This is a genomic window from Pseudomonas sp. 18058, from assembly GCF_902706155.1.
Taxonomy (GTDB): Bacteria; Pseudomonadota; Gammaproteobacteria; order Pseudomonadales; family Pseudomonadaceae; genus Aquipseudomonas; species Aquipseudomonas rustica.
Genome location: NZ_CACSJY010000002.1, coordinates 1 through 113,402, shown reverse-complemented (window position 1 = coordinate 113,402; position 113,402 = coordinate 1). Strand labels below are relative to the sequence as shown.

108 protein-coding genes, 6 tRNA genes and 1 pseudogene (1 of these 115 running past the window's edge) are annotated in these 113,402 nt (G+C 59.6%); 29 read left to right on the top strand and 86 right to left on the bottom strand.

Features of this window, described 5'->3' with window-relative positions; genetic code table 11:
• The 3 genes from GVL50_RS01725 to GVL50_RS01715 all read right to left on the bottom strand — a co-directional run.
• Positions 1–303 carry the start of a rhodanese-related sulfurtransferase gene (locus GVL50_RS01725; protein ID WP_053122483.1) on the bottom strand. The gene continues 639 nt to the left of window position 1, outside the view, so only the first 303 of its 942 coding nucleotides appear in the window; it begins with the start codon at positions 301–303; its stop codon lies beyond the left edge, outside the window.
• 163 nt (positions 304–466) lie between these two features.
• Complete coding sequence (locus GVL50_RS01720; protein ID WP_008079766.1) at positions 467–766, bottom strand: BolA family transcriptional regulator; 300 nt, start codon at positions 764–766, stop codon at positions 467–469.
• Positions 767–778: 12 nt separating this feature from the next.
• Entirely contained in the window at positions 779–1,300 is a 522-nt protein-coding gene (locus GVL50_RS01715) for a DUF2059 domain-containing protein (protein WP_053122485.1), read from the bottom strand.
• Between the two features lie 194 nt (positions 1,301–1,494).
• Between GVL50_RS01715 and GVL50_RS01710 the strand changes: the two genes are divergently transcribed.
• Positions 1,495–2,889, top strand: a complete 1,395-nt coding sequence (locus GVL50_RS01710; protein ID WP_008079761.1) for a class II fumarate hydratase — start codon at positions 1,495–1,497, stop codon at positions 2,887–2,889.
• Between the two features lie 84 nt (positions 2,890–2,973).
• Here GVL50_RS01710 and GVL50_RS01705 read toward each other — a convergent pair whose 3' ends face one another.
• Positions 2,974–3,927 carry a DMT family transporter gene (locus GVL50_RS01705; protein WP_159811530.1) on the bottom strand — a complete coding sequence of 318 codons (954 nt, stop codon included), beginning with the start codon at positions 3,925–3,927 and terminating at the stop codon, positions 2,974–2,976.
• 211 nt (positions 3,928–4,138) lie between these two features.
• Between GVL50_RS01705 and GVL50_RS01700 the strand changes: the two genes are divergently transcribed.
• On the top strand, positions 4,139–4,342 hold the full coding sequence (locus tag GVL50_RS01700) for a DUF6316 family protein (RefSeq protein WP_159811529.1): 204 nt from the start codon (positions 4,139–4,141) through the stop codon (positions 4,340–4,342).
• Positions 4,343–4,443: 101 nt separating this feature from the next.
• On the opposite strand, the gene GVL50_RS01695 is transcribed toward GVL50_RS01700, so the two are convergent.
• Positions 4,444–5,628: a thiolase family protein gene (locus GVL50_RS01695; protein ID WP_159811528.1), complete on the bottom strand. Its 1,185-nt coding sequence runs from the start codon at positions 5,626–5,628 to the stop codon at positions 4,444–4,446.
• 102 nt (positions 5,629–5,730) lie between these two features.
• Positions 5,731–7,245: a polyphosphate:AMP phosphotransferase gene (gene pap / locus GVL50_RS01690; RefSeq protein ID WP_159811527.1), complete on the bottom strand. Its 1,515-nt coding sequence runs from the start codon at positions 7,243–7,245 to the stop codon at positions 5,731–5,733.
• 227 nt (positions 7,246–7,472) lie between these two features.
• On the opposite strand from pap, the gene mnmC reads away from it, so the two are divergent.
• Positions 7,473–9,452 carry a bifunctional tRNA (5-methylaminomethyl-2-thiouridine)(34)-methyltransferase MnmD/FAD-dependent 5-carboxymethylaminomethyl-2-thiouridine(34) oxidoreductase MnmC gene (mnmC, locus tag GVL50_RS01685; RefSeq protein WP_159811526.1) on the top strand — a complete coding sequence of 660 codons (1,980 nt, stop codon included), beginning with the start codon at positions 7,473–7,475 and terminating at the stop codon, positions 9,450–9,452.
• Positions 9,453–9,455: 3 nt separating this feature from the next.
• Here the strand turns inward: mnmC and GVL50_RS01680 are convergent, their stop codons facing one another.
• Complete coding sequence (locus GVL50_RS01680; RefSeq protein WP_159811525.1) at positions 9,456–14,276, bottom strand: NEL-type E3 ubiquitin ligase domain-containing protein; 4,821 nt, start codon at positions 14,274–14,276, stop codon at positions 9,456–9,458.
• A gap of 316 nt (positions 14,277–14,592) precedes the next feature.
• Here GVL50_RS01680 and GVL50_RS01675 point away from each other — a divergent pair, with 316 nt between their 5' ends.
• The 4 genes from GVL50_RS01675 (at position 14,593) to GVL50_RS01660 (ending at position 19,836) form a co-directional block, all read left to right on the top strand.
• Positions 14,593–16,365 carry an N-acetylglutaminylglutamine amidotransferase gene (locus GVL50_RS01675; RefSeq protein WP_159811524.1) on the top strand — a complete coding sequence of 591 codons (1,773 nt, stop codon included), beginning with the start codon at positions 14,593–14,595 and terminating at the stop codon, positions 16,363–16,365.
• A gap of 3 nt (positions 16,366–16,368) precedes the next feature.
• Positions 16,369–18,114: an N-acetylglutaminylglutamine synthetase gene (gene ngg, locus GVL50_RS01670; protein ID WP_053122502.1), complete on the top strand. Its 1,746-nt coding sequence runs from the start codon at positions 16,369–16,371 to the stop codon at positions 18,112–18,114.
• Positions 18,115–18,253: 139 nt separating this feature from the next.
• Positions 18,254–19,444, top strand: coding sequence for an osmoprotectant NAGGN system M42 family peptidase (locus GVL50_RS01665; protein ID WP_053122504.1), 1,191 nt, complete (start codon positions 18,254–18,256; stop codon positions 19,442–19,444).
• 164 nt (positions 19,445–19,608) lie between these two features.
• On the top strand, positions 19,609–19,836 hold the full coding sequence (locus tag GVL50_RS01660; RefSeq protein ID WP_003192759.1) for a YheU family protein: 228 nt from the start codon (positions 19,609–19,611) through the stop codon (positions 19,834–19,836).
• Between the two features lie 5 nt (positions 19,837–19,841).
• Here GVL50_RS01660 and csrA read toward each other — a convergent pair whose 3' ends face one another.
• The 3 genes from csrA to GVL50_RS01645 all read right to left on the bottom strand — a co-directional run bounded on the left by csrA (position 19,842) and on the right by GVL50_RS01645 (position 21,377).
• Complete coding sequence (gene csrA, locus GVL50_RS01655) at positions 19,842–20,027, bottom strand: carbon storage regulator CsrA (protein ID WP_053122506.1); 186 nt, start codon at positions 20,025–20,027, stop codon at positions 19,842–19,844.
• Between the two features lie 138 nt (positions 20,028–20,165).
• The gene (locus GVL50_RS01650) at positions 20,166–20,498 is read right to left on the bottom strand and encodes a YnfA family protein (RefSeq protein ID WP_159811523.1); all 333 of its coding nucleotides are present in this window, start codon (positions 20,496–20,498) and stop codon (positions 20,166–20,168) included.
• Positions 20,499–20,561: 63 nt separating this feature from the next.
• Positions 20,562–21,377, bottom strand: a complete 816-nt coding sequence (locus GVL50_RS01645) for an SDR family oxidoreductase (RefSeq protein WP_159811522.1) — start codon at positions 21,375–21,377, stop codon at positions 20,562–20,564.
• A 324-nt stretch (positions 21,378–21,701) separates the two neighbouring features.
• Here GVL50_RS01645 and GVL50_RS01640 point away from each other — a divergent pair, with 324 nt between their 5' ends.
• Entirely contained in the window at positions 21,702–21,860 is a 159-nt protein-coding gene (locus GVL50_RS01640) for a DUF3309 family protein (RefSeq protein ID WP_169432680.1), read from the top strand.
• Positions 21,861–21,934: 74 nt separating this feature from the next.
• Here the strand turns inward: GVL50_RS01640 and GVL50_RS01635 are convergent, their stop codons facing one another.
• The 10 genes from GVL50_RS01635 to GVL50_RS01590 all read right to left on the bottom strand — a co-directional run bounded on the left by GVL50_RS01635 (position 21,935) and on the right by GVL50_RS01590 (position 31,446).
• Complete coding sequence (locus GVL50_RS01635; RefSeq protein WP_159811521.1) at positions 21,935–24,028, bottom strand: LTA synthase family protein; 2,094 nt, start codon at positions 24,026–24,028, stop codon at positions 21,935–21,937.
• 313 nt (positions 24,029–24,341) lie between these two features.
• The gene (locus GVL50_RS01630) at positions 24,342–24,947 is read right to left on the bottom strand and encodes an START domain-containing protein (protein WP_159811520.1); all 606 of its coding nucleotides are present in this window, start codon (positions 24,945–24,947) and stop codon (positions 24,342–24,344) included.
• Positions 24,948–24,988: 41 nt separating this feature from the next.
• A complete protein-coding gene (locus GVL50_RS01625; protein ID WP_053122516.1) occupies positions 24,989–25,243 on the bottom strand; it encodes a YkgJ family cysteine cluster protein in 255 nt (84 codons plus the stop codon).
• Between the two features lie 166 nt (positions 25,244–25,409).
• Complete coding sequence (locus GVL50_RS01620) at positions 25,410–25,877, bottom strand: translation initiation factor 2 (RefSeq protein WP_159811519.1); 468 nt, start codon at positions 25,875–25,877, stop codon at positions 25,410–25,412.
• A 79-nt stretch (positions 25,878–25,956) separates the two neighbouring features.
• Positions 25,957–27,396, bottom strand: coding sequence for a PLP-dependent aminotransferase family protein (locus tag GVL50_RS01615; protein WP_053122520.1), 1,440 nt, complete (start codon positions 27,394–27,396; stop codon positions 25,957–25,959).
• 291 nt (positions 27,397–27,687) lie between these two features.
• On the bottom strand, positions 27,688–28,500 hold the full coding sequence (locus tag GVL50_RS01610) for an OmpA family protein (protein ID WP_122592114.1): 813 nt from the start codon (positions 28,498–28,500) through the stop codon (positions 27,688–27,690).
• A complete protein-coding gene (locus GVL50_RS01605; protein ID WP_172680141.1) occupies positions 28,497–28,853 on the bottom strand; it encodes a DUF4398 domain-containing protein in 357 nt (118 codons plus the stop codon). Before GVL50_RS01605 ends, GVL50_RS01610 begins: the two co-directional genes overlap by 4 nt.
• A 9-nt stretch (positions 28,854–28,862) precedes the next feature.
• Positions 28,863–29,684 carry an ABC transporter substrate-binding protein gene (locus tag GVL50_RS01600; protein WP_159811518.1) on the bottom strand — a complete coding sequence of 274 codons (822 nt, stop codon included), beginning with the start codon at positions 29,682–29,684 and terminating at the stop codon, positions 28,863–28,865.
• Between the two features lie 80 nt (positions 29,685–29,764).
• Positions 29,765–30,694 (bottom strand): electron transfer flavoprotein subunit alpha/FixB family protein, encoded by a 930-nt coding sequence (locus GVL50_RS01595; RefSeq protein WP_007908340.1) that lies wholly within the window; start codon positions 30,692–30,694, stop codon positions 29,765–29,767.
• Between the two features lie 2 nt (positions 30,695–30,696).
• Positions 30,697–31,446 carry an electron transfer flavoprotein subunit beta/FixA family protein gene (locus tag GVL50_RS01590; RefSeq protein ID WP_007908338.1) on the bottom strand — a complete coding sequence of 250 codons (750 nt, stop codon included), beginning with the start codon at positions 31,444–31,446 and terminating at the stop codon, positions 30,697–30,699.
• Between the two features lie 548 nt (positions 31,447–31,994).
• Here GVL50_RS01590 and GVL50_RS01585 point away from each other — a divergent pair.
• The gene (locus GVL50_RS01585; protein WP_008085524.1) at positions 31,995–33,659 is read left to right on the top strand and encodes an electron transfer flavoprotein-ubiquinone oxidoreductase; all 1,665 of its coding nucleotides are present in this window, start codon (positions 31,995–31,997) and stop codon (positions 33,657–33,659) included.
• Positions 33,660–33,842: 183 nt separating this feature from the next.
• Here GVL50_RS01585 and GVL50_RS01580 read toward each other — a convergent pair whose 3' ends face one another.
• Positions 33,843–34,733 carry an AraC family transcriptional regulator gene (locus GVL50_RS01580; protein ID WP_053122530.1) on the bottom strand — a complete coding sequence of 297 codons (891 nt, stop codon included), beginning with the start codon at positions 34,731–34,733 and terminating at the stop codon, positions 33,843–33,845.
• A gap of 192 nt (positions 34,734–34,925) precedes the next feature.
• On the opposite strand from GVL50_RS01580, the gene GVL50_RS01575 reads away from it, so the two are divergent.
• Entirely contained in the window at positions 34,926–35,978 is a 1,053-nt protein-coding gene (locus GVL50_RS01575; protein ID WP_053122532.1) for an NAD(P)-dependent alcohol dehydrogenase, read from the top strand.
• Between the two features lie 6 nt (positions 35,979–35,984).
• Here GVL50_RS01575 and GVL50_RS01570 read toward each other — a convergent pair whose 3' ends face one another.
• The 7 genes from GVL50_RS01570 to GVL50_RS01540 form a co-directional block, all read right to left on the bottom strand.
• Positions 35,985–36,788, bottom strand: a complete 804-nt coding sequence (locus tag GVL50_RS01570) for an IclR family transcriptional regulator (RefSeq protein ID WP_159811517.1) — start codon at positions 36,786–36,788, stop codon at positions 35,985–35,987.
• A 60-nt stretch (positions 36,789–36,848) separates the two neighbouring features.
• Positions 36,849–38,159, bottom strand: coding sequence for an MFS transporter (locus GVL50_RS01565; protein ID WP_159811516.1), 1,311 nt, complete (start codon positions 38,157–38,159; stop codon positions 36,849–36,851).
• Between the two features lie 174 nt (positions 38,160–38,333).
• Entirely contained in the window at positions 38,334–39,482 is a 1,149-nt protein-coding gene (dgoD, locus tag GVL50_RS01560; protein ID WP_030131992.1) for a galactonate dehydratase, read from the bottom strand.
• 61 nt (positions 39,483–39,543) lie between these two features.
• Positions 39,544–40,164 carry a 2-dehydro-3-deoxy-6-phosphogalactonate aldolase gene (locus GVL50_RS01555; RefSeq protein WP_159811515.1) on the bottom strand — a complete coding sequence of 207 codons (621 nt, stop codon included), beginning with the start codon at positions 40,162–40,164 and terminating at the stop codon, positions 39,544–39,546.
• 19 nt (positions 40,165–40,183) lie between these two features.
• A complete protein-coding gene (locus GVL50_RS01550) occupies positions 40,184–41,173 on the bottom strand; it encodes a 2-dehydro-3-deoxygalactonokinase (protein WP_159811514.1) in 990 nt (329 codons plus the stop codon).
• A gap of 182 nt (positions 41,174–41,355) precedes the next feature.
• Positions 41,356–41,844 carry a hypothetical protein gene (locus tag GVL50_RS01545; protein ID WP_159811513.1) on the bottom strand — a complete coding sequence of 163 codons (489 nt, stop codon included), beginning with the start codon at positions 41,842–41,844 and terminating at the stop codon, positions 41,356–41,358.
• Between the two features lie 56 nt (positions 41,845–41,900).
• On the bottom strand, positions 41,901–42,383 hold the full coding sequence (locus GVL50_RS01540; protein WP_159811512.1) for a GNAT family N-acetyltransferase: 483 nt from the start codon (positions 42,381–42,383) through the stop codon (positions 41,901–41,903).
• A 220-nt stretch (positions 42,384–42,603) separates the two neighbouring features.
• Between GVL50_RS01540 and GVL50_RS01535 the strand changes: the two genes are divergently transcribed.
• From GVL50_RS01535 to GVL50_RS01515, 5 genes are all read left to right on the top strand, one after another.
• Complete coding sequence (locus GVL50_RS01535) at positions 42,604–43,257, top strand: HD domain-containing protein (protein WP_159811511.1); 654 nt, start codon at positions 42,604–42,606, stop codon at positions 43,255–43,257.
• Between the two features lie 110 nt (positions 43,258–43,367).
• Positions 43,368–44,564 carry an MFS transporter gene (locus GVL50_RS01530; protein WP_159811510.1) on the top strand — a complete coding sequence of 399 codons (1,197 nt, stop codon included), beginning with the start codon at positions 43,368–43,370 and terminating at the stop codon, positions 44,562–44,564.
• Between the two features lie 82 nt (positions 44,565–44,646).
• Positions 44,647–44,988 carry a hypothetical protein gene (locus GVL50_RS01525; RefSeq protein WP_159811509.1) on the top strand — a complete coding sequence of 114 codons (342 nt, stop codon included), beginning with the start codon at positions 44,647–44,649 and terminating at the stop codon, positions 44,986–44,988.
• Positions 44,989–45,032: 44 nt separating this feature from the next.
• Entirely contained in the window at positions 45,033–45,287 is a 255-nt protein-coding gene (locus GVL50_RS01520) for a hypothetical protein (protein ID WP_053122559.1), read from the top strand.
• Between the two features lie 166 nt (positions 45,288–45,453).
• Entirely contained in the window at positions 45,454–45,834 is a 381-nt protein-coding gene (locus GVL50_RS01515; protein WP_159811508.1) for a Rho termination factor N-terminal domain-containing protein, read from the top strand.
• 145 nt (positions 45,835–45,979) lie between these two features.
• Here GVL50_RS01515 and GVL50_RS01510 read toward each other — a convergent pair whose 3' ends face one another.
• From GVL50_RS01510 to GVL50_RS01380, 27 genes are all read right to left on the bottom strand, one after another.
• On the bottom strand, positions 45,980–46,909 hold the full coding sequence (locus GVL50_RS01510; protein WP_159811507.1) for a PfkB family carbohydrate kinase: 930 nt from the start codon (positions 46,907–46,909) through the stop codon (positions 45,980–45,982).
• The gene (locus GVL50_RS01505) at positions 46,902–48,368 is read right to left on the bottom strand and encodes a cytosine permease (protein WP_053122564.1); all 1,467 of its coding nucleotides are present in this window, start codon (positions 48,366–48,368) and stop codon (positions 46,902–46,904) included. Before GVL50_RS01505 ends, GVL50_RS01510 begins: the two co-directional genes overlap by 8 nt.
• 209 nt (positions 48,369–48,577) lie before the next feature.
• Complete coding sequence (locus GVL50_RS01500) at positions 48,578–49,576, bottom strand: ADP-ribosylglycohydrolase family protein (RefSeq protein ID WP_159811506.1); 999 nt, start codon at positions 49,574–49,576, stop codon at positions 48,578–48,580.
• Positions 49,573–50,286, bottom strand: coding sequence for a GntR family transcriptional regulator (locus tag GVL50_RS01495; protein WP_159811505.1), 714 nt, complete (start codon positions 50,284–50,286; stop codon positions 49,573–49,575). Before GVL50_RS01495 ends, GVL50_RS01500 begins: the two co-directional genes overlap by 4 nt.
• A gap of 282 nt (positions 50,287–50,568) precedes the next feature.
• Complete coding sequence (araH, locus tag GVL50_RS01490) at positions 50,569–51,537, bottom strand: L-arabinose ABC transporter permease AraH (RefSeq protein WP_026000669.1); 969 nt, start codon at positions 51,535–51,537, stop codon at positions 50,569–50,571.
• 12 nt (positions 51,538–51,549) lie between these two features.
• Entirely contained in the window at positions 51,550–53,094 is a 1,545-nt protein-coding gene (araG, locus tag GVL50_RS01485) for an L-arabinose ABC transporter ATP-binding protein AraG (RefSeq protein WP_008087259.1), read from the bottom strand.
• A gap of 53 nt (positions 53,095–53,147) precedes the next feature.
• Entirely contained in the window at positions 53,148–54,152 is a 1,005-nt protein-coding gene (locus tag GVL50_RS01480; protein ID WP_008087257.1) for a substrate-binding domain-containing protein, read from the bottom strand.
• Between the two features lie 136 nt (positions 54,153–54,288).
• Positions 54,289–55,107 (bottom strand): SDR family oxidoreductase, encoded by an 819-nt coding sequence (locus tag GVL50_RS01475; RefSeq protein ID WP_159811504.1) that lies wholly within the window; start codon positions 55,105–55,107, stop codon positions 54,289–54,291.
• Between the two features lie 271 nt (positions 55,108–55,378).
• Entirely contained in the window at positions 55,379–56,254 is an 876-nt protein-coding gene (locus tag GVL50_RS01470) for an SMP-30/gluconolactonase/LRE family protein (protein WP_159811503.1), read from the bottom strand.
• Positions 56,255–56,388: 134 nt separating this feature from the next.
• Positions 56,389–57,105, bottom strand: a complete 717-nt coding sequence (locus GVL50_RS01465; protein WP_159811502.1) for a FadR/GntR family transcriptional regulator — start codon at positions 57,103–57,105, stop codon at positions 56,389–56,391.
• A 136-nt stretch (positions 57,106–57,241) separates the two neighbouring features.
• The gene (locus GVL50_RS01460; RefSeq protein WP_159811501.1) at positions 57,242–57,802 is read right to left on the bottom strand and encodes a DUF1285 domain-containing protein; all 561 of its coding nucleotides are present in this window, start codon (positions 57,800–57,802) and stop codon (positions 57,242–57,244) included.
• A gap of 16 nt (positions 57,803–57,818) precedes the next feature.
• Positions 57,819–58,424: a DUF4823 domain-containing protein gene (locus GVL50_RS01455; RefSeq protein WP_053122582.1), complete on the bottom strand. Its 606-nt coding sequence runs from the start codon at positions 58,422–58,424 to the stop codon at positions 57,819–57,821.
• Between the two features lie 174 nt (positions 58,425–58,598).
• Positions 58,599–59,567: a GTP 3',8-cyclase MoaA gene (locus GVL50_RS01450; RefSeq protein WP_159811500.1), complete on the bottom strand. Its 969-nt coding sequence runs from the start codon at positions 59,565–59,567 to the stop codon at positions 58,599–58,601.
• Between the two features lie 137 nt (positions 59,568–59,704).
• Complete coding sequence (locus GVL50_RS01445) at positions 59,705–60,343, bottom strand: TetR/AcrR family transcriptional regulator (RefSeq protein WP_007908276.1); 639 nt, start codon at positions 60,341–60,343, stop codon at positions 59,705–59,707.
• Between the two features lie 454 nt (positions 60,344–60,797).
• Positions 60,798–61,589, bottom strand: coding sequence for a TatD family hydrolase (locus GVL50_RS01440; RefSeq protein WP_159811499.1), 792 nt, complete (start codon positions 61,587–61,589; stop codon positions 60,798–60,800).
• A 15-nt stretch (positions 61,590–61,604) separates the two neighbouring features.
• Complete coding sequence (locus tag GVL50_RS01435) at positions 61,605–61,961, bottom strand: PilZ domain-containing protein (protein WP_007950801.1); 357 nt, start codon at positions 61,959–61,961, stop codon at positions 61,605–61,607.
• 42 nt (positions 61,962–62,003) lie between these two features.
• On the bottom strand, positions 62,004–62,987 hold the full coding sequence (locus tag GVL50_RS01430; protein WP_159811498.1) for a DNA polymerase III subunit delta': 984 nt from the start codon (positions 62,985–62,987) through the stop codon (positions 62,004–62,006).
• Positions 62,980–63,612 (bottom strand): dTMP kinase, encoded by a 633-nt coding sequence (gene tmk, locus GVL50_RS01425; protein WP_053122595.1) that lies wholly within the window; start codon positions 63,610–63,612, stop codon positions 62,980–62,982. Before tmk ends, GVL50_RS01430 begins: the two co-directional genes overlap by 8 nt.
• 19 nt (positions 63,613–63,631) lie before the next feature.
• A complete protein-coding gene (mltG, locus tag GVL50_RS01420; protein ID WP_159811497.1) occupies positions 63,632–64,804 on the bottom strand; it encodes an endolytic transglycosylase MltG in 1,173 nt (390 codons plus the stop codon).
• 3 nt (positions 64,805–64,807) lie between these two features.
• A complete protein-coding gene (gene pabC / locus GVL50_RS01415; RefSeq protein WP_159811496.1) occupies positions 64,808–65,623 on the bottom strand; it encodes an aminodeoxychorismate lyase in 816 nt (271 codons plus the stop codon).
• Positions 65,623–66,867, bottom strand: coding sequence for a beta-ketoacyl-ACP synthase II (fabF, locus tag GVL50_RS01410; protein WP_053122604.1), 1,245 nt, complete (start codon positions 66,865–66,867; stop codon positions 65,623–65,625). Before fabF ends, pabC begins: the two co-directional genes overlap by 1 nt.
• A 111-nt stretch (positions 66,868–66,978) precedes the next feature.
• Positions 66,979–67,215 (bottom strand): acyl carrier protein, encoded by a 237-nt coding sequence (acpP, locus tag GVL50_RS01405; RefSeq protein WP_003175607.1) that lies wholly within the window; start codon positions 67,213–67,215, stop codon positions 66,979–66,981.
• A 196-nt stretch (positions 67,216–67,411) separates the two neighbouring features.
• Positions 67,412–68,155, bottom strand: coding sequence for a 3-oxoacyl-ACP reductase FabG (gene fabG, locus GVL50_RS01400; RefSeq protein ID WP_007908254.1), 744 nt, complete (start codon positions 68,153–68,155; stop codon positions 67,412–67,414).
• Positions 68,156–68,171: 16 nt separating this feature from the next.
• Complete coding sequence (gene fabD / locus GVL50_RS01395; protein WP_159811495.1) at positions 68,172–69,110, bottom strand: ACP S-malonyltransferase; 939 nt, start codon at positions 69,108–69,110, stop codon at positions 68,172–68,174.
• Positions 69,111–69,233: 123 nt separating this feature from the next.
• On the bottom strand, positions 69,234–70,244 hold the full coding sequence (gene plsX / locus GVL50_RS01390) for a phosphate acyltransferase PlsX (RefSeq protein WP_159811494.1): 1,011 nt from the start codon (positions 70,242–70,244) through the stop codon (positions 69,234–69,236).
• A 4-nt stretch (positions 70,245–70,248) separates the two neighbouring features.
• On the bottom strand, positions 70,249–70,431 hold the full coding sequence (gene rpmF / locus GVL50_RS01385) for a 50S ribosomal protein L32 (protein WP_003179396.1): 183 nt from the start codon (positions 70,429–70,431) through the stop codon (positions 70,249–70,251).
• A 13-nt stretch (positions 70,432–70,444) separates the two neighbouring features.
• Positions 70,445–70,972, bottom strand: coding sequence for a YceD family protein (locus GVL50_RS01380; RefSeq protein WP_008086273.1), 528 nt, complete (start codon positions 70,970–70,972; stop codon positions 70,445–70,447).
• Between the two features lie 105 nt (positions 70,973–71,077).
• On the opposite strand from GVL50_RS01380, the gene GVL50_RS01375 reads away from it, so the two are divergent.
• The gene (locus GVL50_RS01375) at positions 71,078–71,656 is read left to right on the top strand and encodes a nucleoside triphosphate pyrophosphatase (protein WP_159811493.1); all 579 of its coding nucleotides are present in this window, start codon (positions 71,078–71,080) and stop codon (positions 71,654–71,656) included.
• A gap of 119 nt (positions 71,657–71,775) precedes the next feature.
• Here GVL50_RS01375 and sppA read toward each other — a convergent pair whose 3' ends face one another.
• The 3 genes from sppA to rluC are packed head-to-tail and all read right to left on the bottom strand — an operon-like array spanning position 71,776 to position 74,398.
• Positions 71,776–72,765 carry a signal peptide peptidase SppA gene (gene sppA, locus GVL50_RS01370; protein WP_053122616.1) on the bottom strand — a complete coding sequence of 330 codons (990 nt, stop codon included), beginning with the start codon at positions 72,763–72,765 and terminating at the stop codon, positions 71,776–71,778.
• A gap of 24 nt (positions 72,766–72,789) precedes the next feature.
• Complete coding sequence (locus tag GVL50_RS01365; protein WP_159811492.1) at positions 72,790–73,452, bottom strand: HAD-IA family hydrolase; 663 nt, start codon at positions 73,450–73,452, stop codon at positions 72,790–72,792.
• Positions 73,439–74,398: a 23S rRNA pseudouridine(955/2504/2580) synthase RluC gene (gene rluC, locus GVL50_RS01360; RefSeq protein ID WP_045123283.1), complete on the bottom strand. Its 960-nt coding sequence runs from the start codon at positions 74,396–74,398 to the stop codon at positions 73,439–73,441. Before rluC ends, GVL50_RS01365 begins: the two co-directional genes overlap by 14 nt.
• A gap of 697 nt (positions 74,399–75,095) precedes the next feature.
• On the opposite strand from rluC, the gene rne reads away from it, so the two are divergent.
• Positions 75,096–78,335 (top strand): ribonuclease E, encoded by a 3,240-nt coding sequence (gene rne / locus GVL50_RS01355; RefSeq protein ID WP_159811491.1) that lies wholly within the window; start codon positions 75,096–75,098, stop codon positions 78,333–78,335.
• A 159-nt stretch (positions 78,336–78,494) separates the two neighbouring features.
• Here rne and GVL50_RS01350 read toward each other — a convergent pair whose 3' ends face one another.
• The 12 genes from GVL50_RS01350 to GVL50_RS01295 form a co-directional block, all read right to left on the bottom strand.
• Positions 78,495–79,085: a nucleotidyltransferase family protein gene (locus GVL50_RS01350; RefSeq protein ID WP_159811490.1), complete on the bottom strand. Its 591-nt coding sequence runs from the start codon at positions 79,083–79,085 to the stop codon at positions 78,495–78,497.
• On the bottom strand, positions 79,082–80,062 hold the full coding sequence (locus tag GVL50_RS01345; RefSeq protein WP_159811489.1) for an XdhC family protein: 981 nt from the start codon (positions 80,060–80,062) through the stop codon (positions 79,082–79,084). The genes GVL50_RS01350 and GVL50_RS01345 overlap by 4 nt, the downstream gene beginning before the upstream one ends.
• Positions 80,062–82,383, bottom strand: coding sequence for a xanthine dehydrogenase family protein molybdopterin-binding subunit (locus tag GVL50_RS01340; protein WP_159811488.1), 2,322 nt, complete (start codon positions 82,381–82,383; stop codon positions 80,062–80,064). Before GVL50_RS01340 ends, GVL50_RS01345 begins: the two co-directional genes overlap by 1 nt.
• Positions 82,380–82,850 (bottom strand): (2Fe-2S)-binding protein, encoded by a 471-nt coding sequence (locus GVL50_RS01335; protein WP_053122632.1) that lies wholly within the window; start codon positions 82,848–82,850, stop codon positions 82,380–82,382. Before GVL50_RS01335 ends, GVL50_RS01340 begins: the two co-directional genes overlap by 4 nt.
• Before the next feature lie 312 nt (positions 82,851–83,162).
• On the bottom strand, positions 83,163–84,182 hold the full coding sequence (gene murB / locus GVL50_RS01330) for a UDP-N-acetylmuramate dehydrogenase (protein ID WP_159811487.1): 1,020 nt from the start codon (positions 84,180–84,182) through the stop codon (positions 83,163–83,165).
• Positions 84,179–84,643 carry a low molecular weight protein-tyrosine-phosphatase gene (locus GVL50_RS01325; protein WP_053122639.1) on the bottom strand — a complete coding sequence of 155 codons (465 nt, stop codon included), beginning with the start codon at positions 84,641–84,643 and terminating at the stop codon, positions 84,179–84,181. The genes murB and GVL50_RS01325 overlap by 4 nt, the downstream gene beginning before the upstream one ends.
• Complete coding sequence (kdsB, locus tag GVL50_RS01320; RefSeq protein ID WP_159811486.1) at positions 84,643–85,407, bottom strand: 3-deoxy-manno-octulosonate cytidylyltransferase; 765 nt, start codon at positions 85,405–85,407, stop codon at positions 84,643–84,645. The genes GVL50_RS01325 and kdsB overlap by 1 nt, the downstream gene beginning before the upstream one ends.
• Entirely contained in the window at positions 85,404–85,589 is a 186-nt protein-coding gene (locus tag GVL50_RS01315; protein ID WP_003174668.1) for a Trm112 family protein, read from the bottom strand. The genes kdsB and GVL50_RS01315 overlap by 4 nt, the downstream gene beginning before the upstream one ends.
• Before the next feature lie 21 nt (positions 85,590–85,610).
• Positions 85,611–86,621, bottom strand: coding sequence for a tetraacyldisaccharide 4'-kinase (gene lpxK / locus GVL50_RS01310; protein ID WP_159811485.1), 1,011 nt, complete (start codon positions 86,619–86,621; stop codon positions 85,611–85,613).
• Complete coding sequence (locus GVL50_RS01305) at positions 86,621–87,049, bottom strand: biopolymer transporter ExbD (protein ID WP_053122649.1); 429 nt, start codon at positions 87,047–87,049, stop codon at positions 86,621–86,623. The genes lpxK and GVL50_RS01305 overlap by 1 nt, the downstream gene beginning before the upstream one ends.
• Positions 87,046–87,681 carry a MotA/TolQ/ExbB proton channel family protein gene (locus GVL50_RS01300; RefSeq protein ID WP_007908216.1) on the bottom strand — a complete coding sequence of 212 codons (636 nt, stop codon included), beginning with the start codon at positions 87,679–87,681 and terminating at the stop codon, positions 87,046–87,048. The genes GVL50_RS01305 and GVL50_RS01300 overlap by 4 nt, the downstream gene beginning before the upstream one ends.
• Positions 87,682–87,782: 101 nt before the next feature.
• A complete protein-coding gene (locus tag GVL50_RS01295; protein WP_159811484.1) occupies positions 87,783–90,017 on the bottom strand; it encodes a DNA internalization-related competence protein ComEC/Rec2 in 2,235 nt (744 codons plus the stop codon).
• Between the two features lie 136 nt (positions 90,018–90,153).
• Here GVL50_RS01295 and GVL50_RS01290 point away from each other — a divergent pair, with 136 nt between their 5' ends.
• Positions 90,154–90,672 carry a DUF2062 domain-containing protein gene (locus GVL50_RS01290; RefSeq protein ID WP_053122655.1) on the top strand — a complete coding sequence of 173 codons (519 nt, stop codon included), beginning with the start codon at positions 90,154–90,156 and terminating at the stop codon, positions 90,670–90,672.
• A 156-nt stretch (positions 90,673–90,828) separates the two neighbouring features.
• Here the strand turns inward: GVL50_RS01290 and GVL50_RS01285 are convergent, their stop codons facing one another.
• The 4 genes from GVL50_RS01285 to GVL50_RS01270 all read right to left on the bottom strand — a co-directional run bounded on the left by GVL50_RS01285 (position 90,829) and on the right by GVL50_RS01270 (position 93,987).
• Positions 90,829–91,608 (bottom strand): ABC transporter permease, encoded by a 780-nt coding sequence (locus GVL50_RS01285; protein ID WP_053122664.1) that lies wholly within the window; start codon positions 91,606–91,608, stop codon positions 90,829–90,831.
• Positions 91,605–92,537, bottom strand: coding sequence for an ABC transporter ATP-binding protein (locus GVL50_RS01280; protein WP_053122667.1), 933 nt, complete (start codon positions 92,535–92,537; stop codon positions 91,605–91,607). The genes GVL50_RS01285 and GVL50_RS01280 overlap by 4 nt, the downstream gene beginning before the upstream one ends.
• A gap of 123 nt (positions 92,538–92,660) precedes the next feature.
• Entirely contained in the window at positions 92,661–93,284 is a 624-nt protein-coding gene (locus GVL50_RS01275; RefSeq protein ID WP_159811483.1) for a glutathione S-transferase family protein, read from the bottom strand.
• Positions 93,285–93,327: 43 nt separating this feature from the next.
• A complete protein-coding gene (locus GVL50_RS01270; protein WP_159811482.1) occupies positions 93,328–93,987 on the bottom strand; it encodes a transglutaminase family protein in 660 nt (219 codons plus the stop codon).
• A gap of 249 nt (positions 93,988–94,236) precedes the next feature.
• Between GVL50_RS01270 and GVL50_RS01265 the strand changes: the two genes are divergently transcribed.
• Positions 94,237–96,681, top strand: a complete 2,445-nt coding sequence (locus tag GVL50_RS01265) for an acyl-CoA dehydrogenase (RefSeq protein WP_159811481.1) — start codon at positions 94,237–94,239, stop codon at positions 96,679–96,681.
• 74 nt (positions 96,682–96,755) lie between these two features.
• Entirely contained in the window at positions 96,756–97,163 is a 408-nt protein-coding gene (locus tag GVL50_RS01260; RefSeq protein WP_053122680.1) for a PA2817 family protein, read from the top strand.
• An 88-nt stretch (positions 97,164–97,251) separates the two neighbouring features.
• On the opposite strand, the gene GVL50_RS01255 is transcribed toward GVL50_RS01260, so the two are convergent.
• Entirely contained in the window at positions 97,252–98,250 is a 999-nt protein-coding gene (locus tag GVL50_RS01255) for a LysR family transcriptional regulator (protein WP_053122682.1), read from the bottom strand.
• 88 nt (positions 98,251–98,338) lie between these two features.
• Between GVL50_RS01255 and GVL50_RS01250 the strand changes: the two genes are divergently transcribed.
• The 4 genes from GVL50_RS01250 (at position 98,339) to GVL50_RS01235 (ending at position 102,391) form a co-directional block, all read left to right on the top strand.
• A complete protein-coding gene (locus tag GVL50_RS01250) occupies positions 98,339–98,965 on the top strand; it encodes an alanyl-tRNA editing protein (RefSeq protein WP_159811480.1) in 627 nt (208 codons plus the stop codon).
• A gap of 91 nt (positions 98,966–99,056) precedes the next feature.
• Positions 99,057–99,827 (top strand): 2OG-Fe(II) oxygenase, encoded by a 771-nt coding sequence (locus GVL50_RS01245; protein ID WP_159811479.1) that lies wholly within the window; start codon positions 99,057–99,059, stop codon positions 99,825–99,827.
• A gap of 1 nt (position 99,828) precedes the next feature.
• Positions 99,829–100,467: a LysE family translocator gene (locus GVL50_RS01240; protein ID WP_159811478.1), complete on the top strand. Its 639-nt coding sequence runs from the start codon at positions 99,829–99,831 to the stop codon at positions 100,465–100,467.
• A gap of 184 nt (positions 100,468–100,651) precedes the next feature.
• The gene (locus GVL50_RS01235; RefSeq protein ID WP_159811477.1) at positions 100,652–102,391 is read left to right on the top strand and encodes a dipeptidase; all 1,740 of its coding nucleotides are present in this window, start codon (positions 100,652–100,654) and stop codon (positions 102,389–102,391) included.
• A gap of 102 nt (positions 102,392–102,493) precedes the next feature.
• Here the strand turns inward: GVL50_RS01235 and GVL50_RS01230 are convergent.
• The 6 genes from GVL50_RS01230 to GVL50_RS01205 all read right to left on the bottom strand — a co-directional run bounded on the left by GVL50_RS01230 (position 102,494) and on the right by GVL50_RS01205 (position 103,117).
• Positions 102,494–102,569, bottom strand: a tRNA-Gly gene (locus GVL50_RS01230).
• Between the two features lie 2 nt (positions 102,570–102,571).
• Positions 102,572–102,647 (bottom strand) — tRNA-Glu (locus GVL50_RS01225).
• A 57-nt stretch (positions 102,648–102,704) separates the two neighbouring features.
• A tRNA-Gly gene (locus tag GVL50_RS01220) sits at positions 102,705–102,780 on the bottom strand.
• Positions 102,781–102,783: 3 nt separating this feature from the next.
• Positions 102,784–102,859: transfer RNA gene (locus tag GVL50_RS01215), tRNA-Glu, on the bottom strand.
• Positions 102,860–102,963: 104 nt separating this feature from the next.
• Positions 102,964–103,039 (bottom strand) — tRNA-Gly (locus tag GVL50_RS01210).
• Positions 103,040–103,041: 2 nt separating this feature from the next.
• Positions 103,042–103,117 (bottom strand) — tRNA-Glu (locus GVL50_RS01205).
• 383 nt (positions 103,118–103,500) lie between these two features.
• Between GVL50_RS01205 and GVL50_RS01200 the strand changes: the two genes are divergently transcribed.
• Positions 103,501–104,259, top strand: coding sequence for a hypothetical protein (locus GVL50_RS01200; protein WP_053122697.1), 759 nt, complete (start codon positions 103,501–103,503; stop codon positions 104,257–104,259).
• A 590-nt stretch (positions 104,260–104,849) separates the two neighbouring features.
• Here GVL50_RS01200 and GVL50_RS29345 read toward each other — a convergent pair.
• From GVL50_RS29345 to GVL50_RS01185, 4 genes and pseudogenes are all read right to left on the bottom strand, one after another.
• Entirely contained in the window at positions 104,850–105,713 is an 864-nt protein-coding gene (locus GVL50_RS29345; RefSeq protein WP_371925884.1) for a methyl-accepting chemotaxis protein, read from the bottom strand.
• A pseudogene (locus GVL50_RS29340) lies at positions 105,711–105,935 on the bottom strand (HAMP domain-containing protein); the annotation flags it as partial. The gene GVL50_RS29345 and the pseudogene GVL50_RS29340, both read right to left, overlap by 3 nt.
• A gap of 990 nt (positions 105,936–106,925) precedes the next feature.
• Complete coding sequence (locus GVL50_RS01190) at positions 106,926–108,302, bottom strand: PLP-dependent aminotransferase family protein (protein ID WP_159811475.1); 1,377 nt, start codon at positions 108,300–108,302, stop codon at positions 106,926–106,928.
• 130 nt (positions 108,303–108,432) lie between these two features.
• A complete protein-coding gene (locus tag GVL50_RS01185; RefSeq protein ID WP_159811474.1) occupies positions 108,433–109,194 on the bottom strand; it encodes an SDR family oxidoreductase in 762 nt (253 codons plus the stop codon).
• 105 nt (positions 109,195–109,299) lie between these two features.
• Here GVL50_RS01185 and GVL50_RS01180 point away from each other — a divergent pair, with 105 nt between their 5' ends.
• Both GVL50_RS01180 and GVL50_RS01175 read left to right on the top strand, forming a co-directional pair.
• A complete protein-coding gene (locus GVL50_RS01180; RefSeq protein WP_156316174.1) occupies positions 109,300–109,437 on the top strand; it encodes a hypothetical protein in 138 nt (45 codons plus the stop codon).
• The gene (locus tag GVL50_RS01175; protein ID WP_159811473.1) at positions 109,434–110,438 is read left to right on the top strand and encodes an NADP-dependent oxidoreductase; all 1,005 of its coding nucleotides are present in this window, start codon (positions 109,434–109,436) and stop codon (positions 110,436–110,438) included. The genes GVL50_RS01180 and GVL50_RS01175 overlap by 4 nt, the downstream gene beginning before the upstream one ends.
• 85 nt (positions 110,439–110,523) lie before the next feature.
• Here GVL50_RS01175 and pyrF read toward each other — a convergent pair whose 3' ends face one another.
• Positions 110,524–111,222 carry an orotidine-5'-phosphate decarboxylase gene (gene pyrF / locus GVL50_RS01170; protein ID WP_172680142.1) on the bottom strand — a complete coding sequence of 233 codons (699 nt, stop codon included), beginning with the start codon at positions 111,220–111,222 and terminating at the stop codon, positions 110,524–110,526.
• A gap of 296 nt (positions 111,223–111,518) precedes the next feature.
• On the opposite strand from pyrF, the gene GVL50_RS01165 reads away from it, so the two are divergent.
• Both GVL50_RS01165 and GVL50_RS01160 read left to right on the top strand, forming a co-directional pair.
• Positions 111,519–112,268: a response regulator gene (locus tag GVL50_RS01165; protein WP_053122719.1), complete on the top strand. Its 750-nt coding sequence runs from the start codon at positions 111,519–111,521 to the stop codon at positions 112,266–112,268.
• The gene (locus GVL50_RS01160) at positions 112,268–113,317 is read left to right on the top strand and encodes a HAMP domain-containing sensor histidine kinase (RefSeq protein ID WP_159811472.1); all 1,050 of its coding nucleotides are present in this window, start codon (positions 112,268–112,270) and stop codon (positions 113,315–113,317) included. The genes GVL50_RS01165 and GVL50_RS01160 overlap by 1 nt, the downstream gene beginning before the upstream one ends.
• Positions 113,318–113,402 lie beyond the last annotated feature (85 nt).

Sequence of the window (113,402 nt, the reverse complement as noted above, 5' to 3'; positions counted from 1 at the left end):
GACACCGAGGGTGACGATTTCTTTCTTCAGTTTGACCTTAGTGCGATAGAACGGCTGCTCGTCGCAGTACGACTCTTTGTGATCGATGTCGATCATGCGTGGGTCGTTCTTCAGCCAGGCGAGCAGGCCGTCGATGCCTTCGCGGGTGCCGGACACCGTGCCGTTGATGCCTTCTTCGGCGATCAGCAGGGTGCCTTTGATCTGGTTGTCGACCATCGCTTGCAGCAGTGGCTCGCGCAGGTTGACGTAATCTTCGAGGGTGACGAACTTATACAGTGCCGCCACGACAATCGGTTGTGTCATGGGTATTTCTCCAGGTGGCTACCCTCGCAAAGGGTGAACCGGATTCAAAAAAAACGCGCCGGGTGAGCGGCGCGTTGCGGATTCTAGCAAAAAAGATCGCAGCCTGCGGCAGCTCCTACACAGGTCTCATGTAGGAGCTGCCGCAGGCTGCGATCTTTTGATCTTAATGCTTGCTTCCTCCTGCACAGGTCGGCGACGCCGGGGCGGCGCCGGTCTCTGCCCATTCCTGCGGGGTGTAGGTGTGCAGCGCCAACGCATGGAACTCGCCCATCAACTCGCCGAGCGTGCCGTAGACTTTCTGGTGGCGCTTGACCCGGTTCAGGCCTTCGAACTGCGCGCTGACCACCACTGCCTTGAAGTGGGTCTGTAACCCGCGACTGTGCATGTGGCTTTCATCCAGCACTTGCAGATGCTCAGGCTGTAACAGGCCCAGCGTAGATTCGATGCGTTGTTGCATGCTCATCACGAACTCCGCTTACGGCTTTTTCTTGGCCGGAGCAGCGCCTTTCGGGGCCAGCTCGTTGGTCATGTCTTCCAGCAGCTTGTTGACTACCGGTACCGCGCTTTCCAGTTTGGCCTGGGTCATCTGGGCCGATTGCTGAGTCAGCTGCGGCATTTTTTCCAGGACTTTTTTACCCAGTGGCGACTGGTAGAACGCGACCAGGTCTTTCAACTCGGATTCGCTGAAGTTGGTGGTGTAGAGCTTGACCATGTCCGGCTTCAGCTTGTTCCAGCCAATGGCCTGATCCAGCGCGGCGTTGGCCTTGGCCTGATAGGTTTCCAGCACGGCTTTTTTAGCTTCAGGGGCTTTGGTCTGCTCAAAGCGCTGAGCGAACATTTGCTGCACTTGCATGTACACCGGAGTGCCCAGTTTGTCAGCGTGGGCCAGTGTCAGGAAAGCTTCGGCACTGGCGTTGTGGCTGGCGGTATCGGCAAGCACCTGGCCGCTGGCGCAAACCAGTGCAACCGCGGTACAGATGGCACGAAGACGAGTCATCGAGTTTCCTTTTAAGCAAAGCGAGGTAAAACCCCAAGGGCGACCATTCTGCGCCTAAAAATCGCTGCGGCTCAACCCCCCAAGCCTTGCCGCGCTTGATTGGCGGGGTTTTACCGGTCAACAATCGATTCGATGGAACCACCCGGGCCGAAGCCGGCCTAAACTGCGCAAACAGACCAACAGGAGTGTGCACGATGAGCCGTATCGAAACCGACAGCCTGGGCCAGATCGAAGTCCCGGACGATGCTTACTGGGGTGCTCAGACGCAACGCTCGCTGATCAACTTCGCCATCGGACAGGAACGCATGCCGCTGCCGGTGCTGCACGCCCTGGCCCTGATCAAGAAAGCCGCCGCCCGGGTCAACGACCGCAACGGCGACCTGCCCGCCGACATCGCCCGCCTGATCGAACAGGCCGCTGACGAAGTCCTCGACGGCCAGCATGATGACCAGTTCCCGCTCGTCGTTTGGCAGACCGGCAGCGGCACCCAGAGCAACATGAACGTCAACGAGGTGATCGCCGGTCGCGCCAACGAACTGGCCGGCAATCCGCGCGGCGGCAAAACCCCGGTGCACCCGAACGACCACGTCAACCGCTCGCAAAGCTCCAACGATTGCTTCCCCACTGCGATGAGCATCGCCACCGCACAAGCCGTGCAGGAACAACTGCTGCCGGCGATTGCCGAGCTGTCCGGAGGCCTCGCCGAACTCGCGGCGCGGCACATGAAACTGGTGAAAACCGGGCGCACGCACATGATGGACGCGACGCCGATCACCTTCGGTCAGGAATTGTCCGGTTTTATCGCGCAGCTGGATTACGCCGAACGGGCGATCCGCGCCGCGCTGCCGGCGGTGTGTGAACTGGCACAGGGCGGCACCGCGGTCGGCACCGGGCTGAACTCGCCGCACGGTTTTGGTGAAGCGATTGCTGCCGAACTGGCGGCGCTGTCGGGTCTGCCCTTCGTCACCGCGCCAAACAAGTTTGCCGCCCTCGCCGGCCATGAGCCGCTGACCAGCCTCTCCGGCGCGCTGAAAACCCTCGCCGTGGCGCTGATGAAAATCGCCAACGACCTGCGCCTGCTCGGCTCCGGCCCACGCGCCGGTTTTGCCGAAGTGCGCCTACCGGCCAACGAGCCGGGCAGCTCGATCATGCCGGGCAAGGTCAACCCGACGCAGTGCGAGGCACTGTCGATGCTCGCCTGTCAGGTGCTGGGCAACGACGTGACGATCGGCATTGCTGCCAGTCAGGGGCACTTGCAGTTGAACGTGTACAAACCGGTGATCATCCACAATCTGCTGCAATCGATTCGCCTGCTCGGCGATGGCTGCAGCAACTTCCAGCAGCACTGCATTGCCGGGCTGGAGCCGGATGCGGAAGTCATGGCGCGGCATCTGGAGCGTGGGCTGATGCTGGTGACGGCGCTGAATCCGCACATCGGTTATGACAAGTCGGCGGAAATCGCCAAGAAGGCTTACAGCGAGGGGCTGACGTTGCGTGAGGCGGCGTTGGCGTTGGGCTACCTGACGGATGAAGAGTTTGATGCGTGGGTGCGGCCGGAGAATATGATTGAGGCTGGGGCCAAGGGCTAAAAACAAAAGATCGCAGCCTGCGGCAGCTCCTACATTGGAATGCGTTCTCTGTAGGAGCTGCCGCAGGCTGCGATCTTTTGATCTTCAGGCCATACGCATGCGCCGCGCCTTGAGCCCGGCAATCAACGACGGTCCCAACGCCACCAGCGCCGAGCCCAACACCACCAACACCGCCCCGCCATAACCAAGCCCATTGATCTGCTCGGCATGCACGTACTCCGGCCAGATCCCCGCCGCAATCGCCACCGCGCCAAACGTTACCAACGGCGTAATCGCCAACGTCGCACTGACCCGCGACGCCTCCCAGTGCGCCAGCGCTTCGGCAAACGCGCCATAGGCAATCAACGTGTTCATGCAGCACGCCAGCAGCAACCAACCCTGCAACGGGCTCAGCTCCAGCGCTTCGAGCGGGTGCACCCACGGCGTCAGCAACAACGCGCAGAACAGGTAAATCACCATCATCACCTGCAACGAATTCCACACCGTGAGCAATTGCTTCTGACCCAGCGCGTAAAATGTCCAGACCGTCGACGCCAGCAGCACCAACAACACGCCAGCGGTGTAATCCGACAGTGAGGTCAGCAACTCAGCCAGACGCTGATTAAAGAACAGCACAAAACCGACCAGCAGCACCAACAATCCAATGCCCTGGCCAATGCTGAAACGCTCCTTGAACACAAACAGACTGGCGATCAGCAACATGATCGGCCCCATCTGCACCACCAGTTGCGCGGTGCCGGGGCTCAGCAGGTTGAGGCCCATCAGATACAGCACGTAGTTGCCGACCAGGCCAAGCACCGCCATCAGCACCAGCCAGCCACCCTTGGGCCCCAGCACTTTGCGGCTCGGCAGGCGTTTGACCGCGGCCAGATAAATGAACAGGCAGCTGCCGGACACCATCAAGCGAAACCAGGTCACCGTGACGGGATCCATCACCAGCAACACCTGTTTGAGTTTGATCGGCAGGATGCCCCACAGAAACGCGGTCAGCAGCGCCAGGAACAAGCCGTAAACCCAGCGACCGGATGAAATGTGCATGCGAACCCCAAAAGCCTGCTGACAAGTGCGCTCATTCTAGGCGTGCCGCCGGGCGCGACACAGGGACAGTTGGGGCCAGGACATGAATGAAACTGTGCAGGTCGCAGCATTAAATTGACGCGCTGCCGTTGATCGGCTGGCCGCGCGAGCTAAGTGCTTCAGGCATAAGCTGATTGGATCCCGTTCAGCGCCTCAGCCAAGGAGACCGATCATGTTAGGCATGCGCGCCCAAGACAACGCCCCCGCCACGCACTTTCGCAGCGACCGCGTGTGCCGGGTCAATGGCGAACTGTATTTCAGCACTCGGGAAAACACCCTTGAGGGGCCGTTTGAGAGTGCCGAGCAGATTGAGAAGGAAATCCAGGCTTACATTGCGCGGATGCAGGGGCTGGATTCCAACCGGATATCCGGTTGATGCCATCGCGAGCAGGCTCACTCCTACAGGGGAATGCATTCCAATTGTAGGAGTGAGCCTGCTCGCGATAGCGGTCGATCAATCAACAAATCTTTCAGGGTTCAGCGCACCGCCTCAAACAACCCCGTCGCGCCCATCCCGCCGCCCACGCACATCGTCACAATCCCGTAACGCAAATTACGCCGCTGCAACTCCCGCACCAGATGCCCGACCTGCCGCGACCCGGTCATGCCGAACGGGTGACCAATCGAAATCGAGCCACCGTTGACGTTGTACTTGTCGTTATCGATCTCCAGCCGATCACGGCTGTACAGGCACTGCGAAGCGAACGCCTCATTGAGTTCCCACAGATCAATGTCCGCCACCTGCAAACCTTTCGCCTTGAGCAGTTTCGGCACCGAGAACACCGGGCCGATGCCCATCTCGTCCGGCTCGCAACCGGCCACGGTAAACCCACGGAAAAACGCTTTCGGCTTCAGCCCCAATTCCAGGGCTTTTTCCAGACTCATCACCAGCGTCATCGACGCGCCATCCGACAGTTGCGACGAGTTGCCCGCCGTCACCGAACCGTCTTCAGCGAACACCGGTTTCAACCCGGCGAGGCTTTCATAGGTGGTGTCCGGACGGTTGCAGTCATCGCGATCAACCACGCCGTCGAGAATTTGCACTTCGCCAGTGTTCTTGTCTTCAACGCGATACTTCACCGACATCGGCACGATTTCATCGTTGAACAGCCCGGCCGCCTGCGCCTGCGCGGTGCGGATCTGGCTCTGCAATGAATAGCGATCCTGCGCCTCACGGCTGACGCCATAACGTCGCGCAACCACTTCGGCAGTCTGACCCATCGTGTAATAGATGCCCGGCGACTGTTGCTTGAGCAGCGGGTTGATCAGGTGATCGGTGTTGACGCTTTTCATCGTCAGGCTGATCGACTCGACGCCGCCGGCGACGATGATGTCGCTGCAACCCGAGGCGATCTGGTTGGCGGCAATCGCAATCGCTTGCAAGCCCGACGAGCAGAAACGGTTGAGGGTCATGCCGGCGGTGCCGGTGCCCAGACGCGAGAGTACCGCGACGTTGCGGCCGATGTTGTAGCCCTGCGCGCCTTCGTTGGAGCCAGCGCCGACGATGCAATCCTCGACGCTGGCCGGGTCGATGTCATTGCGCATCAGCAGCGCGTTGACGCAGTGTGCCGCCATGTCATCGGGGCGGGTCTGGTTGAACTTGCCGCGAAAGGATTTGGCCAGGCCAGTCCGCACGCTGTCGACGATCACCACTTCACGCATGGCATACCTCATTGTTGCTGTCGGTTGAGAGTGAACCGAGCATAAGTCCACCCCATTGCCGACCGCGACAATCATTCACCCCGCGTATGCGTGTCCATCGGTTCAGTCCTTGTGCTTTTTCGCGTGCTTGTCGGATTTCTCGAACGCGTCTTCGAGCGCGCGGTTGATCGTGCGCAGCACTTTCACTCGCGCCCAGCGCTTGTCATTGGCCTCAACCAACGTCCACGGCGCGATCTCGGAACTGGTGCGATCGACCATATCGCCGACGGCGGCACGGTAATCGTCCCACTTGTCGCGGTTGCGCCAGTCGTCCTCGGTGATCTTGAAGCGCTTGAACGGGATCTCTTCGCGCTCCTGGAAACGCTCCATCTGCGTGTCCTTGTCGATGGCCAGCCAGAACTTGACGACGATCACCCCGGCGTCGGCCAGTTGCTCCTCGAAGTCATTGATCTCGCCATACGCACGCAGCCAGTCCGCCGGTGTGCAGAAACCTTCAATGCGCTCCACCAGCACTCGGCCGTACCACGAACGGTCGAACACGGTGAATTTGCCGCGCGCCGGAATATGTCGCCAGAAACGCCACAAGTACGGCTGCGCACGTTCCTCTTCGGTCGGCGCGGCAATCGGCACGATGTTGTATTGGCGCGGATCGAGCGCCGCCGCGACCCGACGAATCGCCCCGCCCTTGCCCGCTGCATCGTTGCCTTCGAACACCGCGACCAGTGCATGGCGACGCATGCGTTTGTCGCGCATCAGACCGGACAGGCGCGCCTGTTCGGTGATCAGTTGTTCTTCGTAATCTTTCTTGTCCAGACGCTGGGTCAGGTCGAGGCTGTCGAGCAGGTTCAGATGATCAACCGGTGTGCCCAGCGGCGCGGCGCTGACATCGTGGGGATGCACGTCCGGGCGTTTCAGCGCACTTTGCAAACCTTCAAGGAGAATCTTGCCGACGGCCAGACTGCGGTAATTTGCGTCCATGCCTTCGATGACATGCCACGGCGCGTAATCGCGACTGGTGCGGCGCAGCACGCGCTCGCCGTATTTGACGAATTTGTCGTAGGTCTCCGATTGCTGCCAGTCCAGCGGGCTGATGCGCCAGCTGTGCAACGGATCGTCGGCCAACGCTTTGAGCCGTGCCTTCATCTGCTTCTTCGACAGGTGAAACCAGAATTTGAAGATCAGCGCGCCTTCATCGCAGAGCATCTTTTCCAGACGCTCGGCGCCAGCGATCGCTTGATCCAGGCGTGGATCCTTGAACAAACCGTGGACTCGCCCCTGGAGCATCTGGCTGTACCAGTTGCCAAAGAAAATCCCCATCCGCCCTTTGGCCGGGAGCATCCGCCAGTAACGCCAGGCCGGTGGCCGCGAGAGTTCTTCGTCGCTCTGTTGGTCGAAGGTGCGCACCTCGATCAGGCGCGGATCCATCCACTCGTTGAGCAACTTGACCGTCTCGCCCTTACCCGCGCCTTCGATGCCGTTGATCAAAATGATCACCGGGAAACGCTTCTGTTGCTGCAACTCGAACTGGGCTTCCAGCAGCGCTTCACGCAGTGCCGGGACGGCGGCCTCGTAGGTGTCTTTGTCGATGGCGTGACCGATTTCAGCGGATTCAAACATTGGACGGCTCCTTCCAGGGTTCAGCAAGACTAGCGGATGATGACAACCTCTGAACAGATCGCAGCCTGCGGCAGCTCCTACACTGGAATGCAATCCACCCTGTAGGAGCTGCCGCAGGCTGCGATCTTTTGACATTTTCCATGGCCCCCTGGATCAGACCTTGCCATGGATCAAGCAACCCTCGCCCGATCGGCTAGAATGGCCGCCTTGACGTTGCCGAGCCTGCCATGAAACCCGTATTGCCCCACGCCCAACTCGATTGGGATGAACAGGGACGCCCGCGTTCGCGAGTGTTTGATGACGTGTATTTTTCCGACAAGTCCGGTCTGGATGAAACCCGTTATGTGTTCCTCGAACAAAACCGCCTGGCCGAGCGTTTTGCTGCGCTGCCGGCAAGCGGTCGCCTGGTTATCGGCGAAACCGGTTTTGGCACCGGGCTGAATTTTCTCTGTGCCTGGCAGTTGTTCGCACAACACGCCGTGGCCGGGGCGCGGTTGCATTTTGTCAGCGTCGAAAAATACCCGCTGAGCCCGGCCGATCTGCAACGGGCATTGGCCTTGTGGCCAGAACTCAAACCGCTGGCCGATCAGTTACTCAAGCATTACGTAGCCATCCATCAAGGCTTTCAGCGCATCACTCTGGCCGACGGTCGCGTGACGCTGACCCTGCTGATCGGCGATGCACTGGAGCAACTGCCGCAACTCGATGCGCAGATCGATGCATGGTTTCTCGACGGTTTCGCCCCGGCGAAAAACCCCGACATGTGGACGGCGGAACTGTTCGTCGAACTGGCACGACTCGCGGCACCCGGCTCGACCATCAGCACCTTCACCAGTACCGGTTGGGTGCGCCGTTTGCTCAACGCCGCCGGCTTCAAAATGAAGCGCACGCCGGGCATTGGCCATAAGTGGGAAATTCTGCGTGGCGAGTTCCTCGGTTGGCCGTCAGACGTTGCGCCACCCGCCTCGGAAAAACCGTGGTTCGCCCGCCCTGCTCCGCTCACCACTGAACGTCGGGCGCTGGTGATCGGCGCTGGACTGGCCGGTTGCGCCACCGCTTCCAGCCTCGCCGCGCGCGGTTGGCAAGTGAGCTTGCTGGAGCGCCACGATGGCGTGGCGCAAGAAGCCTCGGGCAATCCGCAGGGCGTGCTGTATCTGAAGCTCTCCGCCCACGGCACCGCGTTATCGCAATTGATCGTCAGCGGTTTCAGCTACACCCGTCGCTTGCTGGAAACCCTGCAACGCGGCACCGATTGGGACGATTGCGGCGTGCTGCAACTGGCTTTCAATGCCAAGGAAGCCGAGCGCCACGCACAATTGGCCGCAGCCTTCCCCGAAGATTTACTGCAATGGCTCGATCAGCCCGAAGCGCAACACCGCGCCGGCATCGGTCTGGCCCACGGCGGTTTGTACTACCCCGAAGGCGGCTGGGTGCATCCGCCGGCGCTGTGTCAGGCGCAAGCGGCGCAACCGAACATCGAACTGCTCAGCCATCGTGATGTGCTGGAACTGCGCAAAGTTGACGATCAGTGGCAAGCCTTCGACGGTGACCGCTTACTGGCCAGCGCACCGGTCGTGGTGCTGGCCGGCGCCGCCGAGATCAAACGTTTTGCGCAAAGTGCCGAGCTGCCGCTCAAGCGCATTCGCGGACAAATCACTCGCCTTGCCGAGACCGCAGAAAGCCAGGCCCTGACCACCGTAGTCTGCGCCGAAGGCTACGTCGCCCCGGCACGTTTAGGCGAACATACCCTCGGGGCGAGCTTCGATTTCAACAGCGACGACCTGACCCCGACCATCGCCGAACACGAAGGCAATCTGGCGATGCTCGAAGAAATCTCCAGCGACCTCGTGTCGCGTCTGCACATCAGCGAACAGCCTGTCGAAAACCTTCAGGGCCGCGCTGCCTTCCGCTGCACCAGCCCTGACTATTTGCCGATCGTCGGCCCCCTCGCCGACCGCGAAGCATTCGATCAGGCATACGCCACGTTAGCCAAAGATGCCCGCCAGGTTCCGGACGTGGCCTGCCCGTGGCTTGACGGGCTCTACGTCAACAGCGGTCACGGCTCTCGCGGTCTGATCACCGCACCGCTGTCGGGTGAATTGCTCGCCGCCTGGCTCGACAACGAACCGTTGCCGCTGCCGCGAAGTGTCGCTGAGGCGTGCCATCCCAATCGCTTTGCGCTGCGCCGTCTGATTCGCGGCAAGTAACTTTCACCCTTGAGGCATGGCGCAGATTCCCAGATTAACCAAACGTATCGCATCGTCGGTCAGGCGTGTCAGCACAGCTTCCTCAGCCAGCTCACGCTGGAACCTGATCGCATCCATCTGGCTGAGATAATCGGCGGAACTGAGTGTGCTCGCCTGTTCAAATACGGCATCCAGCTGCGATGAAAACGTCTCGTCAATGTTGGAGAACTGGCGACTGAACGTGCGTTTGAGGTAATCGCACCAGAATGACTGGCGCTGCAGGAACGTCACCCACTGCGCTGAAGCTTCAGCCGTAATGATCCTGTTCTTCGCAATGTCCAGATCAGCACGGGTCACACCGCCCAGTAATGCATAACGCATGAACCGCGGCTGCCCCGGCAGATCCAGGTCATCGGCGAGACCGGTGCGATACGCGAGGTTGACCTCCAAAGGATCGGCGGTCGGATTCTTGTCGGCATGTTCTTGAGCGATCTGGTTCAACTGATCCAGACGGAACAGACCACGGCCGAGTTTGATCAGGGGTTTGGCACCATTTACCCGACTTTCAGCAGGGCTGATCACCCTGTCGACTTCAAAGGCGATTTCCAGATGACTGAAGTTTATCGCCGCACTGTCCGTACAGTTGATCGGATTGGCCGCCAGATCGAGGATCTGTTCGTACAACGGCGCTCGCTGCTCCGCCGCTTCGAGTACCGCCCAGACCCGTCGATGCATGTCCTTGGTCGCTTTCTCGGAATCGGCGGTATGACTGAGTTCCGCCAGCAAATGGAATAATCCTTCGGCCCTCGGATCATCCTTCAATGCCGTCCAGATTCGGTTACGACGATTCCAGTCCTCCCCCGCGCCGTCAGTGAACCAGAGCGATCGCGCCTGGTTTTCATCGAGACGGGCATTATCGTTATCCAGATAGCCCATGCCGACGCCGATGTTTTCCCGGTAATTGGACAGGTGCGTGTTGCTGACATCGGACAGTGGATTGAATCGCAGGTTAAGTGCCTCACTGAAACGGCGCGGGGTTGTGAAGAGCCAATCCGGCAATACCTTTATTTCGTTGTTGCGCAAATCCACCCAGTCCGGATCCGGCAAGCGTGCCAGACCTTTGGGCAATTCCGTAGCACCGGTCTCGCGCAGTGCCAGAGAGCGCAATTTCAACATATGACTGACATCCGGGGTTGCCCCCAGCGGATTGCCGCTCAGATTCAAACTGTGAAGCGTGCGTAACTGGCTCAGCTTCAACAGCGTCTGCTCGGTCAGCCTGATCTGGTTACCCGCCAGGCTCAACCGACCAAGATCAGGCATGAACGACAGAATTTCCGGCAGCCGAGTGAGCTTATTGCGATCAAGCTCCAGCGTTTCAACCTGCTTGAACGAGCGAAGGAAATACGCGATATCGTCGCCTTGCTCCATGTTTCTCAACGACAATCGTTTGATGTGGTCGAACTTCAGACCAGGTGGCAGGGTGGGCAGTTTGCCGACTCGCATGCCGTCCAGATTCAAGGTACAAACGGGTTGGCCATTGGCGTCTCTGACCCATAAGAGTCGCCGAAAACTGTCCTCAATCAGTTCAGCGGTGGCTTTGCGACTATGACGCACCTCTTGCCCATCCCCGCCGAGCGCCCTTATCGCGGGCTCATCCTCGCTCCAGAGTTGCAGTGCATCGCGCAGGCTGCGCAGATCCTCACGCAACGCTTTAACACCGGTTGCCCGGGTCAGCGGGTCGTTGCCCAACTGATCGATCAATTGGCTGGCCTGGGTCTCGGTGTAGCTGGGGAAAAGCCTCAAGACTTTGCGCAGCAATGCTCGCGGATGAGTCGTCGTCACCACCTGATCGGCCTGCACACAAGCCGGCTCGAAAACAACCGGCTCAGACTTGCCGGAGATCAACATCCGCGCAGTCACCTCGCGCTCGTCCAGTGCAGTTTCAAGCAGCTTGTTGCGTAGTCGAGCCCCATCAGCAGACACCGGATCGGGAAAACCGGCGGCGGCACGTTGCGCAGGAGTCAGCGCCTTGAGAATGGCTCGGTGGAGATCGTCAGCCCCCGCCTCAACCCGTCCCAGCGATTTGCTGTCGCCATCAAACACCTCATACCCGCCATTGGATTTAACCAAAGTGCGGGTGTTCAAGGGCGTCGCCGGCTCGACACCAATCGCTTCCAGCAAAGGCCCTTTCAGGTTTTTTTCTCGTACCTCAAGCCGCAGTTGTGCATCCCAGCCGCTCAGGCGTGGCAGTAACTGTATGGCCAGTTTTTCAGTGTCCGGGTTGGCCATTGCCGGCAAATGAAGCCCGATCAGCGCACGATCAACACGTACCTGATGGGTCGCGGCCCTGACCTTCTGCGCCAGACCGACAGGCACTCGACCGGTAGAACGCAGGTGCAGACGCTCGACACTCGGCGCTTGATCGATAAGACGCTGCGCGTGGCGCGCCGGCAGCTCGACAAACGTATTGCGCAGCTTCTGCACATCGTCAGCCTCGATCCGGTCATAGCGCTCATACATTCGCTGGAACACCGCCGGACGATCAGCCTTGAGCCGTGAGCCGAGTTTTTTAGCGAGAATCTCGCGCTCGTTCTGACGACCGGGATTGCCCCCCAGCAAGGCATCGACTTCCTTCTGATACAAACCATCGATCACCGTTTGCAGCAATTGACCTTCGGCCAATTGGTCTTCAGTGATCACCACACTCAGACGATCATCGCGCACCGTGGTGAGGGGGTAGGTTGCGGTGACTTCGCCCGCGGCATCGGTGACCGCGATGTAACGGTCTGTGGGCCAGCCGGGCAGCTTCGACAACGCACGCAACTGTTCATGCACAGGTTGCCCTGAGTGGGTTTCGCCCCGCTCAAGCTCGGAGATGAGCACGCGTAACCGTCGCTCCGTACGCAGTCGCTCCACGCTGTCGCGCAGCCGGGATGACAGGGCCAGATTGTCGCGCGAGGCACGCTGTAATTCTTCGTAGCGGTCGCCGCTGATCCTGCGCATCATGTCCAGTTCGGCATCGGTAAAATCACACAGCTGTGGATCGATGCGTTTGAGGGTATACGCCGCGCTGCGCCACTGTTCTGTGTCTTCGGCCGGAGTGCGCCAGCCACCTTCGACGTGACGCTCAAGCACAGGGGAGAACGCTTCAGGGCGTCCAGGGTGTTGCAGGCGCCAGGTACGCGATGTCGAATCGAAAGTGCCCGCAAGGATCCGGTGCCCGACGCGGCCGTACTCCGTGCTGCCGATCTGATGCAGTTCTTCGGTTCCTTCAGCCAGCGTGAATCCGCGCGGAAGGTCATGCTCGTAAGGGCTTAAGTCAGGTTTCCACAGGCGTGGTTTGCCGGCCTGATTGTAAATCGCGGTGAACTGGCCGAAGAACGCCGGATGTGAACGCACCAGATCGCGTCCGAGCGTGCCAACGACTTTCTGGCCACCCGCGAACACGCCCATCAGTGCAATATTTTCCGCCACGCTGAGCAGGTGTGACAGCGCTTCCTGCTGGTCGCCCCGCTGCCAGTCCTCGATGCCTTCATACACCTCGCCAAGCAATTGCCCTACCGCAACGCCCATCATCAGTTGGCCAAGCACCGGTACAAAAAATCCTGCTACGGAGGCGACGGTGACACCGAGCTGGAGAAAATCCAGCAGACGTTTGCGGCGTGCATCGTCATCAATGTCGGCGGTCGGCACCGCCAGTTTGCGTGCATCAACCTGCATTTTGCCTACGTGACTTTGCACCATGAACTCGAACAGCGGCACCGTGATCGGCAACGATTTGATGGATCCCAACTCAGCGGAATCGGCTACAGCCTTGAAAAAATCTGCCTTGTCATCTTCATCAATGCTGTTGGCGAAGTAATCCTTGTAGCGCCGATCCTTCAACTTTTGCGTCAGGTACTGTTTGAACGCATTGAAGCTCGGGTATTCGTACAACGCGCGCTCGGGCTCTCCTGCTATATACACCAGGCACGGTTCCTGAGGATGCGATTCGAACGAATGGGCGCAAAACACCACGACACCCCAGACGCAGCTGTCGAAAATCTCCAGGCCTTGCATCATCAGTGTCTGTTTGTTGTAGAGCAGCGTTGCCGCCGACACCACACCCTCGGCGTCAATAAGCCGTTGCACAGTCTGCAAACCGGCGGGGGTGATGTGATTTTTGATGGCGGCGAGTTGGGTGTCCAATTGCAACGACAGCTTTTTCATGTTCGCTATGTCGTGAACCATGGCGTTGCGCACCACGGCCTTGTCGTCACCCTCCAAAGGCCCGAAAACCTGCTGAAAATGCGCCTGATAGCGTTTACCAAGATCCAGCTCTCGGCATAGCGCGGCAAAGGCTGCCACAGTCAAACCGCTTAGGCCGCCCGGAGTGCTTTGTACGACGACCTGACTGCCGACGGGAAAACCGCCGGCGGCTTCCTCTTCGGTGAAATTCTGCATGGCGGCCTGTAGCAACGTCTGCGTGGCCGCCGGAAAGGTTTTTACGCCGTTTTCATCTGTCGATATCGGCTCGCAGCCGCAATCGGCACCGGGCAAGCTCAGAAAATCCTTTTCTACGTCGAAATCCACCGGCCATTTCTGGCGCAGCGCAACGGTCAGTTCATCGATACAAAAGGAGTGCAACGGCTTGAGCGTGGCCAGCTCCTTTTCGACTGTCAGTTGAACGGCATGCAACTCTCGAGTGGTTCGATCAATCGCCGCGAGTTGGGTGGCTGAACATTTCAGCAAAAAAGCGGGCAGGTTTTTTTGCAAGGCTTCGGCGCTGTCCAGATCGCCAGTGGCGTCGAGCAACGTGTTCAAAGTCAGATCTTGAGACTGCGTTTTTATTTCTGTGGTCGGCATCTGCAATAGTCCTTTATTGCGGGTTCGAACGACGACCATATCAATACCGAGGAAAAATAAAAAACCTAAAAAAACGGCTGAAACCCCGGTAATTCAGCAGTTTTTTGCACCGATAAAATATCTATATACCGCCATTTGAATTCGATCATTTGGTAAGTGGTGCGGCCCTCGCTTTGTCATTACGCGCTGTCGGATACACGCGCTTATAACTCATCGTTCTAAAACTCCCACAACCGCACCGGGTCAGTTTCTGAGTACCGGCCATGTCGGCCGCTGAAGAAATACCCTCCCCAACGGAAAAACCGGTAAGGACTTTATGTGCGGATTAGCTGGCGAGTTACGTTTTGATCAACAACCTGCAGACCTTGCAGCCATCGAGCGAATCACCCATCACCTGGCGCCTCGCGGCCCTGACGCGTGGGGCTTTCATGCTCAAGGGCCGATTGCCCTGGGCCATCGTCGCCTGAAAATCATGGACTTGTCGGACGGTTCGGCGCAGCCGATGGTCGACAGTCAACTCGGCCTGTCGCTGGCCTTCAACGGCGCGATCTATAACTTCCCGGAATTGCGCGCTGAGCTCGAAGCGCTGGGTTATGCCTTCTATTCCGGCGGTGACACCGAAGTGCTGCTCAAGGGCTATCACGCCTGGGGCGAAGCGCTGCTGCCGAAACTCAATGGCATGTTCGCGTTTGCCATTTGGGAGCGCGATGCCAAGCGTCTGTTTATCGCCCGTGACCGTCTCGGCGTGAAGCCTCTGTACCTGTCGCGCACCGGTCAGCGCTTGCGTTTCGCCTCGGCCCTGCCGGCGCTGCTCAAGGGCGGCGACATCAACCCGATCCTCGATCCGGTGGCGCTCAATCACTACCTGAACTTCCACGCCGTGGTGCCTGCGCCGCGCACCTTGCTGGCCGGTATTGAAAAACTGCCGCCAGCGAGTTTGATGCGCGTTGAAGCCGATGGCACCACCGAGCAGAAAACCTGGTGGACGCTGCCTTACGGCCCACACGACGACGAGAAAAATCTGACGCTGGAAGACTGGGTCGACCGCGTCCTCGACAGCACTCGCGAAGCGGTGGCAATTCGTCAACGTGCCGCCGTCGATGTCGGCGTGCTGCTGTCCGGCGGTGTCGATTCGAGCATGCTCGTCGGTCTGTTGCGTGAAGTCGGCGTGGAGAATCTGTCGACCTTTTCCATCGGTTTTCAAGATGCCGGCGGTGAGCGCGGTGACGAGTTCCAGTACTCCGATCTGATCGCCAAACACTACGGCACGCAGCACCATCAGCTGCGCATCGACGAAAAAGAAATCATCGAACAATTGCCCGCCGCGTTCCGCGCGATGAGCGAGCCGATGGTCAGCCATGACTGCATCGCTTTCTATCTGCTGTCGCGCGAAGTAGCCAAGCACTGCAAGGTGGTGCAGAGCGGCCAAGGCGCGGACGAGCTATTCGCCGGTTATCACTGGTACCCGCAAGTCGACGGCGCTGCCGACCCGTACGCGGCGTATCGCAACGCGTTTTTCGACCGCAGTTATGACGACTACGCCGCCACCGTACAACCGAAATGGCTGACCGCGAATGACGCTGCCGGCGACTTCGTGAAGGAACATTTCGCACAGCCCGGCGCCGACGCTGCCGTGGACAAAGCGCTGCGTCTGGACAGCACGGTGATGCTGGTCGATGACCCGGTCAAACGTGTCGACAACATGACCATGGCCTGGGGCCTGGAAGCGCGTACGCCGTTTCTCGACTACCGACTGGTTGAACTGTCGGCCCGTGTGCCGGGCAAATTCAAGCTGCCGGATGGCGGCAAACAGGTGCTGAAAGAAGCCGCGCGCCGGGTCATTCCGAGTGAAGTGATCGACCGTAAAAAAGGCTACTTCCCGGTGCCGGGCCTCAAGCATTTGCAAGGCGACACGCTGAACTGGGTGCGCGAACTGCTACTCGATCCGAGTCAGGATCGCGGCCTGTTCAACCCGGCCATGCTCGATAAATTGTTGACCGACCCGCAAGGCCAACTGACGCCGTTGCGCGGTTCGAAACTGTGGCAACTGGCTGCTCTGAACCTGTGGCTCAGTGAACAAGGAATCTGATCGATGAAACCCCACGCCACGGCCATCAACCAACGGCTGATTCGCGGTCAGACCCCGTCTTATGAACGCTTGCAGGCACGTCTCGCTGAAGACGGCAGCGCGCTGGCCGCCGAGCCGATCGCGGTGCATTGCGGTTGGGGCCGGTTGCTGATCGGCCACACCTTTCCTGACCCGGCGTCGTTGGCGCAGGAACTGCTCAACGAGCAGCCCGGCGAACGCGATATCGCGCTGTACGTGGCTGCGCCGCAGCAGATTCTCGGGCTGGAACCGACGCAGCTGTTTCTCGATCCGTCCGACACGTTGCGTTTGTGGTTCAGCGATTACCGTCAGGCCACCCGCGTGTTTCGCGGCTTCCGCATTCGCCGGGCGCAGAACGAGGCGGACTGGCAGGCGATCAATCTGTTGTATCAGGCGCGCGGCATGTTGCCGATCGACTCCACCCTGCTCACCCCGCACCATCAGGGCGGCCCGGTGTATTGGCTGGCCGAGGATGAGGACAGCGGCGCGGTGATCGGCAGCGTCATGGGCCTGAATCATCACAAGGCGTTCAACGACCCGGAAAACGGCAGCAGCCTGTGGTGCCTCGCGGTTGATCCGCAGTGCTCGCGGCCGGGTGTCGGCGAAGTGCTGGTGCGTCATTTGGTCGAGCACTTTATGAGTCGCGGGTTGAGCTATCTCGATCTGTCGGTGTTGCACGACAACCGTCAGGCGAAAAACCTCTACGCCAAGCTCGGTTTTCGCAACCTGTCGACCTTCGCGATCAAACGCAAAAACGGTATCAATCAACCGCTATTTCTTGGCCCTGGCCCGGAAGCGCAGTTCAATCCGTATGCGCGGATCATCGTTGAAGAAGCGCATCGGCGCGGCATTGACGTGCAGGTCGACGACGCCGACGCCGGGTTGTTTACGCTCAGCCATGGCGGCCGTCGCGTGCGTTGCCGTGAATCGCTGAGCGACCTGACCAGCGCGATCAGCATGAGCCTGTGTCAGGACAAAAGCCTGACGCACAAAGTACTGAAAGCGGCCGGTCTGAACCTGCCCTCGCAGCAACTGGCGGGCAATGCCGACGACAATCTGGCCTTTCTCGATGAGCATCAACGGGTGGTGGTCAAGCCGCTCGACGGTGAACAGGGCCAAGGTGTGGCCGTGGATCTGCAGAACATCGAAGAGCTGCAGCAGGCCATCGAAGCGGCGAAACAATTTGATAGCCGAGTGCTGTTGGAGAGCTTCCACGAAGGCCTTGATCTGCGAATTCTGGTGATCGGTTTTGAAGTGGTCGCAGCAGCGATTCGTAAGCCGGCGGAAGTGGTTGGAGATGGTCAGCATTCGATCGGTGCGTTGATCGAGGCGCAGAGTCGGCGTCGCCAGGCGGCCACCAGTGGCGAGAGCAAGATTCCACTGGATCACGAAACCCAGCGCACCTTGCATGCGGCCGGGTATGACTACAGCAGCATTCTGCCGGCGGGTGAGCATTTGTTTGTGCGCCGTACCGCGAATCTGCACACCGGTGGCACGCTGGAGGATGTGACGGCGATTCTGCATCCGACGCTGGTCGACGCGGCGGTGCGTGCGGCGCGGGCGCTGGACATTCCCATGGTTGGCCTCGATTTGATGGTGCCGGCGGCGGATCAGCCGGAGTACGTGTTTATCGAGGCCAACGAGCGCGCCGGGTTGGCCAATCATGAACCGCAGCCGACGGCTGAGCGGTTTGTTGATTTGTTGTTTCCGCACAGTCAGCCGGCCATTTAACCCCTTCCTGATCGTTCCCACGCTCTGCGTGGGAACGCCTCACCGGACGCTCCGCGTCCATTTGGGACGCAGAGCGTCCCGGGCTGCATTCCCACGTAGAGCGTGGGAACGATCAGTGCTCAACCCATCAGGAGTTTCCATGACCCCACAAATCCCCGAACCGGATCTCAACTACCTGCAAAAAGTCCTCCTGGAAATGCTCGCCATTCCCAGCCCGACCGGGTTCACCGACACCATCGTCCGTTACGTCGCCGAGCGCCTTGAAGAACTCGGCATCCCGTTCGAAATGACCCGGCGCGGCACCATTCGCGCCACGCTCAAGGGCAAGAAAAACAGCCCTGACCGCGCGGTTTCGGCGCACCTCGACACCATCGGCGCCGCCGTCCGCGCGGTGAAAGACAACGGTCGTCTGACCCTCGCCCCCGTCGGGTGCTGGTCGAGCCGTTTTGCCGAGGGCAGTCGTGTCAGCCTGTTCACCGACAACGGTGTGATTCGCGGCAGTGTGTTGCCGTTGATGGCGTCCGGGCATGCGTTCAACACTGCGGTGGATGAGATGCCGATCAGTTGGGATCACGTCGAATTGCGTCTGGACGCCTACTGCGCGACCAAGGCCGATTGCGATTCGCTGGGCATCAGCGTTGGCGATGTGGTGGCGTTTGACCCGCTGCCGGAGTTCACCGAAAGCGGCCACATCAGCGCCCGTCACCTCGATGACAAGGCTGGCGTTGCTGCGCTTCTGGCTTCGCTGAAAGCCATCGTCGACAGCGGTCAGGAATTGATGATCGATTGCCATCCGCTGTTCACCATCACCGAAGAAACCGGCAGTGGCGCGGCGGCGGCATTGCCATGGGACGTCAGTGAATTTGTCGGCATCGACATTGCGCCGGTCGCGCCGGGACAGCATTCCAGCGAACACGCGGTGAGTGTGGCGATGCAGGATTCCGGCGGCCCTTACGACTATCATCTGTCGCGGCATTTGCTGCGCCTGGCCGCTGAAAACGAGCTGCCGGTGCGTCGTGATCTGTTCCGTTATTACTTCAGCGATGCGCATTCGGCGGTGACCGCCGGGCACGATATTCGTACCGCTCTGCTGGCGTTTGGTTGTGATGCGACCCATGGTTATGAGCGTACGCACATCGACAGTCTGGCCGCGCTGAGCCGATTGTTGGGCGCGTACATCTTGAGCCCACCGGTGTTTGCCAGTGATGCGGCGCCGGCGAATGCTTCGCTGGATCGCTTCAGTCATCAGATTGAACATGACACGCAGATGGAGAGCGAAACGCGGGTGCCGCCGGTGGATAGTCTGGTAGGGCAGCGCTCCGACAATTAATGTGACCATTAGGCCGCCTTCGCGAGCAAGCTCGGCTCCTACAGTTGACCGCGTTTCCTGTAGGAGCTGAGCTTGCTCGCGATGAGGCCGGTACTGACTACACAAAACTGGCAGCCAACCGGCAATCGCCGTAGCATCCCGACATTGATTCAGCCGAGGTGCCCATGCTCATCCCTTACGACGCTCTTGAAGTCGACACCCTCACCCGCCTCATCGAAGATTTTGTCACCCGCGACGGCACCGACAACGGCGATGACACGCCGCTGGAAACCCGCGTGCTGCGCGTGCGTCAGGCGCTGACCAAAGGCCAGGCGTTGATCGTCTTCGACCCGGAAAGCGAGCAGTGCCAGTTGATGCTCAAGCACGACGTGCCCAAGCATCTATTCGACTGAAATTCTCAGCGGGCCCCTTCGCGGGCCTGCTTGCGTTGGATTCGTTCATAGACTTCGGCGCGGTGCACATTGACCTTCTTCGGCGCTTCGACGCCAAAGCGCACGCTGGAACCGTTGACGGACAGCACGCGCAGGGAAATATCGTCGCCGATGGAAATCAACTCACCGACAACACGGCTGAGTACAAGCATGAGGTTCGTCCTTCAGGGGGTGGCAAACCCTGAAGATGCGCGGCTTGCCGGCGCGCCACAATGTGTGGCCGGCAATTCAGTCTTGCCCTACAGCTTGGCAAGCCCTTGGCTGTCAGACGCTTCCGACAAATCGATGATTCAGGCAGCCGAAAACCGCGGCCCGAACAGAATCACGCTGGCGCCGATCACACACAGCGCCACGCCGATCCAGTCCGAACTCAACGGGCGCACGCGCTCGACCACCATCAGCCAGCCAATCGACGCGACGATGTAGATCCCGCCATAAGCGGCATACGCACGGCCGGCATAGTTGGCTTCAACACGGGTCAACAACAACGCGAACAACGTCAGGCTGAGCAACGCCGGGATCACCCACAACGCACTTTTGCCCTGACGCAGCCACATGAAGAAAGCGTAACAACCGGCGATTTCAAACAGCGCCGCGAGGAAGAACCACAAGTAATTGAGCATTGACGCGTCTCGACAGGGTGACCATTGCGGCCACCCTAACGACGCAATCCGCTACGGGCAAGGTCAGCCGTTGTTCTGTTTGGCCTTGGTGCGCATTTTCTCCGCCATCGAGGTCATTTCGTTGTAGAGCAGTTGCGGGTTTTTCTGCTTGATCGCCCACGCCATGCGCCCTTGTTCGTGAGGCAGGATCATGAACTCGCCGGCAGCGACTTGCTGGTAAATGTAATCGGCGATGTCCGCTGCGGTAATCGGCGAACTCTCCAGCAACTTGCCGACCGCCGCCTTCATTGCCGGGGTCGGGCCACGGAAAGAATCAAGCAAGTTGGTCTGAAAGAACGAAGGACAGACCACATGCACGCCGACTTCCTGTTGCGCCAGTTCAATCAACAGACTTTCCGAAAGCGCCACGACACCAGTCTTGGCGACGTTGTAGTTGCTCATTGCCGGGCCCTGCATCAGCGCGGCCATCGAGGCGATGTTGATGATCTTGCCTTTGCTTTGTTCGAGCAGCGGCAGGAACGCTTTGCAACCCTTGACCACACCCATCAGGTTGATCGCGATTTGCCAGTCCCAGTCTTCCAGCGACAGTTCGCTGAAGAAACCGCCTGACGCGACGCCGGCGTTGTTAACGATGATGTCGATGCCGCCAAGTTTTTCTTCGCAAGCCTGTGCGAAGGCTGTGAGTTGGCTGTAATCACGCACATCGCAGCGCTGGATGAAGCCGTCGCCGCCCGCCTCGCGCACCATTTTCAGGGTTTCCTGCAGGCCGGGTTCGCTGACGTCGGACAAGGCCAGTTGCCAGCCTTCACGCGCCCAGCGCAGCGCGATTTCGCGACCCAGGCCTGAGCCCGCGCCAGTGATCATCATGCGATTTTGCATAGCAGACAGCCTTGTTGTTCTGGGGAAGATGCGCGGAGTGTAGCGAAGGTTGTGTGTGCGCCCACGCTCCATCAAGTTGCTGAATACAAGGTCAAAAGATCGCAGCCTTCGGCAGCTCCTACATGGATTTGTGTAGGAGCTGTCGAGTGAAACGAGGCTGCGATCTTTTTGCGTCAAAGGAAATAAGCGACTAATCCAAATACATTAAAAAAACATTGAATTTTCTTTCATTCGCACCAGTCGGATTTTGTAAGCCGCCTGGAATTACTTAGTCTCCAGTCGCCCCTTGAACACCAAGACTTCTCGAACTCTCTCAACAAGGAAATCGACATGGGCACAATTCTTATCATTATCCTGATCCTGTTGCTGATCGGTGGTCTGCCGGTCTTCCCGCACTCCAGAAGTTGGGGTTATGGTCCGTCGGGCATCATCGGTGTGGTGCTGGTCGTGCTGTTGGTGCTGTTGCTACTGGGTCGGATATAACCCTTCAGCCGGCAAAAAAAAGAGGCCCTTTTCAGGGCCTCTTTTTTATTGCGCGGACTTTTACTTTACAGCGCTTAGTCCGGCTTGCCGTTAATCACACCGGCGGTGTTGTCCATCAGGCTCTTGGTCGCCGTTTGCAGGAACGCTTCGAGTTTGTGTTTCAACTCGGCAGCGCGTGGTGCATCCGGAATAACCTCGGCACTTGGGGTGGCGCCCAGTTGGTACTGATAGACCTTCGCCGACATGTCCTTGTCTTTCGGCAGTACCAGAATCTGGTCTGCGGTGACGATGGCAGTGGTCTGCTCGCTGCCCGACGGCTTGATCACACCGAAACCGGTGTCGCCTTCCGGCAGGTTGAGCAGGTCACGGCCCCAGCACTGGTGACGCACTTCGCCACCGAGGCGACCCATGATGGTCGGCACGATGTCGATCTGCGTGCCCACGGTGTGATCACGGGTGCCGAACTTCTCCTGGATGCCCGGCGCGATCATCAGCATCGGCACGTTGAAGCGGCCCAGATCCATTTCGGTGATCTGACGCTCATTGCCGAAACCGTGGTCACCGACGATGACGAACAGGGTTTCCTTGAAGTACGGCTCTTTGCGCGCCTTCTCGAAGAACTGACCCAACGCCCAGTCGGAGTAGCGCATGGCGGTCAAGTGTTCGTTGAGGCTGCCACGATCGGTCACGCGCTCGACCGGCAATGGCGACGGCAAGGCGTATGGCGTGTGGTTGGACAGGGTTTGCAGCAACGCATAGAACGGCTTGCCGTTTTCACGCGCCTTCAACTCGACCAGACCGCGATCGAACATGTCCTGGTCGGACACGCCCCACGTTGGATCGGAGAACACCGGGTTAACGAAATCGTTACGGCCAACGAAGTTGGTCATGCCTTGGTTGCTGAAGAAACCCGACTGGTTGTCCCAGGCGAAGTCACCGTTGTAGACATAGACGTCGTCGTAGTCACGGTGGCTAAGCAACTGCGGCAGGCCGGACAGTTTGTGACTGCCTTCCGGGGTCTGCATCAGGTATTCGAAACCCGGCAGGTTCGGGAAGCAGGCCATGGTCGCGAACATACCCTGGTGGGTGTGCGTGCCGTTGGAGAAGAAACGGTCGAACAGCAGGCCTTCCTTCGACAGTTTGTCGAGGTACGGCGTGATGTTGCCCGGCGCGCCCAATGCACCGACCGAGTGACCGGCCATGCTTTCCATCAGGATCACGACAACGTTCTTGATCGGCAGGGTCTTGTCGGCCGGCGGTGTGTAGTCGCGGCGCACGGCAGCGATGTCGGCATCGGCCAGTTTGTCGTCCGGCATCACCAACATCTCGCGCACCACTTTCTGCGCTTCTTCTTGCGGCAGTGTGGCTTTCCAGATGTTGTCGCGGTCTTCGCCCATGCGGTCTTTCGCAGCGGCGATCAGCGACAGCGTACCGTTGAGGCCGAGCTGGTTGGCGAAGTTGGAATCGGTGGTGTAGACGTCACCCCAACGCATTGGCGGGCCCTGACGCAGGGTGCCACGCGCGGCAACCACGCAGATCAACAGGCACACCACGAATACCGCAGCGCGGGTGTACCACGGCGCCACCTGACGGCTGCTGACGGTACCGCCGCTGAACGGCCCGCGCGGACGCGTTGCACGATCAGCGCCTTTGAACGCCAGGGTCAGAATCACCGTGCCGACGACCCACGCCAGCAGATAACGCACCACCGGGAAACCGTACCAGAGCATGCTCATCACGGTTTTCGGGTCTTCTTTCACGTACTGGAACACCAGACCGTTAAGGCGCTGGTGGAACTCACGGTAGAAGTCCATCTCCATCAGGCCGAGGAACAGCGCGATGCTCGAAGCGATGGTCAGCCACAGACGGAAGAAACCGCGTGCTGCCATGGCCCGGGCGCTGAACAGCGCCAGTACCAACGGAATGCACAGGTAAACCACCAGGCGCAGGTCGAAACGCAGGCCGTTGGCGAAAGCTTCGAGGAACGTCGAAGCGGGGGTATCGAGGATCATCTCGCGGTTGTAGACCAGCAGCGCGAGGCGCAGCACGGAAAACATCACCATCATGACCAGCGCACAAAGCAGCGTGTAGGCCAGATGCGATTTGACGGTCGGTTGCAGCAGGCGAGCAGAAGATCGCTGCTGATTCAGGGCGTCCGGGTTTGCCATGTCGTTTTAGGACCCATTAGTTGAAGTTGCAAAAATACAGCGGCGCCCTGCCCTCTATTGGCCATTCCAGGCCCCGGGGCGTGCGCGGTGCGCAAATGTTGCACGATCGTTCGCACCATTGCCATTGATTACTGCCCCGCCGCCAGACAGTTTCATTTCAAGCGGCAGCAGACAGCGGCAACGTGCAAACAGCGCGGGCGAATTGTCTGGAACACTTTGTGAAAATTTCGTGCAACGCATATCTGGAAACACAATATAGATACAAAACAAAACGCCCCGAATCGGTCGGGGCGTTTTGTGTAGAGCGGGCTGATTACTTCTCGGCGCGTTCTTTCAGAGCTTTGAGGGTGTTGAACGGTGCGTCGACCACGAACTTGTTGGCAACCATCGCCGGCACGCTGCCGCCTGGCTCGGTGTGAACCTGGTAGGTCACTTCAACCTGATCACCTTTTGGTACGAACTTCCAGAAGCCTTTGACCTGTTCAACACGAACGAAGCCTTTTTCTTCCGGAATGTACTTCGGCAGGCCTTCCAGGTTGCGGGTCAGGCTGCCGTCGGCGCCTTCAACGGTGGTGACTTTCAGCACCGAGTCACGCGGGGTGACTGGCCAAGGCGTGTTGAACTGGGTGTAAGTCCAGCTCTGATCGCCTTCGTGTTTAAGCAATTTCTGGATCTTGCACTCGTGAATCCAGGCGCAGGCACCGGAAACGTCTTCCTGCAGCGCGCGCAGTTTGGCGACGGTGGTCTTCATCAGCGCGACGCCCTGATAGGACTTGTAGTCCGAACCCGGCACTTCGCTCAGGGAGACTTTGATGCCGTCTTCGTTCTTGGCGACTTTCCAGTCTTCCGCCTGGGCAACCGAGGTGGCCAGCACAGCGGTCAAACCACACAACACAGCGATACGATGCAGCGAACCCATAGTCTTATTCCTTATTGTTGAAGTTCCGTTCGTTTGACACATCACGCCGCCGTCATTTGTTCCCACCAGCCGATCAGCCTGATCGCTTCTTCCGAGCTGCTGCCGCAGACTTCAATGTCGGCAGAGAAGCCGGAACAGACTGCCGGGCGCTCGGGGCGGCCGAAAATATTGCACAGGTTTTCGACCGAGAGTTGCACGCAACGTTCGCCGGCAGGTTTGCCATCAGGCATGCCGGGAATCGGCGAACTGATGGAGGGGGCGATGCAGCAAGCGCCACAGCCTTCACGGCATTTCATGACGGACAAATCCTCGCGACGGGCGATGTATAAAAGGGACGCGGAACAGAGTAACCGCTAAAACGGCTGTTTTAAATTGCCTGAACCGGGGTTTTTAGAGATTACTGAATGTGACTGACCAGTCTCCGACAAAGCGTCTGGTCTGCGGGTCACAGCAACGTGCTGTTTATTGCTTGAATTCGAAATCGAGCGCCGCGCCTTCCACTTCCCGACGCTCTTCGTTGCGCAGCTGCAACTGCATTTCGTTGCTGAGCAGACGGCCATTGAGCTGGAACCCGGTGTTTTTCTCGCCGAACATCTGCGGCAGGATCGGCTCGCGCTTGGGCATCTCGACGGCGCCCTTAGGCTTCAACTCTTGAACCATGTCTTTGGGCAGGCTCAGATCGAGTTTGGTCGACGGCAGCGGGGTTTTCGCCACTTCACGGGCGGACTTCGATTTGGAAGCCACCGGTGGGCGTTTCTTCACGATTTTCTGCTGGGCTGGTTTCGCAGCTGCGGCCTTCTTCACTGCCGGCGTTTTTTTCGCCGGCGTGGTCGCTGCCGGTTTTTCCGGGCCAGACGCCATGACATCGGGCACATGGCCGATCATCAGCAGGCAAAGCACAACCCAGGCGGCAGGAAAAATCGCTTTCATGAACTCCAACGACATTAACGGCAGAGGGCCATATGCTGGCCTGTTGCACGTCACATGACAAGCATGACGCGCCGTTCGTTCAGAAACCGCCCGCCGTTTCCTGACACAGTTGCGTTGCCAGCAAGCCCAGAGTCATCAACGCCCGCTCCGCCTCGCGGTTCCACGGAATGCCGCAATTCAGGCGGATACAGTGGTTGAACTGCTCGGTATTACTGAAGATCAGCCCCGGCGCGATACTGATGCCCTGCTGCAAGGCGCGCACGTGCAAATCCTGCGTATTCACCCTCCCCGGCAAGCTCACCCAGAGAATGAAACCGCCGGTGGGCCGGGTCATTTGCGTGCCTTCGGGGAAATACTGCTGCACTGCCAACTGGAAAGCGCTGAGATTCTTGCGGTACTCCTGACGGATGTAGCGCAAATGCCGGTCATAGCCGCCGTTTTCCAGATACGCCGCAATCGCCATCTGCGTGACGCTGCAGGCTGAATGGGTGCTGAAGGTCTGCAGACGCTGGATTTCCTGCTGATACTTACCGGGAATCATCCAGCCGATACGCACGCCGGGCGACAAGGTCTTGGAAAAACTCGAGCAGTAAATGACCCGATCCAGTCGATCGTAAGCCTTGAGCGCTTTGGTCTTGCCCTGCTCGAACATCAATTCGCCATAGATGTCATCTTCGACGATCTGGATATCGAAATCCGAGGCCAGTCGCAGCAACTGTTTCTGGCGCTCTTCGGGCATGGTGCCACCCAACGGATTGCTCAAGCGCGTGGTCAGCACCAGCGCTTTGATCGACCATTGGTTGGCCGCCAGTTGCAGAGCTTCGAGGCTCATGCCGGTGGCGGGATCACTCGGGATTTCGATGACTTTCAAGCCAAGCAGATCAGCCAGTTGCAGCAAGCCGTAATAAGTCGGCGACTCAGCGGCGATCAGATCACCCGGGCGGGTCAGCACGCGCAGCGACATCTGCAAGGCATCGACACAACCGTGGGTGATCACCACTTCTGACGGATCGACGACGACACCGGCGTCGCGCATGCGAATCGCCACCTGCCGGCGCAACGGTTCGAAACCGGGGCTGAACATGTAACTGAAAGCGCGCGGGCTGTGGAATCGGGTGACTTTCGCCAGTTGCTGATGCAGCGCGCGCACCGGCAAATAATCGACGCTCGGCACGGCGGCACCCAACGGGAACACACCTTCGCGGCGCGACTCGACCAGTACCTGTTGAATGATGCTGCTGCGCGTCACCAGACCGGGACGCTCAACCCGCGCGATGTCCGGCGTTGGCGCAGTCAGTGCGGGGGTCTGGTGGACGTAATAGCCGGACTGCGGGCGGGCGCGAATCAGCCCCTGATCTTCGAGATTGGCGTACGCCTGCAACACCGTGGCATGGCTGACGTTGAGCTGCGAACTCATCTTGCGCACCGAAGGCACGCGCTCCCCCGGTTGATAGACACCACGGCGGATGTCTTCGGCCAGTTGTTGAGCAATACGTTGGTAGAGCAAGAGATTAGTCATGACGCAGCACTCGATTTCACGGGCATTTTATTCTTGTGTGAAACAATACCGGAACAGTTTAGAAGTGTACTGGGACAGTTGCCACAATACTCGACCATACAGTGCAGTGTCTGCCCCCGACTGTACCGATTTGCGAGCCAATCGACAGACGTAAAAAAGCCCGGCGCTGCATGACAGGCCGGGCTTTGTAGGAGCTGTGTAGGAGCTGCCGAAGGCTGCGATCTTTTGATCTTCAAAAAGAAAAGTCAAAAGATCGCAGCCTTCGGCAGCTCCTACAGGGTTTTGCGTTGCTTAACGGGCGGCGCCGAGCTGGCCTTTTTCGTCGGAGAAGACAATTTCCACGCGACGGTTCTGAGCTCGCCCACGCTCGGAAGCGTTGACGTCCACCGGGTATTCGTCGCCGTAGCCTTCGACCTGAATGCGTTTGTCCTCGATACCGAGATCCATCAGCACGTCGGCCACCGCTTGCGCGCGGTCGCGGGACAGCTTGAGGTTTTCCTGCTTGCCGCCAGTGCTGTCGGTGTAACCCTCGATGCGCACTACGCGTTTCGGGTTCAGTTGCAGGAACTGGACGATTTTCAGCACGACACGGTTGGCCGAGTTTTTCAGCTCCGCTTCGCCCGTGTCGAACAGCACGTCGCCGAGGGTCATCACCAGACCACGGTCGGTCTGCGTAGTGGCCAATGCGACGATCTGCTCTTCGAGCCATTTGCCTTGCTGCTGCACGCTGAGCAGTTTCGATTCGCGCAGGGCCAGTTGCAGGCGCTGACGTTCGAGTTCGAGCTTGGCGATGCGTTCTTCGTTGAGCACCTGATTGGTGTGCTCGCGGGCGATTTCGCTGTAGCGCTGGCTCAGGTAGGCGTAATGCACTACGTCCGAACCGCTGCCCCAATAGGTCGACAGGCGATCGGCGCGGGCCAGGGATTCCCCGGCGCGGATCACGTCTTTCGGCGCGATGCGCAGCACGTTGGAGTCTTCTTTGACTTTCTGAAAGTCAGCGCCCGCTTCTTGCAGCGCGGATTCGCTGTGTTGGCCGGCGCAACCGAAAAGGCTGGCGCAACCGGCGAGGATCAGACCGCCAAGGACTTTCGACTTGAGGCTCATTGGGCATCTCCCAGTTGCTTGCGCAGACGGACGATGCGGGTGTTGAGCACATTCACCTGTTCTTCACTTTTTTGCGTCAGCACTTTGGCTTCGGCCAGACGCGCATCCAGTTCGGCCTGTTCGGCACGCATCCGCGCATTGCGGTAGGACTCGTCGGCCATGTTGCCCTTGGCTCGATCGTATTTGGTTTCGGCCAGTTTCATTTCCGGCACATCATCAGCGGTGGCACCGACAGCCTTGGCCTGGGTGATGGCCTGCTCGGTGAGGCGCATTTGTTCGTTGGGTGCCGGATCGCTGGCGCAACCGGCCAGAGCCAGAACGGCCATCGCCGCGAAAAGAGGTCGAATACTCACTAAGAATCCCTACTGTTTTGGGGCACTGACAGGTTGTTGCGGCTGTTGCTGCTGCGCCTTCCAGCGCTCGATATTGCGTTGCAGCACGGCTTCCGTCAGTCCGGACGCGGGCAATTCTGTCATCTTTTTGGCTAGCTGTCCGCGCAACCACGGATCGTTGCAGGCCGAGTTGTGGGAAACCGCGAGGAACAGGCCCGGGCGGTCGATGGGTTGCTCGAACGCCAGCAGATCATTGGCCATGCCCAATGCCTGCGCGGCGGCCATGCTCGAGTAGCGGCCGGCGAGTACATATTCCACTTCGCCAAGGAGCAATTTCTGCAGGGCCTGGGTGAGGTTGGCTGTCTTGGTCAGGGCCAGATTCTGCTCGGCGAAAGTACTGAATCCTTGCGTCATTCGAGACTTTTCCGACAACGCGCCTGCGTGACCCTGCAGGTCTTTGGCTTCGCTATAGACCAGTGTCGAGCCTTTGCGCGTCCACACCAGGTAGTCGTTTTCCAGCAGTGGCGGGTAGATGTAGTCGAGGTTTTCCAGCTCGTTGAAGATCAGCGGCGCGTCGGCGAGCATGTCCATGCGCCCGCTGCGCACTTCGTCGAGGGCTTGCGAGCGTTTGCCGGCGTAGAGCAACTCGACTTTGATGCCGAGATCCTTGGCCACTTGTTGAAGCAGGTCGGCACTGGCGCCGATCAACTGCTTGGGATTTTGCGGATCCTGCCACAGGTACGGCGGCGCATCCGGGCTTCCGGTGACGACGAGGCGCTCGCACTTGCCTGCGGCCATGGCCAAACCGGGCAACAGGGCCAAACCCAACAACCATCCGCAGCGCAGATCCATGGCGAAACGCTCCCACTCAAATCCAAGACAAAAAAAAGCCCGACCAACAGGTCGGGCTCTTTATAAGTGAAGCCGCCGGTTTAAACCAGCTTCTCCAGCTCAGGGACTGCTTCGAACAGATCCGCCACGAGACCGTAATCGGCCACCTGGAAGATCGGCGCTTCTTCGTCCTTGTTGATCGCAACGATCACTTTGGAGTCTTTCATACCGGCCAAATGCTGGATCGCGCCGGAGATACCGACGGCGATGTACAGCTGTGGCGCAACGATTTTGCCGGTCTGACCAACCTGCATGTCGTTCGGTACGAAACCTGCGTCGACGGCGGCGCGCGAAGCGCCCACCGCAGCGCCCAGCTTGTCGGCCAGGGCATACAGGTGTTTGAAGTTGTCGCCGTTCTGCATGCCGCGGCCGCCGGAAACGACGATCTTGGCAGCGGTCAGTTCTGGACGATCGGACTTGGCCAGTTCTTCGCCAACGAAGCTCGAAGTGCCCGCGTCGTGTGCAGCGCCGACGGCTTCAACAGCCGCCGAACCACCTTCAGCAGCAACCGGGTCGAAACCGGTGGCACGCACGGTGATCACTTTGATCGCAGCGGTCGATTGCACGGTAGCGATGGCGTTACCGGCATAGATCGGGCGCTTGAAGGTGTCAGCGCTTTCGACCGAGATGATCTCGGAGATCTGGTCCACGTCCAGCTGCGCAGCAACGCGCGGCAGGATATTTTTGCCGTTGGAGGTCGCGGCAGCCAGGATGTGGCTGTAGCCAGCGCCAAGCTCAGCGACCAGCGGAGCAACGTTTTCCGGCAGCTGATGCGCGTAAGCCGCGTTATCAGCGTTCAGGACTTTGCTCACGCCAGCGATTTTCGCTGCGGCTTCAGCCACGGCGCCAGCGCCTTGGCCTGCAACCAGAACGTGGATGTCGCCGCCGATTTTGGCAGCAGCAGCCACGGTGTTCAGTGTGGCCGGGGCCAGCACTTTGTTGTCGTGTTCAGCGATTACCAAGATAGTCATGATTAGATTACCTTCGCTTCGTTTTTCAGTTTCTCGACCAGTTCAGCCACCGACTTGACCTTGATGCCTGCGCTGCGTGCAGCCGGCGCTTCGACTTTCAGGGTCTTGTTGGTGGAGGCGGTGGAAACGCCCAAAGCGTCCGGAGTCAGCACTTCGAGAGGCTTCTTCTTGGCTTTCATGATGTTTGGCAGGGACGCATAACGCGGCTCGTTCAAACGCAGGTCGGTGGTGACGATCGCCGGCAGTTTCAGGGAAACCGTCTGCGCGCCGCCGTCGATTTCGCGAGTCACGGCAACGCTGTCGCCCGAGACTTCGACTTTCGACGCGAACGTGCCCTGACCGTAGCCGCTCAATGCAGCGAGCATCTGGCCGGTCTGGTTGTTGTCGCTGTCGATGGCCTGTTTGCCCAGGATCACCAGCTGAGGCTGTTCCTTGTCGACCACAGCCTTGAGCAGCTTGGCCACGGCGAGCGAGGTCAGATCTTCAGCGGATTCGACGAGGATGGCACGGTCGGCACCCAGAGCCAGTGCGGTACGCAGCTGCTCCTGAGCGGTGGTCGGGCCGATGGAGACGACGACGATTTCAGTCGCAACACCCTTCTCTTTCAGGCGTACGGCTTCTTCCACTGCGATTTCGCAGAACGGGTTCATCGACATCTTGACGTTGGCGAGGTCTACGCCGGAATTGTCCGCCTTGACGCGAACCTTGACGTTGTAATCCACAACGCGTTTGACAGCTACAAGAACCTTCATGGATTCCTCGTTACTCTCCGGTGAAAAGAAAGTCGCCTAGGCGAACCTGGCGGTTGATGCTCATCGGGCTACAAGGGCACCTCTAAAAACGCCGGCTTGTACTCGAGATGATTTCACGTTGCGAAGTGCGTGACCGTTCGTCAGTGGTGACCATTCAGTCATTCAACTTCGCGGTGTGTAAACTGCGCGCCAGACCTGCGCTGCGCATCACCCTTTCTGCCTACGCCCTGTCTTTAGAGGTGCTCTTGAAACCGCCAGTCTGCCTACGACGAGCGCAAAACCGCCCGTATCTTGACCGGAACGCCTATTCCGGTCAATACAGCAAAATGACCATTCATAAGCCGCGCTTCTTTGATTTCTCTGGGCTGGAGCCAATTCAAACAAACGTTTGTATTGGACGCTGAGAGTGGTGTAGATATAATGCGCCGCCTAGAGAGAAAGGTGGGTTTCCCGATATTCCCTTTGACGTTAACGTAAAGGCAATTCGGATGCGAGATCGAACCTCCAAATTAGAAAAAAAACTGTGAGCCTTGAGTAGGAGATAGCCTGTGGAACGCGAATACATGGAATTCGACGTGGTCATCGTCGGTGCCGGCCCCGCTGGCTTGTCCGCCGCCTGCCGTTTGAAGCAGAAGGCCGCCGAAGCCGGTAAGGAAATCAGCGTCTGCGTGGTCGAAAAAGGCTCCGAAGTCGGCGCACACATCCTGTCCGGCGCCGTGTTCGAACCACGCGCTCTGAACGAACTGTTCCCGGACTGGAAAGAACTCGGCGCCCCGCTGAACACGCCAGTCACCCGCGACGATATTTTCGTGCTGAAAAACGCCGAAAGCGCACAAAAAATTCCAGACCTCTTTGTGCCCAAGACCATGCACAACGAAGGCAACTACATCATCTCCCTCGGCAACCTGTGCCGCTGGCTGGCCCAGCAGGCCGAAAACCTCGGCGTAGAAATCTACCCGGGCTTCGCCGCTCAGGAAGCGTTGATCGACGAGCAAGGCGTGGTGCGCGGCATCATCACCGGTGATCTCGGCGTCGACCGCGAAGGCAATCCGAAGGAAGGCCTGTACACCCCGGGCATGGAACTGCGTGGCAAATACACGCTGTTCGCCGAAGGCTGCCGTGGTCACATCGGCAAGCAACTGATCAAGCGCTACAACCTCGACAGCGATGCCGACGCTCAGCATTACGGCATCGGCCTGAAAGAAATCTGGGAAATCGACCCGGCCAAACACCAGCCAGGTCTGGTGGTGCACACCGCCGGCTGGCCGCTGGACATCATGGGCACCGAGAACACCGGTGGCTCGTTTCTCTATCACCTGGAAAACAATCAGGTGGTAGTCGGTCTGATCGTCGATCTTTCCTACAGCAACACGTACCTGTCGCCGTTCGACGAGTTCCAGCGCCTCAAGCATCACCCGGTGCTGGCTCAGTACCTGGAAGGCGGCAAGCGCATCAGCTACGGCGCTCGTGCGATCTGCAAAGGTGGCCTGAACTCGCTGCCGAAAATGGTCTTCAAGGGCGGCGCGCTGATCGGTTGCGACCTCGGCACCCTGAACTTCGCCAAGATCAAAGGCAGCCACACCGCGATGAAGTCGGGCATGCTCGCCGCAGAATCGGTAGCTGACGCGTTGTTCGCTGAGAAGGACGGCACTGAAGAACTGACCACTTATGTGGACGCGTTCAAGAAGAGCTGGCTCTACGACGAACTGTTCGCCAGCCGTAACTTCGGCCCGGCGATTCACAAGTTCGGCGCCATCGTTGGCGGCGGTTTCAACTGGCTCGATCAGAACATCTTCGGCGGCAAACTGCCGTTCACCCTGCACGACACCAAGCCGGATTACGCTTGCCTCAAGCTCGCCGCCGACTGCAAGAAGATCGACTATCCGAAGCCGGACGGCAAACTCAGCTTCGACAAACTCAGCTCGGTGTTCATCTCCGGTACCAACCATGAAGAAGAACAGCCTTGCCACTTGAAGTTGAAAGACCCGAGCATCCCGATCAGCAAAAACCTGCCACTGTACGACGAACCGGCGCAACGCTACTGCCCGGCCGGCGTATATGAAGTGATCACCAAGGAAGACGGCGAGAAGCGCTTCCAGATCAACGCCCAGAACTGCGTGCACTGCAAGACCTGTGACATCAAGGATCCTTCGCAGAACATCACCTGGGTCACGCCGGAAGGCGCTGGCGGCCCGACTTACCCGAATATGTAAGTCGAACCGCTGAACAACGAGGCTCCCGAACCGGGGGCCTTTTTGTTGCCCAGAATTCCTCTAACACCACCGAACTGTAGGAGCAAAGCTTGCTCGCGAAAGCGGTGTATCAGATATCAACAATGTTGACTGACACACCGCTTTCGCGAGCAAGCTTTGCTCCTACGAGGGATATGCGTGGAATCAGGCAGCGCGCTCATCGCCCGGGCTGCGCTCGAAGTAGCGCTTATATTCGCGACTGAACTGCGACGTACTCTGATACCCGACCCGATGCGCCACTTGCGCCACGCCCAAGCCCTCCGCCACCAGCAACGTCTGCGCCTTCAACAAGCGTAAACGCTTCAGATACTGCACCGGCGACAACAACGTGCTGCGTTTGAAATGCTCATGAAACGTCGACACGCTCATGTTCGCGCAACCGGCCAATGTCTCGACATTCAACGGCTCGGTGTAATGCGCATGCAGATGACTGATCGACGCCGCCACCCGCGCAAACTGCCCCTGCTGCTCGACCAATGCGCGCAACACATCCGCCTGCGGCCCGCGCAACGCAACGAACAATAATTCACGTACCCGCGCCGGCCCGAGAATCTGGCACTCCAGCGGATCGTGCAGGCAACTCAACAGGCGCTCGACGCAGCCACGCATGTCATCGTCGAGCACCACCGAGGTCATCGACTCCGGCGTCTGCGCCGGAATATGCCGCCCCGGCGCCAGCCCCATGGCCAACACCAGTTCACCGAGCAACACCCGATCAATCGCCACGCTCACGCCGAGCAACGGCGCATTCGGCAAGGCAAACGTCTCACACTCGAACGGCACCGGCAGCGCCTGAATCAGGTAATGCCCGGCGCCATATTCCATCGTCCGCGGCCCGAGAAACGCCAGTTTGCTGCCTTGGGCGATGATCATCAGGCTCGGCTCATAAATGTGCGGGCCTCGGGCGACGTCGCAACTGGCGCGCAACACTTGCACACCGGGCAACCCGGTCGGGGAATAACCATCGCGCAGCGCCAGCGGTTCGATCAACGAAACCAGCCGGGCATTGGCATCAAGATGACGGGTTAATTGCATCAAAACTCTTCACTGAAAATAGGGCGGAAAAAGGCGATGAAAGCATGATGGCAGATCCTTTTGCCGCTGCGGCCAATCAAACCCGCATGCCGGAGGATTAGGCATGAGACCCGGAGGAATCGTCATGGCCGGACTGCCAGTCGACGCCCAGAATGCGCCGCCTCACTTGTTCCTGCTTTTGCGAGGTTTCACATGTACACCGCCATCGGCTATGCCGCCCAATCGGCCACCACGCCCCTCGCCCCGATGAAATTCGAACGTCGCAGCCCACGCGCCGACGACGTCGCGATCGAGATCCTCTACTGCGGCGTCTGCCACTCCGACATCCACCAGGCCCGCAATGAATGGGGCATCGCTGTTTACCCGTTGATGCCCGGCCACGAGATCGTCGGAAAAGTCACCGCGATCGGTGCGAATGTCACCCAACACAAAGTAGGCGATCTGGTCGGGGTTGGCTGCATGGTCGACTCTTGCCGCACCTGCGAAGCCTGCCAGTCGAACCTTGAGCAATACTGCCTCGAAGGCCCGACCATGACCTACGCCACTCCGGATCGGGTAGATGGCAGCAACACCATGGGCGGTTATTCCGACAGCATCGTCGTCAGCGAACACTTCGTCGTGCGCATTCCGGAAAGACTGGCACTGGCCAGTGCTGCGCCGATTCTGTGCGCCGGCATCACCACCTACTCACCGCTCAAGCACTACGGCGTCAAGGCTGGCGACAAGGTCGGGATTCTCGGCATGGGCGGTTTGGGCCACATGGGCATCAAGTTCGCCAAGGCCATGGGCGCCGAAGTCACCCTGTTCACCCGCTCGGCGAGCAAGGCGGAAGAAGGTCGTCGTCAGGGTGCCGATCATGTGATCGTTTCCACTGATGCCGAGCAGATGAAAGCGGCTGCCGGTTACTTCGACTTCCTGCTCGATACCATTCCGGTGCAGCACGATCTCAACCCGTACCTCGACACCCTGCGCTTCGACGGCGTGCACATTCTGGTTGGCCTGATCGAACCGATCGATCCGCCCGTGCATGCCGCCAAACTGGTATTGGGTCGCCGCATCCTGGCCGGTTCGCTGATCGGTGGCGTCGCCGAAACCCAGGAAGTGCTGGATTTCTGCGCCGAGCACAACATCACCTGCGACATTGAAATGCTCGACATTCGCCAGATCAACGAAGCTTATGCGCGCATGATCGCCGGCGACGTGAAGTACCGTTTCGTCATCGACATGGCGACGCTCAAGGTTTAAACCCGCTTAAACCTTCAAGCCAAGCTCCGCCGAGAGCCGGGCTGTGACCCCTTTGATCAGGGGAATCAGCTCGGCCATTTTTTCCAGCGGCATGTACGGCACGGTGCTGGCGATACTGATCGCCGCCACGATGCCCTTGCTCGCATCGCGAATCGGCGCCGCCACGCAGCGGATCGACGGTTCGTTGTCTTCCAGATCGAAGGCGTAGCCACCGGCGACGTACTCGGTCATGCGCTGCTCAAGCTGTTCCCACGACTGCTGGGGATGCTGCGGCCAGAACTGACTTTTCCCACCCGCCGGCAGACTGATGTCGTACAGCCGCTTCCAATCTTTCGGCGAGTCATCGAGCATCAACGCCTTGCCAATCCCGGTGCGCGCCAACGGCATGCGATGGCCGACCCGCGAACGCATTTCCGGGCCATTGCGCCCCGGGTTCTTCAGCAGATACAGCACTTCATCACCTTCACGAATGCCCAAGTGCACGGTGTCGCCGGTCAGCGCCGACAACTCGTCCAGATACGGCCCGGCCAGGCTCACCAGCGGCAACTCTTCGCGTGCCTGGAAACCCAGTTCGATCAGCTTCGGCCCGAGCAGATAACCGACTTGTGGCACCACGCGCAGATAGCGTTCATCGACCAGGCAACTGGCCAGACGATGGGTGGTGCTGCGTGTGGTGCCGATCAGTCGGGCAATTTCCTTGAGATCGCGGGCGCCACTGGCCACCGCTTGCACCACACCGAGGCCGCGCAACAGCGTCTGGGTGCCGGTGGGCGCGGCGTCCTTGGTTTTTTCCGGAGCGTCTTCCTGCATATCCAGCCTTTACCGTTGAGCGAGGGAACGGGCGGCATTATGGTCGCCCGACGCAGACCACTACAACTCGATACGCTCGACCTTGCCGACCAGCAGCACGTAGGACAAAGCACCGATCAATGCGAGCACCGCGATATACGTGATCGCCGGCGCGAACGAATCGCCGCTGGCGAGGAAGCCGATCACGATCGGCGTGGTGATCGCCGACAGGTTGCCGATGAAATTGAACACCCCGCCGGTCAGGCCGAGCAAGCGTGCCGGGGCCAAGGTCGATACCAGCGACCAGGTGATCGAGGCCAGACCGTTGCCGAAGAACGCCAGCGCCAGAAAGGCAATCACCAACGGCGTCGACTCAACGAAATTGGCGCCGATGATCGAGGTAGAAATCAGCAGCCCGCCAATGATCGGCAACTTGCGCGCAAAGCCGACGGTGTAGCCGCGACGAATGAGGAAGTCGGAAAAGAACCCCGAGCACAGCACGCCAACGAACGCGGCTAAAAACGGCAGCGATGCGAGCAGGCCGGACTTGATGAAGTCCATACCGCGATATTTCACCAGGTACGTCGGGAACCACGTCAGGAAAAACCACAGCGTCGAGTTCAGGCAAAACTGGCCGAGGTAGATGCCCCACAATTTGCGTTTGGTCAGAACGATACCGAGATCGGTCCAGCTGAATTTGGCTTTGACCTTGGCCGTTTCTTTCTGAATATCGACCAAGCCACCGCCCTCGCGGATCAGGTCGATTTCGGCTTCGTTGGCGCCTTTGAAATCCCGCGGCTCGCGATACACCGCGTACCAGATCGCCGCCCAAATGATGCCGACCGCGCCGGTCGCGACGAACACCATGTGCCAGCCGAATTCGTGTTGCAGCCAAGCGAGTACCGGGGTCAGAAATGCCAGGCCGACGAATTGCCCGGAGGTATAGAAACCGATGGCCGTGGCGCGTTCACGCTCGGGAAACCAGGTTGTTACAACGCGACTGTTGATGGGATAGGCCGGTGCTTCCAGTGCACCGACGGCCATGCGCAGCACGAACAGCGCGATGAAACTGGCGGCGAAACCGAGCATCACCGTGGCAATCGACCACAACAGCAAAGCGACGCTATAAAGGATGCGCGGCGGCACGCGATCGACCAGCCAGCCGCCGGGGATCTGCATAGCGGCGTAGGTCCAGCCGAACGCGGAGAAGATCAGGCCGACGTGGATCGGGTCGATGCCCAGATCGCTGGTCAGCGCCGGCGCGGCAATCGACAGGTTGCTGCGGTCGAGGTAGTTGATGACCACGGTGATAAACAGCAACACCATGATGAAAAACCGCTTGCGGCTGGGCGCGACTAAAGACGCCTGCCCGGTGAGGGTTTGCGGTTGCATGGGGAGAGCCTCTTTTTATGTTTATTGAGGTCGGCCTGAGGCCTGATCGTTCCCACGCTCCGCGTGGGAATGCAGCCAGGGACGCTCCGCGTCCCAAAAGCGGACGCAGAGCGTCCATTGAGGCGTTCCCACGCAGAGCGTGGGAACGATCTCATCGGGTGTGTCAGGGACGACTCACCACTCGGCAAAGCTGCCATCGGCATGGCGCCAGATCGGGTTGCGCCAGCGATGCCCGACCGCCGCGCGCTCGATCACGTATTCCTCGTTGATCTCGATGCCCAACCCCGGGCCGTTCGGAATCTTCACGAAGCCTTTGTCGTAATCGAACACGCGCGGATCCTTCACATAGTCGAGCAAGTCGTTGCTCTCGTTGTAATGGATGCCCAGGCTTTGCTCTTGGATAAACGCGTTGTAACAAACCGCGTCCAGTTGCAAGCACGCCGCCAGCGCAATCGGCCCCAGCGGGCAATGCAGCGCCAGCGCGACGTCGTAGGCTTCGGCCATGTTGGCGATCTTGCGGGTTTCGGTGATGCCACCGGCGTGGGAAGCGTCCGGCTGGATGATGTCGACGTAACCTTCGCTCAACACGCGTTTAAAGTCCCAACGCGAAAACAAGCGCTCGCCGAGGGCAATCGGCGTGCTGGTCAACGGCGCCAGCTCTTTCAGCGCTTCGTAGTTTTCGCTGAGCACCGGCTCTTCGATAAACATCAGTTTGTATGGATCAAGTTCCTTCATCAGCACCTTGGCCATCGGCTTGTGCACGCGGCCATGGAAGTCGACGCCGATACCGACGTTCGGCCCGACCGCGTCACGCACGGCGGCAACGTTGGCCAGTGCCAGATCGACTTTCTCGAAGGAGTCGAGGAATTGCAGCTCTTCGGTGCCGTTCATTTTCACCGCAGTGAAACCACGGCTCACCGCCTCTTTCGCCGCACGCGCGGTGTCGGCCGGACGGTCGCCGCCGATCCACGAATACACACGAATCTTGTCGCGCACCTGGCCGCCGAGCAGATCACTCACCGACACGCCGAGGGCCTTGCCTTTGATGTCCCACAGCGCCTGATCGATGCCGGCCAGCGCACTCATGTGGATCGCGCCGCCACGGTAGAAACCGCCGCGATACAGCACCGTCCAGATGTCTTCGATGTTGCGCGGGTCTTTACCGATCAGGTAGTCGGACAATTCTTCGACAGCGGCGGCAACGGTGTGCGCGCGCCCTTCAACCACAGGCTCGCCCCAACCGGTCACGCCCTCGTCGGTTTCGATCTTGAGGAAGCACCAGCGCGGCGGAACGATGAAGGTGGTGAGTTTGGTGATTTTCATCTCTGCTCTCTTTTGTAAATGCAGCTCTTATTAGATGCAGCGCACGCAGCGCCAGAAAGTCTTAGCGAAGGGCCTTCCATGCGGCCACGTAGGCCTCGGCGTTCTGCGCCACCTGCTGCGGCGTCATGCCCGGTTTGAACAGGCCGGAACCGAGGCCGAAACCTTTCACGCCAGCGTCGATAAACGCCTGCATGTTGTCCGGGGTGATGCCGCCAACCGGCGCCAGCACCGTTCCGGACGGCAACACCGCGAGCCAGGCTTTGACGACCGCCGGCCCCATCTGCTCAGCCGGGAACAACTTGAGAATGTCCGCGCCCTCCGCCAGCGCCGCGAACGCTTCCGTTGGCGTGGCAACACCCGGCGACAGAAACAGCCCCGCCGCTTTTGCTGCGCGTAAAACCTTGGCATCGCTGTGCGGCATGACGATCACTTGGCCGCCGGCCTCTTTCACCAACTCAACCTGTTCCGGCGTCAACACCGTGCCAGCACCGATCAGGCAATCGGCGGGCAAGGTCGTACGCAAAATGCGGATACTTTCGTACGGCGATGGGGAATTTAGCGGTACTTCGATGACGCGAAATCCAGCGGCATACAGGACTTCTCCGACAGCGGCGGCTTCCTGCGGGTGCAGGCCACGCAGAATCGCGATCAGACCGTTTTGCGCCAATGCTTGCTTGAGCATGTCAGGCCTCCAGTCAGGGTTAACGGGATGAGGAATCGATCAATCCGGCGGCCAGCGCCAGCTGCCACAAACCACGCTCGGTGGCCTGCTCGGCCAGCGTCACCTTGGTGAAACCACAGGCGTCGAGGGCACGGCGGTAGCGCGCGCACAGTTGCGCGTTGCCGATGAGGATGATCGAAGGAAGATTCGGGTTGTTGCGGCGTCGGCGTTGAGCGCTGGCCAGTGCGGCCAATTCATGGCCGATCATCAGGCCGGACAGATAATCCGCCTGCGCCGTGGGGCTCAGTTCACCGGTCAGGCCCAGCGTGCGGGCACTGAACAAGGTCGACAGCACGCCGAGTTCGCCGTCCGCCGACTGCGCAATCTGCACACCACGGTCAAATGCCTGAGCATCGAACGTCGCGCTGACTTGCTGGGTGCGGCCAAGGATGCTGTGTTCGCTGAGCACGGCGAACACTTCGCCGGTCATGAACGTGTCGAAACGGGTGATGCAGCCATCGACCACGTCGACCCACTTCGAATGACTGCCCGGCAGACCGATCAACAGATCAGCGCCCGCCTCGACCGGCAGATTCTGCAGAACACCCAGCACTTGGGTTTCTTCGCCGCGCATCACGTTCGGCAAACGCGAACGCTGAATCACGCCCGGCACGATATGCACGACGGTGCCGCGAATGCTGATAACTGTTTGTAGGGAGTTTCCGAGATTGGCGACGTTCGCCGGCGTTTCGCAGTAGGCCGCTTCACGCCAGCCCTGCGCACTGCCGACCATGCCGCAAGCAATCACCGGCAGATCCGGCTGCGCATCGAGCCAGTCGCCGCAGGCTTCATCGAAAGCCAATTCAAAACCATCGGCGCATTCGCGACCGTTGATGATCCGCGGGGTCTTGGGCAACTGCATGATCCCGGACGACAGCGCGCGCTGCTCCAGCACCACACCGTCCGCCGCGAGTTTGTAAGCACGTAATGAGGTCGTCCCCCAATCGAGCGCGATCAATTGCGCCAGCATCGCTTCACCTGTTTTGTTTTTGGCAGTGAGTGCGATGGACTATAGCCCCTCCGAGAACAAAATCTCAATATGTAATTTTGCATCCCATATTATGGGAAACGATTAAAAGAAGTGCAGGCAAAAAAAAGGCGCGATCCAGTCAGGTATCGCGCCATTTTGTTCAACCGCTTGCGTCGCCGGAATCAATAGTTGCCGACTTCTCTCAACACGTCCGCCGAAGGTATTTCCATCGATTCGGAAAAATAGGTCTTGTACGAATACGCGTTGACTCGAACCTTGCAGACAATCGCTTTTTTCTGCTGCAACACCGCTTTCATCTGATCGCTGCTCATCACGCTGTCACTGCTGGCGTCTTTGACTTGGCTGAAGAGCAGATCAGCTTTGAACTCGTTGGCCGATGACTTGCGCTCAATCATCCCCTCGGCATATTGATCGATGCGATGAGCCACCGAAAAATCCGTATCCCCATTCAAAGAACACAGCAGTGTCTGACTGATCCTCGACTTGAACAGGTCGAGCACGTCGACACCGGATTTGAAGCTGACCTGATAAATCCGGGTGTCCTGATAACGCTCCACACCTGAGTAGGTGATTTTCGCGATCGGTTTGCCGTGATTCATCGCACAGGACGTGCACGCCAAAACGACCAGCAGCAACAGTAATCTAGGCACTTTGCGCTCCTGTAAAATGCGAGCAATGAACCGCCGACAATCAAAAAACCGCGTATTCATTGCCCTTCAGCAAACTCACGCAATACCTTGCCGTCCATGCGATACCTCACCCACTCTTCCTGCGGTTGTGCGCCCAAGGATTTGTAGAAGTCGATCGCTGGCGTGTTCCAGTCGAGGACGCTCCATTCGAAACGGCCGCAGTCGTTGTCGCAGGCGATTTTTGCCAGGTGGCGCAGCAGGGTTTTGCCGGCGCCGCCGCCGCGTTGTTCGGGGGTGATGTAGAGGTCTTCGAGGTACAGGCAGTTGCTGCCGAGCCAGGTTGAGTAGCTGAAGAAGAACACGGCGAAACCGATCGGCAAGCCGTCGCGCAGGCAGATCAGACCGTGCGCGGTGGCGCCTTCGCCGAACAGGCTGCGTTCGATGTCGGCGACGCTGGCGATGACTTCGTGGCGGGCCTTTTCGAAATCGGCGAGTTCAGTGATGAAGGCGAGGATTTGCGGGGCATCGCTGGGGGTCGCCGGGCGGATTTCGATCGTCATGGACGGGCCTTGTCGGAAAAGGAAAACGCCATACTAAGGCCGTGGACGCTGCTCGTCACACTCCAAACCTGGTAGAGAACCTTGTGGTGAGGGGATTTATCCCCGATGGGGTGCGCAGCGCCCCCAAAAAAAGGGGCTGCTTCGCAACCCGTCGGGGATAAATCCCCTCACCACAGGGGTACCATGAACGTTAGATCTCCTTAAATCTGCAAGGATGCTTATGAACGATGCTGCTTTTGCACCACTGATTTCACTCGCCGCCGAGCTGCTGCCTTACGCTCTGGAAATATCCGACGACGGCGCGCACGACCTCGCGCATTTGCAGCGGGTCTGGCACAACGTGCGCACTTTGCATGAAGCAGAAGGTGGCGATCTCGAGGTCTTACTCGCGGCCGTGCTGCTGCACGATTGCGTGGCCGTCGAAAAGAACTCGCCGCTGCGTTCACAAGCCTCGCGTCTGGCCGCAGAAAAAGCGTCGTCAGTGCTCGCCGAGCTGAACTGGCCCAGCGATAAAATCGCCAGCGTCGCCCACGCCATCGAAGCGCACAGCTTCTCCGCCAACATCACCCCGCTCACCCTCGAAGCGAAGATCGTCCAGGACGCTGACCGCCTCGATTCGCTGGGCATGCTCGGCGTCGCCCGCACGTTTTATATCGCCGGGCGCATGGGGTCGGCGCTGTATGACCCGCAAGATCCGCAGGCGAAACATCGCGATTACGACGACAAGCGTTTTTGCCTCGACCACTTCCAGACCAAACTGCTGCACCTCGCCGACGGTTTCCAGACTGTCGCCGGCCAGCGTCTGGCGCAGATACGTCATCAGCGTCTGAAGGGTTTCATGGAGCAATTGATGGAAGAAATCGGCATCGTCTGAATGGTTACTCCGGCCTGTGCTGAACCTGACTTCGCCAACCGCGCACCTAACCGACAGGCCCGACGTGTTAAACAGATGACGCTCAATTTACCCGGTCAAGGAACCGCGTCATGTCGCAAGCAACACCCCAGGTGTCAGGCAAGTTGTTCGGCCTGTTCTGCCTCGCCAGTTATCTGTTGTCGCTCTCGTATGGCTCGACGTTTTTGCTGTCGCTGTTGATCGGTTCACGCGGCGGTAATGAACACGATGCCGGCAGCGTAATTTCGGCGGCGATGGTCAGTACGTTTGTCGCGGTGCTGGTGTCCGGGCATTTGTCGGACATGCTCGGTGCGGCGCGGTCGATTGCGCTGTTCGGATTGTTGCTGGTGGCGGCGAGTCTGGGTTTTGCGATGACGCCGGGGTTCGGGCATTTGCTGTTGTTTTTCGGTTTGCTGCTAGGGTTGGGCTGGGGTGTTTTTTACACCTTGGGGCCGATCATTGTTGCCAGTCTGGTAACTCCGGCGCAGCGGGCCAAGTACTTCGCGCTGCTCTCCGGCAGCATGATGACCGGCATCGGCAGCGGCCCGTTACTCGGGCGCGCAGCCAGTGCGCTGGGGTTGCCGGTGACGTCGGCGTTTTATCTGGCGGCATTGGCGAGCCTGATCGGCGTGCTGCTGTTCTGGCGTCTCGGCGCTCGATTGAAAAGCACGCAAGCCACCTCTGCCGCGAGAATCAGTTGGCAAGCGACCCGCCAAGTGCTCAGCTCACGCGCTGTGTTTCCGATCATCATGGTCGGGCTCGGCGGCTGTGTGTTTGGCGGGTTGTCGAGTTTTCAGACCAGTTATGCGGCGGCGCGCTCGCTGGATTATTCGCTGTTCTTCCTCGGTTTCATGAGCGCAGCGATCAGCAGCCGGATGTTGATCGCCGGTTACGTGGTCAAGCGTGATCCGCTGCGCGCTTCGTGTCTGTTGTCCGGGCTGATGCTTGGCTCGATCGTGCTGTTCGCGTTTGGTGTGCACAGCGGGTTCACCTATCTGCTGGCGGCGCTGATGCTTGGCATTGGATATGGCCTGACCTATTCGGTGATCAACGGACTCGCGGCGAACGAAGCACCGACGGGTACCACTTCGCAAGCGCTGCTGCTGTTCAGCCTTTCGTATTTTATCGGCGTGTTTGGCTTTCCATTGCTGGCCGGGAAAATCATCGTTGAACACGGCATGGCGACGTTGTTGCTCACGGTATTGGCGGTGGCTTTGATCAACTGGCTTATCACCTTGGGCCGTCTGCTCTGGCGCCGACTCAACGTAAAAACGGTGGAGGCGATTTAGACCGTTCGTCGTTCATCAGGCACCAATCCGATCACAGGGCAGACCAACGACAGGTAAGGATTCCAATCACTGGAGAAGCCCTATGATCTCGTCAAGGTTGACCGCTTTCGTATTCAGCGCCCTGCTCTGCCCTGCGGTGTTCGCCGCATCCGCCACTGCGGCAGGCACCGGCCCTACCGACCCGACCCCGCCTCGCGCCCCCGCCATTAACAGTGCTCCCGGCATGAACACCGATGGTTCGGGCGTGCCGTTGATCAATCAGCCGCCGGCCACCGGCACTGATCCGCGCACGCAGGGCAGTGACCCGGGTCGTCAGGGCGGCATGAACACCCCCGACGCCCCCGGCATGCCCGACAACGCGGGCACGGGCGTCGGCTCTAAATCCACCACGGGTGGTTCCGGTTCCGAAGGCTCCGGTCAGTAGTTCGCCGACGCGAGCGTCCTATTCAATCCAATGAAGAGGTAACCATGAACGTCGATAAAAACCTGGAAAAAGAAGTCCTCACCCGTCTGCTGCACGCCCACCCGAGTGGTCTGGGCAAGGAGGTGCTGGACAATTACCGGGGCGAGAAAGTCGTGGCCGGCGCCCTCGCCGCTTTGCAGGATCGCGGACTGATTCACCACGGCCATGTGACCTGCAACGAAGCCGGCGAACATTCGCTGAACCTGCCGATCAAGCTCAGCGCGGCCGGGGTTGAAGCGGCGCGAAAGCTGGACAGCTGAGCAATGTGATCGTGTGATCGTGTGATCGTGTGATCGTGTGATCGTGTGATCGTAAATTATGTAGGAGCTGCCGCAGGCTGCGATCTTTTGATTTTGAAGATCAACAGATCGCAGCCTTCGGCAGCTCCTACATGGCAATTCATCTACGGATGCAAGGAGAAATCCCATGCCTCGTGGAAGCAAAGAAAAATACACCGCCGAGCAAAAGCGCAAAGCCGAGCACATCGAAGACAGCTACGAAAATAAGGGCGTGCCGAAGGATGAAGCCGAAGCGCGAGCCTGGGCGACGGTGAACAAACAATCGGGCGGCGGCGACAAGGCCGGCGGTTCCGGGCGCAAGAAACCGGCGAGTGCCAAGTCTGAAGATCGCAAAGAGTCGTCGCGACGAGCAGTGGCCAGTCGCGAGGGACATTCGCGTAACAGCACGGCTTCGCGGGATGCGCAGACGGTTGATAGTTTGATGAAGGAGGCCCGGGCCAAGAAAATTCCGGGGCGGTCTTCGATGCGTAAGCAGCAGTTGATCGAGGCGCTGCGCAAGGCCAGTTGACACATCCCCTGTAGGAGCTGCCTCAGGCTGCGATCTTTTGCCTCTTTCAAGATCAAAAGATCGCAGCCTTCGGCAGCTCCTACAGGGGATTTAGGTGCGACACAGATCCAATGTGTGGAGCGGGTTTGCTCGCGAAAGCTATCTATCAGGCGCCGCCAGACTCGCGGATAAACGCATCCACCTCAGCCGTCCCCGGCGAGGTCGCCGGCCCCCAGCGGGTCACCGCAATGGCCGCCGCCGCATTCGCCCGCCGCGCCGCTTCATGCGCGCTCAAACCCTGCGCCAACCCGGCAACAAACACCCCGGCATGCGCATCGCCAGCGCCATTGCTGTCCACCGCTTTCACAGTAAACCCCGGCACATGCCGACGCTCATCAGCCTGATGAATCCAGCAACCCTGCGGCCCGTCGCGCACCACCATCAACACCTCTTTGGGCAGATGCTCAGCCAGCCGATCCAGCGCCAGCGCAATGTCTTCAGCGCCGGTAAACCGCAGCGCTTCAACGCTGTTGCTCGTCCACACATCAATGCGTGGCAGCAGCGCCTGCATCATCGGCGAATCCGGCGATTCCACCAGCGGGCCCGGATCGAAGACCACGTTGACCGAGCCCGGCAACGCCAGCGTCCAGTCGAGCAACGCCTGTGCCTTGCCTTCGTGAAGCAAGCTGTAACCGCTGAGATAAACGTAATCGCCCGCCTCGGCGGCAACGCTATTCAGATCGTCCTCGGTCACTTCACCCTCAGCGCCGATGTAGGAAATGAAACTGCGCTCAGCCGACGCATCAGTCAGCGCCACACACAAACCGGTGTCGCGCTGCGCACGTTCTTTGATGCCGATATGAATGCCTTCGACAGTCATCGCGTCACGCGCCAAATCGCCGAAACGCCCGGTGCCGTGGCGACCGAGGTACACCACCGGCAAGCCATTACGCACTGCCGCCGCCATTACGTTGAATCCGCCACCCGCTTCGAAACCAGCTGACTGCGCGAGTACGTCGCCGCCAATCTGCGGCAGCTTATCCACGGCCATGACCAGGTCGATGATGACCTGGCCGGTGTGCAACATCTTAGGCATGAGCATTCTCGGTTGGCGCGGCGCGGCGATCTTTCGCCCCGCCGAGGACGAAGTAAATGCCACCGGCGACCACGAAGGTCACGATCCAGCCGAGGCCGTTGTGGCCCAGCCACGAGTCGGACAGGAAGCCTTTGAACCAGACATTTTCGGCGGTGGTGCCGATGGTGGTGAAGCTAAAGCCGAGCACGATGGCAATCGCCCACGCGCCGAACGCACGCCACTCGATGCCGCCGTTGTACCAGTAGGCGCTGCGCGGGCTGACGTCGAGCAAGTCTGTCGGGCTGTAGTAGTGACGGTGAATCAGGTCAACGATGAAGATCCCGACCCACGCGGTGATCGGCACTGCCAGCAAGGAAATGAAGGTGATGAACGGCCCGTAGAAGCTGTCAGCGATCAGCATGAAGTAAATCGAACCGGCGAAGATCGCAACGATATCGACCACCACCGCGTAGACACGTTTGACCTTGAGGCCGAGGGTCAGCGTGGTCAAACCGGCGGAGTACACCGACAGGTTGTTCGACAGCAGCAGGCCACCGAAGGCGGTGATCAGGTAAGGCACGGCCATCCACGTTGGCAGCATGTCGCGGATCGCCACGATCGGGTCAGTCGCCGAAGCCAGGTCGTTGTTGCCCACCGAGAGCAAGCCGCCAAGGGTGATCAACAGCACCAGCGGAATGCCTGCGCCGAATGCTGCCGACGCGACCAAGCGTACGGCTTTGACGCTGCGATGTTGATAGCGCGACATGTCGGCGCCGGCGTTGGCCCAACCGATGCCGGTGCCGGCAGCCATGGTGCCGATGCCGATGATCATTGCGCTCATCGGTGCCGGCGTGGCGTTGAACACCGCGCTCCAGTCGATGGTGGCGCAGAGGAAGCCGCCGACGAGAATGTTCAGCGCGCCGAACACGTAGGTCGCCCACTTCTGAATCACCAGCAACGTCGCGTGACCGAGGCCGGAAACCGACAAGGTCAGCAGGACGAAAATGGCGATGAAAATCAGCGTCAGTACCGGAGCGCTTTTCGCTTCAACCGGCGAGCCAAACAGGATCGAGCACAGCGACAACAGCACGAATGCCGCGGTAGTGGTGTTGACCGTTTCCCAGCCCAGACGCGACATCAGCGAGACCAGCGTCGGGCCGATATTGCCGCGTACGCCGAAGATTGCGCGTGACAGGGTCAGGCTCGGCGCACGGCCACGGCGACCGGCAATCGAGATGATCCCGACCACGGCAAACGAGCCGGCAGCACCGATGATTGCGACGATGATGGCTTGCCAGATCGCCAACCCGCGAAACGCGACCAGCGTGGCGCCCAGCGGCAGACCGAGGATGGAAATGTTGGCGGCGAACCAGACCCAGAACAGTTGCAGCGGATGACCGTTGCACTCGGCTTCCGGCACCGGCTCGATGCCGCGGGTTTCCAGTTGCCCGGCGCTTTGCCCGGCGTTTGATGAACTCATGAAAAATGCTCCTGTTTGCCTTTTTTGTGGTTGTGGCAATGACTCAGAATGACAAGACATCGCGGCCGTCCCGGGCCTGTCTGCGCGATCCATTGCGGGTTAAATATTCGAAATTTGCGGTGTGGCCTTCGCGGGCAAGCCTTGCTCCTACAAAAGCCGCGATAAGCCACTCGTAGGAGCAAGGCTTGCCCGCGAAAGCGTCAGCCCTGTCAGCGCAAAGCCAACAGCCCCTGCACCAACGGCTCTAGCTCCAAATGATTGACGGTCTTCACCGTATCAATCATCTCGACAGGCCAACTCTCAAGACCCAGGCAGGCCCCAAGCATCGCCCCAAGAATCGCCGCGATGGTGTCGGTGTCGCCACCGAGACTGGCGGCCATGCACAGCGCATCAAACGCGCTCATCTCACCGACGGCCACTTGCTGCGCCAGCGCGAACGAGACCACCACCGATTCCTGCGACGCCACCGATGTACCGATCACGTCGTAGAGCAGATCGGCCAGCAACGCGTTGTCACTGTCGACGCTGATGCTGCGCGCCCAACTGATCCGCGAAGCGATACGCCCACCGGCAACCCAGTGACCATGCGCTTCCGCTTGCTGAGCAATTTGCTGACCGAGGTTCAGCGCCTCGCCCAGATCCATGCCGTTGATGCCGGCAGACACCACCGCCGCCACCGCCGCCGCACTGGAAATCCCCAGCGTGGTGTTGTGAGTGACCTGGCAGGCCTGCACCACGGCGCCAATAAAGCGCTCAGGATTGGCGACATCCGCCGCGATCCCCACCGGTGTGATGCGCATCGCCGCGCCATTGGTGGTGCCGTAACGCCCGGCCTCTTCCGGTGAGTGACCGGCGAGGATCATTTCGATAGCGCGTTTGGTCGACGGGCCGAGCAAATCCTGCGAGCCCTTGGCCTGCATCGCGGCTTCCCATTCGATCAAACGTTGCGCGAGGATGGCCGGTTCGATGTGGCCGTTGCCTTCGACCAACAATTCGCCGACCAGAATTGCCTGTTCGGTGTCATCGGTGATCGAGCCTTTGGGCATGTTCGCGGCGATCGGTTGCAGTGGCCCGGCATCTTGCAGATCGGTGATCTGGCCGAAGCGCGCCTCGATGGTTTCGCGGTTCAGCGATTGCGTCGGCATGCCCAGCGCGTCGCCGAGGGCCAGGCCATAGAAAGCGCCGAGGGCACGGTTGAGCGGGGTCATTTTGCTTCTCCAAATTGCAGGTGCAGACGGAAATGCACCGGGTCGAGCAGGCTTTCGACCAGCTCCATAAAACGGTTCTGCCGGTCGTAAGTGGTGCGCAGGGCTTTGAGGAACACCGTGCCTTCCGCGCGGCCGAGCAGTTCGGCGTCTTCGGCATTCAGCGGTTCAGCGCCGATCCATTGATCGCCGCGCTCGCCGACGTAACCGTAGGCGGCCAGGGTGATGGTCAGGGAATTGTCGATCAGACCGACGCGCGGCAGGCTTTCCAGGCCGCCGGTGGCCGGCATCAAAGAACGTTCAAGGGACACCAGCGTGCCTTCGGTGGAACGGCGACGACGGTCGAGGGTGATGAATTGGTCAGTGCCAAAACGCGCGAGCAGATCGGGCCGGGTCACGGCTTCCAGACGCAACACTTCGGTATTGATCATCGCGCCGCTGTCGGCCAGCGCCTGCGCCCAGCCGCTGCGTTGATCGAGGGCGACACCGTCGAAGGTGACGATCGAACCGACCCCGCTTTGCGTAGCGATGTATTTGCGCCGCTTCAGTTCGGCCAGCGCTTCGCGCAGCGTGCCACGGCTGACTTTGAATTCTTGAGCCAACTGATGTTCGCCGGGCAACAGAAAGCCGTCCTCCATGAGGCCGCTTTCGATGCGCCGGACGAGTTCGTCGACCACCCGTTGTTTCTTGTCAAATCGTACCTGTCTAATCATGTACAAAGTGATAACCGAAACGGGTTCGGGCGAGCAAGGGAAATTTAGGGGAAGTGACGGAAGGTTGAAGGTCAAAAGCACCCTCACCCTAGCCCTCTCCCGGAGGGAGAGGGGACTGAATGGGGGATATTGTGGAAGTACGCTGACTTGAAAGTGCGGTGCCGAATCCATAATCGCCGAGGTCTTTTCAGGTCGACGGATTACGCGAGACACCTCGATCGGCCCCCTCTCCCTCCGGGAGAGGGATGGGCGGGCGGCGTTCCGATGAGGGTAGCCTTCGACTCAACGTTGTTTGAGGCGGTCGATGACCACGGCCAGCAGCAGAATCGACCCGCGAATCACGTACTGGTAGAAGGTATCAATATTCTTCAAGTTCATCGCATTCTCAATAATCGCCAAAATCAACACCCCGGCAATCACATGCCGAATCATGCCAATCCCGCCGCTCAGCGACACCCCGCCCAACACGCAAGCTGAAATCACCGTCAGTTCAAACCCCTGACCAATCATCGGCTGCCCCGAGGTCATCCGCGACGCCAGAATCACCCCGGCCAGCGCGCCAATCACGCCATGCACGGCGAAGATAATGATCTTGGTGCGATCAACGTTGACGCCCGCCAGCAGCGCCGCTTCCTGGTTGCCGCCGATGGCCATGGTGTTGCGCCCGTAGGTGGTGTAATTCAGCAGCCAGCCGAAAAACAGAAAGCACACGATCGTGATCAGGATCGGCACCGGCACGCCAAACAACTGGCCGTTACCAAACACGAAGAACGATTCCTGCGACACGCCCACCGCTTTGCCGTTGGCAAAAATGTAAGCCAGACCGCGAACAATCTGCATGGTCGCCAACGTCGTGATCAACGCATTGACCCGCAACTTGGCGATCACAATCCCGTTGATCAGTCCGACAATCAGGCCCATCACCAACGCTGCACTGACACCAAGAAACACGCTGTTGGTGTCGCGCATCACCACCGCCGCGACCACGCCGGCGCAGGCAATCACCGAGCCCACCGACAAGTCGAAATGCCCCGACGCCAGGCAGTACAACATCGTGCACGCGGCGATCCCGGTGGTGGAAATCGCCAGGCCCAGACCACGCATGTTCAGCGGCGAAAGGAAGTTGTCGATCAGCAGCGTACAGGCAACAAAAATGCCCACCGCCGCCAGCAACATGACCCAGTCATCAAGGAAGCGGCGCATGTCCAGCGGTTTGCGCTCTTTGGGCAGGGTTTCGTTTTGGGTTGTCATCATAGTCACCTCTCAGTTCGCCACGCCGTCAGCGCGGTGGCGCGGCAAAGCCAGTTGCAGCAGGTTGGATTCGTTAGCCTGGTCGCGGCTGATTTCGCCGCGCAGGGCGCCTTCGCAGAGCACCAGAATGCGGTCGGAAATGCCCATCACTTCCATCAGGTCGCTGGACACCACGATCACCGAAATGCCCTCGGCGGCGAGGTTGTGGATGATCTGGTAGATCTCCGCTTTGGCGCCGATGTCGATGCCGCGCGTTGGTTCGTCGAGCAGCAGAACTTTCATCGGCATCGACAGCCAGCGGCCAAGAATGGCTTTCTGCTGATTGCCGCCGGAAAGGAATTTGATCTGCTGACCGGCGTGCGGCGTTTTCACTTTCAGCGCTTTGATCTGTTTGTCAGCGTTGCCCTTTTCCCACAAGCCGCGAATCAGGCAACCGAGCCCCGAATGCGCGCCGCGCGCACTGATGTTGATGTTCTCGGCGACGCTGGCCAGCGGGATGATGCCTTCCTTTTTGCGATCTTCCGGGCAGAGCAAAATCCCGGCGGCAATCGCGTCGCGCGGTGAGCGCAGTTTCAATTCGTGACCGCGCAGTTCGAGGCGTCCGGCGGTGTTGCGCTCAAGGCCGCTGAGCAGGCGAAACAGCTCGGTGCGCCCTGCCCCGACCAATCCAAACAAGCCAAGGATTTCACCCTTGTGCGCCTCGAAACTGATCGGCTCACGCAGACCCGGGCCGAGCAAACCGTCGACCTTCAGCGCGACAGCGCCGCGTGGACGATGGCGATAATCGTAGATGTCCTGGATGTCGCGACCGACCATGCAGGTCACCAGTTGATCGTGGGTCAACTGGCTCATGTCCTCAAAGGTGCGCACGTAGCGACCGTCCTTGAACACCGTGACCGCGTCGCAGATGCGGAACACTTCTTCCATCCGGTGCGAGACATAGAGCACGACTTTGCCCTCGTCGCGCAAGCGGCCGATGATCGCCATCAAGCGGTCGATCTCACGGGCCGAGAGGCTGCTGGTCGGCTCGTCGAAGGCAATGACATGCGCGCCGCGTGACAGGGCTTTGGCGATTTCTACCAGTTGCCGTTGGCCGAGTGACAGGCGTCCGACTTTGGTCTGCGGATCGATTTCGTCGGCCAGGCCTTTGAGGCAATTCAACGCTTGCTGACGCAGCGCGCCGCGATTGATCAAACCGAAACTCGCCGGCAGATGGCCGAGAAACAGGTTTTCGGCGACGGTCATTTCCGGCACCAGATGCAGTTCTTGGTGAATTACCGCGACGCCGCTGCCGATGCTGTCAGCGGTCGACCTGAACGCCATGGTCTGCTCGCCGATCTGCAACTCGCCGCTGCTCGGAATGTAAGCGCCCCCGAGAATTTTCAGCAGGGTCGATTTGCCGGCGCCGTTCTCGCCCATCAAGGCATGAACCTGCCCCGGATGCGCGACGAAGCTGATGGCGTCCAGCGCCTTCACACCGGGAAAGGTTTTGCCGATCCCGTTGAAGCGCAGGCTGCCGCTGGAGCTGTGTTGTTGTGTCTGTACTTGCGCGTGCATAAAGCCACCTCTTCACACCGAAAAACGGCCCGGCTGCCCGGGCCGTCGCTGCATCAGTTCCACAAGCCGATTTTTTCCAGCTCTTGCTTGAAGTTTTCGCGGGTGATCAGGGTGACGTCGTCCATGGCGGTGTACTTCGGCGGTTCTTTGCCGGTGGTGACCCACTCGTACATCATCTCGGCGGTTTTGTAGCCTTCGATGTGCGGGCTTGGCAGCATCGAACCGAAGAAACCGCTGTTAGGCTTTTTCAATTCGCCGATGGCGTCGGTGCCGTTGATGCCGATGCCAATCACGTTGGTCGCGGCAAAACCGGCCGCTTCAGTGGCGCGCACGCCGCCAAGCACGGTGTTGTCGTTCATGCCGCCAATGATCAGGTTTTTCGCTGCGCTCGGCAGTTTCACCAGCGCCGAGTTGGTGGCGTCCATGCTGCCCGGTACGTCGAGGGTTTTCAGCGCGGCGAAGAGGATGTGATCCTTCGGCATGCCGGCGTCTTCAAGGGATTTCACCGAGCCGTCGGTGCGCTTCTTGCCGGTGTCGAGTTCGTTGTAGGTGTTGACCACCGCGTAGGTGTCTTTCCAGTCCCAGTTGCGTTTTTTCGCTTCGGCGACCATCGCGTTGCCCTGCTTCTGGCCGACTTCGAACGCGGCCATGCCGAGGTACGGCACGTCTTCCATGAACTTGCCGTTGGCGTCGACAAAACGGTCGTCGACGGCAATCACTTTCAGGTCGTTGAGTTTGGCTTTGGCCATGATCGCCGGGCCGAGCGACACGTCCGGCGGGCAGATCACGAAGCCCTTGGCACCGTTGGCGGCGAGGCTGTCGATGGCCGAGAGGGTTTTCTCGCCATCCGGCACGGCGATTTTGATCAGTTCAAAGCCCTTGTCCTTGGCGGCTTTCTCGGCGAAAGCCCACTCGGTCTGGAACCACGGCTCTTCCGCCTGTTTGACCAGAAAACCGATTTTCACGGTGTCGGCAGCGAGCAGCGAACTGCTCAGGCTGAATGCAGTGACCGCCAGGGCGGTAGTGCACAGGGTACGAATCCCGAAACGACGTTTCATAAGCTGACTCCTTGTTATTTTTTTTGAGCAATGTTTGAAAAGCGTTAAAGCGTGTTCCTGCAAAGCCTGTTGAAAATAGTCATATCGTATGATGATTGGATTTCACCCGGATCTATCCGCGTGAAAGCCGCTGCGCTCAGTCGTGGTACATCACCGAGCGGCCACCATCGATGGTGATGCATGACGCGTTGATAAAAGGGGCTTCGTCGCTGGCCAGAAACACAGCGGTCATCGCCACTTCCAGTGGCTGACCAATACGTTTCGGCGGGTGCAGATCGAAGGCGCGCTGACGTTCGGCGTGCGGATCGGCGAAACCGTTCCAGTAATCAACATTCAATTGGGTTTCGATGTAGCCCGGCGCGATGGCGTTGACGCGAATGCCTTTCGCCGCGTATTCGATGCCGAGGGCGCGGGTCAGCCCAAGCAAACCATGTTTGGCCACCGGGTACGGGAAGCAGCCGGGAATGATGTGGCTGGAATGGGTCGAGGCGATGTTGATGATGCTGCCAACGCCCTGCTCGATCATCTGCGGCAGCACGGCTTTGCAGCCGAACCAGGCACCATCGAGGTCGATGGCGAAGCAGCGATGCCAGTCTTCATCGGTCATTTCCAGCGGATCACGAAACACGTTGACCCCGGCGCAGTTGACCAGCACGTCGATACGCCCGTGCAATTCAACGGCGCGTTTGGCCATCGCGTGCAGATCGTGCTGGCGCGACACATCGGCCTTGAGCGCCTGCACGTCACAGCCCTGCTCGCGCCAGTGGGCGGCAACCTTCTCAACCTTTTCGGCCTGAATATCGCTGATCAGCAGTTTCGCTTGCTGCGAAGCAAACGCAGCAACGATCGCTTCACCGATGCCTTGCGCAGCGCCGGTCAGCAAGACCACTTTGTCTTTCAGACGCTCGCCCTTCGGCGGTGCAGGCACCGGCGGCAGGGAAAGGGGTTCAGCCATGGATCTCGACTCCTGTTTCGCAAGCACAAAAAAACCGGACAGCTGACGATGTCCGGTTCGGAAGGCGTTTGAAACAAAACAGGCAAGCGTCGCTGACGGCATGTGGCCGTTGCGAGACGCGGACTCCGCGTGGGAGTGCGATGGAAATTCGCTGCATCACTTCACCTGTTTTGTTCTTTTTAAGTGTGAGTGCGTGTTACTGCTGGAGCCGACTATAAACCCGTCGGCCAAATAATCTCAATATATAATTTTGCATCCCATATTTTGGGATTCAACCAGCAAAGCGGGTACAGAGTTTTCCCGGTACATCAACGCGCATCGACAGCACTGCACCGTCCAGAGGATGCTTGTGCGGGCTCTGGGCGCTGGTGATGTACAGGGTTTTCAGGTCATCGCCACCGAACACGCAACTGGTCGGGCGGCTGACAGGCAACTCGATTTTGCGCTCGACTTTGCCTTCAGGCGTCAGGCGCAGCAGGCAGCTGCCATCCCAACGGGCATTCCACACGTAACCTTCGGCGTCCATCGCCGAACCGTCCGGGCCGCCCTGTTGGTCGGGGCCGTACCAGATTTCGGCGGCACCGAGATGGCCGTCCGTTTGAATGAAATAGCGATGGAGCGTGCTGTCCATGCTGTCGCCGAACAGAACTGTGGTGCCGTCGTCACTCCACAGCAGCGTGTTGGGAATGCCCAAACCGCGCAGCAATGGCGTGACGCGTTGATCCGCATCGACGCGGAACAGGCCACCGGAGCGGCGAGTGATCGGCAGGTCTTCGCCATTTTCGCCGATGTTGTTTTGCATGGTGCCGAGCCACAGACGGCCTTGGCCATCGCAACGCGCTTCGTTGGGCCGATTGCCGGGTTGCGGGTCGGCGACGCAGAACAGGGTCAGGTGTGGTTCGAGGCCAGGGGAATCGAGGTCGAGGCGATAGACGCCACTGCTGAGCGTGACCAGCGCATCGCCGCTGGCGCAGGGGATGAACGCGGAAACGTGCTCGGGCATCTGCCAGATTTGTACGTTCTGGCCGATCAGGCGCAGGGCCTGTTTGCCGGCGATGTCGACCCAGTACAACGCTTGGGTCGGCGCGTCCCAGAACGGGCCTTCACCGAGTTGGGCGCGGTGTTGGGTCAGGGCGGTGCACGGCATATCAACTCCTTCTTTGTTGTTGTTTTACTGTGGGAGCGAGCTTGCTCGCGAAGGCGTCGTGTCAGTCGATGACTGATGTATCTGACTTGACGCATTCGCGAGCAAGCTCGCTCCCACAGGGGATATGGGTGTGTTCAGCTGGCTTTTTTGTCGGCTATGACTTTCGGGTAAAAACGCTTGATCGCCAGATCGGCGTTATCGATCAAAGTCATGCACGCCCACACACCGCGCGCGGAATCCCGAGCGGCAATGGCATCGGCCATGTCTTTGTGGATCGGTAATGTGCGGCGCAGTTCATCGGGATCGGCGGCAGACACTTCAAACGACACCGCCAACAACGCGCCGAGCGCCGGCACCATTTGTTCGATGAATTGATTGTGACTGGCCGCGAGGATGCATTCGTGAAAGACCTGATCGGCGCGGTTGTAATCGATGCCGCTGTCGACCGCGCGCTCGAGGGCGTTGTAGGCCAGTTGAACGGCTTCGATCTGTTCGAAGGTGGCGCGCTCGCAGGCCCAGCGTACGGCCATCGGTTCTATCGTGCGGCGCAGATCAAGCAGGTCATCGACGAAGTTTTCCGGCAAGCCGTTGCGCGACAGCCAACCGACGACTTGCGGATCGAACAGATTCCAGCGCCGAACCGGCAGCACGCGGGTGCCGACTTTCGGCCCGACTTCGAGCATGCCTTTGGCGACGAGGGTTTTGATCGCTTCGCGGATCACCGTGCGACTGACGCCGAGCTGCTCACCCAGATCCGCCTCGACCTTGATGGTCTGCCCAGGTTTGACCTGGCCGGCGGCGATCCAGCTGCCGAGCCAGTCAACCGTGGATGCGTGGAAGCTGCTGGACATGAACACCTCAAAGCGGAGTGCGATGGGTGGTAAAGCTAATCATCATATGATTGGGTGTCAACGACAAAAAAGATCGCAGCCTTCGGCAGCTCCTACAGATGTATGGCCTGTAGGAGCTGCCGCAGGCTGCGATCTTCTAAGGTTCGAGGACGATGCGGAAGAACTCGCCGCCGCTCCACACGCCCAGCCAGCGCTGGCCATCGATTTCGCGGCTGACCGCCAGTTCCACCAGTTGGTAAAACACATTACGGTGAATCAGCGCTTCAAGGTTCGTGCGCACATGCACATAAGGCGCAGGCTCTTGCGTTGCCGGATCAATCTCAACCCGAATCGGATGCTCAGGCCCAGCCTCAGCCGTTTCATCCACGTTGGTGGTAAAACGCAAGAGCTGCGCTTCACCCTCGCCTTCCACCTCAACGGAAATCGCCACAAACGGCGCGTCGTCGACCTTGATCCCGACCTTCTCGACCGGAGTAATCAGGAAATAATCATCGCCATCGCGGCGCATGATCGTCGAGAACAGTTTGACCATCGGCTTGCGCCCGATCGGCGTGCCCAGGTAATACCAGGTGCCGTCGCGGGCGATGCGCATGTCGATGTCGCCGCAGAAGTCCGGGTTCCACAAGTGCACCGGCGGCAAGCCTTTGGTTTTGGGGATTTGTCCCAACAGGTCATTGGCTTTTTGCGGGCCACTCATGGCGTTCTCCTTGAATTTATTGGTCGCCGATCCCCAACAGGCTGCGCGCGTACTGTGCCAGCGGCGGGCCAATGAGGTCTTCGGGTTTATTGTCGTGGAACGTCAGTAAACCGCCACGACTTTTGATGCGTGCAGTATCAATCAAATACTGGGTGCTGGTCTCGATCAACATGATCTGAATCACGCCACCGTCGATGCCGAGACGGTCGACCGCTTCTTCATCGAGCCACTCATCAGAGTTACCAATGCGGTCATCAGCCTTGGCGAAACGCGTGTACAGCAGGTAATGAGCACCGGCATCGCGTGCTTCGCCCATCGCTTGATCGAGGCCTTCCGGAGCGCGAGCGCGGCGCACCATCGGGAAGTATTCGACGAAACCCTTGAAGGCTTCCTCGGCGACCACGTTTGGACGCGGGTAAGAACCGCCCGGCGGGGCGAACGCGCCTTGGGCGATGTAGATGAACGAATCAGGCTGAATGCGGAAGTTGTTCACGCGACGGCTGTCGCTGTGATCGAGCAAACCGGCGTCGCTCATCTGGTAGCGAGTGCCTTCGGCCATATCGCTGACAGTCATACAGCCGCCAAGCGCCAAAACGGCCAGCAGCAAAACCAGGCTACGCATCCTATTCCTCCAGAGGCCGGTGACGGAAAACCGGCGAATGGCCGTTGGATGCAGCTTTTGCGCCAGCTCTGTTTTTTCGTTGTGTTGTTAGTTAGATCGTATTCGCGAGCAAGCCCGCTCCCAAACAGGAACACATTCCAAGGTGGGAGCGGGCTTGCTCGCGAAAGCGGCTGATCAGCCGCCGATAATCTTCATGACGGTCGCACCGCCAGAGAACGCCACTTCCTGCTTGTCGCCCAACGCCTTGACCAACAAACGCTGCAGCGCTGGCAACGCCTGATGACGCGGCTTATCAAGCAGATCACCGACATAGTGGCGGTTGCTCGACGACAGGCAGCCATGCAGCCAACCCGTCGACGACAGTCGCAAGCGCGAGCATGTCCGACAGAACGGCACGCTTTCGTTGGCGATCACGCCGAAGTTGCCCAGGCCAGGAATCGCATAGCGCACAGCGGTGGCATCGATCGGCGCATCAGTCTGCGCATACTCGTAGCGCTCGCCGATCAGGCTGAGCAATTGCTCAAGGCTGACGAACTGTTGCAGAAACGCATTGGAGTCTTTGGCCAGGTGGCCCATGCGCATCAATTCGATGAAGCGCAGTTCGAAACCTCGTTGCAGACAGTAATCAAGCAGCGGCATCACTTGATCAAGGTTCTGCCCGCGCAACGGCACCATGTTGACCTTGATCTTCATCCCCGCGGCGGCGGCTTGATCCATGCCATCAAGCACGGTGGCCAGATCGCCGCCGCGGGCGATGCTGCGGAAGGCGCCGGCGTCGAGGGTATCGAGGGACACGTTGATCCGGCGTATACCGGCATCGACCAACAGCGGGAGTTTCTTGGCGAGAAGCTGGCCGTTGGTGGTCAGACTGATGTCTTCCAGGCCCATCTTGCCGACGGCGGTCATGAACGATTCGAGTTTCGGGCTGACCAGCGGCTCGCCGCCGGTGATGCGCAAGCGCTCGATACCGGCCGCTTCGATCAGGTACTCAACGCCGCGCGCCATGGCTTCGGCCGACAGTTCATCCTGCGCAGCCACCAGCCGCTTGCCGTTGGGCACGCAGTAGGTACACGCGTAATTGCAGGCTGAGGTCAGGCTGATGCGCAAATTGCGAAAACGCCTGCCTTGACGGTCAACGATCATGATCACTCCGGCGGAAAAATTTCGAGCCGCTAAAACTTGACTCACAAATCAAGTTTTAGCAAGCCCTATGCCTGAGTATATTCCTGCGGTACTGCGACATGTAGCGAAATCATGGCGCAATAAGGCGGCTGAATGGCTCAGCTGCTTGGGGTTTCCGGGTCGCGCTTGCGCTTGTTGCCCATGCGCACGCCGATGTCCATCAGGAACTGGAAGAAACCTTCCTGATCTTCCAGCACGTTGCTCCAGAACGGCGAGTGATACAGCGCCACCGCGCCGTGCACCAGCGCCCAGGATGCGCAGTAGTGGAAGTACGGCGGCACGTCTTCGAGTTTGCCTTCGCTGATGCGGCCCTTGATCAACAGGGTCAGACGTTCGAAGTTCGAGGCACGGATCTTGTGCAGCTCTTCGACCATTTCCGGCACTTGATTGCCCTTGACCACCTTCTCCTCAAGGCGATCGAACAGGCGATAGCGCTGCGGGTCGCGCATGCGGAATTCGAAATAGGCGCGGGACAGCGCTTCCTTGTCTTTGTCGACGTCGGCCGAATGCAGCAGCTCGTTCAAATCGCGCTCGTAATCGAGCATCAGGCGCAGGTAGATTTCCGCCTTGGATTTGAAGTGCTTGTAGATCGTGCCTTTGCCGATACCGACGGCATCAGCAATCATCTCGACGGTGACACTGTCTTCACCTTGGTCGAGGAACAGCTTGAGCGCGGTATCGAGAATTTCTTGCTCGCGGCGACGAAACTCACGGACCTTACGAGGTTCTTTGTGCATAAGAAAAGGTCTGAAGGGTCAAAATTCGAAGCCGCGTATTATGCCTAACTTGCGCAAAAATGCACGGATCATCCGACCATATCTGCGTTTCTTGTTCATTTTGAGAACGTTTTGGACGCAATGAGAACTCAACTGAAGCAAACGTATTCCAAATTTGTTTAAAAACCCCGACCGGCTCACTGGACTGCACGCCAGACTGATCAATACTTGAACTGTCGGGCGACATCTCCCCCAAGTGTCGCGCCGATAAAGGTACCAACGGACCGCGTGCCTTTGTTTTACTCCTAATGGTCTTAACCCGGATTCACCCCCCAGAACCCGGGTTTTTTTTGCCTGCGATTTGACCCTTACCCCAGCTACCCGAACATCACACCTGTAGGAGCTGCCGCAGGCTGCGATCTTTTGCCTTTGCCTGTCAAAATCAAGATCAAAAGATCGCAGCCTGCGGCAGCTCCTACACGGCAGATTTAACGGAGGCCAGCGGGAACAGCCGTTTGAAGTTTTCGGTGGTCTGCTCGGCAAAGCGCTCGTAGTTCTCACCGCGCAGCATCGCGAGGAATTCCGCGACTTCACGCACGTATTGCGGCAGGTTTGGCTTGCCGCGGTACGGGATCGGCGCCAGGTACGGCGAGTCGGTTTCCACCAGCAAGCGATCCGCCGGAACTTTGCTCGCGACATCGCGCAACGCGTCGGCATTGCGGAAGGTGACGATCCCCGACAGGGAAATGTAATAACCCATGTCCAGCGCTGCTTTGGCCATGTCCCAGTCTTCGGTGAAGCAATGCAGCACACCGGCCTGAGGCAACGCCGCTTCGCGCAGCAGTTCAAGAGTATCGGCCCGCGCGCCACGGGTGTGGATGATCACCGGTTTGCCCGTCTGCTGAGCCGCTTGCAGGTGCAGACGAAATGACTCCTGCTGCAACTCAGCGGCTTCCGGCTCGTAGTGATAGTCCAGACCGGTTTCGCCGATCGCCACCACTTTCGGGTGATTGAGTTCGTGCAGCAACCAATCCAGCGCAGGCGCAGCGCCCGGCTGCACATCCAGCGGATGCACGCCGACCGAGCAATCGACGTCATCGTAACGCTCAGCAAGGGCTTTGACGTCGGCAGCGTTGTCGGCGCTGACGCCGATGCACAGAAAGTGCCCTACCCCGCGCTGCCGGGCGGCATCGAGTGCGGCATCCAGCGAACCGTCATGGGCGGCGAGGTTGAGGCGATCAAGGTGACAATGGGAATCTACGAGCATAAAAAGGACGGCTACTTACATCGTATGAGTGGGACGGTCGGACTTGAGGGCTCCGGCCAGATGGGTTTCGATGCGACTGCGCGCGGTGTTGTCGCCATCATTAAACTGCACGCCGACACCGGCGGCGCGATTGCCCTGCGCACCTTTGGGCGTGATCCAGGCGACCTTGCCGGCCACCGGAATCTTCTCCGCCTCGTCCATCAGGTTCAGCAGCATGAACACCTCGTCGCCCAACTTGTAGCTCTTGTTGGTCGGGATGAACAGACCGCCGTTCTTGATGAACGGCATGTAGGCGGCGTAAAGCACCGACTTGTCCTTGATGGTCAGGGACAAGATGCCGTTACGCGGCCCCGGGCTGACGGGTTCATTCATGTTGACCTCCACTGCTGATGTTCAGAGTCTAGGTACACATTCTTATCTTTGGCCAGGCAATCCCGCCCATTGCACCAACAATGCCTCCAGCAGCAACGCCGGATTGAGGTTGGCCTTGCTCATGACTTTCTGCCGCTGCGCGAGAATCCAGTCCTGAATCTCGAGGACTTTGCCCTGCGCACTTTTCTGCGCCAGGTACTGCACAACTTTACGCATATCGGTCAGGCCGAGGCCCGCTTCATCCTGCGTCAGTTGATAGCGCAGGATCAGGCTCGACCAGTCGCAGAACCAGTCGAACAGGCGCAGCATCGGAATGCTTTTCCACTCTTCGGCCAGTTGCGTCGGCGATTGCTGCTGTTTGAGCAACTTCTTCACGCCTTCGACCACTTGCGCGCGCTGTTCACGCACACCCTGAGATTGCAGACTGACCGCCATCAACGGCGAACCGGCCGCCAGCGTCAGCAGTTCGACACGCTCCTCTTCCGAACATTCCGGCAGAGCCTGAGCCAGCCATTGCAGGCTCATCGCCTCACTCGGCAGCGGACAGGCCTGTTGCACGCAACGACTCTTGATCGTCGCCAGCAAACGGCTGGTCTGATGGCTGACCAACAGCAACACAGTATCGCCGGACGGTTCTTCAAGGCTTTTCAGCAAGGCGTTGGCGGCGTTGATGTTCATCGCCTCGACCGGCTCGATCAGCACCACTTTGCGCCCGCCCAGTTGCGCGGTTTGCACCACGAAACTGACCAGATCACGCACCTGATCGACTTTGATCGCCTTGTCGGCTTCTTCCGGTTCGAGGATGTAATTGTCGGGATGACTGCCGGCCCTGAGCAGCATGCAGGATTTGCACTCGCCGCACGCTTCCGGGGTCGGACGCTGGCACAGCAGGCTCGCCATCAAGCGCTCGGCCAGCGCGCGCTTGCCGATCCCTGCCGGGCCGTGCAGCAAATACGCGTGCGCGTGTTGCTTACGCCCGGCCAATTGCTGCCAGAGGCTGTCCTGCCATGGATAGGCCTCAGCCACGGGCCAGCTCCAGCAAGTTCGGCAGCAAGGTATCCAGCGATTGCTGAACCTTGGCCAATGGTTGGCCGGCGTCGATGCGCACATAGCGCGCAGGATCGGCTTCGGCGCGCTTCAGAAACGCATTGCGCACTGCCTCGAAAAACGCCCGGCCTTCCAGCTCGAAACGATCGAGACGACCACGGGCGCTGGCGCGAGCGAGGCCGATTTCCACCGGCAGATCGAAAATCAAGGTCAGATCAGGACGCAGATCGCCCTGCACGAAGTTTTCCAGCGTAGCGATGCGCTCCAGTGACAAACCTCGTCCACCACCCTGATAGGCATACGTCGAATCGGTGAAACGGTCGCACAGCACCACTGCACCGCGGGCCAGCGCCGGACGAATCACTTCGGCCAGGTGCTGAGCGCGCGCCGCGAACACCAGCAACAGCTCGGCATCCGGGTTCATGACTTCGTCGGCCGGGGCCAGCAGCACATCGCGGATCCGCTCGGCCAGTGGCGTACCGCCGGGCTCACGGGTCAGCACCACTTCGATACCGGCGGCGCGCAGGCGCTCGGCGAGGTACTCGCGGTTGGTGCTTTTGCCGGCGCCTTCCGGGCCTTCCAGAGTAATAAACAAGCCAGTCACAGGCAGTCCTTAGTCAAAGTCATTGCGCGTTAGAGGGTGCAGCGGCGTCCGGTGCCGGGGTTGGCGCAGGTTCCTCGGCGGGAACTTGCGGCAACGCTTCCGGCGCCGTGTCCGGAGATGCCGCAGGAATCGGATCTTGCGCAGATTCCGGTGTAACTACAGGCGCCGGGCTGGAACGATAATCCGCACGACGCTTGAGCTGAAACTCACGCACCGCCGCGTTATGCGCATCGAGATCATCCGAGAACACATGGCTGCCGTCGCCACGCGCGACGAAGTAGAGGCTGGTGCCATCGACCGGATTCAGCGCCGCATGAATCGCTTCACGCCCGACCATCGCAATCGGCGTCGGCGGCAGGCCAGGAATCACGTAAGTGTTGTACGGCGTCGGCTCTTTCAAATGCGCGCGGGTCAGCTTGCCGGTGTAGCGATCACCCAAACCGTAGATCACCGTCGGGTCGGTCTGCAACTGCATGCCCAGCGCCATCCGCCGTACGAAGACCCCGGCAATCTGCCCACGCTCTTGCGGGACGCCGGTTTCTTTTTCGACCAGCGAAGCCATGATCAGCGCTTGATACGGCTCTCGGTAAGGCACGTCCGACGCACGTTTTTCCCATTCGCTGGCCAGCACTTCATCGAGACGGTCGAAGGACTTTTTCAGCAACTCGGCATCGGTCATACCGCGCACGAAGCGATAGGTGTCAGGAAAGAAACGCCCTTCCGGGAACAGGCCTTTATGGCCGATCTTCGCCATTACGTCGCTGTCGCTCAAACCGCTCAGGGTCTGCTCGATTTTCTCGTCCTTGGCCAATGCAGCACGCACTTGATGGAAGTTCCAGCCCTCGACCAGGGTCAGGCTGTACTGAACCACGTCGCCGCGCTTCCAAGAGTCGATCAGACCATTAACGGTCATGCCCGGCTGCATGCGGTATTCACCGCTGTGGATCGGTGTGCCGGCGAGGTTGAAGCGCCAGTAAACCCGTAGCCAGAACGCGTCCTTGATGACGCCATCGGTTTCGAGTTCGAGGAAAGTACGGGTGGGGGTAGAGCCTTTCGGCACATCCAGCAGCTCTTCCTGCGTGATGTTCAGGGGTTGTTCCAGTGCGGAGTGAATCTTCCAGGCGCTGGCGCCCAACAACAGCCCTGCCAGAACCAGTCCGGTTTCCAGCAGCAGCAAAAGTTTACGTCTCACGAATCAGGCATCCAGTAGCGCGCGGGCAATGGTTTGCAGTTTACGGGTGAGCGGGCCAACCGGCCAGCTCAGTGCAGCGTAGGCGCGTACCGGCCACACGCCATAAACACTGTTGCAGAGGAACACTTCATCAGCCCATTGCAGCTGTTCGAGGCTGATGTCGACGATTTGCGTGGGGATGGCCAATGACTCGGCCTGAAACAATATTTCGGCGCGCATCACACCGGCGACACCGCAGCGTTTCAGATCCGGCGTGATCAACACACCGTCACGCACCAGAAACACGTTGCTGAACACCCCTTCAATAACACGACCAGCCTGATCAAGCATCAAGCCTTCGGCGTGCTCGCTGTCCTGCCATTCGGCGCGGGCGAGCACTTGTTCGAGTCGGTTGAGGTGTTTGAGTCCGGCAAGCAATGGCTGAATAGCCAAGCGTGTGCTGCACGGAAACAGGCGAACGCCTTGTTCAGCATGAACATCGGGATAAGCCGCCGGTGGATTGCCTTGCAGAATGCGTCGGCCCGGCGCCGCAGGATCGGGCGCATAACCGCGCAAACCGTCGCCACGGGTGAGGATGAGCTTGAGCACGCCCTCGCCCATCGCTGCCGCATAGCTCAGCAGCTCATGGCGAATCAGCTCGATATCGGCGGCGATGGCCAGACGCGAACAGCCATCGGCCAGTCGCGTCAGATGCCGATCCAGCAGGATCGGTTGGCCGCCACGCACAGCGATAGTCTCAAACAGACCATCGCCGTAAGCCAGGCCGCGATCTTTCAGCGACAGAGCGTCAGCCGGTTGACCGTCGACCCAGCAGTCCATCAGCCTGCGAACCGACGGAACGCCAAGGTGCCGTTAGTGCCGCCAAAACCGAAGGAGTTGGACAACACAACATCGATGTCCATGTTGCGCGCAGTGTGCGGCACGAAATCGAGATCGCAGCCTTCGTCCGGCTCATCGAGGTTGATGGTCGGTGGTGCCACCTGGCTGTTGATCGCCAGCACGCTGAAGATCGCTTCAACCGCGCCCGCTGCACCCAACAGGTGGCCGGTCATCGATTTGGTCGAGCTGACCGCCAGCTTGTAGGCGTGCTCACCGAACACCGACTTGATCGCGTTGGCTTCGGCAAGGTCGCCGGCCGGAGTCGAAGTGCCGTGGGCGTTGATGTACTGCACTTGGTCGACGTTGATCTTCGCATCGCGTAGCGCATTGGTGATGCAGCGTGCTGCACCGGCGCCATCGGCCGGTGGCGAAGTCATGTGGAACGCATCGCCGCTGGTGCCGAAACCGATCAGCTCGGCGTAGATGGTCGCGCCACGTGCCTTGGCGTGTTCGAGTTCTTCAAGCACCAGTGCACCGGCACCGTCGGACAGGACGAAACCGTCACGGCCCTTGTCCCACGGACGGCTGGCACGGGTTGGCTCGTCGTTGCGGGTCGACAGCGCACGGGACGCGCCGAAGCCGCCCATGCCCAGACCGCAGGCGGCCATTTCGGCACCGCCGGCAATCATCACGTCGGCTTCGTCGTACATGATGTTGCGCGCGGCCATGCCGATGCAGTGCGTACCGGTGGTGCATGCAGTGGCGATGGCGTAGTTAGGCCCCTGTGCACCCAGATGGATGGACAGAAAACCGGAAATCATATTGATGATCGAGCCTGGCACGAAGAATGGCGAGATTCGACGCGGGCCCGTCTCATGCAGGGTACGGCTGGTTTCTTCGATGTTGGTCAGACCGCCGATACCCGAACCCATGGCCACGCCAATGCGTTCACGGTTGGCGTCGGTGACTTCCAGACCGGAGTTGCGCACGGCTTGAAAGCCGGCGGCGAGACCGTACTGAATGAACAGGTCGAGCTTGCGTGCTTCCTTGACCGACAGGTATTCCTCGACATTGAAGCCCTTTACCGAGCCGCCAAAGCGGGTGGAATAGGCAGAAAGGTCGGTGTGTTCGATCAGACCAATGCCACTGCGGCCAGCCAGAATGCCCTGCCAACTGCTCGGCACATCCGTGCCCAGTGGCGACAACATACCCATACCGGTGACTACGACGCGTCTACGCGACACAGCACTCTCCTTTTTCAAATGACGACGACTTTGCATCAGGCCTAAAGAAAAAACCGCACGCCATGATGGCAGTGCGGTTTTTCCATGACAGCAAACAACGATTACAAACTATTACGCCTGGTGGCTAGTAACGTAGTCGATTGCAGCTTGTACAGTAGTGATCTTCTCAGCTTCTTCGTCAGGGATTTCGGTCTCGAATTCCTCTTCCAGAGCCATCACCAGCTCAACGGTGTCAAGGGAGTCGGCACCCAGGTCTTCTACGAAGGAAGCGGTGTTAACCACTTCTTCTTCTTTAACACCCAGTTGCTCGGCAACGATTTTCTTGACGCGCTCTTCGATGGTGCTCATACCTTGTTTTCACTCCTAATGGACAAATTCAGGCAGCTGGCCAGTGGGTAAGTGTATAGAAAGACTTTTCAGCTTTTCAACTGAAAGCTTCACTCCTCAAACCCGGTGGCCCTCTGCCTATAAATAGATTGCAGCTTTATAACGGATTTTAGACAGCTCGTATGACATTTTTTTGAAGCAATCCGTCACATTTTACTTACATGTACATCCCACCGTTCACCGGGATTGTAGCCCCAGTGACGTATGCCGCACCGTCGGATGCAAGAAAAGCGACCACAGACGCGATCTCTTGAGCTTGTCCCAGACGACCCAGCGGAATCTGCGTCTGCAAGGCTTCACGCTGTGCTTCAGGCAGTTCGCGGGTCATATCGGTGTCGATAAACCCTGGGGTTACCGAGTTGACCGTAATCGAACGCGAACCGACTTCACGCGCCATGGCACGGCTGAAACCTTCCAGACCGGCCTTGGCGGCTGCATAGTTTACTTGGCCAGCGTTGCCCATGGCACCCACTACCGAGCCAATACTGATAATTCGACCCCAGCGCGCCTTGGTCATGCCGCGCAGAACGCCCTTGGACAGGCGGAATAGACTGTTCAGGTTGGTATCGATCACGTCGTACCACTCATCGTCTTTCATGCGCATCATCAGGTTATCGCGGGTGATGCCGGCATTATTGACCAGGATCGCCACTGGCGCACCGAACTGCTCCTGAATGCTCGCCAGCACTGCGCTGACCGATTCATCGCTGGTCACGTTCAGCTCAAGGCCAGTGCCCTGAATACCATTTTCCTTCAGGGTTGCAGCAATGCGCTCAGCACCCGAAGCCGAGGTCGCGGTGCCAATAACGATGGCGCCCTGACGACCCAGTTCCAGCGCGATGGCCTGGCCGATGCCACGGCTTGCACCGGTGACCAGTGCAACTTTACCTTGCAGACTCATGCAAGTTTCTCCTGATTCAGGCTTGCGCTGCGCGAGCGGCAGCGAAAGCGTCTGGGGTATTGAGGTTGGAAGTCGCCACGCCTTCAGCGCAACGTTTGTTCAGACCGGCGAGGACTTTGCCCGGGCCACATTCGACCAGATTGGTCGCGCCCTTGGCTGCCAGCGTCTGTACCGATTCAACCCAGCGCACTGGCTTGTAGAGTTGTTCGAGCAGATCACGCTTGAGGGTTTCCAGATCAGCCGGCACTTGCGCGCTGACGTTCTGAACCACCGGGATCTGCGGCGCCTGCCAGTCGATGGCGGCGATGGATTCGGCAAAGCGCTCGGCGGCCGGACGCATCAGTTCGCAGTGCGACGGCACGCTTACCGGCAGCGGCATCGCGCGCTTGGCACCACGGGCCTTGCAGCCTTCGATGGCGCGCTCAACGGCAGCCTTGGCACCGGCGATAACGACTTGGCCAGGCGAGTTGAAGTTGACGGCGCTGACCACTTCTCCTTGCGCTGCTTCGGCGCAGGCTGCCAGCACGTCAGCGTCTTCCAGACCGAGGATGGCGGCCATGCCACCCTGCCCGGCCGGAACCGCTTCCTGCATCAGTTGGCCACGGCGCTCAACGAGCTTCACCGCGTCAGCCAGCGTCAGGCTGCCAGCGGCAACCAGCGCGCTGTATTCACCCAGGCTGTGACCGGCAACAAAGGCCGGACGCGCGCCACCTTCTGCCAGCCACAGACGCCACAGGGCGATCGAAGCGGTCAGAATGGCCGGTTGGGTTTTATCGGTTTGATTGAGCAGCTCTTCCGGGCCCTGCTGGGTCAGTGCCCACAGGTCATAGCCCAGAGCAGCGGAGGCTTCTTGGAATGTTTCGAGGATCAGCGGGTATTGCGCGCCCAGCTCGGCCAGCATGCCGAGGGACTGCGAACCCTGTCCTGGAAAGACGAATGCGAGGGAAGCAGACATGTAACAAGCCCCTAATGATCTTGTCGTCGGAAAATGACGCCCCGCTTGGGGACGCAAGAAACTGACAGTTGGATGGCCCTTTGAACCGGGCGGTCACATTTAAGCATTGTCCGACGAAAACGCCTAAGACAACAAATCCTCCAGACGACCGTGGAGACGCTCGGGCAAGTTCTCTTGAATCTCGATCAGCGCACGCTGGATCGCACTCTGGAAGCCCTGAACACCGGCCGAACCGTGACTTTTCACGACGATGCCCTGCAAGCCGAGAAAGCTTGCGCCATTGTGTCGCGCCGGCGCCAGATCAGCCTGCAAACGCTTCATCAATGGCAGCGCCAACGCACCCACCGCACGGGACGCCAGATTCTTTTTGAACAGCGCCTCGATGCGCGCAGCAATCATCGTCGCCAGGCCTTCGCTGGATTTGAGCAGAATATTGCCGACGAAACCGTCGCACACCACCACATCCGCCTCGCCGCGATACAACCCGTCGCCTTCAATGAAGCCGATGTAGTTGATGCCACGAGCAGCCTGCAACAACGTCGCCGCCAGTTTGACCTGCTGGTTACCCTTGATGTCTTCAGTGCCGATATTCAGCAGCGCCACACGCGGACGATTGATCCCCAGCGTCTGCGCCGCCACCGAACCCATTACCGCAAATTGCAGCAGATGCTCGGCACTGCAATCGACATTGGCGCCCAGATCGAGCAACTGGCAAAAACCCTTCTGCGTCGGAATCGCCGCCACCATCGCCGGGCGATCAATACCCGGCAAGGTCTTCAGCACAAATCGCGACAGCGCCATCAACGCACCGGTATTGCCGGCACTGACACAGGCTTGCGCCTTGCCATCACGCACCAGCTCCAGGGCGACACGCATCGACGAGTCCGGCTTGCCACGCAGGGCTTGAGTCGGTTTTTCGTCCATGGTGATGACTTCGCTGGCACCCACGATCGTCAGGCGCGCGCGATCGGCAGCCGATTGGCCGTGGATCAATTCTTCAAGAAGGGAGGGTTGACCGACGAGGGTCAGGTGCAGCGAGGGCGTAGCAAAAAGGCAAGCAAGGCTGGCCTGAACAATGCTGCGGGGACCGAAGTCCCCGCCCATTGCGTCAATCGCGATGACTTGAGCGGACAAGTGATTACTCGTCAGCGCCCTTGTCGATCACTTTACGGCCACGGTATACGCCTTCTGGCGATACGTGGTGACGCAGGTGAACTTCACCAGTGGTTTTTTCTACAGACAGGGTGCTAGCCTCGAGAGCGTCGTGCGAACGGCGCATGTCACGGGCAGAGCGGGATTTTTTGTTCTGCTGAACAGCCATAATTGATTAACTCCTAAACGTTTGGGTCACGCTTTAACTGCGCCAATACACTGAACGGGTTGGACCGCGTTGACTCGTCCTCGCTCGGTTCGGGCTCATCGAGACCCGCCGGCTGCTGGCATTCTTCCGGATGATGAGCAGGCACAATGGGCAAGGCGAGCAGAAGCTCCTCCTCGATCAGTGACTGCAGATCCAATGGATCTTCGCCCAGTTCCAGCACGTCATAACCTTTCGGCAACGACTGGGTATTCGCACCCTCTTTCACCACAGCATAACTGCATTCGCTGTGGATCGGCAGGGTGACCAGCTCAAGACAACGCTGGCAAACCATTTTGACCTCGGTGTCGATAAAGCTGTGGATCACCACAGATTTACGTTCATCTCGTTCAAAAACGAATTTCGCCTGCACCGTACCGACATCGTCGGAAAGCGGGTCGCAGAGTCTCTTCAAATCGGCTAGCAGCAATTCACCTTGAAGGGTGGTGCCACGATCAGCCAATTTGCGCGGGTCAACGTGAGGTGGAATCGGGTCATTCAACATAGGCGCAGCATTATAGGGATGCACCCACCCATGTCAAAGGAAATTGTTCCCTGTCCGTCACTTGCACGCCTCCGCTAGAATTCGCACCTGCCTCAGGAGACACGAATGCTGCCTTTATTACTCGCTTCAAGCTCGACATATCGTCGCGAATTGCTCGCCAGACTGCACGTGCCGTTCGTCTGCTCCTCGCCGGATATCGATGAAAGTCATCGTCCGGGCGAGCCAGCCATCGAACTGGTCAAACGCCTCGCCGAACAAAAAGCCCGGGCACTGGCCGACAGTCATCCTGCGCACTTGATCATCGGCTCTGACCAGGTTGCCGTGCTCGGTGAGCAGATCATCGGCAAGCCGCACACCTTCGAGAAGGCCCGCGAGCAACTGATGGCCGCCAGCGGCGCCAGCGTGACCTTCCTGACCGGCCTGGCACTGCTCAACAGCCAGACCGGCGAATGCCAGGTCGACTGCGTGCCGTTTACCGTACACATGCGCCAGCTCGATCAGGCGCGCATTGAGCGCTATCTGCGCATTGAGCAGCCTTATGACTGCGCTGGCAGCTTCAAGGCTGAAGGTTTGGGGGTGAGCTTGTTTCAGTCTACCGAAGGGCCTGACGCTACCAGCCTGATTGGCCTGCCGCTGATTCGGCTGATCGACATGTTATTGGCTGAGGGTGTGCATATTCCTTAAAAGCAAAAGATCGCAGCCTTCGGCAGCTCCTTCAGGATTTATGTCATCACAAAAATGCGATCGGACATGAAACGTGTAGGAGCTGCCGCAGGCTGCGATCTTTTGATCTTTACAACGAATTAACGCAACGAAGGCCCGTGGAAACCCATCCACATCGCCAACTGCTCAGCCACGCTGGCGCCAAGCTTTTTCGAGAAGCGATCAAACGGCGATTCCTGAACGGTGAAATCCACCAGTTCTTTCTCGCCAATCACGTCACGCGCAACCGAGCTGGCATTGCCCAGCCCATCGATCAAACCTAACGGCAGCGCCTGCTCGCCCGACCAGACCAGCCCGGAGAACAGTTCCGGATGCTCTTTATCCTTCAGACGATCACCACGGCCCTGCTTGACGCTATTGATGAACTGTTTGTGCGTGGTATCCAGCACCGTCTGCCAGAACGCCGTTTCATCCGGCTTCTGCGGCTGGAACGGATCGAGGAACGACTTGTGTTCGCCCGAGGTATACGTGCGACGCTCAACGCCAAGCTTCTCCATGGTGCCGACAAAACCGTAACCGGCCGCCGTCACACCGATCGAACCGACCAGACTCGCCTTGTCGGCATAAATCTGATCCGCCGCGCTGGCGATGTAATAGGCACCGGAGGCACCCAGGTCGGAAATCACGGCGTACACCTTGATATCCGGGTGCAGGCCGCGCAGGCGCTTGATCTCGTCATACACATAACCTGACTGCACCGGACTGCCGCCCGGGCTGTTGATGCGCAGGACGACACCTTTGACCTTCTTGTCCTCAAACGCAGCGCGCAGACTGCCGACAATATTATCGGCGCTGGCCGGCTCTTTATCGGCAATCACCCCGGTGACATCGATCAACGCGGTGTAGTTATCGCTACGGGTGGCGCTTTTTTCCATGTCCATCAGCGGGGTGAACAGGATCAGCGCAATAAACAGATAAACAAACGTCAGCAGCTTGAAGAAAATCCCCCAACGCCGCGAACGGCGCTGCTCTTGCACGCCGGCCAGGAGAGTCTTCTCCAGCAGCTTCCAGCTTTTCTCGTCACCGCCGTCGGCATCTGCCTTGGCCGGTGCTTTCCATTCGTCGGTCATGCCATCCACCCCAGCAAAAACGTATTAAGCCTGCTGCGCCAGCCAGGCATGCAATTCGGAAAAACGGTCGATCGACAGGCGCGGCTCGAACTGCTGCAGCGATTCGATCGATTGCGCGCCATAACTGACCGCCACCGAATCCATCCCCGCGTTACGCGCCATCAGCAGATCGAAGGACGAATCGCCAACCATCAGCGCCTGTTCGGCGCGCACGCCGCAATGAGCAAGGATCTGCTCCAGCATCAGAGGGTGCGGCTTGCTCGCAGTTTCATCGGCAGCGCGGGTGATATCGAAATAATCTTCCCAGCCATTGGCCTTGAGCACTCGATCCAGACCCCGGCGATTCTTGCCGGTAGCGACAGCCAAGTGATAACCATGCTCACGAAACGACGCCATAGACTCGACTACGCCTTCGAACAACGGCGAAGGCACGGCTTCGGCGGCGATGTAGTGATCCGCGTAATACTCGCGAAACAAGGTCATTTCGGCGTCACTGATCTCGGGATACAAGGTGCGGATCGCCTCAGGCAGGCCCAGGCCGATGATGCCTTTGACGGCGAAATCATCGCGCAACTCGAAACCGGAACGCCCGGATGCCGAGTGCATCGCCTCGACGATCCGATGGATGGAATCGGCCAGCGTGCCGTCCCAATCAAAAATCAGCAGTTTGTAATCAGATGGGCGCACTCAATCGCTCCACGGTCTTGGCCCACATTTCATCGACGGGCGCCTGCAAGGTCAGCTTGCCGCCATCCGGCAGCGGCACGGTCAGCATGTAAGCGTGCAGAAACAGACGCTTGCCGCCCAGATCGCGGATTTCCTTGGTGAAATCCTCATCGCCATACTTGCTGTCGCCAGCAATGCAATGGCCAGCATGCAAGGTGTGCACGCGAATCTGGTGGGTGCGACCGGTAACCGGTTTGGCTTCGACCATGGTGGCGAAATCCCCGAAGCGGCGCAGCACCTTGAACATCGTCAGAGCTTCTTTGCCTTCTTCGTTGACCTCGACCATGCGCTCGCCGGAACGCAGGTTGCTCTTGAGCAATGGCGCGCTGACTTTCTTGATCGAGGTCGCCCAGTTGCCACGCACCAGCGCCATGTAGCGCTTGTCGACGCCATCGCCGCGCAATTGCTCATGCAAGTGACGCAACATGCTGCGCTTTTTGGCGATCATCAGCAGGCCGGAGGTGTCACGGTCGAGACGGTGAACCAGCTCCAGCTCTTTGGTATCCGGGCGCAACTGACGAAAGGCTTCGATCACACCGAAATTCAAGCCACTGCCGCCGTGAACCGCAATGCCCGCGGGCTTGTTGATCACGATCAGGGCTTTGTCTTCGAAGACAATCGAGGCTTCCAGGCGCTGCAACAGACCCTGGGCCAATGGCACCGGCTCGTCGCGCTCAGGCACGCGAACGGGCGGCACGCGCACGATATCACCGGCCTGCAGCTTGTATTCGGGCTTGATCCGACCTTTGTTCACGCGCACTTCGCCTTTGCGCAAAATGCGGTAAATCAAGGTCTTGGGCACGCCTTTGAGCCGGGCGAGGAGGAAATTGTCGATTCGTTGGCCGGCATACTCCGGCGAGACTTCAAGCAATTGAACGCCTGGAGTCGAAGGGGCAGTAGTTGTCATGCCGCGGATGATAACAATTTTTATGGAATTGAAGCACTTAATCATTGCTGCTATAGTCGCGAACGCCGCCAAAAGCGGCCTGGACAGCGGCACCACGGTCAAAAACCGGCCCTGACCATCGCAATTCACCAGGACGCGAGGCCGTCCTACGGGGCTTTTGCTACGTAACGGTGGAGTTTGCAGTTGTAACAAGCGCAGGTGACATGAGGCCTGAATTACACCGTCGAGCAGAGTTTTTACTCGCCTGACAGGCAGATATTCACGGCCAGTTCACAAAGTGCAGTCAACCGCAGATGACCCCGAGCGAAAGCTTCGGAAACACCGCCTGATTAGCCATGATGCGTGACCTCCCCTTTCGGAGCTCACGGTAAATGCCAACCCGCTGCGGATTCTGCGCGCGGCAGCACCCGAATTATCAGGGATACGTGTAGGGTGGAGATGCACAACCGCTGGACTGTGTAGCAATAGGCTTTATCAAGACGCTTCATCTCGTCCACAGCCACGGTTGATTCCTCCTCCTGACTGAGTGCTTAAGTAGCCACAGCAAGCAGGACGCGTACGTCGCTATATCGGCCCAATTGGCCGCATATCGCTGGACACGGGAATGGCCAACCACTCCCGACGCACCTGACACCGACCGTGAGAAGTCGTGTGTGCCGAACGCCGTTTCCGGCAGCCCGGAAACCGACGGTACTACATGAAAAGAATGCTGATTAACGCAACTCAACCCGAAGAGTTGCGTGTTGCACTGGTAGATGGCCAACGCCTCTACGACCTGGACATCGAATCCGGTGCACGCGAGCAGAAGAAGGCCAACATTTATAAAGGCCGTATCACTCGCATCGAACCAAGCCTTGAGGCTGCCTTTGTCGATTTTGGCTCTGAGCGCCATGGCTTCCTGCCCCTCAAAGAAATCTCCCGCGAATACTTCAAGAAAGCCCCCGAAGGCCGCGTCAACATCAAGGACGTCCTGAGCGAAGGCCAGGAAGTTATCGTTCAGGTGGAAAAAGAAGAACGTGGCAACAAGGGCGCAGCCCTGACCACCTTCATCAGCCTGGCCGGTCGTTACCTCGTGCTGATGCCGAACAACCCGCGTGCCGGCGGTATCTCCCGTCGCATCGAAGGCGAAGAGCGCAACGAACTGCGTGAAGCGCTGAACGGTCTGGTTGCACCGGCCGACATGGGTCTGATCGTGCGCACTGCCGGCCTTGGCCGCAGCAGCGAAGAAATGCAGTGGGACCTCGATTACCTGCTGCAACTGTGGACGGCTATTAAAGAAGCCTCGCTGGATCGCTCCGCGCCATTCCTGATCTATCAGGAAAGCAACGTGATCATCCGCGCCATCCGCGATTACCTGCGCCAGGACATCGGCGAAGTGCTGATCGACAGCGTTGAAGCCCAGGACGAAGCCCTGACCTTCATCCGCCAGGTGATGCCGCAGTACGCCAGCAAGATCAAGCTGTACGAAGACAGCGTGCCGCTGTTCAACCGTTTCCAGATCGAAAGCCAGATCGAGACCGCTTTCCAGCGCGTCGTTGAACTGCCTTCCGGCGGCTCCATCGTTATCGATCCGACCGAAGCCCTGGTGTCCATCGACATCAACTCGGCGCGCGCCACCAAAGGCAGCGACATCGAAGAAACCGCTCTGCAAACCAACCTTGAAGCCGCCGAAGAAATCGCCCGTCAGTTGCGCCTGCGCGACATCGGCGGCCTGATCGTCATCGACTTCATCGACATGACCCCTGCCAAGAACCAGCGCGCCGTGGAAGAGAAAGTCCGCGAATGCCTGGAAGCCGACCGCGCTCGCGTGCAGATCGGCCGTATCTCGCGCTTCGGCCTGCTGGAAATGTCGCGTCAGCGCCTGCGTCCATCGCTGGGCGAAAGCAGCGGCATCGTCTGCCCGCGTTGCAACGGCACCGGCATCATTCGTGACGTTGAATCGCTGTCGCTGGCGATCCTGCGCCTGATCGAAGAAGAAGCCCTGAAAGACCGCACTGCCGAAGTTCGCGCACAAGTGCCGATCCCGGTGGCCGCGTTCCTGCTCAACGAAAAACGCAACTCGATCACCAAGATCGAACTGCGCACCCGTGCTCGCATCGTCATTCTGCCGAACGATCACCTCGAAACGCCGCACTTCGAAGTTCAGCGCCTGCGTGACGACAGCCCGGAAGCCGCGACCAACCAGTCCAGCTACGAAATCGCTGCCGCCGCCGCCGAAGTTGAAGAAGTTCAGCCAGCCGCCGCGACTCGCACTCTGGTTCGCCAGGAAGCCGCGGTCAAAACTGCACCGGCTCGCGCCAACGCTCCGGTGCCGACCGAAGTGGCCGCACCTGCTGCTGCCGCCGCGCCGGCTCCGGCTGCCGCGCCAGAACCAAGCCTGTTCAAAGGTCTGGTGAAGTCGCTGGTCAGCCTGTTCGCTACCAAAGAAGAGCCAGTTGCTCCGGCCGTGGTTGAAAAACCGGCTGCCGAGCGTCCAGCCCGTAACGAAGAGCGTCGCAACGGTCGTCAACAGAGCCGCAACCGTAATGGTCGCCGCGATGAAGAACGCAAACCGCGCGAAGAGCGTGCACCGCGTGAGGAACGCGCCCCACGCGAGCCGCGTGAAGAGCGTCAGCCTCGTGAAGCCCGTGAAGTTCGCGAGCCGCGGGAAGCCCGTACCGAAGCAGCGCCAGCCGCCCGTGAAGAACGCGCGCCACGTGCGCCGCGTGAAGAACGTGCTCCGCGCGCTCCGCGTGAAGATCGCAAGCCACGTGGCGAGCGTGAAGAACGTGTACGTGAACTGCGCGAGCCACTCGACGCCGCCCCTGCCGTGACCACCGAGGTGGCTGCTGAAGAGCGTCCGGTTCGTCAGCCACGCGAAGAGCGCGCACCGCGTCCGCCGCGTGAAGAGCGTCAACCGCGCGCCGAACAGGCCGCTGCTGCCGTCGCTGAAGAAGAAGTGAACACCAACGAAGAGCAACTGCCGGAAGACGGTTCGGATAGCGCCGAAGGCGATCGCCCACGTCGTCGTTCGCGCGGTCAGCGTCGTCGCAGCAACCGTCGTGAGCGTCAGCGTGATGCCAACGGCAACGTGATCGAAGGTTCGGAAGAATCCGAAGCCGGCGAAAACGCTGAAGAGCCAAGCACTGCCGATCTGGCCGCCGGCCTGGCTGTTACCGCAGCCGTTGCCAGCACCGTGATCAGCGCTCCGGCCGAAGCCCAAGCCTTTGAGCAAGCCGAACGCGCCACCGCTGCCGTACAGGAAACCGCTCCAGTGGAAGCGCCGGTTGTTGAAGCGACCACTCCAGTAGAAGTGGTTGCTGCTCCGGAAGTCGAAGTGGCTCCGGTTCAGGAAACGCTGCCTCAGGTAGAGCCGGCTCCACTTGTGGTTGCTGAGCCGGTGGTTGAAACCGTCACTGAAACCGTCACTGAAACCGTGACCGAAACCGTACGTGAAGTTCGCGAAGAGCAGACCGCGTTCAACTGGGTCGCCGAGCCGGTTGTCGCTGAAACACCAGCGCCAGTGGTTGAAGCGCCGGTTGTTGAGACGCCAGTGTTCGAAGCACCAGCGTACGAAGCGCCTGTTGCCGAAGCTCCAGTGGTTGAAGAGACCAAAGCTGCCGAGCCAGTGGTTGCTGCTGAGCCAGCTCCAGTCGTCGAAGCGCCGGTAGTTGTCGAAGCTCCTGCTCCGGTGGCTGAAGTGGCTCCGGTCAGCGCTCTGGCTGCAAACGGTCGCGCACCGAACGATCCTCGTGAAGTGCGTCGTCGCAAGCGTGAAGAAGAGCGCCTGCAGAAGGAAGCCGAACAGGCTGCCGCTGCTGCTCCGGTGGCAGAAGTCGTCGCTGAACAAGCGGTTGTTGAAGCGGTCATTGCTGAAGCGCCTCGCTCCGTTCAAGACGCAGCAGAGCACCACGAAGAAGCCCAGGAAAAAGAACACGAGCCTAAACCCCTCGTCTGATTCCTGAAGCTGTAAAAAAGCCCCGCCCGGTGAAAGCCTGGCGGGGCTTTTTTTATGCCATTTAAAAGATCAAGAGATCGCAGCCTTCGGCAGCTCCAACAATTTGAAATACGTTCCCCTGTAGGAGCTGCCGAAGGCTGCGATCTTTTGATCTTGCTGTTATTTAAAAACCAAAGCCTCCGGCACATCGATATCCCACAAAACCCCGGGATCATCCACCGCCACCTCAACCACCCTGCCCTGCTTGAACAAAGGCCGAGCCCCACGATCACCACTCAACGCCAGCAACCCCGCACCAAACGACCGGCCAAATCCCACCGGATGCCCAAACTCACCGTCCTGCACCGGCACGCTCACCGCATCATCAGCCATCGCCGCAACAACCCGCACAATACTCGAGGGCAAAATAAACGGCATATCCCCCAGCACTATCAGCCAGCCATCCGCTTGCGGGCACGTCGCGATGCCCGCCGCAATGCTGTCGCCCATGCCGGTCGTGCCAATCGTCACAACTTCACAGCCATACGCCTGAGCCATACGCATCGCTTGCGGTCGTTCTTCCGTCGTGACCAGTACACGTTTGTCGAGGCTCGCCGGCAGATTCACCAGCACCTGCTCGATCACCGAGCGCACCGCGCCATCGCGACCGGTGCAATCGGCGAGCAACTTATCCTTGTCCGCACCCGCCGCTTTGCGAAAGCGACTGCCCTCGCCTGCGGCCAACACAATCACGCCAATGGTTCGGCTCATGCGCCCTCCACGGGTTTCTTCTGCTTCAACTCAACGCCGTTTTTGATCGCGACGATCTCTGCGAGCAAAGACAAGGCAATCTCCGCCGGCGAATGACTGCCGATGTGCAGACCGATCGGCCCATGCAATCGAGCAATCGCCTCTACCGACAAGCCTAGCTGAGCCAGATTCTCCCGGCGCTTCAAACTATTGACCCGCGAGCCGAGTGCGCCGACATAAAACGCCGGCGAATCCAGCGCGGTCAGTAAGGCCATGTCATCCAGACGCGGATCGTGGGTCAACGCGACAATCGCCGTACGCTCATCGGTCTGAATGTTCAACACCGCCTCATCCGGCATGCCCGCGACAAAACGACCGTGTTGCTCTTCCCAGCCATAGACGAACTCAGTGCGCGGATCGCAGATCAGCACTTCGAAATCCAGCAGCCGCGCCATGTCCGCGACGTAGCGTGACAATTGCCCGGCACCGATCAACAGCAAGCGCCAGCGCGGGCCGTAAATCGCGCGCAGAAGCTTGCCGTCGAACTCCAGAGCATCGGTTTTGCTCGCCGCTGTCAAAACCACTTCACCGGTTTCGATAGTCAGTTCGCGGGCGACGATTTCGTGGGCTTCACAACGCGCGAGCAGCTCGGCGACCCAATACGGATCGCCAACCCGCTCTTCGGTCAGGCGCAGCGTACCGCCGCAAGGCAAGCCAAACCGCGCCGCCTCTTCGCGGGTCACGCCGTAGGTGATCAGTTGCACCGGCGGCCCGTCGCTGGCAATCCGTCCATCGTGCAGGCGGGCGATCAAGTCATCCTCGACGCAGCCGCCCGACACCGAACCGATCACCACACCATCCTCGCGCAGGGCGAGCATCGCACCGGGTGCCCGGGGCGCGGTGCCCCAGGTTTGCACCACGCTGAACAACACCACCCGCTGCCCGGCGCGGCGCCATTCGAGCACGCTGCGCAGAACGTTGAGGTCGACACTGTCCATCAGGCGTCCGCCTTCTGCCAATCCTGCAGTTGATAACGCACGGGCAAGTTACGAATGCGCTTGCCCGTGGCAGCAAAAATCGCATTGCACAGTGCCGGCGCAATCGGCGGCACGCCCGGCTCACCGACACCGCCCAACGGTACATCGCCCGGCGGCGTCACCAGATGCACTGCGACCTCCTTCGGCGCCAGCGACATGCGCGCCACTTCGTACATATGGAAGTTGTCCTGCTGAACCTTGCCGTCCTTGAAGCTGATTTCACCCAGCACCGCGTTACCGAGGCCCATCACGCAGGCGCCTTCGAACTGCGAGCGAATCCGCTCAGGGTTGATCTGCGGCCCGCAATCCACGGCGATGTCAGCTTTGTGCACGATCAGCGTGCCATCGTCTTTAACCTCGACTTCGATCACCGCCGCCACATAGGTGACGAAGCTGTAATGCACCGCCAGCCCCAAGCCACGGCCCTTGGGTAATTTACGCCCCCAACCGGCGGCTTTGGCAGCGGTTTCCAGCACGGTGCGCATGCGCCCGGTATCGATCGGATAACGCTCTGGAGATTCGCCGTAATTCCACTCTTCGCTCAAGGTGCGCGGGTCAATCTGCCGATCCGGGCCGAGCAGTTTGATCTGGTACTTGAGCGGATCCTCACCGGCCTTGTGCGCCAGCTCATCGACGAAACTCTGGATGGCGAAACCATGAGGAATGTTCGACACCGAGCGATACCAGCCGACCCGCGTGTGCACGGTCGCTTCGGGGTTTTCCAGACGTACGTTGGGAATGGCGTAGGCCATGTTGGTGAAACCCATGCCCAGCTCGAACGCCGCTTCGTGGTTCATGCCCGGCGCGAACAGCGCGGTGATGCTCGGTGCCACGGTGCGATGCAACCAGCCGGACGGCATGCCGTCCTTGCCGATGCCTGCTTTCAAATATTCGGCGGACACGGTGTGGAAGTACGAGTTGTGGATGTCATCTTCACGCGTCCACTGCACCCGCACGGCTTTGCCGGGAAACTCCTTGGCGAGGATCGCCGCTTCAACGACGAAGTCCGGTTTCGACTTGCGCCCGAAACCGCCGCCAAGCAGCGTGACATTAAAGGTGACGTTGTCGAACGGCAGACCGAGACGCTCGGCAATGCGCTCGCGGGTGACTTGCGGCGCCTGACTCGGTGCCCAGGCTTCACAGACACCGTCCTTGTAACGAGCGATGGCGACCATTGGTTCCATCGGCGCCTGCGCCAGATGCGGCAAATAGTAAGACGCTTCGAGGGTGCTGGCAGCGCCGCTCAAAGCCTTGTCGATATCGCCGGTGTTGCGCACCACTTTGCCGGGTTTCAGCGAGGCGGCTTCCAGCTCCTTGCGATAGGCGATCGAGTCGTAACTGGCGTTGGGGCCGTCATCCCATTCGATTTTGAGCGCCTCGCGGCCCTTGATTGCAGCCCAAGTATTGCTGGCCACCACCGCCACGCCACCCAATGGCTGAAATTCCGAAGGCAGTGGACGGCCTTCAATCTGGAGCACTTTAAGCACTCCGGGGACTTTCAGTGCAGCGCTGTCATCCAGCGATTTGACCTTGCCGCCATACACCGCCGGACGGGCGATGGTCGCGTAAACCATGCCGTCGAAATGCACGTCGGCACCGTACACCGCGCGGCCGTTGACGATATCAACACCGTCGATGGCTTTGGTGCCTTCCTTGCCGATGTAGCGAAATTCCGACGGTTGCTTGAGTCGCAGGCTGTCACGCGCTGGCACCGCCAACGCACTCGCGGCGGCGGCCAGTTCGCCATAGCCCAGCTCACGGCCAGACGGCTTGTGAATGACTTTGTGCAACTGCGCGTGGCATTCGCCGACCGGCACTTTCCACTGCGTGGCCGCCGCTTGTTCAAGCATCGTCCGCGCTGCAGCACCGCAACGCCGCATCGGTTCGTACCAGTGACGCATGCTGCGCGAACCGTCGGTGTCCTGATTACCGAAGCGCACTTCATCGCCTGGCGCCTGCTGCACTTTGACCCTGGCCCAATCGGCGTCCAGTTCATCTGCAACCACCATGGTCAGACTGGTGCGCACGCCCTGCCCCATCTCCGAACGGTTGCAGACCACGGTGACCGTGCCGTCAGCGGCAATGCTCACGTAGACTTTCGGGTCATCGATCCAGCCGTTGGGCATGCCGTCAGCGCCGAATTTCTTTTCTTTCTCGTCGGCCAGCGCATCCTGCCAACCCCAACTCGCGGCCAGCACCAACGCGCCCGTCGCGCCGACGCCTTTGAGGAAACCGCGGCGACTGAGATTGCTCAGGGCGAAATCATTCGGAAGGCGACTCATGCTTTCGCCTCCTTCAAATGCGTGGAGGCTTGGCGGATCGCGGTTTTGATGCGGTTATAAGTGCCGCAGCGGCAGATGTTGCCGACCATGGCTTCTTCGATCTGCTCGTCGCTCGGGTTTGGATTGGTTTTGAGCAACGCGGTGGCCGACATGATTTGCCCGCCCTGACAGAAACCGCACTGCGCGACCGCCGTATCGAGCCAGGCTTGCTGGACGACTTGCCCGACCGGGTCTGCATGCAGGTTGTCGATGGTGGTGACGTTCTGCCCGATCACCGAGCCGATCGGCGTGATGCAACTGCGCGCCGGCAAACCATCGATATGAATGGTGCACGCGCCACACAGGCCCATGCCGCAGCCGAACTTGGTGCCGTTGTAACCGGCAACGTCGCGGATCGCCCAAAGCAGCGGCATGTCCTCCGTGACGTCGAGAGAATGATCCTGGCCATTGAGTTTCAGGGTAATCATGGGCACGCCCGCATATTTTTGGTGGTTATGGGGTCGAGCAATCTGCCGCCGTTGCATCGGCGGTGGTTCACGCAGATCGACTCAGGCTAATGAGGCTCTCTTGTGTCGACGCGAACGTCTGCACCGGGCCTTTGGTGGAGCAAATGACGGTTATCGTTAGCTCGCTAAGTTAACCCAACATTAACGAAAAAGCCCTGCTGAGACAGGGCTTTTCAGTGGCGAGCTTTTAGCTACAAGCTGCAAGTAAAAACAGAAGCTGGCTCACGCTCAAGATTGTAGCTTGCCGCTAGAGGCTTGAAGCTCGCCGCTGCTTCAATACCGATTGGGCTCCATTTCCAGGTCGACATTGAAACGTTCGGCAATGTCTTTCTGGATACGTTGCGCCAGATCGAGCAATTGCAGGCCGGTCGCCGCGCCGTAATTGACCAGCACCAGCGCCTGCAATTTATGCACGCCGGCATCGGCTTCACGGAAACCTTTCCAACCGGCGCGTTCGATCAGCCAGCCAGCAGCGAGCTTCATCTGCCCGTCCGGCTGCGCATAAGCCACCACATCTGGATGCTGCGCTTTGATCTGCGCGACGATGGCCGCCGACACCAGCGGGTTCTTGAAGAAACTGCCGGCATTGCCGAGCACCGCCGGATCCGGCAGTTTTTCGCTGCGGATGCTGCAAATCGCGCGACTGACGTCGGTCGGCGTCGGTTGTTCGATGCCCTGCTCGGTCAGGCGTTGACGCACAGGGCCGTATTCCAGATGCAGATGGGCGACGCGATCCAGATTGAAACGCACCCGCAGAATCAACCAACGCCCCGGCTGCTGTTTGAACAGGCTGTCGCGGTAGGCGAAGTTGCACTCTTCCAGGGTGAAATCGCGCAGCTCGCCGGTCTGACGATCCAGCGCGGTGAGCCCGGCGAACACATCTTTAATCTCGACGCCGTAAGCGCCAATGTTCTGCATCGGCGCAGCGCCAACGGTGCCAGGAATCAGGCTGAGGTTTTCCAGTCCGGAAAATCCTAGCGCCAGCGTGTGCTGCACGAACGGATGCCACGGTTCGCCCGCTTCCGCCTCGATCACCACACGGTTGCCGTCGTCGCTGATCACACGAATCCCGCGTGTAGCCATGCGCAGCACGAGCGCCGGAATATCTGCCGTGAGCAGCAAATTGCTGCCACCGCCGATCACCAGCAGCGGCACATCATGAGCGACGGCATAGGCCAGCGCTTCACGAACATCGCCATCGTTATGGGCTTCGGCAAACAATTGCGCGCGAACGTCCACGCCAAAACTGTTGAACGGTTTCAGGGAAACCTGCGATTGCACCTGCAAACTCATAACCGGCCCTTCACTTCGATCAGCAATTGGTCACAAGCCGCTTCAATCAGATCCAGCACCTGCTCGAACCCTTGATCGCCGTCGTAATACGGATCCGGCACCTCATCGACGAGCCCGGCATAACGGCGCAGGAACAGATCCAGTTCGGCGCGGCCGGTGGACGGTTGCAGGGCCTTGAGGTTGCGCAGGTTGCTGTTGTCCATCGCCAGAATCAGGTCGTAACTGGCGAAATCGGCGCGGCTGACTTGCTGCGCGCGTTGCGCCGACAAGTCATAACCGCGCACTTTGGCAGCGGCCTGGCTGCGTTTGTCCGGCGGATTGCCGACGTGCCAGTCACCGGTGCCGGCGGAGGCCACTTCAACCTGATCCGCCAGCCCTGCGGCGCGCAACTTGTGGCGCAACACGCCTTCAGCCGTGGGCGAACGGCAAATGTTGCCCAGGCACACAAACAGAACGCGCATCAGGCCCCCAGCAGGCGACGAACGCGCTCGAGGTCTTCGACGGTATCGACACCAGTCGGCGGCGCGATCAACGCGTCAGCAACATGAATACGCACGCCGTGCCACAGCGCACGCAGTTGCTCGAGGGATTCAGTGTTTTCCAGCCAGCACGGGCCCCAGCTCACGAAGTCCTGAAGGAACCCGGCGCGGTAGGCATAAATGCCGATATGGCGACGGTACGGCACACCTTCCGGCAGTTGCTCGCGGCTTTTGGCGAAGGCATCGCGTGCCCACGGCAAAGTCGCGCGGCTGAAGGTCAGCGCCAGACCGTTGATGTCGCTGACGACCTTGACCACGTTCGGGTTGAACAGGGTGTCCACGTCTTCGATCGGCTCGGCCAGGGTGGCCATGCGCGCTTCGGTGTGTGCGGCCAGGTTGGCAGCGACCTGATCGATCACGCTCGGCGGAATCAGCGGCTCGTCGCCCTGCACATTGACCACGATCGCATCGGGCTCAAGGCCCAGTTTCGCAGCGACTTCAGCCAGACGATCAGTGCCGGAATTGTGATCTTCACGGGTCAGCACCACTTCGGCGCCAAAGCCTTTGCAGGCCTCGACGATGCGCGGATCGTCAGTCGCAACGACCACGCGGCTCGCGCTGCTTTTGCTCGCCTGTTCCCAGACGTGCTGGATCATCGGCTTGCCGGCAATGTCCAGCAACGGTTTGCCGGGCAGGCGGGTCGAGGCGAAACGCGACGGGATGACAACGGTGAAGGCGGTGGTCATTTATCCAGACGCTCGTCGGTAGTCAGAGTGCGGGCTTCGCTTTCGAGCATCACCGGAATGCCGTCGCGGATCGGGTACGCCAGGCCGGCACCCTTGCTGATCAGTTCGGTCTTGTCGGCGCTGAGCTTGAGCGGGCCTTTGCAGATCGGGCACGCGAGGATGTCGAGCAATTTGGTGTCCATGAACTTTCCCTGATAAATGAGTTAAGGCAAAAGCCGATCGGGCAGCAGGCGCATCAGCTGTGTGTCGAACCAGGCCACGAAGGCCGGCGACGGCACGGCATCGACCGCCAGATACCACCAGTCGGCAGCAGCGAAGGCACGGCACTTCACCGCGTCCTTTTCGGTCATCACCAACGGCAATGACGGTGTGAAATTCAAGGCCTGCACGCTGTATTCAGCGTGGTCGGCAAATGCATGCGGGACTGCGCGCCAGTCTAGCGCTTCGAGGGTATTGAAGAAACGTTGCGGATTGCCGATCCCGGCGACTGCGTGGACGCTCTGACCCGGCGCAAAATGCTCGAGCGACTTGCGCTCGCCGCTACGCAGATTAACCAGCGCGGTCGGTTGCAGATGGAAAGCGAAACCGTCGTCGCGATCTTCGGTGGCACCGTTGAACAATACGCCGTCGACGCTTTGCAGACGTTCGATCGGCTCACGCAACGGCCCCGCCGGCAGGCAGCGTTTATTGCCGAGACCGCGAGCGGCATCAATCAACACCAGCTCCAGGTCTCGCGCCAGACGGTAATGCTGCATGCCATCGTCGGAGAGAATCAGATCCAGCGGTTCGCTGGCGAGCAAGGCTTTGACGGCGGCGCTGCGATCGGGGTCGATCATCAATGGCACGCCGGTGCGCTGGACGATCAGCAGTGGCTCGTCGCCAGCGATGTCAGCGGTCTGGTCGGCCTCGACGCGCCATGGCAATTGCGGCGGCTTCGCCCCGTAACCACGGCTAACCACACCAACCCGCAAACCGCTGCGCCGGCAGTGTTCGATCAACCAGAGGATCATCGGCGTTTTGCCGGTGCCGCCCACGGTGATGTTGCCGACCACGATCAATGGCACCGGCGGCTGATAAATTTCGCCCTGGCCATCGAGAAAACGCTGACGCTTGTTGACCACCACGCGGCGATACAACATTTCCAGCGGCCGCAGCAGCGTCAGGGCCGGGTGCCCCTGATACCACGCGGCGAGCAAGCGATCGGACAGGCTCATCAGGATTTGGGCGCCGCCTCGACCGTGGTCATGCGCAGATGGCTGAAACCGAGCTTGCCGGCCGCGTCCATGGCGGTGATCACGGATTGATGCTGAGTCTTGCCGTCAGCACTGATCGACAACGGCATATTGGTGTCACCGTTGGATTCTTTCTGCATCGCGTCCATCAATGTCGCCAGATCGTTCTTCGGCAGAATCTTGTTGTTCACCGAAAACACGCCCTCAGCGCTGATGGCCACGTCGATCTGCTTGAGCTGCTGATCTTCGGCGGGCGAGCCGCTGACGGCTTCCGGCAGATCAACGCGCAACTGGGTTTCGCGGGTAAACGTGGTGGTCACGACGAAAAACAGCAGCAGGATAAACACCACGTCGATCAGCGACGCGAGGTTGATGTCGATCGTTTCCCGTGGTTTGCGACGGAATTTCACGCGCGGCCCTCGGCCAGATCGACGTCACGGTCGCCCTGCACCACTTCAACCAGTTTGATTGCTTCCTGCTCCATGCCGACCACCAACTCGTCGATGCGGCGTTGCAGGAACCGATGGAAGAACACCGCCGGAATACCGACCATCAGGCCCGCCGCCGTGGTGATCAGCGCTTTCGAGATACCACCGGCCAATACCGAGGCGTTGGTGGTCATGCCGGAACCGGTGAAGGCACTGAAAATGTCGATCATGCCCAGCACCGTACCCAACAGGCCCAGCAACGGCGACATCGCAGCGATGGTGCCCAGCGCGTTGACGTAGCGTTCGAGCTCGTGGATGACGCGAGCAGCGGCCTCTTCGATGCACTCTTTCATGATCTCGCGACCATGCTTGGAGTTGGCCAGACCGGCGGCGAGGATTTCCCCCAGCGGCGAGTTGGCGCGCAATTCCTTGAGTTTTTCTTTATTGAGCTGTTTGTCCTTGATCCAGACCCAGACCTGGCCCAACAAATGCTCGGGGGTGACGCGACTGGCGCGCAGGGTCCACAGGCGCTCGGCGACAATCGCCATGGCCGCGATGGAACTCAGAATGATCGGCAACATCATCCAGCCGCCGGATTTGACCAATTCCCACACAGTGACAGTCCCCTCGAAAAAGTGCGCCACTTTACCATACCGATCCGCGATTAAGACCCGCCGCTCCGACGACCGTGATGTGCCATCCATGCTGGCACCGATCAACGGGCGAGCGCAGGCGGATCGCGCCAGAAACGCCGCTGTTGACGCATCGTCCACGGCGCTTTGAAGCGGCCCAGTTGCAGATGAATGGCGCCCTGCTCGGCGCTGTCGTAGATGCGCAGGCCTTGCTTGCGATAGCGCGCCAGCACGGTCGGGTGAGGATGGCCGAAGGCGTTGCCGTGGCCTCGGGAGATCAGCACGGCTTCGGGCTTCAGCGCGTTGAGCAGGGCCATGGATGATGAGCTACGACTGCCATGGTGCGGAGATTGCAGCCACTGCGTTGGCACCGCCAAAGGACTGCCGAGCAGAACGCGCTCGGCATGGACATCGATATCGCCGGTCAGCAGCAGGCGCTCGCCATTGGCTTCGATCTGCAATACACAGGAGCGCTGGTTACTGTCGCGGGCGTCCGACCACATCCACAGTTGAAAACGCACACCGTCCCACTGCCATTGCTCGCCACTTTCGCAAGCCTCAGCGCTCAATTCGGCAGGCAGGCCCGGCGGATCGCCGCTGAGTACCCGCGCGACCGTCATGCCCCGCGCAATCGCCAGCGCACCGCCGGCATGATCGGCGTCGGCGTGACTGAGCAGCATCACATCAAGATTGTCCACGCTGAGTTTGCGCAGGGCCGGCAGCACCACGCGTTCGCCGAGATCGAAATCGCCGAAGCGCGGGCCGGCGTCGTAGAGCAGCGTGTGATGCCGGGTTCGGATCAGGATCGCCAGGCCTTGGCCGACATCGAGCTGCCAGACATCGGCCAGTCCTTCGTCCAGTCGCTCACGCGGCGGCACCACCAGAATCAGCAACAACGGCCAGCCGAGCGGCCGCAGCGGCACCCCGCGTGGCAATAGCAACAGCACGGCGCCGAGACTGCCGAGAATCCACACCCAGAACGGTATCGACGGCGCAGTCCACGCAGGCCATTGCCCAGCAATCAGTGCCAGTGCGCGAAACAGCCAATCGATCAAACCTCCGGCCAGCCACAGCAGTCCTTCGCCGACATACGGCACCGGCAACAACACAGTGCCGAGCAGCGCCGGCGGCAACACCACCAGACTGATCCACGGCACCGCGAGCAAATTCGCCAGCGGCCCGCTGAGACTGATCGGCAGGTTCAGCGCCAGCAGCACCGGGCATAAACCGATGGCAATCAACCATTGCGCCCGCGTCCACGTTTGCCACCAGCGCCACGCACCCAAGCGGCCACCAAAGGTGAAAATCAACACCGCCACCGCCGCGAACGACAACCACAAACCCGGACGCAAACTGGCGAGCGGTTCCAGCAACAGAACGCCGTTGAACGCCAGCAGCAGCGGCCACCATGCACCCAGATGACGAAAGCGCAGGCGCCACAACAACACCAATCCGACCATCACGCAGGCGCGCTGCACCGGCACGTCGAAACCAGCGAGCAAGGCGTACCCCAGCGCCGCCGCGAACGCCAATCCGCAGGCCCACGGCAACCATGGCCAGCGCAATGGCCACAGTCCAAAACGCGCGAGCCCGGCGACCAGCAGGTACATAACCGCCGCCAGCAAACCGATGTGCTGCCCGGAAATCACCAGCAAATGCACGGTGCCGGTGTCCTGCAAAATCTGCCAATCCTCACGGCTGAGCCCCGAACCGTCGCCCAGCACCAGCGCCGCCAATGCTCCGGCGCGACCTTGCGCGTCCACTGCCAGCAAGCGCTGACGAATGCTGTCGCGCCAGGCCCAGCGTGCTTCACTCAGGCGCTGGCCATCCTTGATTGTGCCGGTCGCGCCGACACGTTGCGCGAGCAGCCACGCCTCGTGATCGAACGCATCCGGATTGAGCAAACCAACTGGACGCTTGAGTTTGACCGCCAATCGCCAACGCTCGCCGCTGTTGACCGGCGGCCCGGCGTACCAGGCCAGACGCAGCAGCGACGGCAGTTTTTCGTGACGCGAGTGCGCATCGGCCAGTTCGAAGCGCACCACGCCGTCCGCATTTTGCGGCAAGCCAACCACCCGCCCTTCGAGCCAACGGGTTTCACCGTCGAGATGCGCGGGCAATCGATCATTCAGCGCCCATTGCGCGCTGACACAAGCCCAGGTAAAGCCAAACAATAAAAACGCCAATGGATAGGTGCGAAACGGCAGCAGCATCAAACCCACCACCGGTAACACCAGCATCAACCCGACCGGCGGTAATGCCGGTAAAAACATCGGGGCCAGCAGACCGACTGCCAGCGCCATCATCCCTGTGCGCATAAGCCCGTCCTTGAGAGTCCCGTTCTTAGGCATAGCGGGTGTTGCGCACTCGCGCCGTCAACAATTGTCACAAAGTCTGAATGGGCGGTTCATCGAATCCAGACATACTTGCCGCCTTAACCGACCGAGAAGCCTTATGCCCCGGCGCTTATTCAAACGTTACATGCCCGACCCGACGAGCATCAGGGAACACAAATCCTTACGCTTTCTCGGCAAGTTGCTGCATGACCCGAACCTCTGGCACCTCAATCGCCACTCGGTCGCGCGGGCGATGGCGGTCGGATTGTTTGCCGCTTTCCTGCCGATACCGGCGCAGATGCTGGTGGCTGCTGCGCTTGCCGTCATGGTGCGCGGCAATATGCCGATTGCGGTGAGTCTGGTCTGGCTGACCAATCCGATCACCATGCCGGCGGTGTTTTTCTGCACCTATCAAGCCGGGGCGTGGCTGATGGATGTGCCCGCCCGGCATCTGCCCGATGAGCTGACCTGGGAATGGATCAGCGGTGAGTTGTCGACGTTGTGGCAGCCGTTTTTGCTGGGATCGGTGGTGGTGGGGCTGGTGCTCGGTGCCCTCGCCTACTTTCTGGTGATGATGTATTGGCGCTGGTGGGTGGCGCGGCAGTGGGCGCGGCGCAAGAAAAGTCGCAAATCCTGAATGCAAAACGGCCTCCGCGATGGGAGGCCGTTTTTGTTTTGTGTTATCTGGACTGACGCCTTCGCGAGCAAGCCCGCTCCCACATGGGGTCTGCGTCGTAACAGAGATCCAGTGTGGGAGCGGGCTTGCTCGCGAAGCGGTAGACGCGGTCTCGGATCAGGTACGCATCCCGCGTCCACTCACCAGCAACCGCGCACAACCGAGGTACAGCACCACCGTCGCCACCAGCATGAAGGTGATGGCGATGCCGATCTTTATGTCGGACACACCGAGAATGCCGTAACGGAAGGCGTTGACCATGTGCAGCACCGGGTTGGCCAGCGATACGGTCTGCCAGAACGGCGGCAGCAAGGTGATCGAGTAGAACACGCCGCCCAGGTAGGTCAGCGGCGTCAGCACGAACGTCGGAATGATCGAAATATCATCGAAGTTGCGCGCGAATACAGCGTTGATAAAGCCCAGCAGCGAGAAAATCGTCGCCGTCAGTACCACCACCAAAATCGTCACGCCGAGGTGATGCACCTGCAAATCGGTGAAGAACATCGACAGAATCGTCACGATCACGCCGACCATCAAGCCGCGCAGCACGCCGCCGCAGGTATAGCCGATCAGGATCGTGTGCGGCGACACCGGCGACACCATCAGTTCTTCAATGGAGCGCTGGAACTTGCTGCCAAAGAAACTCGACACCACGTTGCCGTAGGAGTTGGTGATCACCGACATCATGATCAGCCCCGGCACGATGTACTGCATGTAGGTGAAGCCACCCATGTCGCCGATCTGTCGACCGATCAGGTTACCGAAGATCACAAAGTACAAAACCATGGTGATCGCCGGCGGCAGCAGGGTCTGCGGCCAGATCCGCGTGAAGCGTCGGACCTCGCGATAAACGATGGTGTTGAGGGCGACGAGGTTGGGACGTAACTCGGAACTCATACCGCCACCTTCGACAGATTTTTCTCCACCAGGGACACGAACAGCTCCTCAAGGCGATTGGTTTTGTTGCGCAGGCTCAGCACTTCGATGTTCTGCTGCGCCAATTGAGTGAACAACGCCGTAATGCCCATGGATTTGTCGACCTGGACTTCCAGGGTATGACTGTCGATCAACCGCGCCGGATAGCCGAGCAATTGCGGCGTGACGCTCAAGTCGTTTTTCAGATCGAGCAAGAAGGTTTCCACGTGCAACTGGCCCAGCAGCTGTTTCATGCTGGTGTTCTCGACGATGGTGCCGTGGTCGATAATGCCGATGTTGCGGCACAGCTGCTCAGCCTCCTCCAGATAATGCGTGGTGAGGATGATGGTGATGCCTTTCTGGTTCAGTTCGGTGAGGAACGTCCACATCGAGCGGCGCAACTCGATGTCGACGCCTGCGGTCGGTTCATCGAGGATCAGCAGACGCGGTTCGTGCACCAGCGCGCGGGCGATCATCAAACGGCGCTTCATGCCGCCGGACAGCGAACGCGACGGCACATCGCGCTTGTCCCACAAGCCCAGTTGCGTCAGGTACTGCTCGGCGCGTTCCTTGGCGATCTTCGCCGGAATGCCGTAGTAACCGGCCTGAGTGACGACGATGTCGAAGGTCTTCTCAAACTGATTGAAGTTGAATTCCTGCGGCACCACGCCGATCGAGCGCTTGAGCTGCGCAGGATTCTTGTCGAGGTCATGTCCGAAGATATTCACGCTGCCGCTGGTCTTGTTGACCAGGGTCGAGAGAATGCCGATGGTCGTGGATTTGCCGGCACCGTTGGGGCCGAGCAAGGCGAAAAAGTCACCTTCGGCGACGTCCAGATCGATACCACTCAAGGCCTGGAACCCGTTGCCGTAGGTTTTGGTTAGCTGCCGGATGGACAGAGCGGAACTCATATCTGATTTACGCACCATTGAAGGGAAAAAGGAGACGGCGGCGAAGGATCGAACCGCAGCGCAAGTGCGCAATGGTGCTTGCCGCCGCCGTACAAGTACAGTCAAGTGTGTCGATAGTAGGTATTAAGTCAACGCGGTCATGACTGCTTTTTTGTAGGCCGGACGCTGCTTCAGGCGCTCATACCAGGCTTGCAGATGCGGTTGCGGGGCGCGTTCGATGGGCATTTCGAACCAGGCATAAATGAAACTGCCCAGTGGAATATCGCCCATGCCGATGTCTTTTCCGGACAGGTACGGTTGGCTGACCAGCGCCTCGTCGGCCATGCTCAGCAACTCGCTGCATTCCTTGATCGCGGCGTTGATCGCAGGCCAGTCCTGCTTGTCCGCCGGGGTGCGCAAGACGCCCCAGAACACCGTGCGGAACGGCCCGGCAAAACTCGAGGTCGTCCAGTCCATCCACTTGTCTGCGAGGGCGCGGGCTTGCGGATCGGCCGAATACCAAGTGCTGTTCGGCGCATGTTTGCCCAGCAGATAGCGCACGATGGCGTTGGATTCCCACAGCACGAAACCGTCGTCTTCGATCACCGGCACGCGACCGTTCGGGTTCATCGCCCGGTACTCCGGCGTGTCGACCACACCGAACGCGCCCCCGGCATCGATCGCCTCGTAAGCCAGACCGAGTTCCTCGGCAGCCCACAATGGCTTCCTGACATTCGATGAGTTTTTCCGTCCCCAGATCTTCAGCATGACCGCCTCTTTTCAAATGAGTGGGCGGCCAGCATACGCCGGATCAGACGCGGCTTACATCGTTGTGCATGTCGCCCAACAGTTGTGGCTGCTGATCGCCGAACAGGTGCGGATAGCATTTTTCCAGGTGTTCGAAGAAGAAGGTTTCCGGCACATCGGTGAACTGGCCGTGATCGACCAGGTACTCCATCAACTGCGCGCCATCACGGTTGTACGGGTGGAAAACACTGTCGGTGATGCCGTCGAACTCCAGCGGCGCGACGTTGAACAGTTCGCAGAGTTTCTGGTTGAACGCCGGTGTGGCCTTTACCCAACGATCGTTGAGGAAAAACTCGGTGTAGCCGTGCATGGCGAACATGTCGCTTTTCAGCAATTCGAGCAGACGTGGCGTCGATAAATGATTCTTCACGTCTGCCAGACCGATCCGCGCGGGGATCCCGCAATGCCGCGCGCAACCGGCGAGCAGCGTGGCTTTGGGCACGCAATAACTCTCCCCCGCCGCCAATGCATAGCTGCCACGCAGGGTTTGCGGATCACGGCTGAAGGTGTAAGGGTTGTAGCGCACCGCTTCGCGCACGGCGTAATAAAGATTGATCGCCTGCTCGACCGGGTCGCGGCTGGCACCCCGGTGTCGTTCAGCGAACTCCACCACCGCCGGGTGGTCACTATCGGTGAAGCGGCCGGGACTCAGATATTCGTGCATGACGACAATCTCCTTGATGAAACTGGAGTCTAGCGACAGCTCAAGCACAGAGATAACGACGTTTCGGCCAAACTTGGACGCAAAGACGCGGGATCACCGAACGATTTCCCACACGTGTTGCCCACCGAACCTACGAACACCATCCGGGGTTTCCCACGATTTCAATCACCTTGGTCTGACCACCCGGTTTTGCAGATGCGGTCTAAGCTCTGGAGGGTCGATTTGCCTTGGTTCACGGAGGACTGAAATATGCTGTTGTGGATATTGGTTTTGATTGTCGGCGTGGCGTATATCGCCCACCGGCGTATCGCCCCGCTGCCCGCGTTGGGCATCGTTGCCGTCTACTTATTGGCAATGGGCATTTTCAGTCACGCATCGGGCTGGCTGCTGCTGGTGTTCTGGGTGCTGCTGGCGGTGGTCGCCGCGCCGTTGCTGCTGCCTGACCTGCGCCGCAAACATTTCACCGCGCCGCTGTTCAACTGGTTCCAGAAAACCCTGCCGCCGATGTCGCAGACCGAGCGCGACGCGATCGATGCCGGCACCGTGTGGTGGGATGGTGAGCTGTTCAGCGGCCGTCCGGACTGGGACAAACTGCTGGCCTATCCCAAGGTGCAACTGACCGAAGAAGAACAAGCCTTCATCGATGGCCCGACCGAAGAGCTGTGTGCGATGGTCACTGACTGGCAGATCGGCCAGTCGATGGACTTGCCGCCGGAAGCCTGGACGCACATCAAGGAACACGGCTTTTTTGCCCTGATCATTCCGAAAGAATTTGGCGGTAAAGGCTTCTCGGCTTACGCCCACTCGCAAGTGGCGATGAAACTCGCGACCCGCAGCGGCGACCTCGCCTCCACCGTGATGGTGCCCAACTCTCTCGGCCCGGCCGAACTGTTGCTGCATTACGGCACCGACGAACAACGCAATCACTACCTGCCACGCCTGGCCCGTGGCGACGACATTCCATGCTTCGCCCTCACCGGCCCGCTCGCCGGTTCCGATGCCGGCGCAATGCCCGACACCGGGATTATCTGCAAAGGTCAGTGGGAAGGTCAGGAAGTCATTGGTCTGCGCCTGAACTGGGAAAAACGCTACATCACCCTCGGGCCGGTGGCGACACTGCTTGGCCTCGCATTCAAAGCCTATGACCCAGAGCACTTGCTCGGCGACAAGGAAGACCTCGGCATCAGCCTGGCGCTGATTCCGACCGACACCGACGGCGTCGAAATCGGCCGTCGTCACCTGCCACTGGGCGCGGCGTTCATGAACGGCCCGAACTCGGGCAAAGACGTGTTCATCCCGCTGGACTTCCTTATCGGCGGTCAGGAGATGCTCGGCAAAGGCTGGATGATGCTGATGAACTGCCTGTCGGTCGGCCGTTCGATCTCTTTGCCAGCGGTGGGTACCGGTGCGGCGAAATTCACCAGTCTGGTCACCGGCCAGTACGCGCAGATTCGTGAGCAGTTCAACGTGCCGCTGTCGGCGTTCGAAGGTATTCAGGAAGCGATGGCGCGCATCGGCGGTAACGCGTGGATGATGGACGCGGCGCGGATGCTCACCGCCAACGCGGTGGATTTGGGTGAGAAACCGTCGGTGCTGTCGGCGATCCTCAAGTACCACCTCACCGAACGCGGCCGCGAATGCATCAGCCACGCCATGGATGTCCACGGCGGCAAGGCGATTATCATGGGCCCGAACAACTACCTTGGGCGCAGCTGGAACGGTGCGCCGATCTTCATCACCGTGGAAGGCGCGAACATCCTGTCGCGCAACCTGATGATCTTCGGTCAGGGCGCGATTCGCTGCCATCCGTTCGTGCTCAAGGAAATGGCCCTCGCTGGCCGCGAGGACAAGGATCAGGCGCTGAAAGAGTTCGACGGCCTGCTGCTCAAGCACATCGGTTTTGCCGTGAGCAACGCCGCCAGCACACTGGTGCTGAACCTTGGTTTCGGCCACTTCGAACATGCGCCGGGCGACAAGATCAGCCAAGGCTATTTCCGCGCGCTTAACCGTCAGGCAGCCGCGTTCGCGATGCTTGCCGACTTCAGCATGATGCTGCTCGGCGGTGAGCTGAAACGCCGCGAGCGTCTGTCGGCGCGACTGGGCGATGTGTTGAGCAACTTGTATCTGGCTTCGGCTGCGCTCAAGCGTTATCACGATCTGGATTCGCCGGCGTACATGGAGCCGCTGTTCCGCTGGGCGATGGAAGAAAGCCTCGGCCAGGCGGAGCGGGCCATGGATGAGTTGCTGCGCAACTTCCCGAACAAAGTCTTCGGTTGCCTGCTGCGCGTCATCGTCTTCCCGTTTGGCCGTCGTCACAAAGGCCCGTCGGACAAACTTGGTGCCGAAGTGGCTGGCGTGATTGGTCGGGCGAAAGGCGATCCGGCGCTGGAAGAATTGCTTGCCGGCTGCTACCGCCCGCAATCGCCGGACGATGCGGTCGGTGCGCTGCAACACGCCAGCGATCTGCTGACGGCTGCGCAACCGCTGCATAAAAAGCTGCATGCGTCGCTGAAAAGCGGCCAGGTCAAACCGGTCGCCGGCGAACACGCGATCGACGCGGCACTGGAGGCCGGCGTACTGCAAGCGGTGGAAGCGCAGAGCCTGCGTGATGCCGAAGCGGCGCGACGCAAGGTGATCGATGTCGATGATTTCGACAAAGAGGAGCTGAAACAGGCAGAGGGCAAAGTCCGCTGATCCTGAGACCCATGTCCAAGCGGGCGCAGGAGCTTTATACTCCCGCGCCCGTTTTGCTCTTGAGGACTTATCTCGTGTCCAACGTCGTTGCCGATCATCTTGTGTTGCTCGACCACCTGCGCAGTATCCTGGTCGCCGTAGGTGAGGCCGAACAGGTTCCCGAAGAAAGCCATGCCTTGTTTCTGGAGCGTTTTGACGAACTGCTCGCTTCGTTGCCGATCGATCCGATCGAAAGCCAATACCTGGGCCAGGACATCCTGACTCAAGTGATTAGCCGTTATCCGCAAATAGCTCACCTGATTCCGCGGGATCTGCTGTGGTTCTTCGCCGGTGACTGCCTGCATTACTTGGCCGATGAAGAAATCGACTTGTATCAGGCGCTGGAAGAACGTCGTTTCGAAGCTGAACAGAACGACGAACCGTTCGACTGGAATCAGGAAAAGCAGTTGCTGGCGATGTCTGCTCAGGACAGCAAGCACTGATCAAATAGATTGGTTGAAGATCAAAAGATCGCAGCCTTCGGCAGCTCCTACAGGGAACTGCTGAAGGCTGCGATTATTTGCTTTTGCGTTAAAGCAATCCCTCACTTTCAGGCAGTTCATACGCCATCGCGGCGTTACTCGCATTGCCTACCTTCCCCGGCTTGCTCAGGGTCGGTTCCTTCTCCAGACACTCCACCAGAAAATCGATAAGCACCCGCAGCTTCGGCGGCAGATACCGCGTCGGCGAATGCAGTAACCACAGCCCACCGTGATACGAAGCCAGGAACGTCCAGTCCGGCAACACCTGCACCACCAACTTCTGCTCCAACGCATAACGCGCAGTGAAGTACGGCAGGCTGCCAATGCCGATGTGCTGCAACACTGCGCCCAGTCGCACGCCAGTGTGATTGGCGGCATAGCGACCGCGCACCCCGACCGTCACCGCTTTGCTGCCCTTCTTGAATTTCCAGCGCGCATCGCTCGGGGTTTCGCCCAGATAAATACAACTGTGATTGAGCAAGTCATGCGGATGCGTGGGTGTGCCGTGCTCGGCGAGGTATTGTGGCGTGGCGCAGAGCATATGGTCGATGGTCAGCAATTGCCTTCCGACCAACCCCGCCGGCGGCCGATCGGTGATGCGGATGGCCAAATCAACATGATCGTCGATCAGATCGACCTGCCGATCTTCCAGCAATAACTCGACATCGACTTTGGGATAGCGCCGCAGAAACTCCGGCATGTGCGGATGAATCACGAAGCGCCCCACCGCTTTCGGCACGCTGACGCGCACCAACCCTTCCGCTTCGTGGGTGAACTGGCCGCTGATTTCCATCACCGACTTGGCCGCGCTGACCATCTCCTGACAGCGCTTGAACACTTCTTCGCCGCCATCGCTCAGGCGCAGTTTGCGCGTGGTGCGCTGCAACAAGCGCGTGGCCAGGGCTTTCTCCAACCGCGAGATGCTGCGACTGACCGCCGACGGCGAAGAGCCCAGTTGGCGAGCCGCTTCAGAAAAGCTGCCGGTCTCCACGACCTTGACGAAAATCGCCATTTCACCGAGCAGCGGTAGCGGCAGATTGATGCTCACAGCGCACAAGTCCTTTGATGTTTGGATGGATTATCACGTTATTGCACGATTCATATAATAAAAACAGAACTTTAATAAGGCCTGAAACATGACGCTTCGCCTGTTTTTCCACAGTGATGACCTCAAGGCCAACGTGGAAGTCCTCGACTGCACACCCCACGAAAACGAATATGCGGTGGTGCTCCGTGCCACCCTGTTTCACCCGCAGGGCGGTGGTCAGCCTTGCGATACCGGCTGGATCGGCGAAAGCCAGGTGCTGCGCGTGGTGCAGGAGCCAGAGCGCATCGTGCATTTCGTTGATCGCCCGGTACCGCTCGGCATGACCTGTATCCGCGTCGACGAAGATCGCCGTCGCTTCAACACACGCATGCATTCGGCCGGTCACCTGATCGGCCATTTCATTCAAGCCATGGGCTGGACACCGATCAAGGCGCATCACTGGCCGGACGAAGGCCGAGTGCAATTCAAACCGAGCGATGTCGCTCAGGAAGTCGATGCCGAGACCGTTCAATACGGCGTCGGCCAGTGGATCGAACATGATCTGCCACGCCTCACCTCGCTGCGCGAAGGCGCGCGGGAAATCAGTTTCGGTGAGCTGCCAGCCTACGGCTGCGGCGGCACCCATGTACGTAGCCTGAAGGATCTGGGCACAGTCACGATCGCGTCCCTCTCGCAGAAGAAGGGCACGCTGTCCGTCCACTACAGCGTGGATTGAGCATTTCGGGCGCTGCCGCCACGCAGCGCCCGACGCCGTGGAACCGCACTCGCCGGTTCCGTTGACTATCGATAGATGGACCTAAAATAAAATGATGCTAGACGTCGAGCGTCTCGATGAGACGTGCATAAAAAAACTGGCCAACGAAGAAGTCCTCGCCATCCGCGTCAAAGGCTTTTTGCCCAAGCCGCTGGCGATCGAAATTGGCGACAAGATTCTCGCCCCGGGCTATGAGGGCTACATCAACGCGCCGAGTATCGGCCGAATCGGCATGGCGTTTTACGAGGCAGAAAATCAGCCGATGCTGATCGAGGACTACTTCGAACTCGCCACCCGCAACATCGCCGAACTACGCCATCGCTGCGCGCCCTACTCCTCGCCGGTCGACACCTTGCGCTGCATGCTCGACGAATCCTGGCCGGCCGGTGCGCATCTGGAAAACCTTTACGGACGCAAAATGTACGTCGGCCTGTCGCGCGTGGTGAAGCCCGGCGTGTGCTTTCTCGCCCACCACGACATTTTCGCCAAGGACGCCCCGGACAGTTTTCAGGCGCGCAGCCTCGATGCGCAATTTGCCTGCAACGTATACCTGAACATGCCCACCGAGGGCGGCGCATTGCAGATGTGGGACGACGACATCACGCCGGATCAGTTCGACGAAATGCGCGGCGACAGCTACGGCATCGACCCGGCGCTGTTAGGCCACCCAGCCCTTGAGGTACGCCCCGAACCCGGCGATTTCATCATGTTCAATTCGCGCTGCATGCACTCGGTGACCCCGGGCGTGGCCGATCCGCGTTTGAGCCTTTCCTTCTTTGTCGGCTATCGCGGCAATGCTTCACCCCTGACTTTCTGGAGCTGAGATGTATTCGAATTACCTGGGCGAGTTTCTGGCGCTGGCCACCATTCACTTCCTTGCCGTGGTCGCTCCCGGCCCTGATTTCGCGGTGACCATCCGCCAGAGCGTGCGCTTCGGGCGACTGGTGGGAATCTGCACAGCGCTGGGCATCGGTGCGGGGATTTCCGTGCACGTTTTGTACACGTTGCTTGGGGTCGGCGCGCTGATGCACACCACGCCGTGGTTGCTGACCGTGGCCAAAGTGGTTGGCGGTGCTTACATTTTGTACCTCGGTGTCAGCCTGATTCGGAGCAAACCGAAGACAGCGCTGGAAGGGGAAAAAGCGGCCGAGGAACCACTGGTGGAACAGTCTTTGTTCAAAGCGTTCAGCACCGGTTTTCTGACCAATGCGACCAATCCCAAAGCAACCCTGTTTTTCCTGGCGATCTTCACCACGATCATCAGCGCCAGCACGCCCCTGCAAATCCAGGCCTTCTATGGTTTGTGGATGTGTTTTGTAAACGCGCTGTGGTTTGTCATCGTCGCGCTGTTCTTCTCCAGCAACAAAGTGCGCGTACTGTTTATGCGCATGGGGCACTGGTTCGAACGCAGCATGGGGGTGATTTTGATTCTGTTCGCCGGGCGCTTGATGCTCTCCATGTAATGCAAAAAAAGTCCCGGCGATGCCTACCGGGACTTTTTCATTTGTGCGCCTCTTTTGCAGTTCTGTGCGACACATCCCGTTTAGAGCCTCCCACGGCAGGTGCTTGCAGTGTTAGTTTGCGAAATGTTTCTGACACACCCGTCGGCAACATCTCATTAACCGCCTGCAAAGGAATGCCTCCGTAATGGACTTTTCCCTCAAGCAACTGGCCGCCGCTACCCTGATGCTGGCCAGCCTCGCCTCGTTCACCACTGCCGCTCAAGCCAACATCACCCCAGAGCAGAGCGCGGTCATCCTGAAATCCTTCGACGCCAAAACCGTCACGGATTTTCGCGAGTTTCTGGGCAGTCTGGCCAAAAGCGACATCGCTAAAACCGACAACCTCGGCCCGGCCATCAGCGCTTTCCTCGACAACAAAACCCTGAACGCTGAGCAGCAGAACGAGATTCATCGTCTGCTAGGCATCTATACGCGCGTGAAGTACGGCAAAGCCGCGCTGGAAACCCTGCGCGAACTGGTCGAGATTCCGACCTTCCAGAAGGAAGGTGTGGCACAGCACGACAACCCTGAGTTCATCAAGATCGCCGCCAAAATCAAGAGCCTGGCCGAGTCTTTCAACCTGAATTTCCGCAACGTCGATAACCGCGTTTACGAGATTTCGCTGGAAGGCCAGGGCGATGAAGTCGTCGGCATTCACGCGCACGCCGACGTGGTGCCGGTCACTCCGGAAAACTGGGTGCTCAAGGACGGCACCAAACTCGATCCGTTCAAAGTCACGCTGATCGGCGATCGCATGTACGGTCGCGGCACCGAGGATGACAAGAACGGCATCGTCGTCGCCATGTACGCGATGAAAGTCATCAAAGAAGAAAAGCTGCCACTGGCACGCAACTTCAAGCTGTTGGTCGACACCACCGAAGAGACCACCGGCGACGCGATCCCTTACTACTTCGAACACAACCCGACGCCGGCCTACAACATGGCGCTGGATGGCGGTTACCCGGTGGTAATTGCCGAGAAAGGTTACGGCACCGTGATGGCCAACTTCGCCAAGCGCAAAGCTGAAGGCAAAGGCGCCGAAATCACTTCGATGACCGGCGGCCTGGCGACCAACCAGATTCCATCGGCCTCCGTCGTGACGTTGGTGACGGACAAACCTGCCGAACTGGCGGCGAGTCTGCAAAAGGCCGGCAATGAGTTCGCCAAAAACAACGGCGGCAACTTCGAAGTGACGGCCAAGGTTGACGGCAAAGACGTCAAACTGACGGTGACCGGTGTTTCTGCGCACTCCTCCGAGCCAGAGTCCGGCGTGAACCCGGTGGCGCGCATGTTGGTGTTCATCAATAGCCTGAACGGCAAAGTCGCCCTCAAGCACAACCAGTTCACCGACGCCGCGCGTTATGCCGCTGACAACTGGGGCCTGGATTACTTGGGCAACACCTTGAAGGTCGGTTTCGCCGACAGTTTCATGGGCCCGCTGACCACTTCTTTGACCTACGTTGGTGAGAACGACAAAGCCTTCAAACTGGCAGTCAATCTGCGCGTGCCGAAGGGTAAATCGCCAGAAAAACTCAAGGCTGAAATCGCTGACAAGCTGAGCGCGTGGACGAAGAAAACCCACGTCGCCGTGACGTTCGATTACTCGATCGCCGAACCGATGTACCGCAATCCGGAAGGCGAATGGGTCAAGGCATTGCTGGCAGTGTCGACGGAAAACCTTGGCATGAAGCACGAGTTCGGCACCTCTGCCGGCGCGACGTCGGTGCATGAATTGCCGAATGGCGTGCAGTTTGGTCTGGCGCGTCCCGAGGTGAAATACACCGGGCACACCGATGGCGAATTCAAGACTGTTGACCAGTTCTTGCTGGATCTGCAGATCGTCACCGAAATGATGGGGCGCATCGGGCAATTGCCGAAGCTCTGACGGAAACAAAAAAAGGACCGTAAAGGTCCTTTTTTTTGGGCCGCGACAAATCGCGCACAAACAAAAACGCCGATCATCACTGATCGGCGTTTTTGTTGAATATGGAGCGGGAAACGAGACTCGAACTCGCGACCCCGACCTTGGCAAGGTCGTGCTCTACCAACTGAGCTATTCCCGCAATGGCGTCCCCTAGGGGACTCGACCCCCTGTTACCGCCGTGAAAGGGCGGTGTCCTAGGCCACTAGACGAAGGGGACACAGGCTACAACTTTCACTAATAAAAACGCCGCTCACTGAGCGGCGTTTCTAGAATTTGGAGCGGGAAACGAGACTCGAACTCGCGACCCCGACCTTGGCAAGGTCGTGCTCTACCAACTGAGCTATTCCCGCAAATGGCGTCCCCTAGGGGACTCGAACCCCTGTTACCGCCGTGAAAGGGCGGTGTCCTAGGCCACTAGACGAAGGGGACACGCTACCCGGAACACATGGTGTGTGTTTCGGTGTCCAGATCCGCATCCGAAGACTTGGTTCTGGTTTCACTCAGCACCGCCCGAAAGCACTGCTGTTTAAAAATGGAGCGGGAAACGAGACTCGAACTCGCGACCCCGACCTTGGCAAGGTCGTGCTCTACCAACTGAGCTATTCCCGCAATGGCGTCCCCTAGGGGACTCGAACCCCTGTTACCGCCGTGAAAGGGCGGTGTCCTAGGCCACTAGACGAAGGGGACACGCTACAACTTCACTCCCTACCGCGTTTCGCTGTGTGCTTTACGCTGTAAGTGGCGCGCATTCTATGGATGGATTAAGGGGTCGTCAACCCCTTGATATAAATTTATTTAAATCAATGACTTCGACCTGCTTTACCAAGTCAATCAGGCTTTTCCGTCGCCCGACGATTGACGCCTATATTCCGCCACTCGCCAAGGCGTTATAGTCCACCGCACAGTGATGGCCATATGCGCTTACCGCGCCAGCATTTATCTAAGCAGTGCGTGGCCGATATAGACAGAAGCTACCGATCCAACGTGTCGAGCAGCGGCAGCCAGCTGAATGCCGAGCCACTGAACTCGCAAGTGAACCCTATAAAGAGGTCTTACCGGTGACACCACTCATGATCACCCTGCTAGTCGTAGCCGGGATCGCAATTCTGATCGCCATTGGCTACATGAACCATGTGGTGGAAAACAACAAACTGGAGAAGGCCCGCACCAAGGTCGAACTCAACGACCGCCTGCGCCGTTGCGGCGAACTGACCGAGACCTTTCCCGGCCAGTTCATGACCCCTGCGCTGAAACTGTTGCTGACCCGACTGGAACTCAACGTCTGCCAGCGCCTGCTCAACCTGGAAAAAACCAGTGCCACCACCAAAGCGCGCATCAGCGAACTCAGCGCACTGGTCGCCCAGGGCGAATCGATCCCGGTCAACAACCCGCCGGCACCGATCCTGACCGAAGCCAAAGCCAAAGACGTGCGCTTCCTGCTTGAAGCCCTGCACGGCCAAATCACCCGCGCCGCCCACGACGGCTTCCTGCCACCGAACGAAGCCAAACAGTGGATCCGCGAAGTCCGCCACATCCTCGTACTGCTGCACATCGAATTCTTCAACAACCTCGGCCAACAATCCCTGCAACAAAACCAACCCGGCCAAGCCCGCCTCGCCTTCGAGCGCGGCGTGCAATACCTGCGCAAACAACAAGACCCGCAGGCCTACGCCGAACAACTGCAATACCTGGAAAAACTGCTCGCCCGCGCCAACGCCCAGGTCATGGACAAAATTGCACCCGTGGAAGGTGAAGAGAACCAACTGACCACAGGTTTGAAAGATGTAGAGGCGGATGCGGACTGGAAGAAGAAAGTGATTTACGACTGATTGAAGAAGTAGCGAGAGAAGCCACCGGGAGGTGGCTTTTTTGTGGGTGATGGATGGGGATTGGGTGGTGGGAAATCGCCATCGCTAGCAGGCTAGCTTTCACAGTTGGATGGTGTTGGATCAGACAGAGCATGGTTGACTGTCAGGCCGCCTTCGCGAGCAAGCTCTGCTCCTACAAAATCAAAAGCAAGATCAAAAGATCGCAGCCTTCGGCAGCTCCTACACAGGATGAGCGCAAGCTCGGCTGCAGCTTTTGATCTTGCCGTGCTGGCCCCTTCGGAAGGCTGAGTGGAGGGGTTTATCCGGGGGTAGGAGCGCAGCGACGTTTGGCGCAGCCAAACACATCGAGAGGAGGTGCAGCGAAGCAAACCGGAGGCGATGCCCCCGGATGAATCCCGTAACGAAGGAACCCCGAGCCCCAGCGAGCGGGCCGAACGGCGGGGCCCAGACTTTTGCTTCCTTTGGGGCGTCTGCCAAAGGGAGTCGCTGTAAGAGCGAAACCGCCAGCCGCAACCCCCGAAGAACCGGATATACACCCAAAACCCCAAGAACATGGTCGGCCCAAAGGCCGCCAAGCCACACCAAAAGCGTCAAAGCCGAAAATGCCCAACCATCCCCCGCAACCCAACCCCCAACTGCGCCAGCTCCACACTAGAAGCCGCATTCCCCCGCATAGCCAACGAAGACTGATCCGCACTCGCACGAATACTCGTCACACTGCGATTAATCTCCTCCGCCACCGAACTCTGCTCCTCCGCCGCCGCCGCAATCTGCTGATTCATCTGCTGAATCAACGACACCGCCGCCGCAATACTCCCCAACGCACTCTCCGTCTGCAGCGCATCACTCACCGCCAGCTTCACCAACTCACCACTGCTCTGAATCTGCTGCACCGACGAATGCGCCGCCGCCCGCAACGCACTGACCAATCGCTCAATCTCCTCGGTCGACTGCTGCGTACGCCGCGCCAACGCACGCACCTCATCCGCCACCACCGCAAAACCCCTGCCCTGCTCCCCGGCGCGCGCCGCCTCGATCGCCGCGTTCAACGCCAACAGATTGGTCTGCTCGGCCACGCTCTTGATCACCCCCAGCACCGTGCCGATATTCTGAATCTCGGCACTCAGGCTCTCGATGCTGGAACTCGCCGACGTCGCCGAATCCGCCAACTGCTCGATCCGCGCCATGCTCTGCCGCACCACCCGCTGACCACTTTCGACCTTGCTGTCTGCGGTCTGCGCCGCCAACGCCGCTTCTTCGGCATTGCGCGCAACATCATGCACCGTCGCCGTCATCTGATTCATCGCGGTGGCAACCTGCTCGGTTTCCTCCTTCTGACTGCTGACCTCAAGATTGGTCTGCTCAGTCACTGCCGACAGCGATTGCGCCGAACTCGCCAACTGTTCGATACCCGCCTGCAACCCGCTGACAATCGTGCTCAACCCCGCGCCCATCTGCTGCATCGCCAGCATCAACTGGCCAATTTCATCACGACGCGTCACCGGCACCGTCGCACTCAAGTCCCCCGCCGCAATCTGCTGCGCCACCTGAATCACACTGCGCAACGGCGCAACGATCAACCGCGTGATCACCCACGCCGCAATCAACCCGACCAACAGCGCCAACGCCGACGACGCAATAATCAGCAGCGAATTCTTCTTCAGCTCAGCCTGCATCGCGCCGTCTTCAGCGACGTACGCCTGATTGACCCGTTCCACCACTTGCGCGGCCCGCTGATGCAATTGGCCGTAGACGGTTTTTTCCTGCGCCAGCAAACCGGTGTACTCCGCCAGCTTCTCGTTGAAACCGGCGATGTGCCCCGATACTTCATTGAGCACCGTCAGATAACCCTCGTCCTTGACCGTGGACTTCAGCGCCTCGGCCTGCGCCTGAGCTTGCGCAGCCTGCTCGATATTGCCTTTGTCGGCACCATCGGCATCGCCCTTGCGACTTTGATCCAGACGAACCCGTGCCTCGTTCATCGCCTGCAACATCAGCCGCGACACCTGACTGACCTGACTGGCTTGCTCGATGAATTGCGCACCGTCCTTGCCCTCGGACTCTTTCAAGGTATAGGCGCCGTCGTCCGCCAACCCGGCCTGCAACACATCGAGGTTATTGGCGACGCTGGACACCGACCAACTGGCCATCTCCAGTGCCAGATCCTTGGTCTGGGTCAGCGAAACAAATTCATCGAAGGCCTTGCGATAGGCCTCCAGCGATTGCACGACATCGTTCATCACCGGCACGTTGGCCGCTGATTGCGCCTTGAGCGCGTTGGCTTGAGCAATCAGTCCATCGACGCCTTCACGCAAGGCATCGGCGGTTTTCGGATTGCCGCGCAACGCATATTCCTGCTCCAGCAGCCGCACATCGAGCAGACCGCTATTGAGCGATGACATCTGTTTGAGCCCATCAAAACGCTGACTGATGGTTTGCAGAGACCAGACGCCAATCGCCGCGACCAACGCGGTCAACAGCAGCACCAGTGCAAATCCGATACCCAGTTTTTTTGCCATACCGAGGTTGGCAAAACGTCCTTGCACGGCCGAAATCATTGCGCTTAATCCCCTGCCAAAGTCTGTGAACGCAGAGTCGCAACGGCCAACAGGCAGCACAAGTCTCTGGCGTCGGAATAATGGCAAAAAGCTACGTCCGCGTCGTTTTCAGGACACTCGAGGTCGATCCGCACAAGTGTTGCGAAAAAACTGCCGCGCGCGCGGATCACAGGCATGCGCCACATTGATCCGCTGCCAGTCGCTGCTTTCGCCACTCGGACTGAACACACTGGACGCCGACAGCAACACACCACTGCGCTGAGCCTGGCGACACAACCGAACATCATCGGTCTGCGGGGCCCGCGCCCAAATGAACAATCCGCCCGTAGGCTTGCCGAACACCTCCCAATCGGCGTCTTCCAGCAACTGCAATGCGGCGGTGCGATCGGTATTCAGGCGCTGGCGCTGGCGCTGCACCAGTTTTCGATAAGCGCCGCTGGCCATGAGGCTTGCCACAACCGCCTCACTGAAGCTCGAGGCGCCCATGCTGCTGATCATCTTCACTTGCGCCAGACGGGCAATCACTTCAGGTTCGGCGAGGACGAAACCGACCCGTAATGAACTGCTCAGGGTTTTCGAAAAACTGCCGACGTAAATCACCCGTTCATCCAGCGCCGCCAGCCGAGTACCGTTGCCAGTGTGTAGGTCGGCGTAGACATCGTCTTCGATCAGGCGCACATCATGCAGCCTGCACAAGTACAAAACCTGCTGAGCCGCGGCCGCTGTCAGGCTGGTACCCGTGGGATTGTGGTGATGACTGTTGATGAACATCGCCACCGGGCGAAATTCACCCAGCAACCTTTCAAGCGCGTCGAGATCAGGCCCGGTCGGCGTGCGGCGCACCTCGATCATGTTCACTCCGTTCAAGCGCAGCAGATTGAACAGTGGCGCGTATCCGGGTGTTTCCACGACCACGCAATCTCCCGCTTGTAACAGCGTGCGGACGATCAAATCCAGTGCATGGCTGGCACCCGCCGTGGTGAGCAATTGCTCTGCAGGCGCATCGATATTGAATATTTTCAGGCGTTTGACGATCTGCTCGCGCAGCGCCGGAAGGCCTGCCGCGCTGCTGTAGTTGAACAGGCTGGCCATGTCCGTGCGGGCGACCTCGCGGATCGCATAGCTCAAGTCATCGGACTCGCGCCAGCTCTCGGGCAAGCCGCCGCTGCCCAGTTTCAGTCCGCCAGCAGCGCCGTAGAAGCCACTGCAACCAGCCTCGCCCTCGCCCTGTCCGCACAGCGTCTTGGGTGATGCGGCCACCATGAACCCCGTGCCTTGGCATGAAGCCAGAATCCCCTGCGCGACCAGCCGCTCGCAGGCCTCGGTCACACAGGACTGGCTGAGCAAGTTGCCCCGGGCAATTTGCCGAACCGAGGGCAAACGAGTGGCGGGCGCGACGCCACTCTGCGCGACCCACTCCGTCATTCCATCAACGATTTGCTGCACCACTGGCACCAATGCCTGTCGGTCGATTCTCAATTCCATGAGCGCACAAACTCCTGTCCGTTTTGCTGGCCGCAGTAAATCACAGCCGCCGTCAGGAGGCTGTGCGACAAAGCCGACAAAAGCGCTCGATCTAACTATTTGATACACATTGCTGGGCGAGGGAGCAGGTTCAGAACGCGGTCACTCCGCCATCTACTGCCAGCGAATGACCGGTGGTGAACGCCGCACCGTCGCTGCACAGGTACAACACCGCGCTGGCGATTTCCTCGACCTTGCCGATGCGGCCGACCGGGTGCATGGCGTTGGCAAACTCGCCTTTCTTCGGGTCGGCCTCGTAGGCGCGACGGAACATGTCGGTGTCGATCACCGCCGGGCACACGGCGTTGACGCGGATTTTCTTCTTGGCGTATTCGATGGCCGCCGATTTGGTCAGGCCGATCACTGCGTGTTTCGACGCCGCGTAGATGCTCATCTTCGGCGCTGCGCCAAGACCGGCCACCGACGCGGTGTTGACGATCGCCCCGCCGCCCTGCGCCAGCAGCAATGGCAACTGATACTTCATGCACAGCCAGACGCCTTTGACATTGACGCCGATGATCGCGTCGAACTCGTCCATCGAGCCCTCAGCCAGCTTGCCCTTCTCGATTTCGATCCCGGCATTGTTGAAGGCATAGTCGAGACGGCCGTAGGTATTGATCACCTCGTCCATCAGATTTTTCACTTCGCTCTCGACGGTCACGTTACAACGGACGAAGGTCGCTTCGCCGCCGGCTGTACGAATCAGCGCCACGGTGCCCTCGCCCCCTGCGGTATCCAGATCGGCGACCACCACTTTCAAGCCTTCGGCGGCGAATGCCTGGGCGGTCGCACGGCCGATGCCGTTGGCCGCGCCTGTGACTACGACAACCTGACCGGAAAACGTCATGCTCATTGTTATGTCCTCGAACGCATAGATGCAGGGGGAATGCTTAGCGTTGCAGCATAGCCACAGCGGTTGGCCGGGCGTCAGCACTATCCAGTGGCTGTTTAGGCACCCATGCGTTGCAGTGATAAAACCGGCCCGGTGATCATCACTGCACTGGATCGACGTGCATTCGCCGCATCAGCCAACCTTGCGGCATCGGCCATGAAGGTCTATCAACAAGGCTTCATTCCGTTCGAGTGCCTGCCATGACCAACCAGACCAATCGCCAGTTCCTACTCGCCAAACGCCCGGTGGGCGCAGCCACCCGCGAGACTTTCACCTATCAGGAAGTACCGGTCGGCGAGCCGGCGGCGGGCCAGATTCTGGTCAAGAACGAATACCTGTCCCTCGACCCGGCCATGCGTGGCTGGATGAATGAAGGCAAGTCCTACATCCCGCCGGTCGGCATCGGTGAGGTTATGCGCGCATTGGGCGTGGGAAAAGTCGTCGCCTCGAATAATCCGGGATTTGCCGTCGGCGACTACGTTAACGGTGCCATTGGCGTGCAGGATTATTTCCTTGGCGAGCCAAGAGGTTTCTACAAGGTCGACCCGAAACTGGCCCCGCTGCCGGTGTATCTGTCAGCGCTGGGCATGACCGGCATGACCGCCTATTTCGCTTTGCTGGATGTCGGCGCGCCGAAGGCTGGCGACACCGTGGTGTTGTCCGGCGCGGCCGGCGCGGTGGGCAGCATTGCCGGGCAGATCGCCAAGATCAAAGGTTGCCGCGTGGTGGGCATCGCCGGTGGCGCAGACAAGTGCAAATTCCTCATTGATGAGCTGGGTTTCGACGGCGCCATCGATTACAAAAACGAAGACGTGATCGCCGGGCTCAAACGCGAATGCCCGAAAGGCGTGGACGTATATTTCGATAACGTTGGCGGTGACATTCTCGACGCGGTATTGAGCCGACTGAACCTGAAAGCGCGGGTGGTGATTTGCGGCGCGATCAGCCAGTACAACAATAAAGAGGCGGTCAAAGGCCCGGCCAATTACCTGTCGCTGCTGGTTAACCGCGCGCGGATGGAAGGTTTTGTGGTGATGGACTACGCGGCGCAATACGCGAGCGCGGCGCAGGAAATGGCCGGCTGGATGGCCAAGGGGCAGCTCAAGAGCAAGGAAGATATCGTCGAAGGTCTGGAGACGTTTCCAGAGACGCTGATGAAATTGTTCAGCGGCGAGAACTTTGGCAAGTTGGTATTGAAGGTTTAAAGCAGAAGATCAAAAGATCGCAGCGTGCCGCAGCTCCTACAGGTGTTTACATAGCCCTGTAGGAGCTGCCGAAGGCTGCGATCTTTTAGGCGATTTCGGCTACAACCGAAGCCAGCGCCTGAGCCGGATCCGCCGCCTGGCTGATCGGACGGCCAATCACCAGATAGTCGGAACCGGCATCCAGCGCCTGACGCGGGGTCAGAATGCGGCGCTGATCGTCTTGCGCGCTGCCCGCAGGACGAATCCCCGGGGTTACCAGTTGCAGCGACGGGTGCGCGGTTTTCAGCGCCGTGGCTTCCAGCGCCGAGCACACCAGACCGTCCATGCCAGCCTTCTCGGCCAGTGCAGCCAGACGCAGCACTTGCTCTTGCGGCTCGATGTCCAGACCGATACCGGCCAAATCTTCTCGCTCCATCGAGGTCAGCACGGTCACGCCGATCAGCAATGGTTGCGGGCCCGTGCGCTTGTCGAGCACTTCACGGCAAGCAGCCATCATGCGCATACCGCCGGAGCAATGCACGTTGACCATCCACACACCCATCTCGGCAGCGGCTTTCACGGCCATCGCGGTGGTGTTGGGAATGTCGTGGAATTTCAGGTCGAGGAATACCTCAAAACCCTTGTCACGCAGGGTGCCGACGATTTCTGCGGCACAGCTGGTGAACAATTCCTTGCCCACTTTGACCCGGCACAGTTTCGGGTCCAACTGGTCGGCCAGCTTCAGTGCGGCGTCACGGGTGGGAAAATCCAGGGCGACGATGATAGGAGTCTGGCAGGCGGACATGAATGGGCTCTCAGGCAGGACGAAATCGGCGCGCATTGTAGCGGAACCGGCGGCGGCGCGGCACCCGATGATCGGTAAATCGTCGCGCCAACCGTGATCAGCATAGCGCTCGCTGCTATTGTGTCGACTCCGATACACAGCCGACACGCCAGCAACAAGCGCCCGCGCTAGCCTCGCCAGCCGCAACACGTCCTTACATCAGCACTTCCCGCCTCACGGCCGGACGCCTATGCTGAAACCACTACCTCGCAGCCCATCTTTGTGGTTGGCGGCCTACCTGGCAGACGAACAGCCTCATGCACAACACCCAAATGACCGCGACCGATGAGCCCAAAGACGATAAACGCTGGAGCATTCGCGCGCTGATCGTCGACGACGATGTGCCGATCCGCGAGCTAATGATCGACTACCTTGCGCGTTTCAACATCCACGCCAGCGGCGTGACCGATGGCGCGGCGATGCGTTTGGCGATGCAGGCCGAACATTTCGACGTGGTGGTGCTCGACCTGATGCTGCCCGGCGAAGACGGTTTGTCGCTGTGCCGCTGGCTGCGCAGCGAATCGGACATCCCGATCCTGATGCTCACCGCCCGTTGCGAGCCGACCGACCGCATCATCGGCCTCGAACTCGGCGCCGATGACTACATGGCCAAGCCGTTCGAACCGCGCGAACTGGTGGCGCGCATTCAGACGATTCTGCGCCGCGTGCGCGACGACCGTACCGAACAGCGTGCGAACATTCGCTTTGACAACTGGCGCCTGAACAGCGTCCTGCGCCAGTTGATCGCCGATGATGGCCTCGTGGTGCCGCTGTCCAACGCCGAATTCCGCTTGCTCTGGGTGTTTATCGAACGCCCGCGCAGAGTGCTCAGCCGCGAACAATTGCTCGACGCCGCGCGCGGTCGCTCGATCGAAGCGTTCGACCGCAGCATCGATTTGCTGGTGTCGCGCCTGCGACAAAAACTCGGCGACGATCCGAAAGCCCCGCAGTTGATCAAAACCGTGCGCGGTGAGGGTTACCTGTTCGACGCGCGGGACATCGGCTGATGCGAGCGCGCTTCGACACGCTGTTCGGCCGCCTGTTTGGCATGCTGTTCGTGGCGATTGTCCTGGCGCACTTGCTGGCGTTTGCCTGGTTCCACCACTACGGCCCGCCGCCTCCGCCGCCACCGCCGGAATTTTCCGAGGGCGTCGACGGCCAGCGTCCGCCGATGGATCCGCGCTTCGAACCGCGTCCACCGCGCCCATGGTTTGGCGGGCCGTTGGTGCCGCTGACGTTTCAGTTCATCTCGCTGATGATCGCCGCATGGTACGGCGCCAAACTGCTGACCCGACCGATCCAGCGCCTGAGCGACGCCGCCGAACGCCTCAGCGAAAACCTCGACAGCCCGCCGCTCGACGAATCCGGCCCGAAAGAAGCCCGGCAAGCGGCGCACACCTTCAACCTGATGCAACAGCGCATCCGCGAACAGGTGCAGCAACGCGCGCGCATGCTCGGCGCCGTTTCCCACGACCTGCGCACGCCGCTGTCACGCCTGAAACTGCGCCTGGAAAACATCAGCGATGAAAAGCTGCAAGGCCAGATGCGTCAGGATCTCGACGACATGATCGGCATGCTCGACGCCACCCTCACCTACCTGCACGAACAGCGCACCAGCGAAGCCTTGCAGTTGATGGACGTGCAGGCGCTGGTCGAATCGTTGTGCGAAAACGCCGAGGATCAGGGCGCCGACGTGCAGGTCAACGGTCATTGCGCACCGCTGCCGGTGCAACCGATGGCGCTGCGCTCGTGCCTCAACAACCTGATGAACAACGCGTTGCGCTATGCCGGGCAGGCGCGGATCGAACTGCAGGATCAGCGTGAACAACTGCTGATTCACGTGATCGACCACGGCCCGGGCATCGCTGCCGACAAACGTGAAGCGGTGTTTGAACCGTTCTACCGACTGGAAGGCTCACGCAACCGCAACTCCGGCGGCGTCGGCCTCGGCATGACCATCGCCCGCGAAGCCGCGCAGCGTCTGGGCGGACAGCTGAATCTGGAAGAAACCCCGGGCGGCGGCCTCACCGCCATCATCCGCCTGCCCCGCCCCTAAAACACCACCATCCCCTTGTGGGAGCGGGCTTGCTCGCGAATGCGGTGGGTCAGTCAAATCATTGCTGGCTGACACGCCGCTTTCG

What these genes read in the sequence shown, in the direction of transcription:
- GVL50_RS01720 (WP_008079766.1), bottom strand. Translation starts at nt 766, where the DNA reads ATGAGCATGCAACAACGCATCGAATCTACGCTGGGCCTGTTACAGCCT.
- GVL50_RS01715 (WP_053122485.1), bottom strand. Translation starts at nt 1,300, where the DNA reads ATGACTCGTCTTCGTGCCATCTGTACCGCGGTTGCACTGGTTTGCGCC.
- GVL50_RS01710 (WP_008079761.1), top strand. Translation starts at nt 1,495, where the DNA reads ATGAGCCGTATCGAAACCGACAGCCTGGGCCAGATCGAAGTCCCGGAC.
- GVL50_RS01705 (WP_159811530.1), bottom strand. Translation starts at nt 3,927, where the DNA reads ATGCACATTTCATCCGGTCGCTGGGTTTACGGCTTGTTCCTGGCGCTG.
- GVL50_RS01700 (WP_159811529.1), top strand. Translation starts at nt 4,139, where the DNA reads ATGTTAGGCATGCGCGCCCAAGACAACGCCCCCGCCACGCACTTTCGC.
- GVL50_RS01695 (WP_159811528.1), bottom strand. Translation starts at nt 5,628, where the DNA reads ATGCGTGAAGTGGTGATCGTCGACAGCGTGCGGACTGGCCTGGCCAAA.
- pap (WP_159811527.1), bottom strand. Translation starts at nt 7,245, where the DNA reads ATGTTTGAATCCGCTGAAATCGGTCACGCCATCGACAAAGACACCTAC.
- mnmC (WP_159811526.1), top strand. Translation starts at nt 7,473, where the DNA reads ATGAAACCCGTATTGCCCCACGCCCAACTCGATTGGGATGAACAGGGA.
- GVL50_RS01680 (WP_159811525.1), bottom strand. Translation starts at nt 14,276, where the DNA reads ATGCCGACCACAGAAATAAAAACGCAGTCTCAAGATCTGACTTTGAAC.
- GVL50_RS01675 (WP_159811524.1), top strand. Translation starts at nt 14,593, where the DNA reads ATGTGCGGATTAGCTGGCGAGTTACGTTTTGATCAACAACCTGCAGAC.
- ngg (WP_053122502.1), top strand. Translation starts at nt 16,369, where the DNA reads ATGAAACCCCACGCCACGGCCATCAACCAACGGCTGATTCGCGGTCAG.
- GVL50_RS01665 (WP_053122504.1), top strand. Translation starts at nt 18,254, where the DNA reads ATGACCCCACAAATCCCCGAACCGGATCTCAACTACCTGCAAAAAGTC.
- GVL50_RS01660 (WP_003192759.1), top strand. Translation starts at nt 19,609, where the DNA reads ATGCTCATCCCTTACGACGCTCTTGAAGTCGACACCCTCACCCGCCTC.
- csrA (WP_053122506.1), bottom strand. Translation starts at nt 20,027, where the DNA reads ATGCTTGTACTCAGCCGTGTTGTCGGTGAGTTGATTTCCATCGGCGAC.
- GVL50_RS01650 (WP_159811523.1), bottom strand. Translation starts at nt 20,498, where the DNA reads ATGCTCAATTACTTGTGGTTCTTCCTCGCGGCGCTGTTTGAAATCGCC.
- GVL50_RS01645 (WP_159811522.1), bottom strand. Translation starts at nt 21,377, where the DNA reads ATGCAAAATCGCATGATGATCACTGGCGCGGGCTCAGGCCTGGGTCGC.
- GVL50_RS01635 (WP_159811521.1), bottom strand. Translation starts at nt 24,028, where the DNA reads ATGGCAAACCCGGACGCCCTGAATCAGCAGCGATCTTCTGCTCGCCTG.
- GVL50_RS01630 (WP_159811520.1), bottom strand. Translation starts at nt 24,947, where the DNA reads ATGGGTTCGCTGCATCGTATCGCTGTGTTGTGTGGTTTGACCGCTGTG.
- GVL50_RS01625 (WP_053122516.1), bottom strand. Translation starts at nt 25,243, where the DNA reads ATGAAATGCCGTGAAGGCTGTGGCGCTTGCTGCATCGCCCCCTCCATC.
- GVL50_RS01620 (WP_159811519.1), bottom strand. Translation starts at nt 25,877, where the DNA reads ATGAAAGCGATTTTTCCTGCCGCCTGGGTTGTGCTTTGCCTGCTGATG.
- GVL50_RS01615 (WP_053122520.1), bottom strand. Translation starts at nt 27,396, where the DNA reads ATGACTAATCTCTTGCTCTACCAACGTATTGCTCAACAACTGGCCGAA.
- GVL50_RS01610 (WP_122592114.1), bottom strand. Translation starts at nt 28,500, where the DNA reads ATGAGCCTCAAGTCGAAAGTCCTTGGCGGTCTGATCCTCGCCGGTTGC.
- GVL50_RS01600 (WP_159811518.1), bottom strand. Translation starts at nt 29,684, where the DNA reads ATGGATCTGCGCTGCGGATGGTTGTTGGGTTTGGCCCTGTTGCCCGGT.
- GVL50_RS01595 (WP_007908340.1), bottom strand. Translation starts at nt 30,694, where the DNA reads ATGACTATCTTGGTAATCGCTGAACACGACAACAAAGTGCTGGCCCCG.
- GVL50_RS01590 (WP_007908338.1), bottom strand. Translation starts at nt 31,446, where the DNA reads ATGAAGGTTCTTGTAGCTGTCAAACGCGTTGTGGATTACAACGTCAAG.
- GVL50_RS01580 (WP_053122530.1), bottom strand. Translation starts at nt 34,733, where the DNA reads ATGCAATTAACCCGTCATCTTGATGCCAATGCCCGGCTGGTTTCGTTG.
- GVL50_RS01575 (WP_053122532.1), top strand. Translation starts at nt 34,926, where the DNA reads ATGTACACCGCCATCGGCTATGCCGCCCAATCGGCCACCACGCCCCTC.
- GVL50_RS01570 (WP_159811517.1), bottom strand. Translation starts at nt 36,788, where the DNA reads ATGCAGGAAGACGCTCCGGAAAAAACCAAGGACGCCGCGCCCACCGGC.
- GVL50_RS01565 (WP_159811516.1), bottom strand. Translation starts at nt 38,159, where the DNA reads ATGCAACCGCAAACCCTCACCGGGCAGGCGTCTTTAGTCGCGCCCAGC.
- dgoD (WP_030131992.1), bottom strand. Translation starts at nt 39,482, where the DNA reads ATGAAAATCACCAAACTCACCACCTTCATCGTTCCGCCGCGCTGGTGC.
- GVL50_RS01555 (WP_159811515.1), bottom strand. Translation starts at nt 40,164, where the DNA reads ATGCTCAAGCAAGCATTGGCGCAAAACGGTCTGATCGCGATTCTGCGT.
- GVL50_RS01550 (WP_159811514.1), bottom strand. Translation starts at nt 41,173, where the DNA reads ATGCTGGCGCAATTGATCGCGCTCGATTGGGGGACGACCTCATTACGT.
- GVL50_RS01540 (WP_159811512.1), bottom strand. Translation starts at nt 42,383, where the DNA reads ATGACGATCGAAATCCGCCCGGCGACCCCCAGCGATGCCCCGCAAATC.
- GVL50_RS01535 (WP_159811511.1), top strand. Translation starts at nt 42,604, where the DNA reads ATGAACGATGCTGCTTTTGCACCACTGATTTCACTCGCCGCCGAGCTG.
- GVL50_RS01530 (WP_159811510.1), top strand. Translation starts at nt 43,368, where the DNA reads ATGTCGCAAGCAACACCCCAGGTGTCAGGCAAGTTGTTCGGCCTGTTC.
- GVL50_RS01525 (WP_159811509.1), top strand. Translation starts at nt 44,647, where the DNA reads ATGATCTCGTCAAGGTTGACCGCTTTCGTATTCAGCGCCCTGCTCTGC.
- GVL50_RS01520 (WP_053122559.1), top strand. Translation starts at nt 45,033, where the DNA reads ATGAACGTCGATAAAAACCTGGAAAAAGAAGTCCTCACCCGTCTGCTG.
- GVL50_RS01515 (WP_159811508.1), top strand. Translation starts at nt 45,454, where the DNA reads ATGCCTCGTGGAAGCAAAGAAAAATACACCGCCGAGCAAAAGCGCAAA.
- GVL50_RS01510 (WP_159811507.1), bottom strand. Translation starts at nt 46,909, where the DNA reads ATGCCTAAGATGTTGCACACCGGCCAGGTCATCATCGACCTGGTCATG.
- GVL50_RS01505 (WP_053122564.1), bottom strand. Translation starts at nt 48,368, where the DNA reads ATGAGTTCATCAAACGCCGGGCAAAGCGCCGGGCAACTGGAAACCCGC.
- GVL50_RS01500 (WP_159811506.1), bottom strand. Translation starts at nt 49,576, where the DNA reads ATGACCCCGCTCAACCGTGCCCTCGGCGCTTTCTATGGCCTGGCCCTC.
- GVL50_RS01495 (WP_159811505.1), bottom strand. Translation starts at nt 50,286, where the DNA reads ATGATTAGACAGGTACGATTTGACAAGAAACAACGGGTGGTCGACGAA.
- araH (WP_026000669.1), bottom strand. Translation starts at nt 51,537, where the DNA reads ATGACAACCCAAAACGAAACCCTGCCCAAAGAGCGCAAACCGCTGGAC.
- araG (WP_008087259.1), bottom strand. Translation starts at nt 53,094, where the DNA reads ATGCACGCGCAAGTACAGACACAACAACACAGCTCCAGCGGCAGCCTG.
- GVL50_RS01480 (WP_008087257.1), bottom strand. Translation starts at nt 54,152, where the DNA reads ATGAAACGTCGTTTCGGGATTCGTACCCTGTGCACTACCGCCCTGGCG.
- GVL50_RS01475 (WP_159811504.1), bottom strand. Translation starts at nt 55,107, where the DNA reads ATGGCTGAACCCCTTTCCCTGCCGCCGGTGCCTGCACCGCCGAAGGGC.
- GVL50_RS01470 (WP_159811503.1), bottom strand. Translation starts at nt 56,254, where the DNA reads ATGCCGTGCACCGCCCTGACCCAACACCGCGCCCAACTCGGTGAAGGC.
- GVL50_RS01465 (WP_159811502.1), bottom strand. Translation starts at nt 57,105, where the DNA reads ATGTCCAGCAGCTTCCACGCATCCACGGTTGACTGGCTCGGCAGCTGG.
- GVL50_RS01460 (WP_159811501.1), bottom strand. Translation starts at nt 57,802, where the DNA reads ATGAGTGGCCCGCAAAAAGCCAATGACCTGTTGGGACAAATCCCCAAA.
- GVL50_RS01455 (WP_053122582.1), bottom strand. Translation starts at nt 58,424, where the DNA reads ATGCGTAGCCTGGTTTTGCTGCTGGCCGTTTTGGCGCTTGGCGGCTGT.
- GVL50_RS01450 (WP_159811500.1), bottom strand. Translation starts at nt 59,567, where the DNA reads ATGATCGTTGACCGTCAAGGCAGGCGTTTTCGCAATTTGCGCATCAGC.
- GVL50_RS01445 (WP_007908276.1), bottom strand. Translation starts at nt 60,343, where the DNA reads ATGCACAAAGAACCTCGTAAGGTCCGTGAGTTTCGTCGCCGCGAGCAA.
- GVL50_RS01440 (WP_159811499.1), bottom strand. Translation starts at nt 61,589, where the DNA reads ATGCTCGTAGATTCCCATTGTCACCTTGATCGCCTCAACCTCGCCGCC.
- GVL50_RS01435 (WP_007950801.1), bottom strand. Translation starts at nt 61,961, where the DNA reads ATGAATGAACCCGTCAGCCCGGGGCCGCGTAACGGCATCTTGTCCCTG.
- pabC (WP_159811496.1), bottom strand. Translation starts at nt 65,623, where the DNA reads ATGGACTGCTGGGTCGACGGTCAACCGGCTGACGCTCTGTCGCTGAAA.
- acpP (WP_003175607.1), bottom strand. Translation starts at nt 67,215, where the DNA reads ATGAGCACCATCGAAGAGCGCGTCAAGAAAATCGTTGCCGAGCAACTG.
- fabG (WP_007908254.1), bottom strand. Translation starts at nt 68,155, where the DNA reads ATGAGTCTGCAAGGTAAAGTTGCACTGGTCACCGGTGCAAGCCGTGGC.
- fabD (WP_159811495.1), bottom strand. Translation starts at nt 69,110, where the DNA reads ATGTCTGCTTCCCTCGCATTCGTCTTTCCAGGACAGGGTTCGCAGTCC.
- rpmF (WP_003179396.1), bottom strand. Translation starts at nt 70,431, where the DNA reads ATGGCTGTTCAGCAGAACAAAAAATCCCGCTCTGCCCGTGACATGCGC.
- GVL50_RS01380 (WP_008086273.1), bottom strand. Translation starts at nt 70,972, where the DNA reads ATGTTGAATGACCCGATTCCACCTCACGTTGACCCGCGCAAATTGGCT.
- GVL50_RS01375 (WP_159811493.1), top strand. Translation starts at nt 71,078, where the DNA reads ATGCTGCCTTTATTACTCGCTTCAAGCTCGACATATCGTCGCGAATTG.
- sppA (WP_053122616.1), bottom strand. Translation starts at nt 72,765, where the DNA reads ATGACCGACGAATGGAAAGCACCGGCCAAGGCAGATGCCGACGGCGGT.
- rluC (WP_045123283.1), bottom strand. Translation starts at nt 74,398, where the DNA reads ATGACAACTACTGCCCCTTCGACTCCAGGCGTTCAATTGCTTGAAGTC.
- rne (WP_159811491.1), top strand. Translation starts at nt 75,096, where the DNA reads ATGAAAAGAATGCTGATTAACGCAACTCAACCCGAAGAGTTGCGTGTT.
- GVL50_RS01350 (WP_159811490.1), bottom strand. Translation starts at nt 79,085, where the DNA reads ATGAGCCGAACCATTGGCGTGATTGTGTTGGCCGCAGGCGAGGGCAGT.
- GVL50_RS01345 (WP_159811489.1), bottom strand. Translation starts at nt 80,062, where the DNA reads ATGGACAGTGTCGACCTCAACGTTCTGCGCAGCGTGCTCGAATGGCGC.
- GVL50_RS01340 (WP_159811488.1), bottom strand. Translation starts at nt 82,383, where the DNA reads ATGAGTCGCCTTCCGAATGATTTCGCCCTGAGCAATCTCAGTCGCCGC.
- GVL50_RS01335 (WP_053122632.1), bottom strand. Translation starts at nt 82,850, where the DNA reads ATGATTACCCTGAAACTCAATGGCCAGGATCATTCTCTCGACGTCACG.
- murB (WP_159811487.1), bottom strand. Translation starts at nt 84,182, where the DNA reads ATGAGTTTGCAGGTGCAATCGCAGGTTTCCCTGAAACCGTTCAACAGT.
- GVL50_RS01325 (WP_053122639.1), bottom strand. Translation starts at nt 84,643, where the DNA reads ATGCGCGTTCTGTTTGTGTGCCTGGGCAACATTTGCCGTTCGCCCACG.
- kdsB (WP_159811486.1), bottom strand. Translation starts at nt 85,407, where the DNA reads ATGACCACCGCCTTCACCGTTGTCATCCCGTCGCGTTTCGCCTCGACC.
- GVL50_RS01315 (WP_003174668.1), bottom strand. Translation starts at nt 85,589, where the DNA reads ATGGACACCAAATTGCTCGACATCCTCGCGTGCCCGATCTGCAAAGGC.
- lpxK (WP_159811485.1), bottom strand. Translation starts at nt 86,621, where the DNA reads ATGAGCCTGTCCGATCGCTTGCTCGCCGCGTGGTATCAGGGGCACCCG.
- GVL50_RS01295 (WP_159811484.1), bottom strand. Translation starts at nt 90,017, where the DNA reads ATGCGCACAGGGATGATGGCGCTGGCAGTCGGTCTGCTGGCCCCGATG.
- GVL50_RS01290 (WP_053122655.1), top strand. Translation starts at nt 90,154, where the DNA reads ATGCCCCGGCGCTTATTCAAACGTTACATGCCCGACCCGACGAGCATC.
- GVL50_RS01285 (WP_053122664.1), bottom strand. Translation starts at nt 91,608, where the DNA reads ATGAGTTCCGAGTTACGTCCCAACCTCGTCGCCCTCAACACCATCGTT.
- GVL50_RS01280 (WP_053122667.1), bottom strand. Translation starts at nt 92,537, where the DNA reads ATGAGTTCCGCTCTGTCCATCCGGCAGCTAACCAAAACCTACGGCAAC.
- GVL50_RS01275 (WP_159811483.1), bottom strand. Translation starts at nt 93,284, where the DNA reads ATGCTGAAGATCTGGGGACGGAAAAACTCATCGAATGTCAGGAAGCCA.
- GVL50_RS01270 (WP_159811482.1), bottom strand. Translation starts at nt 93,987, where the DNA reads ATGCACGAATATCTGAGTCCCGGCCGCTTCACCGATAGTGACCACCCG.
- GVL50_RS01265 (WP_159811481.1), top strand. Translation starts at nt 94,237, where the DNA reads ATGCTGTTGTGGATATTGGTTTTGATTGTCGGCGTGGCGTATATCGCC.
- GVL50_RS01250 (WP_159811480.1), top strand. Translation starts at nt 98,339, where the DNA reads ATGACGCTTCGCCTGTTTTTCCACAGTGATGACCTCAAGGCCAACGTG.
- GVL50_RS01245 (WP_159811479.1), top strand. Translation starts at nt 99,057, where the DNA reads ATGATGCTAGACGTCGAGCGTCTCGATGAGACGTGCATAAAAAAACTG.
- GVL50_RS01240 (WP_159811478.1), top strand. Translation starts at nt 99,829, where the DNA reads ATGTATTCGAATTACCTGGGCGAGTTTCTGGCGCTGGCCACCATTCAC.
- GVL50_RS01235 (WP_159811477.1), top strand. Translation starts at nt 100,652, where the DNA reads ATGGACTTTTCCCTCAAGCAACTGGCCGCCGCTACCCTGATGCTGGCC.
- GVL50_RS01200 (WP_053122697.1), top strand. Translation starts at nt 103,501, where the DNA reads ATGATCACCCTGCTAGTCGTAGCCGGGATCGCAATTCTGATCGCCATT.
- GVL50_RS29345 (WP_371925884.1), bottom strand. Translation starts at nt 105,713, where the DNA reads ATGGGCGCGGGGTTGAGCACGATTGTCAGCGGGTTGCAGGCGGGTATC.
- GVL50_RS01190 (WP_159811475.1), bottom strand. Translation starts at nt 108,302, where the DNA reads ATGGAATTGAGAATCGACCGACAGGCATTGGTGCCAGTGGTGCAGCAA.
- GVL50_RS01185 (WP_159811474.1), bottom strand. Translation starts at nt 109,194, where the DNA reads ATGAGCATGACGTTTTCCGGTCAGGTTGTCGTAGTCACAGGCGCGGCC.
- GVL50_RS01180 (WP_156316174.1), top strand. Translation starts at nt 109,300, where the DNA reads ATGCGTTGCAGTGATAAAACCGGCCCGGTGATCATCACTGCACTGGAT.
- GVL50_RS01175 (WP_159811473.1), top strand. Translation starts at nt 109,434, where the DNA reads ATGACCAACCAGACCAATCGCCAGTTCCTACTCGCCAAACGCCCGGTG.
- pyrF (WP_172680142.1), bottom strand. Translation starts at nt 111,222, where the DNA reads ATGTCCGCCTGCCAGACTCCTATCATCGTCGCCCTGGATTTTCCCACC.
- GVL50_RS01165 (WP_053122719.1), top strand. Translation starts at nt 111,519, where the DNA reads ATGCACAACACCCAAATGACCGCGACCGATGAGCCCAAAGACGATAAA.
- GVL50_RS01160 (WP_159811472.1), top strand. Translation starts at nt 112,268, where the DNA reads ATGCGAGCGCGCTTCGACACGCTGTTCGGCCGCCTGTTTGGCATGCTG.